The organism is Mycobacterium sp. SMC-2 (assembly GCF_025263485.1).
Classification (GTDB): domain Bacteria; phylum Actinomycetota; class Actinomycetes; order Mycobacteriales; family Mycobacteriaceae; genus Mycobacterium.
Genome location: NZ_CP079863.1, coordinates 5,431,505 through 5,546,847, shown reverse-complemented (window position 1 = coordinate 5,546,847; position 115,343 = coordinate 5,431,505). Strand labels below are relative to the sequence as shown.

General features: G+C 64.0%; 105 protein-coding genes and 1 pseudogene (2 of these 106 running past the window's edge). 67 read left to right on the top strand and 39 right to left on the bottom strand.

The annotated features are described in order from the left end of the window. The 3 genes from KXD96_RS26045 to KXD96_RS26035 all read right to left on the bottom strand — a co-directional run. Positions 1-728, bottom strand: the 5' portion of a protein-coding gene (locus KXD96_RS26045; protein WP_260741714.1) for an SDR family NAD(P)-dependent oxidoreductase. It extends 16 nt beyond the left edge of the window; only the first 728 of its 744 coding nucleotides appear in the window; its start codon is at positions 726-728; the stop codon falls past the left edge of the window. 42 nt (positions 729-770) lie between these two features. Then, positions 771-1,538, bottom strand: a complete 768-nt coding sequence (locus KXD96_RS26040; RefSeq protein ID WP_260741710.1) for an SDR family oxidoreductase — start codon at positions 1,536-1,538, stop codon at positions 771-773. Between the two features lie 102 nt (positions 1,539-1,640). After that, on the bottom strand, positions 1,641-2,516 hold the full coding sequence (locus tag KXD96_RS26035; protein WP_260741706.1) for a hypothetical protein: 876 nt from the start codon (positions 2,514-2,516) through the stop codon (positions 1,641-1,643). 211 nt (positions 2,517-2,727) lie between these two features. Between KXD96_RS26035 and KXD96_RS26030 the strand changes: the two genes are divergently transcribed. Next, the gene (locus KXD96_RS26030; protein ID WP_260741704.1) at positions 2,728-3,528 is read left to right on the top strand and encodes an SDR family NAD(P)-dependent oxidoreductase; all 801 of its coding nucleotides are present in this window, start codon (positions 2,728-2,730) and stop codon (positions 3,526-3,528) included. A gap of 18 nt (positions 3,529-3,546) precedes the next feature. Here the strand turns inward: KXD96_RS26030 and KXD96_RS26025 are convergent, their stop codons facing one another. After that, a complete protein-coding gene (locus tag KXD96_RS26025; RefSeq protein ID WP_260741702.1) occupies positions 3,547-4,191 on the bottom strand; it encodes a PAS domain-containing protein in 645 nt (214 codons plus the stop codon). Between the two features lie 205 nt (positions 4,192-4,396). Here KXD96_RS26025 and KXD96_RS26020 point away from each other — a divergent pair, with 205 nt between their 5' ends. From KXD96_RS26020 to KXD96_RS25980, 9 genes are all read left to right on the top strand, one after another. Further along, positions 4,397-5,062 carry a TetR family transcriptional regulator gene (locus KXD96_RS26020; protein ID WP_260741700.1) on the top strand — a complete coding sequence of 222 codons (666 nt, stop codon included), beginning with the start codon at positions 4,397-4,399 and terminating at the stop codon, positions 5,060-5,062. A gap of 11 nt (positions 5,063-5,073) precedes the next feature. Continuing rightward, positions 5,074-5,268 carry a ferredoxin gene (locus tag KXD96_RS26015; RefSeq protein ID WP_046183832.1) on the top strand — a complete coding sequence of 65 codons (195 nt, stop codon included), beginning with the start codon at positions 5,074-5,076 and terminating at the stop codon, positions 5,266-5,268. Between the two features lies 1 nt (position 5,269). Continuing rightward, positions 5,270-6,517: a cytochrome P450 gene (locus KXD96_RS26010; RefSeq protein ID WP_260741691.1), complete on the top strand. Its 1,248-nt coding sequence runs from the start codon at positions 5,270-5,272 to the stop codon at positions 6,515-6,517. A gap of 159 nt (positions 6,518-6,676) precedes the next feature. Continuing rightward, positions 6,677-7,738, top strand: coding sequence for an amidohydrolase family protein (locus KXD96_RS26005; protein WP_260745557.1), 1,062 nt, complete (start codon positions 6,677-6,679; stop codon positions 7,736-7,738). A 10-nt stretch (positions 7,739-7,748) separates the two neighbouring features. Then, complete coding sequence (locus KXD96_RS26000) at positions 7,749-8,999, top strand: Xaa-Pro peptidase family protein (protein WP_260741688.1); 1,251 nt, start codon at positions 7,749-7,751, stop codon at positions 8,997-8,999. Next, the gene (locus KXD96_RS25995; RefSeq protein WP_260741686.1) at positions 8,989-10,107 is read left to right on the top strand and encodes a Xaa-Pro peptidase family protein; all 1,119 of its coding nucleotides are present in this window, start codon (positions 8,989-8,991) and stop codon (positions 10,105-10,107) included. Before KXD96_RS26000 ends, KXD96_RS25995 begins: the two co-directional genes overlap by 11 nt. A gap of 2 nt (positions 10,108-10,109) precedes the next feature. Beyond that, entirely contained in the window at positions 10,110-11,105 is a 996-nt protein-coding gene (locus KXD96_RS25990; protein WP_260741683.1) for an enoyl-CoA hydratase/isomerase family protein, read from the top strand. Continuing rightward, positions 11,105-13,522, top strand: coding sequence for a CaiB/BaiF CoA-transferase family protein (locus KXD96_RS25985; protein ID WP_260741680.1), 2,418 nt, complete (start codon positions 11,105-11,107; stop codon positions 13,520-13,522). The genes KXD96_RS25990 and KXD96_RS25985 overlap by 1 nt, the downstream gene beginning before the upstream one ends. Before the next feature lie 5 nt (positions 13,523-13,527). After that, on the top strand, positions 13,528-14,337 hold the full coding sequence (locus KXD96_RS25980) for an SDR family NAD(P)-dependent oxidoreductase (protein ID WP_260741678.1): 810 nt from the start codon (positions 13,528-13,530) through the stop codon (positions 14,335-14,337). Here KXD96_RS25980 and KXD96_RS25975 read toward each other — a convergent pair. The 3 genes from KXD96_RS25975 to KXD96_RS25965 all read right to left on the bottom strand — a co-directional run bounded on the left by KXD96_RS25975 (position 14,334) and on the right by KXD96_RS25965 (position 16,890). Next, on the bottom strand, positions 14,334-15,164 hold the full coding sequence (locus KXD96_RS25975; protein WP_260741677.1) for an SDR family NAD(P)-dependent oxidoreductase: 831 nt from the start codon (positions 15,162-15,164) through the stop codon (positions 14,334-14,336). The genes KXD96_RS25980 and KXD96_RS25975 overlap by 4 nt on opposite strands. Positions 15,165-15,175: 11 nt before the next feature. After that, entirely contained in the window at positions 15,176-16,024 is an 849-nt protein-coding gene (locus tag KXD96_RS25970) for a mycofactocin-coupled SDR family oxidoreductase (RefSeq protein ID WP_260741672.1), read from the bottom strand. Between the two features lie 215 nt (positions 16,025-16,239). Continuing rightward, positions 16,240-16,890 (bottom strand): TetR/AcrR family transcriptional regulator, encoded by a 651-nt coding sequence (locus KXD96_RS25965; RefSeq protein ID WP_260741666.1) that lies wholly within the window; start codon positions 16,888-16,890, stop codon positions 16,240-16,242. Positions 16,891-17,132: 242 nt separating this feature from the next. Here KXD96_RS25965 and KXD96_RS25960 point away from each other — a divergent pair, with 242 nt between their 5' ends. Continuing rightward, on the top strand, positions 17,133-18,308 hold the full coding sequence (locus tag KXD96_RS25960; protein WP_260741663.1) for an acyl-CoA dehydrogenase family protein: 1,176 nt from the start codon (positions 17,133-17,135) through the stop codon (positions 18,306-18,308). Here KXD96_RS25960 and KXD96_RS25955 read toward each other — a convergent pair. The 8 genes from KXD96_RS25955 to KXD96_RS25920 all read right to left on the bottom strand — a co-directional run bounded on the left by KXD96_RS25955 (position 18,305) and on the right by KXD96_RS25920 (position 24,349). After that, positions 18,305-18,568: a DUF4190 domain-containing protein gene (locus tag KXD96_RS25955; protein ID WP_260741662.1), complete on the bottom strand. Its 264-nt coding sequence runs from the start codon at positions 18,566-18,568 to the stop codon at positions 18,305-18,307. The genes KXD96_RS25960 and KXD96_RS25955 overlap by 4 nt on opposite strands. Positions 18,569-18,656: 88 nt before the next feature. Further along, a complete protein-coding gene (locus KXD96_RS25950) occupies positions 18,657-19,409 on the bottom strand; it encodes an acyl-CoA dehydrogenase family protein (RefSeq protein ID WP_260745556.1) in 753 nt (250 codons plus the stop codon). A gap of 63 nt (positions 19,410-19,472) precedes the next feature. Beyond that, positions 19,473-20,570, bottom strand: coding sequence for an acyl-CoA dehydrogenase family protein (locus KXD96_RS25945; protein WP_260741658.1), 1,098 nt, complete (start codon positions 20,568-20,570; stop codon positions 19,473-19,475). Then, a complete protein-coding gene (locus KXD96_RS25940; protein ID WP_260741653.1) occupies positions 20,567-21,001 on the bottom strand; it encodes a nuclear transport factor 2 family protein in 435 nt (144 codons plus the stop codon). Before KXD96_RS25940 ends, KXD96_RS25945 begins: the two co-directional genes overlap by 4 nt. After that, a complete protein-coding gene (locus KXD96_RS25935) occupies positions 20,973-22,205 on the bottom strand; it encodes an amidohydrolase family protein (protein WP_260741651.1) in 1,233 nt (410 codons plus the stop codon). The genes KXD96_RS25940 and KXD96_RS25935 overlap by 29 nt, the downstream gene beginning before the upstream one ends. Before the next feature lie 3 nt (positions 22,206-22,208). Next, positions 22,209-22,538 (bottom strand): hypothetical protein, encoded by a 330-nt coding sequence (locus tag KXD96_RS25930; RefSeq protein ID WP_260741647.1) that lies wholly within the window; start codon positions 22,536-22,538, stop codon positions 22,209-22,211. Continuing rightward, on the bottom strand, positions 22,516-23,799 hold the full coding sequence (locus tag KXD96_RS25925; RefSeq protein ID WP_260741644.1) for an aromatic ring-hydroxylating dioxygenase subunit alpha: 1,284 nt from the start codon (positions 23,797-23,799) through the stop codon (positions 22,516-22,518). The genes KXD96_RS25930 and KXD96_RS25925 overlap by 23 nt, the downstream gene beginning before the upstream one ends. A 13-nt stretch (positions 23,800-23,812) precedes the next feature. After that, complete coding sequence (locus tag KXD96_RS25920) at positions 23,813-24,349, bottom strand: carboxymuconolactone decarboxylase family protein (RefSeq protein WP_260741642.1); 537 nt, start codon at positions 24,347-24,349, stop codon at positions 23,813-23,815. A gap of 431 nt (positions 24,350-24,780) precedes the next feature. Here KXD96_RS25920 and KXD96_RS25915 point away from each other — a divergent pair, with 431 nt between their 5' ends. From KXD96_RS25915 to KXD96_RS25875, 9 genes are all read left to right on the top strand, one after another. Then, positions 24,781-26,079, top strand: a complete 1,299-nt coding sequence (locus tag KXD96_RS25915; protein WP_260741638.1) for an amidohydrolase family protein — start codon at positions 24,781-24,783, stop codon at positions 26,077-26,079. Between the two features lie 133 nt (positions 26,080-26,212). Further along, positions 26,213-27,379: an acyl-CoA dehydrogenase family protein gene (locus KXD96_RS25910; protein WP_260745555.1), complete on the top strand. Its 1,167-nt coding sequence runs from the start codon at positions 26,213-26,215 to the stop codon at positions 27,377-27,379. A gap of 30 nt (positions 27,380-27,409) precedes the next feature. After that, positions 27,410-28,219 (top strand): enoyl-CoA hydratase/isomerase family protein, encoded by an 810-nt coding sequence (locus KXD96_RS25905; RefSeq protein WP_260741636.1) that lies wholly within the window; start codon positions 27,410-27,412, stop codon positions 28,217-28,219. A 4-nt stretch (positions 28,220-28,223) separates the two neighbouring features. Further along, positions 28,224-29,372 (top strand): thiolase family protein, encoded by a 1,149-nt coding sequence (locus tag KXD96_RS25900; protein ID WP_260741634.1) that lies wholly within the window; start codon positions 28,224-28,226, stop codon positions 29,370-29,372. 109 nt (positions 29,373-29,481) lie between these two features. Next, the gene (locus KXD96_RS25895) at positions 29,482-30,075 is read left to right on the top strand and encodes a TetR/AcrR family transcriptional regulator (protein WP_260741632.1); all 594 of its coding nucleotides are present in this window, start codon (positions 29,482-29,484) and stop codon (positions 30,073-30,075) included. Positions 30,076-30,092: 17 nt separating this feature from the next. Next, complete coding sequence (locus tag KXD96_RS25890) at positions 30,093-30,599, top strand: hypothetical protein (RefSeq protein ID WP_260741629.1); 507 nt, start codon at positions 30,093-30,095, stop codon at positions 30,597-30,599. A gap of 122 nt (positions 30,600-30,721) precedes the next feature. Further along, complete coding sequence (locus KXD96_RS25885; RefSeq protein ID WP_260741625.1) at positions 30,722-31,993, top strand: cytochrome P450; 1,272 nt, start codon at positions 30,722-30,724, stop codon at positions 31,991-31,993. Next, complete coding sequence (locus tag KXD96_RS25880) at positions 31,990-32,187, top strand: ferredoxin (RefSeq protein WP_260741623.1); 198 nt, start codon at positions 31,990-31,992, stop codon at positions 32,185-32,187. The genes KXD96_RS25885 and KXD96_RS25880 overlap by 4 nt, the downstream gene beginning before the upstream one ends. 60 nt (positions 32,188-32,247) lie before the next feature. Continuing rightward, positions 32,248-32,481, top strand: a complete 234-nt coding sequence (locus KXD96_RS25875) for a DUF1330 domain-containing protein (RefSeq protein WP_260745554.1) — start codon at positions 32,248-32,250, stop codon at positions 32,479-32,481. A 55-nt stretch (positions 32,482-32,536) separates the two neighbouring features. Here KXD96_RS25875 and KXD96_RS25870 read toward each other — a convergent pair whose 3' ends face one another. After that, positions 32,537-33,802, bottom strand: coding sequence for a cytochrome P450 (locus KXD96_RS25870; protein WP_260741620.1), 1,266 nt, complete (start codon positions 33,800-33,802; stop codon positions 32,537-32,539). 770 nt (positions 33,803-34,572) lie between these two features. Here KXD96_RS25870 and KXD96_RS25865 point away from each other — a divergent pair. Together KXD96_RS25865 and KXD96_RS25860 are read left to right on the top strand one after the other, a co-directional pair. Next, complete coding sequence (locus KXD96_RS25865; RefSeq protein ID WP_260741618.1) at positions 34,573-38,043, top strand: indolepyruvate ferredoxin oxidoreductase family protein; 3,471 nt, start codon at positions 34,573-34,575, stop codon at positions 38,041-38,043. A gap of 2 nt (positions 38,044-38,045) precedes the next feature. Continuing rightward, a complete protein-coding gene (locus KXD96_RS25860) occupies positions 38,046-39,512 on the top strand; it encodes an aldehyde dehydrogenase family protein (RefSeq protein WP_396878912.1) in 1,467 nt (488 codons plus the stop codon). Positions 39,513-39,539: 27 nt separating this feature from the next. Here the strand turns inward: KXD96_RS25860 and KXD96_RS25855 are convergent, their stop codons facing one another. Continuing rightward, a complete protein-coding gene (locus KXD96_RS25855) occupies positions 39,540-41,165 on the bottom strand; it encodes a GMC family oxidoreductase (RefSeq protein ID WP_260741613.1) in 1,626 nt (541 codons plus the stop codon). 478 nt (positions 41,166-41,643) lie between these two features. Between KXD96_RS25855 and KXD96_RS25850 the strand changes: the two genes are divergently transcribed. From KXD96_RS25850 to KXD96_RS25790, 13 genes are all read left to right on the top strand, one after another. Continuing rightward, a complete protein-coding gene (locus KXD96_RS25850; protein WP_260741611.1) occupies positions 41,644-42,213 on the top strand; it encodes a TetR/AcrR family transcriptional regulator in 570 nt (189 codons plus the stop codon). A gap of 397 nt (positions 42,214-42,610) precedes the next feature. Next, positions 42,611-43,438: an iron-containing redox enzyme family protein gene (locus KXD96_RS25845; RefSeq protein WP_260741609.1), complete on the top strand. Its 828-nt coding sequence runs from the start codon at positions 42,611-42,613 to the stop codon at positions 43,436-43,438. A gap of 12 nt (positions 43,439-43,450) precedes the next feature. Further along, complete coding sequence (locus KXD96_RS25840) at positions 43,451-44,740, top strand: cytochrome P450 (RefSeq protein ID WP_260741607.1); 1,290 nt, start codon at positions 43,451-43,453, stop codon at positions 44,738-44,740. A 33-nt stretch (positions 44,741-44,773) separates the two neighbouring features. After that, a complete protein-coding gene (locus KXD96_RS25835) occupies positions 44,774-45,190 on the top strand; it encodes a VOC family protein (protein WP_260741605.1) in 417 nt (138 codons plus the stop codon). Positions 45,191-45,281: 91 nt separating this feature from the next. After that, the gene (locus KXD96_RS25830; protein WP_260741603.1) at positions 45,282-46,244 is read left to right on the top strand and encodes a VOC family protein; all 963 of its coding nucleotides are present in this window, start codon (positions 45,282-45,284) and stop codon (positions 46,242-46,244) included. Positions 46,245-46,486: 242 nt separating this feature from the next. Continuing rightward, complete coding sequence (locus KXD96_RS25825; protein ID WP_260741600.1) at positions 46,487-47,680, top strand: amidohydrolase family protein; 1,194 nt, start codon at positions 46,487-46,489, stop codon at positions 47,678-47,680. A gap of 54 nt (positions 47,681-47,734) precedes the next feature. Continuing rightward, the gene (locus KXD96_RS25820; protein ID WP_260741597.1) at positions 47,735-48,544 is read left to right on the top strand and encodes an enoyl-CoA hydratase; all 810 of its coding nucleotides are present in this window, start codon (positions 47,735-47,737) and stop codon (positions 48,542-48,544) included. Positions 48,545-49,140: 596 nt separating this feature from the next. Further along, entirely contained in the window at positions 49,141-49,953 is an 813-nt protein-coding gene (locus KXD96_RS25815) for a Rieske (2Fe-2S) protein (RefSeq protein ID WP_260741593.1), read from the top strand. Positions 49,954-50,232: 279 nt separating this feature from the next. Further along, the gene (locus tag KXD96_RS25810; RefSeq protein WP_260741590.1) at positions 50,233-50,772 is read left to right on the top strand and encodes an iron-containing redox enzyme family protein; all 540 of its coding nucleotides are present in this window, start codon (positions 50,233-50,235) and stop codon (positions 50,770-50,772) included. Positions 50,773-50,780: 8 nt separating this feature from the next. Then, positions 50,781-51,059, top strand: coding sequence for an iron-containing redox enzyme family protein (locus tag KXD96_RS25805; RefSeq protein WP_260741587.1), 279 nt, complete (start codon positions 50,781-50,783; stop codon positions 51,057-51,059). Between the two features lie 12 nt (positions 51,060-51,071). Continuing rightward, the gene (locus KXD96_RS25800) at positions 51,072-51,305 is read left to right on the top strand and encodes a hypothetical protein (protein ID WP_260741586.1); all 234 of its coding nucleotides are present in this window, start codon (positions 51,072-51,074) and stop codon (positions 51,303-51,305) included. Between the two features lie 11 nt (positions 51,306-51,316). After that, positions 51,317-51,751, top strand: a complete 435-nt coding sequence (locus tag KXD96_RS25795) for a TIGR03618 family F420-dependent PPOX class oxidoreductase (protein WP_260741585.1) — start codon at positions 51,317-51,319, stop codon at positions 51,749-51,751. Positions 51,752-52,139: 388 nt separating this feature from the next. After that, a complete protein-coding gene (locus KXD96_RS25790; RefSeq protein ID WP_260741584.1) occupies positions 52,140-52,544 on the top strand; it encodes a VOC family protein in 405 nt (134 codons plus the stop codon). A 502-nt stretch (positions 52,545-53,046) separates the two neighbouring features. Here KXD96_RS25790 and KXD96_RS25785 read toward each other — a convergent pair. After that, positions 53,047-54,006, bottom strand: a complete 960-nt coding sequence (locus KXD96_RS25785; protein ID WP_260741582.1) for a VOC family protein — start codon at positions 54,004-54,006, stop codon at positions 53,047-53,049. Positions 54,007-54,018: 12 nt separating this feature from the next. Next, positions 54,019-55,278, bottom strand: coding sequence for a cytochrome P450 (locus tag KXD96_RS25780; protein ID WP_260741581.1), 1,260 nt, complete (start codon positions 55,276-55,278; stop codon positions 54,019-54,021). 73 nt (positions 55,279-55,351) lie between these two features. Here KXD96_RS25780 and KXD96_RS25775 point away from each other — a divergent pair, with 73 nt between their 5' ends. Continuing rightward, on the top strand, positions 55,352-56,077 hold the full coding sequence (locus KXD96_RS25775) for a TetR/AcrR family transcriptional regulator (RefSeq protein ID WP_260741579.1): 726 nt from the start codon (positions 55,352-55,354) through the stop codon (positions 56,075-56,077). A gap of 74 nt (positions 56,078-56,151) precedes the next feature. On the opposite strand, the gene KXD96_RS25770 is transcribed toward KXD96_RS25775, so the two are convergent. Then, positions 56,152-56,574 (bottom strand): PPOX class F420-dependent oxidoreductase, encoded by a 423-nt coding sequence (locus tag KXD96_RS25770; RefSeq protein WP_260741577.1) that lies wholly within the window; start codon positions 56,572-56,574, stop codon positions 56,152-56,154. 64 nt (positions 56,575-56,638) lie between these two features. Further along, a complete protein-coding gene (locus KXD96_RS25765; RefSeq protein WP_260741573.1) occupies positions 56,639-57,484 on the bottom strand; it encodes an iron-containing redox enzyme family protein in 846 nt (281 codons plus the stop codon). A gap of 342 nt (positions 57,485-57,826) precedes the next feature. Between KXD96_RS25765 and KXD96_RS25760 the strand changes: the two genes are divergently transcribed. The 4 genes from KXD96_RS25760 (at position 57,827) to KXD96_RS25745 (ending at position 63,275) form a co-directional block, all read left to right on the top strand. Beyond that, positions 57,827-59,011: a cytochrome P450 gene (locus KXD96_RS25760; protein ID WP_396878910.1), complete on the top strand. Its 1,185-nt coding sequence runs from the start codon at positions 57,827-57,829 to the stop codon at positions 59,009-59,011. Positions 59,012-59,186: 175 nt separating this feature from the next. Beyond that, on the top strand, positions 59,187-60,248 hold the full coding sequence (locus KXD96_RS25755; protein WP_260741569.1) for an amidohydrolase family protein: 1,062 nt from the start codon (positions 59,187-59,189) through the stop codon (positions 60,246-60,248). Continuing rightward, positions 60,245-61,492 carry a cytochrome P450 gene (locus tag KXD96_RS25750; RefSeq protein WP_260741567.1) on the top strand — a complete coding sequence of 416 codons (1,248 nt, stop codon included), beginning with the start codon at positions 60,245-60,247 and terminating at the stop codon, positions 61,490-61,492. The genes KXD96_RS25755 and KXD96_RS25750 overlap by 4 nt, the downstream gene beginning before the upstream one ends. Before the next feature lie 121 nt (positions 61,493-61,613). Then, on the top strand, positions 61,614-63,275 hold the full coding sequence (locus KXD96_RS25745; RefSeq protein WP_260741566.1) for an FAD-dependent monooxygenase: 1,662 nt from the start codon (positions 61,614-61,616) through the stop codon (positions 63,273-63,275). Between the two features lie 213 nt (positions 63,276-63,488). On the opposite strand, the gene KXD96_RS25740 is transcribed toward KXD96_RS25745, so the two are convergent. The 8 genes from KXD96_RS25740 to KXD96_RS25705 all read right to left on the bottom strand — a co-directional run bounded on the left by KXD96_RS25740 (position 63,489) and on the right by KXD96_RS25705 (position 73,312). Then, complete coding sequence (locus KXD96_RS25740) at positions 63,489-64,325, bottom strand: mycofactocin-coupled SDR family oxidoreductase (RefSeq protein WP_260741562.1); 837 nt, start codon at positions 64,323-64,325, stop codon at positions 63,489-63,491. Between the two features lie 43 nt (positions 64,326-64,368). Next, the gene (locus KXD96_RS25735; RefSeq protein ID WP_260741559.1) at positions 64,369-65,571 is read right to left on the bottom strand and encodes a cytochrome P450; all 1,203 of its coding nucleotides are present in this window, start codon (positions 65,569-65,571) and stop codon (positions 64,369-64,371) included. A 189-nt stretch (positions 65,572-65,760) separates the two neighbouring features. Continuing rightward, positions 65,761-67,356, bottom strand: a complete 1,596-nt coding sequence (locus KXD96_RS25730; protein WP_260741556.1) for an MCE family protein — start codon at positions 67,354-67,356, stop codon at positions 65,761-65,763. After that, positions 67,356-68,597, bottom strand: coding sequence for an MCE family protein (locus tag KXD96_RS25725; RefSeq protein WP_260741555.1), 1,242 nt, complete (start codon positions 68,595-68,597; stop codon positions 67,356-67,358). The genes KXD96_RS25730 and KXD96_RS25725 overlap by 1 nt, the downstream gene beginning before the upstream one ends. Continuing rightward, on the bottom strand, positions 68,594-69,991 hold the full coding sequence (locus tag KXD96_RS25720) for an MCE family protein (protein ID WP_260741552.1): 1,398 nt from the start codon (positions 69,989-69,991) through the stop codon (positions 68,594-68,596). Before KXD96_RS25720 ends, KXD96_RS25725 begins: the two co-directional genes overlap by 4 nt. Beyond that, positions 69,988-71,070 carry an MCE family protein gene (locus KXD96_RS25715; RefSeq protein ID WP_260741548.1) on the bottom strand — a complete coding sequence of 361 codons (1,083 nt, stop codon included), beginning with the start codon at positions 71,068-71,070 and terminating at the stop codon, positions 69,988-69,990. Before KXD96_RS25715 ends, KXD96_RS25720 begins: the two co-directional genes overlap by 4 nt. Continuing rightward, positions 71,070-72,095, bottom strand: coding sequence for an MCE family protein (locus KXD96_RS25710; protein WP_260741544.1), 1,026 nt, complete (start codon positions 72,093-72,095; stop codon positions 71,070-71,072). The genes KXD96_RS25715 and KXD96_RS25710 overlap by 1 nt, the downstream gene beginning before the upstream one ends. Continuing rightward, positions 72,092-73,312 carry an MCE family protein gene (locus tag KXD96_RS25705; protein WP_396877456.1) on the bottom strand — a complete coding sequence of 407 codons (1,221 nt, stop codon included), beginning with the start codon at positions 73,310-73,312 and terminating at the stop codon, positions 72,092-72,094. The genes KXD96_RS25710 and KXD96_RS25705 overlap by 4 nt, the downstream gene beginning before the upstream one ends. A gap of 350 nt (positions 73,313-73,662) precedes the next feature. Between KXD96_RS25705 and KXD96_RS25700 the strand changes: the two genes are divergently transcribed. The 14 genes and pseudogenes from KXD96_RS25700 to KXD96_RS25635 all read left to right on the top strand — a co-directional run bounded on the left by KXD96_RS25700 (position 73,663) and on the right by KXD96_RS25635 (position 89,600). Next, a complete protein-coding gene (locus tag KXD96_RS25700; RefSeq protein ID WP_260741542.1) occupies positions 73,663-74,490 on the top strand; it encodes an acyl-CoA thioesterase II in 828 nt (275 codons plus the stop codon). Between the two features lie 202 nt (positions 74,491-74,692). Next, entirely contained in the window at positions 74,693-78,157 is a 3,465-nt protein-coding gene (locus KXD96_RS25695) for an indolepyruvate ferredoxin oxidoreductase family protein (protein WP_260741539.1), read from the top strand. Then, positions 78,154-79,626: an aldehyde dehydrogenase family protein gene (locus tag KXD96_RS25690; RefSeq protein WP_313901599.1), complete on the top strand. Its 1,473-nt coding sequence runs from the start codon at positions 78,154-78,156 to the stop codon at positions 79,624-79,626. Before KXD96_RS25695 ends, KXD96_RS25690 begins: the two co-directional genes overlap by 4 nt. A 72-nt stretch (positions 79,627-79,698) precedes the next feature. Beyond that, positions 79,699-80,403: an SDR family oxidoreductase gene (locus KXD96_RS25685; protein WP_260741538.1), complete on the top strand. Its 705-nt coding sequence runs from the start codon at positions 79,699-79,701 to the stop codon at positions 80,401-80,403. A gap of 151 nt (positions 80,404-80,554) precedes the next feature. After that, entirely contained in the window at positions 80,555-81,364 is an 810-nt protein-coding gene (locus tag KXD96_RS25680) for an enoyl-CoA hydratase (protein ID WP_260741536.1), read from the top strand. Further along, positions 81,361-82,011 carry a hypothetical protein gene (locus tag KXD96_RS25675; protein WP_260741534.1) on the top strand — a complete coding sequence of 217 codons (651 nt, stop codon included), beginning with the start codon at positions 81,361-81,363 and terminating at the stop codon, positions 82,009-82,011. The genes KXD96_RS25680 and KXD96_RS25675 overlap by 4 nt, the downstream gene beginning before the upstream one ends. A gap of 16 nt (positions 82,012-82,027) precedes the next feature. Further along, positions 82,028-83,200, top strand: coding sequence for an OB-fold domain-containing protein (locus KXD96_RS25670; RefSeq protein ID WP_260741533.1), 1,173 nt, complete (start codon positions 82,028-82,030; stop codon positions 83,198-83,200). Beyond that, positions 83,197-84,384 carry a thiolase C-terminal domain-containing protein gene (locus tag KXD96_RS25665; RefSeq protein WP_260741530.1) on the top strand — a complete coding sequence of 396 codons (1,188 nt, stop codon included), beginning with the start codon at positions 83,197-83,199 and terminating at the stop codon, positions 84,382-84,384. Before KXD96_RS25670 ends, KXD96_RS25665 begins: the two co-directional genes overlap by 4 nt. Before the next feature lie 154 nt (positions 84,385-84,538). Further along, a complete protein-coding gene (locus KXD96_RS25660) occupies positions 84,539-85,804 on the top strand; it encodes an aromatic ring-hydroxylating dioxygenase subunit alpha (RefSeq protein WP_260741529.1) in 1,266 nt (421 codons plus the stop codon). Positions 85,805-85,815: 11 nt separating this feature from the next. Beyond that, positions 85,816-86,136 (top strand): hypothetical protein, encoded by a 321-nt coding sequence (locus tag KXD96_RS25655; RefSeq protein WP_260745551.1) that lies wholly within the window; start codon positions 85,816-85,818, stop codon positions 86,134-86,136. A gap of 295 nt (positions 86,137-86,431) precedes the next feature. Next, on the top strand, positions 86,432-87,175 hold the full coding sequence (locus KXD96_RS25650; RefSeq protein WP_260741526.1) for an SDR family NAD(P)-dependent oxidoreductase: 744 nt from the start codon (positions 86,432-86,434) through the stop codon (positions 87,173-87,175). A 50-nt stretch (positions 87,176-87,225) separates the two neighbouring features. Then, positions 87,226-87,393: pseudogene (locus KXD96_RS25645) on the top strand (aromatic ring-hydroxylating dioxygenase subunit alpha); the annotation flags it as partial. A 59-nt stretch (positions 87,394-87,452) separates the two neighbouring features. After that, a complete protein-coding gene (locus KXD96_RS25640; RefSeq protein WP_260741524.1) occupies positions 87,453-88,298 on the top strand; it encodes a TauD/TfdA family dioxygenase in 846 nt (281 codons plus the stop codon). Positions 88,299-88,421: 123 nt separating this feature from the next. Beyond that, complete coding sequence (locus tag KXD96_RS25635; protein WP_260741522.1) at positions 88,422-89,600, top strand: amidohydrolase family protein; 1,179 nt, start codon at positions 88,422-88,424, stop codon at positions 89,598-89,600. A 107-nt stretch (positions 89,601-89,707) separates the two neighbouring features. Here the strand turns inward: KXD96_RS25635 and KXD96_RS25630 are convergent, their stop codons facing one another. From KXD96_RS25630 to KXD96_RS25620, 3 genes are all read right to left on the bottom strand, one after another. Continuing rightward, a complete protein-coding gene (locus tag KXD96_RS25630; protein WP_260741521.1) occupies positions 89,708-90,217 on the bottom strand; it encodes a hypothetical protein in 510 nt (169 codons plus the stop codon). Positions 90,218-90,293: 76 nt separating this feature from the next. Then, positions 90,294-90,764, bottom strand: a complete 471-nt coding sequence (locus tag KXD96_RS25625) for a hypothetical protein (RefSeq protein WP_260741518.1) — start codon at positions 90,762-90,764, stop codon at positions 90,294-90,296. Positions 90,765-90,922: 158 nt separating this feature from the next. Next, positions 90,923-92,278 (bottom strand): aromatic ring-hydroxylating dioxygenase subunit alpha, encoded by a 1,356-nt coding sequence (locus KXD96_RS25620; RefSeq protein WP_260741514.1) that lies wholly within the window; start codon positions 92,276-92,278, stop codon positions 90,923-90,925. 317 nt (positions 92,279-92,595) lie between these two features. Between KXD96_RS25620 and KXD96_RS25615 the strand changes: the two genes are divergently transcribed. Continuing rightward, entirely contained in the window at positions 92,596-93,225 is a 630-nt protein-coding gene (locus tag KXD96_RS25615) for a TetR/AcrR family transcriptional regulator (protein ID WP_260741513.1), read from the top strand. Between the two features lie 16 nt (positions 93,226-93,241). Here the strand turns inward: KXD96_RS25615 and KXD96_RS25610 are convergent, their stop codons facing one another. Further along, positions 93,242-94,054, bottom strand: a complete 813-nt coding sequence (locus tag KXD96_RS25610) for a Rieske 2Fe-2S domain-containing protein (RefSeq protein WP_260741510.1) — start codon at positions 94,052-94,054, stop codon at positions 93,242-93,244. 152 nt (positions 94,055-94,206) lie between these two features. Here KXD96_RS25610 and KXD96_RS25605 point away from each other — a divergent pair, with 152 nt between their 5' ends. Beyond that, a complete protein-coding gene (locus KXD96_RS25605) occupies positions 94,207-95,046 on the top strand; it encodes a mycofactocin-coupled SDR family oxidoreductase (RefSeq protein WP_260741508.1) in 840 nt (279 codons plus the stop codon). 60 nt (positions 95,047-95,106) lie between these two features. Then, positions 95,107-96,378, top strand: a complete 1,272-nt coding sequence (locus KXD96_RS25600; protein WP_260741507.1) for a cytochrome P450 — start codon at positions 95,107-95,109, stop codon at positions 96,376-96,378. 66 nt (positions 96,379-96,444) lie between these two features. On the opposite strand, the gene KXD96_RS25595 is transcribed toward KXD96_RS25600, so the two are convergent. The 3 genes from KXD96_RS25595 to KXD96_RS25585 all read right to left on the bottom strand — a co-directional run bounded on the left by KXD96_RS25595 (position 96,445) and on the right by KXD96_RS25585 (position 99,164). Beyond that, positions 96,445-97,401: a TIGR03564 family F420-dependent LLM class oxidoreductase gene (locus KXD96_RS25595; protein ID WP_260741504.1), complete on the bottom strand. Its 957-nt coding sequence runs from the start codon at positions 97,399-97,401 to the stop codon at positions 96,445-96,447. Between the two features lie 348 nt (positions 97,402-97,749). After that, the gene (locus KXD96_RS25590) at positions 97,750-97,947 is read right to left on the bottom strand and encodes a ferredoxin (protein WP_260741502.1); all 198 of its coding nucleotides are present in this window, start codon (positions 97,945-97,947) and stop codon (positions 97,750-97,752) included. An 11-nt stretch (positions 97,948-97,958) separates the two neighbouring features. Continuing rightward, positions 97,959-99,164, bottom strand: coding sequence for a cytochrome P450 (locus tag KXD96_RS25585; protein WP_260741501.1), 1,206 nt, complete (start codon positions 99,162-99,164; stop codon positions 97,959-97,961). 536 nt (positions 99,165-99,700) lie between these two features. Here KXD96_RS25585 and KXD96_RS25580 point away from each other — a divergent pair. Beyond that, positions 99,701-100,462, top strand: a complete 762-nt coding sequence (locus KXD96_RS25580; protein ID WP_260741497.1) for an SDR family NAD(P)-dependent oxidoreductase — start codon at positions 99,701-99,703, stop codon at positions 100,460-100,462. Between the two features lie 582 nt (positions 100,463-101,044). Here the strand turns inward: KXD96_RS25580 and KXD96_RS25575 are convergent. Then, on the bottom strand, positions 101,045-101,431 hold the full coding sequence (locus tag KXD96_RS25575) for a hypothetical protein (RefSeq protein WP_260745550.1): 387 nt from the start codon (positions 101,429-101,431) through the stop codon (positions 101,045-101,047). Between the two features lie 309 nt (positions 101,432-101,740). Here KXD96_RS25575 and KXD96_RS25570 point away from each other — a divergent pair, with 309 nt between their 5' ends. From KXD96_RS25570 to KXD96_RS25545, 6 genes are read left to right on the top strand one after another with little or no spacing between them, the layout of a single operon-like run. After that, the gene (locus tag KXD96_RS25570; protein WP_260741496.1) at positions 101,741-102,937 is read left to right on the top strand and encodes an MCE family protein; all 1,197 of its coding nucleotides are present in this window, start codon (positions 101,741-101,743) and stop codon (positions 102,935-102,937) included. After that, positions 102,934-103,959 (top strand): MCE family protein, encoded by a 1,026-nt coding sequence (locus KXD96_RS25565; RefSeq protein WP_260741493.1) that lies wholly within the window; start codon positions 102,934-102,936, stop codon positions 103,957-103,959. The genes KXD96_RS25570 and KXD96_RS25565 overlap by 4 nt, the downstream gene beginning before the upstream one ends. Further along, positions 103,959-105,044 (top strand): MCE family protein, encoded by a 1,086-nt coding sequence (locus KXD96_RS25560; RefSeq protein WP_260741490.1) that lies wholly within the window; start codon positions 103,959-103,961, stop codon positions 105,042-105,044. The genes KXD96_RS25565 and KXD96_RS25560 overlap by 1 nt, the downstream gene beginning before the upstream one ends. Next, positions 105,041-106,447 (top strand): MCE family protein, encoded by a 1,407-nt coding sequence (locus tag KXD96_RS25555; protein WP_260741488.1) that lies wholly within the window; start codon positions 105,041-105,043, stop codon positions 106,445-106,447. Before KXD96_RS25560 ends, KXD96_RS25555 begins: the two co-directional genes overlap by 4 nt. 47 nt (positions 106,448-106,494) lie before the next feature. Next, on the top strand, positions 106,495-107,712 hold the full coding sequence (locus KXD96_RS25550; RefSeq protein ID WP_260741486.1) for an MCE family protein: 1,218 nt from the start codon (positions 106,495-106,497) through the stop codon (positions 107,710-107,712). After that, positions 107,712-109,310, top strand: a complete 1,599-nt coding sequence (locus KXD96_RS25545; protein ID WP_260741483.1) for an MCE family protein — start codon at positions 107,712-107,714, stop codon at positions 109,308-109,310. The genes KXD96_RS25550 and KXD96_RS25545 overlap by 1 nt, the downstream gene beginning before the upstream one ends. A 23-nt stretch (positions 109,311-109,333) precedes the next feature. On the opposite strand, the gene KXD96_RS25540 is transcribed toward KXD96_RS25545, so the two are convergent. Both KXD96_RS25540 and KXD96_RS25535 read right to left on the bottom strand, forming a co-directional pair. Continuing rightward, on the bottom strand, positions 109,334-110,983 hold the full coding sequence (locus tag KXD96_RS25540; protein WP_260741481.1) for an FAD-dependent oxidoreductase: 1,650 nt from the start codon (positions 110,981-110,983) through the stop codon (positions 109,334-109,336). Between the two features lie 250 nt (positions 110,984-111,233). Continuing rightward, complete coding sequence (locus KXD96_RS25535; RefSeq protein WP_260741478.1) at positions 111,234-112,673, bottom strand: aldehyde dehydrogenase family protein; 1,440 nt, start codon at positions 112,671-112,673, stop codon at positions 111,234-111,236. Between the two features lie 394 nt (positions 112,674-113,067). Here KXD96_RS25535 and KXD96_RS25530 point away from each other — a divergent pair, with 394 nt between their 5' ends. The 3 genes in view from KXD96_RS25530 to KXD96_RS25520 are tightly spaced (at most 4 nt apart) and all read left to right on the top strand, a layout consistent with a single transcriptional unit that may run on beyond the window. Next, positions 113,068-113,805, top strand: a complete 738-nt coding sequence (locus KXD96_RS25530) for an alpha/beta fold hydrolase (protein ID WP_260741475.1) — start codon at positions 113,068-113,070, stop codon at positions 113,803-113,805. A 1-nt stretch (position 113,806) separates the two neighbouring features. Continuing rightward, positions 113,807-114,985 (top strand): LLM class flavin-dependent oxidoreductase, encoded by a 1,179-nt coding sequence (locus tag KXD96_RS25525; RefSeq protein WP_260741470.1) that lies wholly within the window; start codon positions 113,807-113,809, stop codon positions 114,983-114,985. Positions 114,986-114,989: 4 nt separating this feature from the next. Then, positions 114,990-115,343 carry the 5' portion of an MBL fold metallo-hydrolase gene (locus KXD96_RS25520; RefSeq protein ID WP_260741467.1) on the top strand. Its footprint extends 453 nt past the window's final position, so 354 of the gene's 807 nt are visible here — the first part of the coding sequence; its start codon is at positions 114,990-114,992; its stop codon lies beyond the right edge, outside the window.

Here is a 115,343-nt window from a genome sequence, read left to right as displayed (position 1 = left end):
CCGCCGTTGACGGGCAGATAGTGCCCGGTGGTGAAACCGGAGTGCTCGCCGGCCAGGAACGCGATCATGTGCGCGACTTCGCTCGGCGTCACCAGCCGCCCCATCGGCGCGGCCGTTCCGAGCTCACGCATCTGCTCCGGCGTGAGTTGTCCGGTCACCGTCGTTCCGCTCACGGTGGCCGGCGCGACCAGGTTGGCGGTGATCCCGTGCGGCGCCAGCTCCAGTGCGACGTACCGGACGAACTGGTCCAGCGCCGCCTTCGCCGTTCCCAGAGCGATCATCCCGTCTCGCGGACGGCGGGACAGGCCGGTGCTGAGAAATATCAACCGCCCATAGCCGCGCGCCATCATGCCCGGGACGACGGCCTTCGTCAGCGAGTATGCCGCGAGAAGCTCCGCGTTCACCTTGCCGCCCAACTGATCCCACGTCAGATCGGCAAACGAGGTGACGGCGAAGGGTATCAACGCGTTGTGCACCAGCACGTCCACCCCGCCCCAGCGTTGCGCGATCTCGTCCGCCATCGCCCAGATGTCAACGGGCACGGTGACGTCGGCCCGAATCGCCATGGCGTCGCCGCCGGCCGCGGTGATACCCGCCACCACCTCCTCCGCCTGTTCGGCGCTCGCGCGGTGATTGACCACCACCCGGAAGCCGAGATCAGCAAGAACCCGCGCAGTCGCTGCACCGATGCCCCGGCTGCCTCCGGTGATCAGCGCGACTCGTGGCATCGGTATCGACCCCCCGTTCAGCTTCAGTCCGTCGAGCGTCTACTAGGCCGCCCCGGTCGGCGTCTGCGAGGCCATCCAGTCCGCAAAGCGGGTCGGGTAGATCGTCGGGTCCTCACCGTCGACGGGAACGATGCTGCGATCGTTGAGCAGGGCACCGTAGTAGCGGACGTCATCGTCGGTGATCACCTGGCGACCGTCGCCGGTCGCAGCGAACCGGGCACGGATGAAGTCGTCCATACCTTGCTTTTCGGGGCCGGCGATATTGATCACGCCGTTGACCGGGTCGCCGGTCGCCGCGCGCGTCACGGCCGTGGCGACATCCGCGGCGGCAATGGGCTGGAACGCGCCGTGCGGGGCGCGGACCGTGGCACCGTCGGCCATCGAATCGGCAATCCCGTCAACGAATTCGAAGAATTGAGTCGCCCGCACGATCGAATACGGATATCCCGATTCCTCGATCACCTTCTCCTGGGCGACCTTGGCCCGCATGTAGCCACTTTCGGTCGTCCGGTCGGCTCCCACGATCGAGAGGGCGACGTGGTGCCGGACGCCCGCGAAGCGCTCGGCCTCGAGAAGGTTGCGACTGGAGGTGGTGAAGAAGTTCAGGACATCGTCGTCCGCCCAGGACGGGGAGTTGGAGACGTCCACAACCGTGTGCACACCGGCGACGGCCTCGGCGACACCGTCACCTGTGACGGTGTTGACTCCTGAGCGCGGCGAGGCAGAGATGGCCTCGTGTCCCAGCTCGGCGAGCTGGGCGACAACCTGCGAGCCGATAAGTCCGCTGCCACCAACCACCAAAACCTTCATGTTCGGGCCTTTCGAGTTTTCCCATGGATTGACGTTCTCAGCATGGTCCGTGCCCGGGCCGGTGGGAACCCCTGAGGACGGGTAAGAGGTTCTTGCGACCCGCTACGCCAAGCGGCGCGCTGGACCTTCGTCAGTGCTGGCGACCGAATAGCAGGCCGCCGTCGCGATGCTCGTCGGCACCACAAGCGACAGCACGACGACGAACAAGACGAACGTGCGGTTGGGGATCGTCAGCCAGCCGGCCGGAAGGCGCGCCAGGCTGACGGCCATCCATGACGCGGTAACTGCGAGGAGCAGCGTTCCCACCGTCGCGACCTTGATCGACCGCAATGCCAACTGCGTCGGCTCGGCGGTGTTGGCCAGGGAGCGGTTCAACGCTTTCGTACGGATGTAGACGACCGCGAAATCGAGCAGGATGGCAAGCGCGCAGAACGTCACGATCGCCCCGGTCATCCAGAGCGCGGGTCGGTGGCCGAGCACGAAATGCAGGTAGTCGATGTTCGTTTCACTCATGATCAATGTTGTCGCCATCGCGGCACCGAATGTCAGCCACCCGCCGAGGTCGGCGAGGAAGCAGTAAGCGCGGATATCCGCGGGGTCGTCCCTGGGTACCTTGTTCACCGCGTGACTGGCGAGCATCCATCCCAGGCCGCCGAACAATGCAGTGGTGCCTGCCGCGAGCATGCCGGTCGCCAGGTTGCCCTGGGTCCAAGCGACCGCGCAGATGTACTGGCGGTTGCCCTCTTCGGGCGGGTGAGTTCCACTGATGAGGCTGAACAGAAAGCTGTCGAGCATCAGGATCAGCACCGCTGACGAGAACAACGCCAGGGTGTGCACGCCTTCTCGGCTGCTGCGGTCGAACAGCAAAGCGATTGCGGTGATGAGGAACCCACCGAGCACGCCGGCGAGCTGCGACGTGGAGGCCGCCGACGCGATCGTGCTCCATTGGTCGGATGTGCAGAAGATATCGGGATTCATCGACGCCGAAACCTCGTCATGGCCGAGATCCCTCACTCATGGGGCAGACATTAGCCAGCCGCGATCCTGGCGAAGTCACATTGGTCGCGTTAGTCATGTGCGCGCACTGATCGGCCTGGTCGGGCCAAAGCCAATTGTCCGACCGCACCAAGCGCGCGTCTACTAAATCAACTGCTTGACTTAACGCTCACGTCCCCGATTAACTCGTCGGGTGTTCAACGAATTGGCCGGCAAGGTTGCCGTCGTCACCGGCGGTGCGTCCGGCATCGGTCGCGGAATAGTGGAACGGTTCGTGGCCGAGGGGTCTCGGGTCGTCATCGCCGACATCGAAACGGACAGGGGAGAGGAGTTGGCCGCCACGCTCGGCGCCGACGCTCACTTCCGGCGGACGGACGTCTCCGATCCTCAACAGGTCGGGGAACTGGTGGCCACCACCGTCGAGAAATTCGGCGGTCTGCACGTCATGGTGAACAACGCCGGAATTTCGAGTCCCCTGCGCCGGCTGCTCGATGACGACCTGGCCGATTTCCACCGGGTGATGGGGGTCAACGTCCTGGGAGTGATGGCGGGCACCCGAGATGCCGCCCGCCACATGGCCGAAAGCGGTGGCGGATCGATCATCAACCTGACGTCGATCGGCGGGATCCAGGCCGGCGGTGGGGTGATGATCTACCGTGCATCGAAAGCCGCCGTCATCCAGTTCACCAAGTCCGCCGCAATTGAGCTGGCGCGCTATGAGATTCGGGTCAACGCCATCGCGCCGGGAAACATCCCCACGCCGATCCTGGCGTCCTCGGCGGTCGCCATGGAACCGGCTGAGCTGGAACGGTTCGAGGCGCGGGTGCGCGAAACGATGCGCGAGGATCGGCCGCTGAAGCGAGAGGGCACGCCCGAGGACGTCGCCGAGGCGGCGTTGTACTTCGCCACCGATCGGTCCCGCTATGTCACCGGAACCGTGCTGCCGGTAGACGGGGGGACCTCGGCCGGTAAGCCGATCCGCCCCCGGCAATGAGTCACGCGGGGGCCGGCGTCAGGGCCCTTCCGCAGGATGCCCGGCGTGGGTTTCCAGCCGCAGCCTGGCCAGCATCTCGGCGCGCTTGAGGTCTTGCACCCCGGCCCTTTCCACGATGACGCTGTGGGAATGCGCCAGCACGCCGAGCACCGCTTCGGTGGGCAGGCCGGGGAACTGGCGGCCCAGCACCTCGGCCGCGCTCCTCAACTCGAAGAGCTTGGGATACGCGTGATCCGCCGGCGTTGGCGGCACGACGCGGGTGACGTCCTGGGCATGCTGCAGCACGGCGACCGTCTTCTTGCCCTCTTTGATCGGGGAATTCATCGGCGTCCATACCTTGTAGACGAACTCGCCCGGATTCCTCCGGTCGGGAATGTCGTAGCGCTGCACCCCCAACCAATGCCGGACCCCGCGGCGAAAAACGAACTCCAGCGACGCGGAGGCATTGGCCACGCCGTCTGCTTCCGGGTCGGCGGGGTTGTCCGGGAAGACCTCGAACAGCTGGTGGCCGAGCAGTTCTTCCCGCGGGTACCCTGACGCGCGCTCGCATGCCGCATTGACCGCACGGATCCGCCAGTCTGCGTCGGCCAACAGGTACGGTGCCCACTTCGACTGAAACCACGCGGATTCCTCGATCGCGGACACCCGGTTGGCTGACAGCACGAGTACCCCCAAACCGATGACTCACCGTTTCGGCACCGCCACGTTGCGGCAAGAGGCCATCCTCACCCAGCGGGGGCCAGTCGGGCGAGAGACTTTTGTCACCCGCTGTCGGCCATGTGGCACCGAAGCAACAACGCACCGGGGCGGGCGAGCCGAATTAAATCAATCGCTTGACTTAATCGATGGGGCGCGGTTGACTAGCCGGGTGACCACCATCGGCCGGACCGTTCGCACTGAGCGGGCCAGTTCCACCCAGGAAGCGATCCTGGCCGCGGCCGAGCGGTTATACGCCGAGCACGGCATGTTCGCGGTGTCGAACCGGCAGGTGAGCGAGGCCGCCGGTCAAGGCAATAACGCCGCGGTGGGCTATCACTTCGGGACCAAGGCCGACCTGGTGCGGGCGATCGAACACAAGCACCGCGGGCCGGTCGAGCAGCTGCGTGAGCAGATGGTGGCCGAGCTGCTCGAGTCGGGCGAATCCCCCGGGATGAGGGACTGGGTGGCCTGCCTGGTGCGCCCCCTCACCGATCATCTGGAGGAGCTCGGGAACCCCACCTGGTACGCGCGTTTCGCGGCGCAGGCGATGACCGATCCGGCGTACTACAACATCGTCGTCAAGGGCGCCCTCAGCTCACCGTCGCTGGTGCAGGTCGTCGAGGGCATCAATCGCTGCCTGCCCGACCTGCCGACCGAAGTGCACTTTGAACGAAACATCATGGCCCGCAACCTGTTGATGCACACTTGCGCCGACCGGGAACGTGCGCTTGCCGCGGGCGCCTCGCCACCCCAACGTTCCTGGCGGGCCGCCGCGTCGGGCCTCATCGACGCGATCGTGGGCATGTGGCTGGCGCCTGTCACGCCGTACGAATGAAAGGTCCACAGATGAAAGTGACTGTCGACCAAGATGTTTGCGCGTCGTCGGGCAACTGCGTGTTGAATGCACCCGAGGTCTTCGACCAGCGCGACGAGGACGGCGTCGTTGTTCTGCTCAACCCGAATCCATCCGCCGAACAGGCCGAGGGCGCGCGGCGAGCGGCCGCGGCGTGCCCCGCGCTGGCCATCCACATCGAGGAATGACATGTCAGAAACGCTGACGAACACTTCTGCGGCCGAGTCGACCTCCGACGTCCCGGACTATCCGATGCCGAGGCAGGCGGGCTGCCCCTTCGCCCCACCGCCGGGCGTCATGGCGCTGGCCGAAGAGCGGCCGCTGTCCCGAGTCCGGATCTGGGACGGCAGCACACCGTGGCTCATCACCGGCTACGAGCAGGTTCGGGAGCTCTTCTCGGATTCGCGGGTCAGCGTGGACGACCGCCGGCCGGGGTTTCCGCACTGGAACGCGGGCATGCTGTCCACGGTGCACAAGCGTCCGCGGTCGGTCTTCACCGCCGACGGGGAAGAACACACCCGATTCCGGCGCATGTTGTCAAAGCCCTTCACGTTCAAGCGCGTTGAAGGCCTGCGCCCGACGATCCAGCAGATCACCGACGACCACATCGACGCGATGCTGGCCGGACCGCGGCCCGCCGATGTCATCGCCGCTGTGGCGTTGCCGGTTCCGTCACTGGTGATCAGCCAGCTGCTCGGGGTCCCGTACGAAGACGCCGACATGTTCCAACACCACGCCAACGTCGGGCTCGCGCGATACGCGACGGGTGAGGACACCGTCAAGGGCGCCATGAACCTGAACAGCTACCTGGCCCAGCTGGTCGAGGCCAAGATGGAAAACCCCGCCGAGGACGCGGTTTCCGACCTTGCCGAGCGGGTGAAGGCCGGTGAGCTCAGCGTGAAAGAGGCGGCCCAGCTGGGTACCGGGCTGCTGATCGCCGGACACGAGACCACCTCGAACATGATCGGCCTGGGGGTGCTCGCCCTGCTGATGAACGCGGACCAGTTGGCCGTCATTCGCGACGCCGAAGATCCCAAGGTCGTTGCCAGTGCGGTCGAGGAACTGCTGCGCTACCTCAGCATCATTCAGAACGGGCAGCGCCGCGTCGCGCTGGAAGACATCCAGATCGCCGGGGAGACCATCCGCGCCGGAGAAGGCATCATCATCGACCTGGCTCCGGCCAACTGGGATCCGCACGCCTTCCCCGAGCCCGACCGGCTGTACTTGCACCGCTCGGGGGCCGACCGCAATGTCGCCTTCGGCTACGGCCGGCACCAGTGTGTCGGTCAGCAGCTCGCCCGCGCCGAGCTGCAAATCGTCTACCGCACCCTGTTCCGCCGTGTCCCCACGCTCGAACTGGCGATCCCGGTCGAGAACGTTCCCCTCAAAGACGACCGACTCGCATACGGCGTCTACGAACTTCCGGTGACCTGGTAGCCCCCGGGTCGCTACGCTCACAATGCCGATCCGAATGGAGGGTCAACGATGACGACTCAAACAAGTTCCGTTTCGCTCTACCCGCCCGGCGGCTTCGGTGCCCCGAAGCATCGCCGCGGTCACGCCGCGGGTGCGGATGTCGGTCTGCCGGCGGGAACCGTGGTGTTCTCCGCGGACAACCACATCTCCCTAGCGGATGACATTTTCTACCAACGCTTTCCGGACGACCTCAAGGACAAGGCACCGCGGATCTGGTACGAGGACGGCGCCTACCAGGTCGGCCGCAAAGGACAGTCGTTCCTGCCCGGCGACTTCAGCGCGGTGCTGATGCAGTACGACGACCTGCCCGGGGCGGCGAGCACCAACATCGAGGCCCGCATCCAGGAACTGCATGACGACGGCGTCGACAAGGAATTGGCCTTCCCCAACGCGGTTTTGGCGTTGTTCCACTACCCGGACAAGAGCCTGCGCGAGCTGGCCTTCCGCATCTACAACGAATACATCGCCGACCTGCAGGAGCGCTCGGGCGGCCACTTCTACGGCGCCGGCCTGATCAATTGGTGGGACCCGCAGGGCACGCGCAAGACCCTGGAAGAGCTGAAGTCCCTGGGAATCAAGACCTTTCTGATGCCGTTGAATCCGGGCAAGGGCGACGACGGCAACCCGATCGACTACTCCAGCACTTCGATGAGGCCGGTTTGGGACGAGATCGAGGCCGCCGGTCTTCCGGTCACGCACCACATCGGAGAAACGCCGCCAAAGAGCCCGACCGAATTCAACAGCGTGGTCGTCGGGATGATGATCAACATCGACGGTTTCCGGGAGACGTTCTCCAAGTACATCTTCGGTGGCATCCTCGATGATCACCCGGGACTGCGGATCGGTTGGTTCGAGGGCGGCATCTCCTGGGTTCCCTGGGCGCTGCAGGACGCCGAACACCTGGTCGCCTCCTACCAGCACATGTTCAACCGCCCGTTGCAGCACGACGTGCGGTACTACTGGGACAACCACATGAGCGCATCGTTCATGGTCGACCCGCTGGGGCTGCAGTTGATCGACAAGATCGGTGTGGACAGGGTGATGTGGTCCAGCGATTACCCGCACAACGAAAGCACCTACGGCTATTCGGAGAAGTCGCTGGCCGCCGTCGTCGACGCCGTCGGCCCCGCGGACGCCGCGAAAATCGTGAGCGGCAACGTCACGAAGTTCCTGGGTCTGTAGGGGTGGCCTGATGACGACATTCGCGCAAGCGGGCGCGGGCACCAGCAGTCTGGTGATCCCCGAGACGCCCGACCTCGGCCGCATGCGACGGGAGACCGGGAAGCGGCTGCGCTCGGCGATGGCCGACCGCGGTGTCGACGCACTGATTCTGCTGGGCAACAGCGCGGTGGTCTATGCCACCGGCACCAGTTGGCCGCTGGGTGATGCGGGATTGTCCTATGTGGAGCGGCCGGTCGCCGTGGTGCTCGCCGGGGATGAGTGGCCGCACTTGTTCCTGCCGTTCCGCGAGGGCGCCTCGTCCGAGTCGGACCTACCCACCGACCACGTGCACGGGCCGGTGTACCTCGAATTCGACGAAGGCGTCCAGGATTTCGCGCGACTGATGGCCGACTTGATTCCGCCCCAAGCGGTGATCGCGGTCGACGAGTGCACCGGCGCCATGTCGCGCGCCGCCAAGTCGTTGTTCCCCTTTGGTGCGCCCGTCGACGCCGGGGCCATCGTCAGCGCCGCCAAGGTGGTGAAGACGCCGGACGAATTGTCGTGCATGCGCACCGCCATCCGGATCACCGACGAGGCGATGGTCGAGGTTCAGAAGCGGTTGGCCCCGGGGATCCGGCAGATCGACCTGTCGGCGAGCTTTCTGCGGCGGGCCTTCGAGTTGGGCGCCACGGCCAGCATGCTCGAACCGATCTGGCAGGTAATGCCGCCCAGCAAGGCCGAGGGCGTATGGACCACGCACGGCGACTTGGCGTTGCCGCTGCTGAGCACCGAACGTGAATTGGCCGAGGGTGACGTGCTGTGGACCGACGTCAGCATCACCTACCACGGTTACTGCTCGGACTTCGGGCGCACGTGGATCGTCGGAAAGGACCCGACCCCGCGCCAGCAGGCGCAGTTCGACCGATGGTTCCAGATCATGTCCGCCGTCCTGGGCGTCGCCAAGGCCGGCGCCACCGCGGCGGACCTGGGGCGGGCGGCCACCGAGGCCAACGGCGGAAGCAAGCCGTGGCTGCCGCACTTCTACCTGGGCCATGGCATCGGCGTGAACGCAGCCGAAATGCCGATGATTGGAACCGATCTCGGCCAGGAGTTCGACGAGAACTTCGTCCTGCGGTCCGGCATGGTGCTGGTCTTGGAGCCCGTGGTGTGGGAGGACGGCACCGGTGGCTACCGCAGCGAAGAGGTCTTGGTGATCACCGAGGAAGGCTGGATCCGATTGACCGACTATCCATACGACCCCTATGGCTCCCATGTCAGTTAAAGTTTGCCCTGACGACCGCGCGCTGCGCTCCGGTCGTCGCCGGCGTGTGCTGGACCAGATGGCGGCCCACGACCTCGACGTCCTGGTGCTCGGGCGCCAAGCCAACGTCCGCTACGTCACCGGCGCAGCGCAGTTGTGGGTCGCCGGAACCCGGCCGTTCGGACCGACGTGTGTGCTGGTGCGCGCGACCGGTGCGATCCACCTGCTCAGCACCTGGGACGAGGGCGTCCCCGACGACATTCCACACGAGAACCTGTACGGCATCTCGTGGAACCCGATGAACACGATGTCCGCGTTGCAGCGCATCGACGGTGCCGCCACCGCCCGGCGCGTCGGAACCGACGCGATATCACCCGTATTCGCGCAGCTGCTGCCGACGGCGTTCCCCAATGCGGAACTCGTCGACGGCGAACTGGCGATGCGCGCCGCGCGGCGCATCAAGACGGCCGAAGAAGTCGTCTCGTTGCGGGAGGCGATCGCCGTCGCCGAGTCGGGTCTGGCCGCGGCCGTGTCCGAACTGCGGCCCGGGGTCACCGAACAGGCGCTGACCGGTGTCCTGCTGGAGGCCGTGGCCGCGGGCGGGGTGAGCACCCCGTCGAACCAGGATGTCGCATGGGTGACCTCCCCCGATCACCCGTGGCGGCGGGCGAGCGGTGCCGGCCGCGTCAACGACGGTGACCTGGTGGCGTTCTCGGCCGGTGTGCTGGCCCGTGGGTACATCGGTGAGGTAGGCCGCACCTGGCCGGCGGGCACTGCCCGCGGCGCGGCGGGATTGTATCGACGCTGGGAAAGCTTGTGGGACAGGCTGCTGGCCGCATGCCAATCCGGAGCGCCGGCAAGCGAATTGCTGGGCGCCTACCAGGCCGCGGGGGAGGCGGCGCCGGCGATGCCGGTGGCCCGCGGGCTCGGCATGGGCTTCGACCCGCCCGTGATCTCCAAACACCTCCCCGCGACCGCGGCCGGGGAACGGTTGGAGGCGGGCATGGTGCTGGCCGTGACGGGCTACGTCTGGGAACAGGGAGTCGGCGCGGTCTTCGGCCGCGAGGCGGTGCTGATCGCCGCCGAAGGCCCCGAGGTGCTGACTTCCAGCCCGTCGTGGCGCGAATAGCCATGTCGGGCAAGCCCGGTCCCCCGGCCGAGGAGATCATCAGGTACCACAAGGACGCCGAGACCCGCATCGCCACCATCACGTTCGATCGGCCGGATCAGCTCAATGCGCCGACGATCGCCGGCCGGCTGCGCTACGCCGACCTGTTGCACCGAGCCTCCGTTGATGACGAGGTCAAGGTGCTGGTGGTTCGCGGGGCCGGCGATGACCTGGGCTCCGGTGCGGATCTCGTCGAGGAGATGGCGGCCCAGAATTCGGCGGACCCGAGTGACCGGCTGGCCGAGTACCGGATCGCCGACGACGAAGTCAGGTTTGCGCCCGAGGGTTCGTTTCGGCGTGGCGCCACCCTCGGCCAGTGGTACGCCAACTCGAACTCGGGCATACGCGGCCTGCAGGATTTCAAGAAGATCAGCATCCTCGAGGCCAAGGGCTACTGCTACGGCTGGCATTTCTATCAGGCGGCCGACGCGGATTTGGTGATCTCCAGCGACGACGCGCTCTTCGGGCATCCGTCGTTCCGGTATTACGGCTGGGGACCGCGGATGTGGTGGTGGGCGCAGACGATGGGTATCCGCAAGTTCCAGGAAATGGTCTTCACCGGAAGGGCTTTCACCGCCGCCGAGATGTACGACTGCAACTTTCTCAACAGTGTGGTCCCGCGGTCGGAACTCGAAGCGGAGGTCCAGCGGTACGCGCTGGCCTGCGCGCGCAATCGCCCCACCGACACGGTGTTCATGCAGAAGGTCTTCTTCGAGATCATGAAACAGTTCCAGGGGGAGTACATGGGCAGCATGCTCAGCGGCCTCCTCGAGTCGATGGGCGGCCTCGTCCGACCCGACGGCGACGACGACTTCACGCTGCGAGACGCCATCGACCGCGGGCTGGGCGGGGCGGTGAAAGACAACGACGCCAAGTTCCCCCCGGAATGGCGCCTGAGCAAGAAGGGCCGCAAGAACGGGGGCGCCAAGAAGCAGCCCGATCGAAAGCGGAAGCGGTAGTGGCGGATCCCACCGTCGAACCACCGCTGGCCGGCTATACCGTGGTCGATCTGTCCACCGGAATAGCGGGCGCCTACTGCACCAGGTTGCTTGCCGACGGCGGGGCGGAAGTCGTCAAAGTCGAGCCGCCACAGGGCGATCCACTGCGTTCCTGGTCCGCCTCCGGCGCCGCCATACCGCCCGGCGGCGACGGGGCGTTGTTCAGCTTTCTGGCCGGCGCGAAACGCAGCGTCGTCGCGGATCCCGGCGTCACCGACGATGTTGAGCTGGTCGACAGGCTCCTGGCGGCCGCGGATGCGGTGGTGTGGTCCGGCGGCTCGAACCTTGCGGAGCGCGTGGACTTCGCCCCCGCGGCGATCCACCGCCGCCATCGGCACCTCACCGTCATGTCGATCACGCCTTTCGGGCTCGAGGGGCCCTGGCACGACCGGGCGGCAACCGAATTCACGCTGCAGGCATGGTCCGGCGGCATCGTCGGCCTCGGACGTGGCGAGCCGGACCGCGCACCGGTGTTCGTGGGCGGTCAGGTCGGCGAGTATTTGGCCGGGGTCTATGCGAGCGCGGCGATGCTGGCGTCGCGATACGGCCGAATCGGCGGTGGCCCGGGCGAACTCCTGGACCTGTCGATGCTGGAAACCCAGATCTTGTCTCTGACCTATTATCCCGTCACCTATTTCGAGATGCTCGGCCGGCCATGGCGGGACGCGAGGCGACTCACCGTGCCGGGCGTGGCGCGCGCCAAGGACGGGCTGGTCGACGTCGGCTGCGGGACAGCGCAGCAGTGGTTCGACCTGTGCGCGATGATCGGTCGTCCGGAATGGATCGACGAAGACTTGGACCTGACGATCACCCAGCGGGCCAACCTGAATGCCGACGAGATCTACGCGTGGTTCGAAAGCCACACGGTGGACGAGATACGGGAACTCGCCTCGGCCTTCCGGATTCCCAACGCACCGGTCGCCAACGGCGCCAACATCGCCTCGCTCGATCAATTCCGCGAACGCGGTTCGTTCGTACGCAACCCGCGCGACCGGTTCGAGCAGCCGAGCCATCCCTATCGGATGACGCCCGCGCGGCTGCTCCCGCCCCAACCGGCGCCGCGCCTGGGCGAACACACGGCGGAATACCGGACCGCACACCTCGTGCCCCGCCCCGTGCGCAGCGGGTCCCCGGATCGGCTGCCGCTGAGTGGGATTCGCGTGCTGGACATGACGACGTTCTGGGCCGGCCCCTGTTGCACGCACTTCTTGGCGATGCTGGGCGCCGAGGTCATTCACGTCGAGTCCACCCGCCGTCCCGACGGGACCCGGCTGATCGCCGGCGTACCCGTCACCGAGAACCAGTGGTGGGAGAAGTCGCCGATCTTCGCCGCGCTGAACACCAACAAGAAGGACCTGACGCTGGACCTGCAGAGCACCCGCGGCCGGGAGCTACTGTGCCGGCTCGTCGCAACGTGCGACGCGGTAGTGGAAAACTTCACGCCCCGCGTGCTCGACCAGATGGGACTGAATTTCGCCGCGCTGCAAGCCATCAGGCCCGACGTGGTGATGGTGCGGATGCCGGGGTTCGGCTTGGACGGGCCATGGCGCGACAATCCGGCATTCGCCTATGTCATCGAAGCGGCGTCCGGCCTGACCTGGCTGACCGGATACGCCGACCGCACGCCCTACGACCCCTACTCGATCGGCGATCCCAACGCGGGCATGCACGCCGTGAATGCGCTGCTGCTGGCGCTCGAGCACCGGCGCCGCACCGGCCAAGGCGTCTTCGTCGAAGCGGCGATGGTCGACGCCGCGCTCAGCATCGCCGCCGAGCAGGTCGTCGAATACTCCGCGTACGGGGCGCTGTTGGAACGCGAGGGTAACCGGGGGCCGAAGGCGGCGCCCCAAAACCTCTACCGAAGCGCCGACATCGACGAGTTCGGCCTGCCTGACAGCTGGGTCGCGATAGCGGTGGGCACCGACGAGCAGTGGAAGGGCCTGTGCACCGCGATCGGATCGCCCGGGTGGGCAACGGATCCCAGGCTGGCCACCGCAAGCGGCCGGAAGGACCACCAGGACGCCATCGACCAACAGTTGGCCGCGTGGTGTGAGCGCCGCAGCGGCGAGCAGATCGTCGCCACTCTCTGGGACGCCGGCGTTCCGGTGGCCAAGGTCATGCAACCGCACCGCCAGACGGAACTGGACCAGCTGGCATTCCGCGGCTTCTTCGAGGAAGTCGACCACCCGGTGAACGGCCCGGCTAGGCTCAGCACCGTGCCGATGAGGTCGTCCGCCGGGCCGTCGAAGTTCCACACCCAGCACGCGCCGCTGCTGGGGCAGCACAACCATGAACTGCTGGCCGAGTTGGGGTTGAGCGACTCGGAGATCGCCGACCTGGAGGCCGGCGGCGTTATCGGCCGCGCGCCGGCGATGTGACGAAGATGGCGATCGATCCCTCGGACATCTTGCTCACCGGCCGCGTGGCGGTGGTCACCGGTGGGGGAGCGGGGATCGGCCGGGGCATCGCGGCAGGGCTTGCCGCCTTCGGTGCATCGGTCGCCATCTGGGAGCGTGACCCGCAGACTTGTGCCCGGGCCGCGGAATCCATTGGCGCCGTGGGCATCGTGGCCGATGTGCGTGACAGCGGCCAGGTCGACGACGCGCTGCGGCGCACGAACGCCGAACTCGGCACGCCGACGATCCTGGTCAACAACGCCGGCGGGGTGTTCTCGTCACCGCTGCTGGAAACCACCGAGAACGGTTGGGATGCGCTCTACCGGGCCAACCTGCGCCACGTGCTGCTCTGCACCCAGCGCGTCGCGAGGCAGATGGTATCGGCGGGTGGCGGCGGCAGCGTCATCTCGGTGACCTCGATCGAGGGCGTGCGCGCCGCGCCCGGCTATGCGGCCTACGCGGCGGCCAAGGCCGGCGTCATCAACTACACCCAGACGGCAGCGCTGGAGCTGGCGCCCCACGGCATCCGGGTCAACGCGATCGCGCCCGACATCACGCTCACCGAAGGACTGGCACAGCTCGGTGGCCAGGCGGCGCTGACCGGAATCGGCCACGTCGTGCCGCTGGGCCGCCCCGGGCATGTCGACGAAATCGCCAGCGTCGCAGTGTTTCTGGCTTCCGGCATGTCGGCCTACCTGACCGGGCAGACTCTGCACGTCGACGGCGGCACCCATGCCGCGAGCGGCTGGTATCACGACCCGAAAACGGGCGACTACCGGCTCGGCCCGTCCGGCTAGTGGGTCCACCCCTCGGCGGCCTGGTCTGAGAAGGCGCGGTCGATGCGCTCGAACCTGCGGCGGATCGACGCGCGGGCGGCCTCGTGCGGCAGCACGTACAGGCGATTGGCCAGGATCGCATCCGCCGTCAACCGGGCGACATCTTCCACGCCGACGCCCTCGTCCTGAGTCGGCAGCGTCCCGTCCGCCCCCTTCGGCGAAGACGTCAGCCCGTAGTCCGCACCGCGGATCCGTTCCGAGTTGGAGACCAGCTTGGTCTCAACGACCATCGGGCACAGCACCGACACGCCGATGCCGGCGTCCTTGACCTCGCGGGCGAGCGTCTCGGCCAGGCCGACCACACCGTATTTGGCGACACCGTACGTCCCGAGGCCGGCGTTGGGAACCAGGCCGGCGAAGGACGCGGTGAACGCGAGGTGTCCGCCCGTGCCCTGTTCGAGCAGCCTCGGCAGGAACGCCTCGACGGCGTGGATGTTGCCCCACAGGTCGATATCGATGACCCAGCGCCAGTCGTCGTGGGTCATCTGCGCGATCGGGCCCGCGACCACGATGCCGGCGTTGCTGAAGACGACGTCGACGCGGCCGAGCAGGCGGAAGGATTTCTTCGCGAGGTGAACCATCTCGTGGAGATGCCGGACGTCGCACACCACGCCGTGCGCGTCGAATCCCTGGGCGCGCAGGTGGTTTACCGCCTGTTCCAGGCCGGGCTGATCGACGTCGGACAGCACCACCCGGGCCCCGCGCCGGGCGAATTCGGTGGCCGTGGCCAGACCGATACCACTCGCACCGCCGGTGACGACCGTTCCGCGACCTTCAAATCCGTCCATGGGACGGAACTCTATTTCAAACAGCTACCCGCATCGATGGGCAGGGTCACGCCGGTGATGTAGCGGGATTCGTCGGAGGCGAAGAACAGCACGGCATTGCTGATGTCGATCGGCTCCACCCACGGGATCGGCAGGGTGTGGAACATCTGGCAGATCGGTGCCATGTCGTCGGGACCCGGATTCTCCAGATCCGGGCGGAACATCTTGAAGGTGCCCTCGTTGTGCAGCATCGGCGTCTTGACGTGGGTCGGGTGCACCGAGTTGACCCGAATCATGTGCTGCCCCAATTCGACTCCGAACGCGCGCATCAACCCGACGACACCGTGCTTGGCGGCGACGTAGTGACCGGTGTGGGGGTAGGCCTTCAGCCCGCCGACGGAGCTGGTCAGGATGATGGAGCCGCCCCTGCCGCCCGACAGGAGATGCGGCACACCGGCTTTCACCGTTTTCCACACCCCGGCCAGGTTGATGTCGATCATCTCGGTCCAGTCTTCTTCGCTGGTCTTGTCCAGAGTGTCGCCGCCGTTGCCGATTCCGGCGTTGGCCACGATGATGTCCAGCCGACCGAGCTGCTCGACACCGCTGTCCACCGCGGCTTTGAGCGCGTCGAAGTCGCGCACGTCGACCTCGGCGGTGACGATCCTGCGGTTGTGGCCCTTGACCAGGTCGGCCGTCTCGGCAAGATCCTCGGGCGTCGAGGCCGGGATCGCGGTGTCCGTGACGCCCTCGCGGATGGGCTTGCAGATGTCGATGGCGATGATGTCGGCGCCCTCTTGCGCCAACCGCACCGCGTGGCTACGACCCTGACCGCGCGCGGCCCCGGTGACGAAAGCGACCTTGCCCTCAACACGTCCGGTCATGGCTACCTCAACTCCTGACTAGTGATCGCACGACTCAGCGAAGGGGCCGCGCCCCCGGGTCTCGCCGCCTTTTGCACTCTGTCACCACCCCGTCATGGGTGTCAACGGCGAATCCGTTTTGGCTATTCGTGATTCTAGATTTTAGAGAATCCGATTCTCGTCAGCAAATGGCGTGCGGTATTTGCACCCCTCGGGAAGGGGTTGGGGCGGCGCAGCTAGCCGACGAAGCCGCGCGAGCAGAAATCCCATACCTCTTCGCTGGTGATGGGATGGATGGTCGCGTCGTCGGAGCCGCCGCTGGATTGCGCGATGAACATGACCGTCTGCATGGTCATCGCGGCCATGCGCTTCGCATTCACGCCCTTGCGCAGCTTGCCCGCGTCGTAGGCCGCTTCCATCAGTTCGGTCAGCAAAGCCAGCAGCGGCGCGTGCGCCACCTTGACCTCGGCGGGATGCGTGACCAGCAACCGGGGCGCGAAGTCGGTGAACAGCGGTCGCTTGGCCGTCGGATCCGGACGCGAAGCCTCATACAGGAGCTGGACCGCGACCTTCAGTCGCTCCAGGGGATCGGTCTGGCTTTCCGTGGCGGCGCGAATCTGGTCGGCGGACCGGCTCAGGGCGTCCTCGAACAGCGCCAGCAGCAGCTCGTGCTTGCCGTCGAATTGCAGGTAGAAGCTGCGCAACGACTGACGGGACCGGTCGACGACCTCCTGCACGGTGAAGTCCGTGGAGCCCTTCTCGATGATGATGGCCTGCGCCGCGTCGAGGAAGCGCTGAACGCGCTGCGCGGCCCGCAGTTTCGCCGTCTTGATGGACCTCTCGACGGCGCGCTGCTTCCAGGCCGGCTCCTCGCTCGGACTGGTCACGGCCGGCTCAGCTGATTGCCGCGAGGGGAGAACATGATTGGACTCTACCGGAGAACGCCGTGACATCGCTGCGCTCGACCCCCTCACGGATCATGTGTCGGAGATTGTAACTTTCTCGCCACGAGAATACTATTCTCTTAGACGTGTGTATGGAAGCGTAATCATAAGAGCGAACCGCGCCGTCGGCGGAAATCGTGATCTACCGACGCGGGGAAGTGCTCACGACCGTTGCGGGGAGTCGCGTGCAGCTGACCTTTGACGCCGACGTGGAGGCGTTCCGCTCCGAATTCATTGCCTTCCTTGACTCGCATTTGCCCTCCGAGGCGGAGGCGTTCGAGCGGCCCCGCTCCAGCTCGCACGTGCCGGAATGGGCCCGGCGCTGGCAACGGCTGCTGTTCGACAGCGGGTGGCTGCTGCCTGGCAATCCGCCCGAGTTCGGCGGGCGCAACGCCACACTGCTGCAGCAATACGTGTATCTGGAGGAGCTGGGGCGGCGGCGCATCTATCAAAGCTTCAATCCGCAAGGTGTGGGCATCATTGCGGCCTCGTTGTTGACCTTCGGCACGCCCGAACAAAAGCGCGACTGGGCCGTGCCGATTCTGCGGGCCGAGATCACCGCGGCGCTGGGGATGAGTGAACCCGGTGCGGGCTCGGACCTCGCGTCGCTGAAAACGCGCGCCGTGCTTGACGGTGACCACTTCGTCGTCAACGGGCAGAAGGTGTGGACATCGGGCGCCCACGACGCCGACGTGCTGCTGGCCTTCGTGCGCACCGATCCAAAGGCGCCCAAGCACAAGGGTATTAGCGTGTTGCTGATCCCGACCGATACGCCGGGTGTGGTGCGTCGTCCGTTCGCGTCGATGTGTGACAGCGATGAAGTCGACTTCAATGAGGTGTTCTTCACCGACGCGCGGGTGCCGGCCGAGAACCTGGTGGGCGAACTCAACGGGGGATGGCGGGTGGCCACCGGTTCCCTGGGGCACGAACGCGTCATGCTGTGGATGGGATACGTCGACCTGTTGCACGAATTGAGCATCGATTTCACTCCGTCGGGTCCGCTGCAGCGGGATCGCTACGCGACCCTGGTGATGGATGCCTACGCGTTGCGGCTACTGGGATCGGCGGCGTTGTCGCGGGCCGCGCGAGGCGAAGAGGATGTGCCCGCCCAGTCGGTACTCAAGCTGCTGGGTTCCGAAGCCCTGCAACGGGCGTCCGAGGACGCGCTCAACGCCGCGCACGCGGACGGGCTCGTGTACCGCGCGGTGACCGCCCCGTTTGCCGCCCTGAACCTCGACAGCCATTACCGCAGCTGGTTCGACCGGTACGCGCGCACCTTCGCCGCGACGATCGCCGGCGGTACCTCGGAAATCCAGCGGAACATCATCGCCGAGCGCGTGCTCGGTTTGCCGCGGAACTAGCGGGCGTCCAGCCAGGCATAGTACCCGATCGCGACCAGCCCGGCCGCGATCGAGACTGCCCCTAACGCCATGCCCGCCAACGCGGTTCGGGGATTGTTCGCTTCTCCCCGCTGCACTCTCCTGCGCGCGGCATCGCCCGTTATCACCGCAGCTATGCCGAAGGGGACCCCGATCAGCATCCAGCACGTGATGAGCGCGACCAGGCCCACCAGCAACGAAGCGACGCCCAGCTCGTTCCGGGGTGGCTCGGGCTGACTCATCGCGTCCCATCCTCTTGGTAACCAGACGAAGTCTAGCGACAGCGAGGTGTCGCTGCACCGGATTGTCGGGAGAGAGGGCCTGGGTCCGCTACAGCTCTGCAAGCCGCGGCGCAAAGCCCTTGTCCACCAGGGATTTTCCGGCCTCGCGAGTCAGCTCGCGCGCGTTGCCCAGCAGCCCGTCCAGGAGCAGCGACCGTTTGACGTGGTGGTGCAGCGGGTGCTCGGCGGTGAAGCCGATCCCGCCGAGCACCTGCTGGCAATGGCGGGCGGTGGTCAGCGCGGCCTGGCCCGCGGCCGCCTTGGCCAGCAGGGATGCCAGGCCGTCGTCCGACTGCGCGGCGACGTGCAGCGTCGCTTCGGCGCCCTCGATAGCGACGAGTGTCTCGGCCAGCCGGTGCCGGATGGCTTGGAAGGAGCTGATGTGCCGGCCGAACTGAACGCGGTCCAGGGCATGCTGGCGGCCCAGTGTCAGCATGGCCCGGCTGGCGCCTACCAACCACCAGCCCAACGCCCGCCGCCCCGCATCCAGCGCGGCGGGCGCCAATGAATCCCCTTGCGGCACACGGCGTATCGGCAGGGACTCGTCGATCGCCGAACCGGTGCCCTCGCCGCGCTCCCAGATCACCCACGAGCCGCCGGCGAACGGTAGCGGCAGGGTGTCTCCCGGCGCGGCGCCGGCCTCGTGTGACACCACGTCGTTGAGCACCGGGGCGTGCGCGCCCGTCTCGCCGAGCAACCGGAACACCAAAGGGACTGCGACATCCGGCATCTCGTCCAGCATGTCGCGCCAGCCGAGGTCGGTCAGCGCCGCATCGAGCTTGGCCCCGGACGCCGCCGTCATCGTTGTCCGCAGCGAACCTTCGAGCAGGCGCAGCGACTCGGGATCCGTCGTGGTGTCCACGGTTCACTCCTTCCCGAGGTCGAGCAACCGGCGGGCGATGATATTGCGCTGGATCTCGGCGGTCCCGCCGTAGATGGTCGCAGCCCGTGAATACAGGTATTCCGGGCGCCACGGCGTGTCGTCGAGTTCGAGCGTTCCGGGCAGCAGGTCGCGGACGGTGTCATAGAGCCGTTGCTCTGCGCCGGCGAGCAGCACCTTGTCGATGGACGTGTCCGGACCCAGTCGTGCCCCGTCGCGCAGTCGGTGCTGGGTGTCGCGGGATCGGCAGCGCAGCGTGTGCAGCGCGAGATAGGCCGCGCCAAGCGCGGATTCGTTCGCCTCGCCGAGGTCGGACGCCTGCGCGATGAGTTCGTCGAAGCGGGAGTACAGGTAGGCGATTCGCTGCCAGAAGCAGGTGGACCGCTCATACGGCAGCAGGTCCATGGCGAGGCGCCAGCCGTCTCCCGGCCGGCCGAGCATCCGGCTTGCCGGGATCACCACGTCGTCGTAGTAGACCTCGCAGAATTCGTCGACGCCGTGCATCGTCCGCAGCGGCCGGATGGTGATGCCTGGGGTGTCGAGGTCGACGAAGAAGGCGGTGATCCCGTCGTGGCCGGCCGCGGTGCGGGTGAGCAGGACGCAGCGTGACGAGAACTGCGCGAAGCTGGTCCACACCTTCTGCCCGTTGACGATCCAGTTGTCGCCCTGCCGGGTCGCCCGCGTGGTCAGCGAGGCCAGGTCACTGCCCGAACCTGGCTCGGAAAAGCCTTGACACCATTGCTCTTCGCCGCTCAGCAGCCGCGGCACCATTTCGGCGGCAAGCTCCGCCGGGGCGTAGTCGATCATCGTGGGCGCGAGCACCTCGAGCATCGAATAGGGGCCGGGTTCGGCGAGGCGGCGACCAACCACCTCCTCGCCCACGATCGCGCGCAGCACCGCGGGACCGCCCAATCCGCCGACCTCGGTGGGCCAGCCGTAGCGCATCCAATCGGCGTCGTAGAGCGCGCGGCTGACCCGGGCGAACTGCCGCATGTGGCCCTGCAGCGAGTGATCGGGCCCGGGGGTCAGGTCATTGTCGTCGAGCCACGAGCGCAAACCCGCCCGGAACTCCTCGACGTTCACGGCGTGGGACGGCCGACGGCGTGCGGGCGCCCGGAGTCGTGCACGCCGCTGCGGCGAATGAACGTCATGGCACGGGTTTTGAGCCGCCACCCGTCCGGGGTGCGGGCGTAGGTGTCGCGGTAGTAGCCGATCCGCATGTCGTGGGTGGCGTGATCGATGAAGCACAACGGCTGGGTGCCGCTTGCCGAGTCGCCGTCGAGGTTTTCGATCAGGGCGGTTCCGGTGAGGAACAAGCCCTTTGGGGCCGCGGCCACCAACTCGGGAAACCTGTCCAGCTTGTAGGTCGAGCCGAACGCGCTGTAGGTGCCGTCCGGGGTGAAGACGCCGACGAGCCCGTCGATGTCTTCCTGGGTGATCGTGACCGCGTAGCGGGCCAGCAGCTGCTGAATCTCGACCAGGTCGTCAGTTCTGCTTGGTTGACTTGTCGACATAGACCTTGCCGCCTTTCATGACAAAGCTCACGTTCTGGGTAACGGTGATGTCTTCCAGCGGATTTCCCGGCACCGCGATGATGTCGGCGAGCTGGCCCGCGGCGAGCCGGCCCCGGTCGGTCGAGTTGATCAGCTCGGCCGCGGTCACCGTGGCCGCCCGCAACACGGCCAGCGGCGGCAGCCCCCAATTGACCAGGGTGACAAGCTCGTCGGCGTTGCGCCCGTGCGGGATGGCTGGGGCGTCGGTGCCCACCGCGATCTTCACGCCGGCTTCATACGCCGCCAGTATGGAGGTCCGCGCCTTCGGGAACATCTCGGCCGCCTTGGCCTGCAACTCCGGCGGAGCGTGCGAGACGTCCATGGCGTTGCCATCGGCCAGGCGACGGGTGCTCACCAGGAAGGTGCCGTGCTCGACCAGGGATGCGATCGCGTCGTCGTCGATCAAGAAGCCGTGCTCGATGCAGTCGATGCCGGCCTCGATGGCGTGCTTGACCGCCTCGGCGCCGTGCGTGTGCGCGGCGACACGCAGCCCGCGCCGGTGCGCCTCGTCGACGATCGCGCGCAGCTCCTCATCCGAATAGTGTTGCGCGCCAGGCGGACCGGTCAGCGACATCACCCCGCCCGAGCAGCAGACCTTGATCAGCTCGGCGCCGTGTTTGATCTGGTAGCGCACCGCCTTACGGATCTCGTCGATACCGTTGGCGATGCCCTCTTCGACGGTCAGCTCCAGCGCATGTGGTGCGAACGCCGCGAACATCGTCGGGTCCAGGTGGCCGCCGGTGGGCGTGATGGCATGCCCGGCCGGCACCACGCGCGGACCGTCGATCCAGCCGGCATCGATGGCCTTGGCCAGCGCGACGTCCAACAGGTAGCCGCCGGTCTTGACGAACAGGCCGAGGTTACGCACGGTGGTGAATCCGGCGCGCAGCGTGCGCCGCGCATTGCCGACCGCCCGCAACACCCGTGTCGGCGGGTCATCCTGAACCTGGGACAGGCCGGGCTTTTCGCCCCGGCCGCCCATCAACAGGTTGATCTCCATGTCCATCAGCCCCGGCAGCAGGATCTGGTTGCCGAGATCGACGATCTCACCCTCGGGCGGGCCCCCGACGTCGACGATCCGGCCGTCCTCGATCTGGACGATGCCGGGGGACAAGATCTCGCCGGCGTCGACGTCGAGCAGTCCGGCGGCCTTCAGCGTCAACACCGGCTAGATCACCGGTTCCCGGACGCACTCCACCCAGGCCGCGCCGCTGTCAGGCACCCTCGGCTGTTTCCACGCCTCGATCGGAAACGACACCATGACCAGCGACTGCATGATGTGCATGAGACTCTTCGCGTCCTCGGGCAGATCGTCGAGTGGGTATTTGTCACAGTAGGCGATCACGTCGTTGAGGCGCGGAAAGGCCGCGTCGTAGAACGCCTGCATCTCGGCCATCGTCGAGCCCAGCCGCTTGGCGTAGCGCTCGGGTTCGGTGGCCAGGTCCCAGTCCGCGAAGGGCTGGAGGTCGGCGAATTCAGCAGGCAGCGACGTGGCCATTGTTCTGATACTCCTTCACGTAGTCGCCGGTCGTCTTGTGCAGATGACGGATCAAAACCTCCTGGTCGCACAGCAGGAACTCCGTGACGGCCCGCGTGCCGATCATGGTCTGGGTAGCTTCCAGCGTGTTGGCGTCCTGCAGCGCGTACTCCTTGAACGTCACAGCGGCCAACTCCTGGGCCAGGCGTTCCCGCGCATTGCGCGGCGGGACGAAGTACAGCGTGCACTCGAAGGTGTGCTTGTCAACGGCGGTGGGCCAGTAGTGGTAGGTCAAAAACCAGCCCGGCTCCCAGATCAGCAGCATGAAATTCGGGTAGAAGAGGAACGAGTCGATGCCCCACTGCGGCACCCTCTTCACGTTGACACCCGGCGGCAGTTCCAGTTTCTCGATGATCTCCGGCTTGTCCCACGGACCGAACAAACCGCTGCGCAGCACCTGGTCCATGGGCTTCACCATGGACATGTCCGGGGGCGGCGCCTGTCCGCCCCAGGTCGACTGCAGGCTGTGCGGGCCGGCCAACTCGTAGTGCAGCGCCTCGTATCCGAACTTCTGGATCTTGGCGGCTTCCTCCTTGGTGTACTGCCCCTGGTGCAGGATCGGCGCGTGATAGAACTCGACGAACGCGTCGATGAACAGCTTCCAGTTGCTGCCGACCTCGGCGCGGTAGGAGTAGGTCTCCGTCATCTCGCCGAAGGGATAGCCCTCGACGCCCTTGGCCAGCGGCCCGAGGTAGTCAACGAGCGGCGCCGCGTTGTTGTCGAAGTTGATGAAAATGAAGCCTTCCCACACCTCGCATCGGACCGGTGCCAGGCCGAAGTTGCCCTTGTCCAGGTTGAAGAATTCGTCTTCTTGTTGGACGAAGGTCAGGTCGCCGTCGAGGCTGTAGCGCCAGGCGTGGTACTTGCAGGTGAACTGCCGGCAGGTCCCGGAGGTCTCCTCGTTCGGAAAGTCGTTCCACACCAACTTGTTTCCGCGGTGGCGGCAGACGTTGTGATACGCCTTGACTGACCCGTCCTTGGTCTTGACGATGATCACCGACGTGCCCTTGCCCGCCGACGGCAGTTCTCGGGTGAAGTAGCTGCCGGCACGGGGCAGTCGTTCGACGCGGCCGACGTTGAGCCAGGTCCTCCTGAAGACGGCGTCGCGCTCGGCCTCGAAGAAGGCCGGATCGATCGAGTCGGTGTAATCGACAGGCGCCGTGCCGAGTTCGGGGTAGTTTTCTGTCCAGCTGCCTGCGGCTGGCTTTGGGAAGTGGGGCACCTTTCTACCTCTCTTAGTGGTCCTGATCGGCGTTCTCGAGCTGTATGCCAAAAGTGTTGAAGGCCATGGCCAGCAGGGCATAGCAGCCGACCGTGAAGACGAAATCCATCCGCTGCTGGTCGTCGAGGCGCTCGCCGAGCGCGGCCCAGGTCTCGTCGGACAACCGCGATTTGTCGTCGAGTTCGTCGACGGCGGCGATCACCGCGCGATCAAACTCGTCCATGTGGCCGGCGTCCTCGCCGGCATCGCCCAGTACCGCGGCGATCTCGTCGTCGGTGATTCCCTCGCCCTTCGCCATGCCGACGTGGTGAGACCACTCGTAGGCGCATTCGCGACGATGCGCGACCCGCAGGATGGCCAGTTCACGGATGCGCGCCGGCAGCGTGGACGTGGTCAAGAGGTGAACGTTGAACCGGAGAAACGCCTTGGCCAGCGCCGGGTGGTGGGCGAGGGTGCCGAGCGCGTTGTTGGCCTCCGGGTCACGCATTGCCGAGAGAGCCCTGTGGGTAGCCTCGTCCCACTGATCAGCCGGCAGCGGCGGCAACCGCATCCGTGCGCTCCTCTCGCCATCCTCCCGGCCACCTCTCGGCCAAGGAGAATCATATTCTCATTTATAACCAATAGAGTTGCACGAATCGCGCGGCCGGTCAATGCCGACGGGCGGGGGCAGGCCCGGTCGCGGCTTCGCGCGGACACCCGCGAACCAAAAGGCCTCCTTCCAGCAAGAACGTCGGCGGTGAGGACGGAGTCCGTCGCAACGCGGGCGTTCACCTCAGCGCAGCCTCGCTCCCGGGCGGGCACTGCACGGGCTCGTTCCGCCTCTGCTCAGGCGATGAACACCGGCGGCGGCGTCCGCTGGATGTTGATTCTCGCTTGGCGAGAAGATAGTTTTCATTTTAGTGATCTTGGCACGGGACAGCGATTCGCCGAGGCTGCGCGGGAGCGGAATCGGATAGACGGACCCGATGGAAGGGCAAGGCTATGAACAAAGAAGACATGATCCTGATCAGCGTCGACGACCACACCGTCGAGCCGCCGGACATGTTCAAGAACCACTTGCCGAAGAAGTACCAGGACGACGCGCCGCGGCTGGTGCACAACTCCGACGGGTCGGACATGTGGAAGTTCCGCGACACCGTCATCCCCAACGTCGCACTCAACGCGGTCGCCGGACGGCCCAAGGAGGAGTACGGCCTCGAGCCACAGGGCCTCGATGAGATCCGGCCGGGTTGCTACAACGTCGACGAACGCGTCAAGGACATGAACGCCGGCGGCATCCTGGCCTCGATCTGTTTCCCCTCCTTTCCGGGCTTCGCCGCTCGGCTGTTCGCTACCGAGGATCACGACTTCTCGATAGCGCTGGTGCAGGCCTACAACGACTGGCACATCGACGAGTGGTGCGGCGCCTACCCGGCCCGGTTCATCCCGATGGCGATCCCGGTGATCTGGGACGCCGAGGCGTGCGCCGCCGAGGTGCGGCGGGTGGCGAAGAAGGGCGTGCACGCGCTGACGTTCACCGAAAACCCGGCCGCGATGGGATACCCCAGCTTCCACAACGAGTACTGGAATCCGTTGTGGAAGGCGTTGTGCGACACCAACACCGTGATGAACGTGCACATCGGATCCTCGGGTCGGCTGGCCATCACCGCGCCCGACGCGCCGATGGACGTGATGATCACGCTGCAGCCGATGAATATCGTGCAGGCCGCGGCCGATCTGCTGTGGTCACGGCCCATCAAGGAATATCCGGACCTCAAGATCGCCCTGTCCGAGGGCGGCACGGGCTGGATTCCCTACTTCCTGGAGCGCGCGGACCGCACCTACGAGATGCACTCGACGTGGACGCACCAGAACTTCGGCGACAAGCTGCCGTCCGACGTGTTCCGCGACCACTTCCTGACCTGTTTCATCAGTGACAAGGTCGGCGTGGCGCTGCGCAACATGATCGGCATCGACAACATCTGCTGGGAGGCCGACTACCCGCACAGCGACTCGATGTGGCCGGGCGCGCCAGAGGAACTCTGGGATGTCTTGTCGATCAACAACGTTCCCGACGACGAGATCAAGAAGATGACCCACGAGAACGCGATGCGCTGGTACTCGTTCGACCCGTTCACCCACATCACCCCGGAGCAGGCGACAGTGGGCGCGCTGCGCAAGGCCGCCGAGGGCCACGACGTGTCCATCCGGGCGCTCAGCCATCACAAGGACACCAGGGCGGGTTCGTCGTTCGCGGACTTCGCGGCCAACGCGAAGGCGCTCACCGGCAACAAGGACTAACTGGCGCCACCGGCTCGGGCCGGGTGCGCTGCGTCGAGATTGTGCGCACGGTCGCGGCTTTCGGCATTTCACGACCCCCACGGCAATCTCGCCGCCAGCATGAAGAGGAGATCCAGCAGTGCCCGGCGCCGGAATGAACTTTGAGCTGACTGAGGACCAGGAACTGATCCGCCGATCGGTCGCCGAGTTGGCGGGCAAGTTCGACGACCAGTACTGGATGGAAAAAGACCAGGCGCACGAATTTCCGACCGAGTTCTATAACGCCATCGCGCAGGGCGGCTGGTTGGGCATGACGATTCCGCCCGAGTACGGGGGTCACGGCCTCGGGATCACCGAAGCCACCATCCTGCTCGAGGAGGTCGCAAAATCCGGCGGCGCCATGAACGCCGCCAGCTCGATTCACCTGTCCATCTTCGGCATGCAACCGGTGGTCGTGCACGGCTCCGACGACCTCAAGGCGCGCACGCTACCAAAGGTGGCGACCGGCGAAGTGCACGTGTGCTTCGGCGTGACCGAACCCGGTGCCGGGCTCGACACGTCGCGCATCACCACCTTCGCCAAACGCGACGGCGACCGCTACATCGTCAACGGCCGCAAGGTGTGGATCTCCAAAGCCATGGAGTCCCAGAAGATCCTGCTGCTCACCCGCACCCAAAGCTACGAGGAAGTCACCAAGAAGACCGACGGGATGACCTTGTTCATCACCGACCTCGACCGCAGCCGCGTCGACGTCCGCCCCATCCGCAAGATGGGCCGCAACGCCGTCAGCTCCAACGAATTGTTCATCGACAATCTCGAGGTGCCGGTCGAGGACCGAATCGGCGAGGAGGGCAAGGGCTTTCAGTACATCCTGGACGGGCTGAACCCGGAGCGGATGCTTATCGCCGCCGAGGCGCTCGGCATCGGCCGGGTGGCGCTGGACAAGGCGGTGAAGTACGGCAACGAGCGCGAGGTCTTCGGCCGGCCGATCGGCATGAACCAGGGCCTGCAGTTCCCGCTCGCCGACTCGCTGGCACGCCTCGACGCCGCCGAGCTGATGTTGCGCAAAGCCACCTGGCTCTACGACAAGGGCAAACCCTGCGGCCGCGAGGCCAATACCGCGAAGTACCTGTGCGCCGACGCCGGTTTCACCGCCGCGGACCGGGCGTTGCAGACCCACGGCGGAATGGGTTATGCGGAGGAGTACCACATCACGCGCTACTTCCGCGAGGCCCGGCTGATGAAGATCGCGCCGGTCAGCCAGGAGATGATCCTGAACTTCCTGGGGGCCAACGTCCTGAAATTGCCGAGGAGCTATTGATGCCCGGCACACCGGTCGACGGCTGGTGATGTGACCGCGACCGACGACCCCGTGCTGCTGTCGCAAGACCGCGACGGAGTACGCACGCTGACCCTCAACCGTCCGCGCCGTAAGAATGCGATCAACCCCGAACTGTGGATCGCGTTGCGCGATGCGCTGCACGCCGCCGGTCGCGAACGCAGCGTGCGCGCACTCGTGCTCACCGGCTCCGGCGGCAGCTTCTGCTCCGGCGCCGACATCTCGGTCCCCGACGACATCCATCCCAACTACAAGCTGCAGCGCCTGACCGACGTCGCGCTGGCCCTGCACGAGCTGGCGATACCGACGATCGCAAAGGTGACCGGGGTGGCCGTCGGGGCGGGATGGAACCTCGCGCTGGGGTGCGACTTCGTCGTCGCCACGCCGGAATCGAAGTTCTGCCAGATCTTTTCCAAACGTGGCCTGTCCATCGACCTCGGCGGCTCCTGGCTGCTGCCCAAACTTGTTGGCCTGCAACAGGCCAAGCGGCTCGCGCTGCTCGCCGAGACCATCGACGCCGAGGAGGCGTACGCCCTGAACTTGGTGACGTGGCTGGTGTCGGCCGCGGAGATCGACGCCTTCGTCGACGATCTCGCCGATCGCTTGGCGGCCGGCCCGCCGATCGCCCTCGCCCACACCAAGGCCCTGCTGAACGAGGGCGCCGACAGCACCTTGCGCGATGCGCTGGCCAACGAGGCCCGCGCCCAGGTGGGCAATTTCGCGACGGCCGACGCGGCCGTCGCGTATGCCGCTTTCGCCGAGCGGCGGGAGCCGTCGTTTACTGGCCGGTGGGCGTTATCGAAATCCAAGGAATCGGAGTAGGGACATGCGGGAAACAGTCATCGTCGAAGCCGTGCGCACGCCCGTGGGCAAGCGCAACGGCGGCCTGTCCGGAATGCACGCCGCTGACCTGTCCGCTGTCGTCCTCAACGAACTGATGGAACGCACCGGAGTCGCGCCGGAGATGGTCGACGACGTGATCTGGGGATGTGTGTCCCAGGTCGGCGACCAGTCCAGCAACATCGGCCGCTACGCGGTCCTGGCCGCCGGCTGGCCGGAGACCATCCCCGGGACCACCGTCAACCGGGCGTGCGGGTCCAGTCAGCAGGCGCTCGACTTCGCCGTGCAGGCGGTGATGTCGGGCCAGCAGGATGTCGTCGTCGCCGGCGGCGTCGAGGTGATGAGCCGCGTTCCGCTCGGTTCGGCCCGGGCGAGCGGCATGCCATACGGCCCGAAGGTCCTCGCCCGCTACGACGACTTCTCGTTCAACCAGGGGCTGTCGGCGGAGATGATCGCCAAGAAGTGGGGGTTCTCCCGCACCCGGCTCGACGAATACTCCGCTCAGTCCCACGAGCGGGCCGCCGCGGCCCAGGACGCCGGCGCGTTCACTGAGCAGATCGTGCCGGTGTTCACCGGCGACGAAACGGTCGTCGCCGCCGACGAGGGTATCCGGCGGGGGACCACGGTCGAGAAACTGAGCGGCCTCAAGCCGGCCTTCACCGAAGACGGTGTGATCCACGCGGGCAATTCCTCGCAGATCTCCGACGGCGCGGCGGCGCTGCTGGTGACGACGGCGGAGATGGCGGTCGAGCTGGGGCTGTCCCCACTGGTGCGCTACCTGGCGGGCGCGGTGACCGGGGCCGATCCCGTGCTCATGCTCACCGGACCCATCCCGGCAACCGAGAAGGTGCTGAAGAAGGCCGGCGTGCCGCTGTCGGAGGTGGGCACGTTCGAGGTGAACGAGGCCTTCGCGCCGGTGCCGCTGGCATGGCTGGCCGAAACCGGAGCGGATCCGGAACGGATGAATCCGCTCGGCGGCGCCATCGCGTTGGGTCATCCGCTGGGCTCGTCCGGCGCGGTGTTGATGACCCGGATGGCGTACCACATGCGCGACAACGGGATTCGCTACGGGCTGCAGACCATGTGCGAGGGCGGCGGCACCGCCAACGCCACCCTGGTCGAGCTCGTGCGGTAGCCCGCCGGCCCGAAAACGCCACCCCGCGTGACCCTTGTCACAACGGCCAAACTAACCTACTGTGTGTTCACTAGGTTGGTTCAGCCCGCCACTCGGTCAAAGGAGTCCGGTGCCCGACGCACGGCGATACGACACGTTGCTCGCCAAAGGCGAGGACCGCAAGCAGCGGATCCTCGACGTCGCGCAACGGCTGCTCACGCACAATGGCTGGCGCAGCACCACGCTGGCCCAGATCGCCGGTGAGGCCGGGGTCACCCCGGCGGGACTATTGCATCACTTCGAATCCAAAGAGCAGCTGCTGCACGCCGTGCTCGACGCGCGCGACCTCGACGACGACCTGCACGCCGACCGGACCGGCGACCTTTTCGCCCAGATCGCGCAGGTCGCCGATCGATTCAACCGGGCGCCCGAACTGGTCGGGACTTTCACGGTGCTGCTGGTGGAGAACATCCTTCCCGACGCCCCACTGCACGACCGGATGCTGGCCCGGCACCGCGCCGCGACCGACATCGTCGCCGATCTGATCCGCCGGGGGCAGGCGGATGGCAGGTACCGCGCGGACATCGACCCCGCCGTCAAGGCCGTAGAAATTCTCGCGTTCGTCCACGGAATGGAAACCACATGGTTGCTCGATCCATCGATACCGCTAACCGAGGCGTTCAAGCAGTACGCCGAAACACTGGCGCGGGACTTCGCCCCGTAGATGAGCCGCGTGAGGACATGAGGTACCGGCTCGACGTGGTCGCCGCCACCGTCGTCGACGTGGTGCGGTTCGCCGGCGGCTGGCTCTTCGACCGGGCGATGGCGGGGTGGGACGTCACCGTGCTCGTCGCGGACCACCCCGACGATCGACCGTTGCAGATCCTCGGCGCTCAGGTGGTCGACCTCGAAGACGCGTTGGCTTCAGTGCAATCACGTCCCCGTCCCCAGGCGCTGGCGGCCGCGGCGGACCTGTTCGGGTGCGATCCGCGGGTGCGGCAGGGCGTGCTGCAGGCCCTCGATCATGGCGTCACCGAGGTCACGCTGTGGGGGGAGAATTGGCCGGCCGAGCTCGACGACAGCGTCGGGCTGGTGCAGCACCGGCTGAGCATGGCCGCCCACACCTTCAAAGCCCAGGCCCTGGCCGCGGCGGCCGTGCCGTGCGGCTCGATCGGTCACGTGGAGACCTTCCGCAGCGGGCTGCTGGCCTGGCCGTCGGTCGCCGCCGATCTGGTTCCCGCCAGCTGACATCGGCGCCCGCACACACGCGGCGGCGCCGACCCCGCGTTGACGACCACCCTGCTCTATGGAAATGTAATACTCATCTGCGAGAGGCGCATTCTCACCAGCCGAGATTCAAGGAGCAGGAGATGTCGAAGGAATTCTCCGAATTGGACTTCTTCCGCGGCACCGAGCTCATCGAAGACCCGTACCCCTACTACGAGGCGCTGCGCCAGCAATGCCCCGTCACGCGGGAGACCCATCACGACGTCACCATGATCACCGGCTGGGACGAAGCGTGCGCGGTGCTCAACGACGCCGAGACGTGGTCGTCATGCATCTCGGTGACCGGCCCGTTTCCAGGGTTTCCGGTACCGCTGGAAGGTGACGACGTAACGGAGTTGATCGAACAGCACCGCGACGAATTGCCGTTTAGCGACCAGCTGCCCACACTCGATCCGCCGACCCACACCAATCACCGCTCGCTGCTGATGCGGCTGATCACCCCGAAGCGCCTCAAGGAGAATGAGGACGCCATGTGGGCGCTGGCCGACCAGACGCTCGACGATTTCCTGGCGCCCGGCCACGGCGAATGGATCAAAGGCTTCGCCGGCCCGTTCACGCTGCTGGTGATCGCCGACCTGCTGGGTGTACCCATGGAAGATCGCGACAAGTTCATCAAGGGCATCGCTGAGCACGCAGGTGGCGGCATCGGGGGGACCAAGGGGTCGCTGGCGCACAGCCCGCTGGAATTCCTTTACGGTCTGTTCTCCGACTACGTCCGGGACCGCCGGCGCGAACCGCGCGACGACGTGCTGACCGGCCTGGCCACCGCCACCTACCCGGACGGCTCGATTCCCGATGTCGAAGACGTGGCCCGGGTGGCCAGCAACGTCTTCTCGGCGGGCCAGGAGACCACCGTGCGGCTGCTGGGGGCGGCCTTGCAGACGCTCGGCGAACGGCCCGACATCCAGGCGCAGCTGCGCAAGGACCGCAGCCTGCTCCCCAACTTCATCGAAGAGTCGTTGCGCCACGAGAGCCCGGTCAAGGGCGACTTCCGCCTGAATCGGGTGCCCGTCAACGTCGGTGGCGTCGATCTGCCCGCGGGAACCACCGTGATGATCGTGCAGGCGGCCGCCAACCGCGATCCTCGCCGGTTCGACGACCCCGCCACGTTCGATCCGGCCCGCAAGAACGCGCGCCAGCACATCTCGTTCGGGCGCGGTATCCACAGCTGCCCGGGAGCACCCCTGGCGCGCGCCGAGACCCGCGTGGCGATCGAGCGGCTGCTCGACCGAACGTCCGACATCAGGATCAACGAGCGCATGCACGGCCCGGCGAACGACCGTCGCTATCAATACGTTCCGACTTACATCCTGCGCGGATTGACGGAACTGCACCTGGAGTTCACGCCGGCATGAAAGTCACAGTCGACGACCAGCGCTGCCGCGGCCATGGCGTCTGCACAACGCTGTGCCCGGAGGTGTTCAGCCTCACCGATGACGGTTACGCGGAGGCGATAACATCGGACGTCCCAACGGAATTCGAGACCGCCACTCGAGAGGCCATCGAGTGCTGTCCCGAGCAGGCCATCAGCGAAATCCAATCCAGTTAAGGAGATTCAGTGGCGAAAGGGTATGTCATCCTCACTGAGGCCATCAAGGATCCGGAGGGTATGAAAGCCTATGCTCAGGCTGCGGGTTCGGCGATGGCCGGTGCCACCATTCTTGCGGTGGACACCGCTCCGAAGGTGATCGAAGGCACCTGGCACGGCGATCAGACCGTCGTGCTGGAATTCGAATCGGTGGACGCGGCCCGCGCGTGGTACGAGTCTGAGGGCTATCAAAAGGCGGCGAAACTGCGGCAGGCGGCGGCCGACTGCAACGCCGTCATCCTCGCCGGCTTCTAGATACCTTCGCCTGGGTAGCAGGTGGTTTCGCTACCGGGGCGCCAGCGGTCCATCATCACGAAACGGGCGTGAACTCGATGTGCAGCTCGGTGAGTCCCCGCATCATGAATGGCTTTTCGTAGGTGTAGCGGCGAGCATCGGCGGGCCCGTGATGTTCCTCCGAAATCCGGATATCAGCCATCCGGGACAGCGCACGCTCGAGGCTGACGCAGGCCTGGACCCGTGCCAGCGGCGCGCCGGGGCAGGTGTGGATGCCACGCCCGAACGCGACATGTTCCCGGACGTTGGGACGGTCTATGCGGAACTCGTCAGGATCAGTGAAGTGGGCGGGGTCCCGATTCGCCGCCCCGGGCAACATCATGATCGTGGTCCCGGCTGGAATGCGCACACCGGCGATGGTCGTGGTCTTGCTCGCCAGCCTGAAGTGGCTCTTGATCGGGCTCTCAAGTCGCAGTAACTCCTCAATGAAGTTCGGGATGAGGCTGGGATCGTCGCGTAGCTGCTGCTGCATCTCGGGCCGCTCGCCGAGCAACTGAATCGCGAAGGTCAGCAGTTTGCTTGTTGTCTCCTGTCCGGCGACGAACATGAAGGTGGCGTGATGCACGAGTTCGATGACCTCGGGAGTCGATCCGTTGGGATACTTCGCCTGGGCCAGCTGGGTCAGCACGTCGCCGCGGGGCTCACGGCGGCGGTCCTCGATGTAGGCGCTGAACTGGTTTTCGAGGAACTCAAACGGATTGTGTTCGAACGTCTGATTTTCCGACAGTCCGTTGTACTGTCCTTCCAGATATTCCAGGAAGGCAGGGTGGTCTTCGGCCGGGACGCCGAGCAGGTCGGCGATGACGAGCAGGGCAGACGGCCGAGCGTACTGCCCGACGAATTCGCACTTGCCGGCGTCGACGAACCCGTCGAGGGTGCGGTCCGCGAGCGTCCACATGAAGGCTTCGTTCTCCTTGAGCCTTCGCGGCGTCATCAGCTTGCTGAGCAGGCCGCGAACCTCGGCATGCCGTGGCGGGTCCATCGTGGGCATGTAGTCACTGAGCGGCATCTGGTCGCGATGTTGTTTGATCTGGTCGGTGATGTCGTCCCCGCTCGGCTCGAACGGCAAGCCGGAGAACGGGCCGATGACGGAATTGCACGCGGAGAACCCCTCGACGTCGCGATACACGCTCATCGCAGCGTCGTAGCCGGTGAGTGCCATGAGCCGCTGCTGCGGATCGAAGTTCACCGGACACCGCGAGCGCTGATCGGCGTAGTAGGTGTATGGGTCGATAATCAAAGCCTCGTCGGAAAAGAACTTAAGCGTGTCGAATTCACTCACGGAAGCCTCCCGCGCCTATTCACTCATGCTTGAAAGGTTATACACCCGTAAAGCATGCGGGTCCAGAGGGAGTTGAGAGTCAGGCAGCCGTGGTCGACGTCGACGAGGTCGACTCCTTGCCCTCCGGGGGATCCAACTCAACTCCCGTCACGCGGTCGAGCAGGGTGTCCGCGTCGCGGATCCGGTCGCCTCGCCACGCAACGTGCTGTCGGGGCGAACGAACACCAAAGGAGTGAAGAGCAGGCCGGCGGCACCGGGTTCGTCGATAGTCACCACCTCGAGCGGGAGATCTCGTCGGGCTGGTCAAGGAACGCCGCGAGTGCGTCGTCGTACCGGGTAAGGGCACCATCGGTCAGCCCCCGTCGCGTCGGCCTAAAGATGCCTAAGGATATTGAGTTCGCTGAAGAACTTATCCGCCGCGGTGCGAATCTTTTTCCGCTCGCCCGCCGCCCTGAACCGACATCCCGAGACCCTGCCGGTCAGACGGTCGTATGGCGTTTCGGCAATGGCACTATGTGCAGACCGCATGCCGGATGAGCGCTTCCGGATGGCGCCGGCTGCGGGTGTTGTTCGGGTTGCGGGGAGTTGGCGCTGTAGGTACCGGGGCGGACCCGCCGTCTCTCGGAAGGTTTCGTTCGCAATGCGTTGAACGGCTGTATAGCATTAAGGCCACGACAACGCTGCGGGTGCGCAGGTTCACTGCTGGACCAGTCACCGTTTCGTCGTGGTTGTCGATCAGGGCTGGGCCGACTTGGATGAGGAGCCGCAGAGTGGCCGTCAATACCACCTACCAACTCGACGACCGATACAAGAAGGCTTCGGGACGGGTTTACGTCACCGGAACGCAGGCACTGGTGCGTTTGCCGTTGGTGCAACACCAGCGTGATGTTGCGGCGGGCTTGCGTACCGCGGGGTTCATCTCAGGTTATCCAGGGTCACCGCTGGGCGGGTATGACCAGGCGCTCAACGCCGGTCGGCAGTTCCTTGCCGAGCACGACATCCAATTTCAGCCCGGACTGAACGAGGATCTGGCCGCCACCTCGGTGTGGGGCACGCAGCACGCCTCGATGATGCCGGGCATGGAGTACGACGGCGTGTTCTCGATCTGGTACGGCAAGGGCCCCGGGGTCGATCGCTCTATCGATGCGATCAAGCACGGTGCGTATAGCGGGGCGGCTCCGCACGGTGGCGTGCTGGTGCTAGCCGGTGACGACCATGGCTGCCGTTCGTCGACGCTGGCCCATGCCAGCGATCAGGCGTTCATTCACTGCGCGATGCCGATACTGCACCCCGCGACGGTGCAGGAGTACCTGGATTACGGGATCTATGGCTGGGCCATGTCGCGGTTCTCGGGGTGCTGGATCGGGTTCAAGTGCGTTACCGACGTAATCGAGAGCGGCGCGTCGGTCGATGTCGACGCCGACCGGGTTTCCGTGGTCTTGCCGGAGGTCCAGATGCCGCCCCAGGGGCTGAACATCTTTCGTGGCAGCGGCGGACAGGTCGCCGAGCAGTTGTTGTACGAACACCGCCTTCCTGCGGCCCAGGAGTTTGTCCGGGTCAATGGGCTCGACCGGGTGGTCCTCGGTGGTGCGCGCCCCAGGCTGGGCATCGTCACGACGGGCAAGGCCTACCTCGATGTTCGGGCGGCGTTGGACGCGTTGGGAATTGACAGACCCAGGGCGGTCGAGCTGGGGCTCGCCGTCTACAAGGTGGCGATGCCCTGGCCGCTGGAGCCGACCGGCATCGTCGAATTCGCTGAGGGCTGTGACGAGATCCTGGTCATCGAGGAGAAACGCCCGATCATCGAGGAGCAGCTGAGCCGGCTTTTGGTGAATCTTGCCCGGCGCCCTGTCCTGTTGGGCAAGAGCGACGAGCGGCGTCGGCCGTTGGTGCCCAACCGCGGTGAGCTGGAGCCGCAGGGGATCGTGAAGATCATCGCCGATAGGCTCGGTCGGCTGGTCGACGCGCCCGACATCGCCGAACGGGCGCGTCCGCGAGTTTCCCTGACTGCGCAGCCATTAGGCGTGACGCCAACGAGTGGTGGGTTGATGCGGATGGCGGCCTTCTGCTCGGGTTGCCCGCACAACACCTCCACCCGCCTGCCCGAGGGCAGCGTGGCGTTCGGTGGGATCGGCTGCCACGGCATGACGGCGATGATGCCGGATCGTCCGACGCTGGCGATCACCCATATGGGCGGGGAGGGTGCGCTGTGGATCGGGGTGGCGCCGTTCGTGCAGACACCGCACATTTTCCAGAATCTCGGCGACGGCACCTACTTTCACTCCGGGCTGCTGGCCATCCGTGCGGCCGTCGCCGCGGGCGTCAACATCACCTACAAGATCCTTGTCAACGGTGCTATCGCGATGACCGGCGGCCAGGAAATCCAGGGCGAGGTGACGGCTCCGGAAATTGCGCGCCAGGTCGCAGCCGAGGGCGTGAAGAAAGTCGTTGTGATCTCTGACGATCCGAGGCGGTGGCGCAAAGAACCGCTGCCCGAAGGCGTTACGGTCCACCACCGGTCCGAACTGGACAAGATACAGCGGCAGCTGCGCGACATCCCTGGTACCTCGGCGATCGTCTACGAGCAGGAGTGCGCGGCGGAGAAGCGCCGCAAGCGCAAGCGTGGCAGATACCCCGACCCCGACGTCCGGGTAGTCATCAACGAGCAAGTGTGTGAGGGGTGCGGCGATTGCAGCGTGCAGTCCAACTGCATATCGATCGAGCCGGTGGAAACCGAATATGGCCGCAAGCGCCGGATTAACCAGTCCTCATGCAACAAGGATTACTCGTGCGTGCTGGGGTACTGCCCGAGTTTCGTGACGGTCAAGGGAGCCAAGTTGCGGGTCTCCGAGACCAAGTTGCCACAGTTGCCCGCCGATGCCATAGCCGGACTGCCGACTCCTACGGTCGCCGCCTCCGATGTGCCCTACAGCGTGCTGCTCGCTGGGATCGGCGGCACCGGCATCGTGACCATGGGCGCACTGGTCGGGATGGCCGCGCACCTCGAAGGCAAGGGCGTCACCGTGCTCGACGTGGCCGGCCTTGCGCAGAAGAACGGTCCCGTCTCCAGCCACGTGCGGGTCTATGACAACACCGACGAAGTGCATGCGAACCGCATCGAGGCCGGTGGCGCCGACGTGGTGATCGGCGCGGACATCGTCGTCGCATCGGGTGCGGAGTACATCAGTAAGGTTGCCGCCGATCGCACCGCGCTGGTGGTCAACGACCACGTCGCGCCGACCTCGGCATTCGCGCGCAACCCCGACCTGGACCTATCGGCATCGCCGATGCGGCGTGCGCTGGAACGTGCAGCCGGAGGTAGCGGTGACTTCCTGCCGGCTACCGAGCTGGCCGAGGCGCTGACCGGGGACTCGATTTACACCAACATCATGCTGCTGGGGTATGCGTGCCAGCGTGGCTTGTTGCCGGTCAGCCTCGAGGCGATAACGCGGGCCATCGAGCTCAATGGCGCTGCGGTGCAAGCCAATCAGCGGGCGTTCGACTGGGGGCGGCTGGCCGCCGTCGACCGGGCCCGGGTGGACGCGATCGCCGCGTCTGCCGTCCACCACGTGCTGGATGAGGCCGAAGTCGAGGAGACGCTCGATCAATTGATCACTCGGCGAGTAGAGGATCTGACCGAATACCAAAATGCCGGCTACGCCGAGCGCTATCGGGCCTTTGTCGAGAAGGTGCGAGCGGTCGAGGCCGAGCGGGTAGCAGACAGCGATGAACTGGCCACCGCCGTCGCCCGCTACCTCTACAAGCTGATGGGCTACAAGGACGAATACGAGGTCGCCCGGCTGATGGGAGATCCCGGGTTCTGGCAGGGCATCCGCGATCAGTTCGAGGGTGACTTGCGAGTCGAATTCAATATCGCGCCGCAGATCTTCAACCCGCGCGACCCCGACACCGGGCGAGCCAAGAAATACGCCTTCGGCCCGTGGATGCGGTATCCACTCGCGGTGTTGGCCAAGGGCAAGCGGCTGCGCGGCACACCATTCGATTTTTTCGGTCGAACCGCCCACCGCCGCGAGGAGCGGGCACTGATCGGCCGCTACGAAGCGACCATCGACGAACTGCTCACGACGCTGGATCAAGAAAACCACGCGATCGCGGTGGAAATCGCCAGCATTCCCGAGCACATCCGCGGCTACGACCTTGTGAAAGAAGCGCACCTGCGGGACGCCCGGCAGCGAGAATCCGATCTGCTCGAAAAGTACCGGGACGTATCGGTTTCATGACAGTGACATTGACGGAGGCCGAAAAGCGGCTACGCCCGGGGCGGATGCTGATCGGGGAGGAATGGGTCGCGCAGGGCAGTGGCGGCGAGTTCGTCCACATCGATCCGTCCACGGGACGACCGCACCCACCGATCGCGATGGCGGGCCCGGCGGACGTGGACCGAGCAGTGGCCGCGGCCCGGGCCGCCTTTGCGGGCTGGCGCTCGATGCCGGCGGATGCGCGCCGCGAGCTGTTGCTGCGGGTGGCCAGCCTGATCCGCGACCACGCACAGGAGCTGGGCGTGCTGATGTCGTTGGACAACGGGACCCCGCAGTCGACTGCGGTGATATTTCCCTTGGCCGCGGCCGACAACTTCGCGTACTTCGGCGGGTGGGCCGACAAGGTGGGCGGCGACGTGATTCCGACCTGGCCGGCATCGGCGTTGGACTACGCGGTGATGGAGCCGTACGGCGTTGTCGGAGTGATCATTCCGTGGAACGCCGTCATGCACAACATCGGCCAGGTCGTGGGTGCGGCGCTTGCGGCCGGAAACTGTGTTCTGCTCAAGGCGCCGGAGCTAGCGCCCTTCGCAGCGTTGCGATTTGGCGAGTTGATGGTCGAAGCGGGGATCCCGCCCGGGGTGGTCAACATCGTCGCCGGCGGCCCGCAGTGCGGTCAGGCCATGGTCGCGCACCCGGGAATCGACAAGATCCACTTCATCGGAAGCGGAGCGACGGCCAAGCGAATAATCGCTTCGGCGGCCGAAACGCTCAAACCGGTGACGATCGAACTGGGCGGCAAGTCGGCGAACCTGCTATTCGCCGATGCCGACCTACAGGCCGCGTCGTGGAACGCGGCTTTCCTCTGCATGACCAACGCCGGGCAGGGGTGTCTGCTGCCCACTCGGCTGCTGGTCGAGGACACCGTCTATGACGAGGTGGTCGACATGGTGGTGGAAGCCGCGCGCTCGTTGGCGGTCGGTGACCCCTTCGACCCCGGCACGTTGATCGGGCCGGTGATCACCGCAGCGGCCTGCGAGCGCATCCTCGGAATCATCGAGAAGTCCAAATCCGATGGTGCAGGCAAGCTGGTGACTGGCGGCAGCCGGATCGGCGCGGACCTGGCCGACGGTTACTTCATCGAGCCGACAGTGTTTGCCGACGTGGACCACGCGAGTGATCTGGCCCAGCTGGAGGTGTTCGGACCGGTCCTGTCGATCATCCGGTTCGGCGATGAGGCGGAGGCGGTCCGGCTGGCCAACGACACCCAGTACGGACTAACCGCCTACCTGAACACCAACGACCTGCGCCGCGCGCACCGGGTCGCGGCGGCCCTGGAGGCCGGGCAGGTCTACGTCAACGGGTTCATCGGCGTGCCCACCGGCGCACCCTTCGGCGGAGTCAAACAATCCGGTTTCGGGCGGATGGGCGGAAAGTGGGGATTAGAGGACTTCCTCCGCCCGAAAAACGTTTACATTCCATTGGTCTAGTGGTCGGTGTCGCCTCGGCGCCCAAACTCATAGCCGGTCTTGCAGGATCATGTCGGCCGCCTTCTCGGCGACCATGATCGTCGGCGCGTTGGTGTTGCCGCTCGTGATTGCGGGGAATATCGATGCGTCGACGACGCGGAGGCCATCGATCCCACGGACGCGCAGTTGTGGGTCGACGACGGCATCGTCGTCCGACCCCATGCGGCAGGTTCCTACCGGGTGGTATGGCCGGAAGGAGTAGGTGCGCAGGAAGGCGGCCCACTCGTCGTCGGTCTGGACGCGGTCACCGGGAAGCACCTCGACGACCGACTTGGCCTTCATCGCCGGCGTTTGAAAGATGTCGCGCGCGTGCCGGCAAGCGGCCATGAGTGCCTTCAGGTCGTCTCCGCCGATTAGCTCGTGATCGATGATGGGATAGGCCGACGGATCGCTCGACGCGAGCCGCACGGTGCCGCGGCCGGAGGGGTGTACGAAGCTCGGGTAGACCATCACGCCGTTTTTCGGCTTGGCGTCATGGATGTCATGTGCGCCTTCGCCGTGGCGCTCTTCGTTGAAGTCCAAACCGATAGGCATCAGGATGATCTCGGTGTCCGTCGGTCGCTCGCTGGTCAGCTGAGCGAAGACAACCGCGGCACAGGACATGGTGAGAGCCCCTTGGCCCCGGGCGATGAAGTTCACCAAGTGCTTGACTGCTCGGTGCGGTTTGAACTCCGAGTACAGCGTGTCCGCGCCCGTGTCATACGTCAGCAGACCATAAGCGTGGTCCTGCATGTTGCTGCCCACGGCGGGGCGGTCGACGCTGACCGCGATGCCGTGCTCCCGCAAGTGATCGCCGGGTCCGATACCGGAAAGCATCAGGAGCTTCGGTGACGCCAGGGCGCCGGCGCTGAGGATTACCTCGCGTGCGGCGGTGGCTGCGTGCAACCTTCCGTTGTGCTGGTACTCGACGCCCGTCGCGCGCCCGCTGTCGGTGCGCACCCTGGTGGCGAGTGCTCCGGTGCGGATGGTTAGGTTTCGCCGCCCGCGAACGGGTGCCAGATAGCCGCGGGCCGTGCTGCTGCGGAAGCCGCGGCGCTGGTTGACCTGGGCCAGCGAAACGCCCTGCTGGCGAATGCCGTTGTAGTCGGGGTTGCGCGGGTGACCGGCTTGCTCAGCGGCGGCGAGGAAGTCGTCGACCGCCTCGATAGGCATGGTTACCCGCCGCACCCCGATGGGTCCGCTGGTTCCACGCCGGGGGCTTGGTCCGTCGGCATAGCTCTCCGCCCGCTCGAAGTAGGGCAGCACGTCGTCGTAGCCCCAGCCGGGGCAACCTTGCTCACGCCACCCGTCGAAGTCCGAAGGGTCGCCGCGTACCCACAGCATCATGTTGATCGAACTGCCTCCGCCGAGCACCTTTCCGGCCGCGAATGTGTCGACGGTGCCGTCACGAGATGCGTCGGGTGCCCCGGGGTAGCTCCAATCCAGGCGCTTCGGCAGTTTGGCCACGCCGGCTGGAATGCGAATGGCGGGGTGGCGGTCCCACCCGCCGGCCTCGAGAAGGAGCACCCGCGTCGTCGGCTCGGTTGAGAGCCGATTGGCGAGTACGCATCCGGCCGAACCGCCACCGACGATGACGTAGTCCCATCTGTCGTGATCTGTGGTCGGATGTGTCATTACTCGCCCTCGCAAGCAGATCGCCGTGCATCGGAATGCGACATGGCCTCCTGCGTCAGCCGGTCGTCGGCCTCGAATCGGGTGAGAAGTGCCTTCTCGGCTTGGGTAACCATGCGGCTCCTCGTCCTCTTTGTCGGCTGGTCAGCGATTTACGGCGTGATGCTATACGTTGGTCCAACGTCGGGGAAGCGTTTCAAATATCCACCGATCCGGCAGGCGGACGACTGCTCGGGTCCCGAGGCAGACGGTCAGCGACGTTGGGAACTGAGGTTCGCGCACATTCACCTGATGTGTCGATCGGGGACAGCGAGCACAGCCGGCGCGTGACCCGCGCAGCGTCAGCATCTGGTCGCCGCTTGAAGATGCAACAATGAAGGCATCATTGAGCGAGGGAGGCGGTCGAATGGCAAACCCCCGGCGGGTTGGCGCAGAGACATCGAAGACGCGTGCTCATCTACTGGAGGCCGCGGAGCGAATTATGCTCGACGAGGGATATGCCGCGGTCACTTACCGCGCATTGGCCGCCAAGGCCGGCGTCACCGCCGGCCTTGTTCAGTACTACTTTCCGACGCTCGACGATCTGTTCGTCGCCATGTTCCGACACCGCACTGACCGCACCCACGAAAGGCTCGTCGAGACGCTGCGCCTACACGCCGATGAGCCGCTGCGCGCCGTCTGGGAGTTCAACAGGGACGACACGACCGCGGCATTGATGATGGAGTTCTTGGCACTTGCCAACCACCGCAAGAGCATCAGGGCTGAAATCCACCTCGTCAGCAGCCGGTTCCGTAAAGCGCAGCTCGAGGCGCTCAAAGTGAAGTGGCCCGAATATGGTGTGCTCAATGAGGAACTTTCACCCGGAGTGTGTATTTTTCTCCTCCAGGCGATTCCGAAGATGATCTTGTTGGAGAATGCGATCGGTATGCCCACGTCGCATACTCAGGTGCTTAATCTCGTGAACCGATACATCGACCGCATCGAACCCCGGCGCCGAACCCCGAAGGCCCAGAAGGCGCAAAGCAAGTCCCGATCACGCCGTTCGGGTTGAGGTGATCAGAGGTCTTGTGCGCCGAGAATTCCCTTGTTCAGCAAGGCAATCAGCATAAGAATGGTCTGACTTTGCGGTTCGCATGGGAGCCTAGCGGAACCTAACGCGGCAGCGGTGCGCGATGCCGATCCGCCAATAACGTACCGAATTCGGTTATAAGACAACGGACTTCGTAATCTGCTCTGCCTGTAGTCGTGGCTCCCAGCGATGACGAATCATGCCGACATCGCTCGCGCTGCGCCTGGAAGATGACGGGCGTCGGTGATTCAGCTGCATCACGCTGCGGGCGTGACCTGCCGGGAAGGTCTGAGCCCGCGGCGCCCGGCTGGCTCTTGTGCTTTACGGGTGTATGGGGTGTAATTCTGGGGATGGTGGTAGGTGGTTGGAGGTGGGATCGATGACGATGCCGTATGACGGTCGGGGTCGGGTGGCTCCGGTGTATGAGCCGGGGGCGTTGTCTGCCGAGGAGTTTGAGGCTCAGTTTGTTGAGGTGTTGGTGTCGGAGGTGTTGGCCAGTGGTACGCCGGTGGGGCTGCCGGAGGGGTTGACGCCGGCGGCGGCGCGGCGCTATCACGGGACGTTTTTGAAGTATCTGTCGTTTTTTGCCTGGAAGTTTCCGTCGTGGTTGATGTCGGTGGCGTCGTTGTGCCCGTATCAGGATGTGCGCAAGGAGATCATCAACGATTGTGTTGATGAGGAGGTGGGTGATCCCGACGCTGATGGCCGGTGTCATATCGATCTGCTTTATGACGAGGCCGAGGAGTGTGGGGTGTCGCGGCAGGAGATTGTGGACACGCTGCCCACGCCGGGGATTGTGACTGCGATTCAGGCGTGGGAGAACCTGACTCGCACGTTGGGGTGGTTGCCGGGGTTCGCCGCGATTGGTGGGTTGGAGATTTTGCAGTCTGAGCCGGCGGTGGCCGCGCGGCGGCGGTTGACCGGTGAGGTGGCCACTGAGCAGTTCAGCAAGGAAATGGGTGGGCAGGCGTTTCACGAAAAGCTGGGTCTGCCCGATGGGTCGTTGAAGTTCTTGGCGTTGCATGCCTATAAGGATGTGTTCCACGGGGGTGGGGAGTTGGCGATGATCGTCAAGTACGCCAACACTCGCCAGTTGCAGCAGGAGTGTCTGTGGGCCGCGCGGACCTCGATGCAGATCAGCTCGGTGTATTGGCGCGACATGGTGCGCTTGGCCACCGAAGCGGCCCACGAACTCGTCTCGGCCTAGACGTCTTTGGGCATGTCGATGATCAACCTCGACACGATCGATTTGACCGATTACGAGCTCTACCGGCACGGCTTCCCGCACGAGGTGTTCACCGCGCTGCGAAAAACCGCGCCGGTGTGGCATCACCCCGACACCGCGGGCACCCAACGACTCGGCGTGCCACCGTTTTGGGTGCTCTCCCGCCACGCCGAAATATGGGCAGTAGGACGCGACGCCGCGCGGTTCCGCTCAGCGGAGGGACCGCAACTGATCGACAGCCCGGTGGGGATGGCGGAGGGGCGGTTCCCGCTGTTGGCGATGGACGCCCCCGAGCACACCCGGTTCAGGGCGTTGGTCAGCAAGGGGTTCACCCCGCGGTCGACGGAGCGGCTGGAGACGAACGCGCATGAGTGGGCGCGGACCATTTTGACCGATGTGCTCGATCGTGGTCAGTGCGAGTTCGTCCACGAGGTTGCCTATCAGTTGCCGCTGCACATGATCGCCGACATCATGGGCATCCCCTATGCCGACCGCAAATGGGTGTTCGACAAGGTCGACTTGATGCTGCAGGCCATGGATCCCCAGTCGCCGATGAGCCTGGAGGAACAAGCAACGGCCATCCTGGAGACCTACCAGTACGCCCATGCCCTGGGCGAGGACAAACGCCGCAACCCTACCGACGATGTCTGGACGACGCTGACCTCGGCGCAGGTCGAGCTGCCCGACGGCACCCGCACCCAGCTCGGCGAAGAAGAACTTGCCATCTTTTTCGTCGTGCTGACCGTCGGTGGCAGCGAAACCACCCGCAACGCGATCGCCGGCGGGCTGGTGGCCCTGCTCGAGCATCCCGATCAGCTCGAAATGCTCCGCGATGACCCAACCCTGGTGCCCAGCGCGGTCGAAGAAATCCTGCGCTGGACCTCACCGTTGACTTACTTTCGCCGTACCGCAGTCGAAGACGTCGTCATCGGTGACCAACGCATCAAGGCAGGCGACCGCGTCACCATGTGGTTTCCCTCGGCCAACCGCGACGAAGCCGTCTTCGGCGACCCCTTCCGCTTCGACATCACCCGCACCCACAACCTCCACGTCGCTTTCGGCGCCGGCGGGCCCCACTACTGCCTGGGCGCCAACCTCGCCAGACGCGAACTGAAAGCCTTCCTCGAAGAACTACTCAGCCTCGTCGGTGACATCGAAATCATCGGCCAACCCGAATACAGCGTCCAGGGCATCGAAAACCCCATCACGTTGGGATTCAAGAACCTACCGGTACACCTGGCGCCTCGCTCTGTCACGCGACTGGCTGGGCACGCTGCTACGTGACGTATGCAAAACCTACTACCTAGGGAGCGCTCAGTGGCCGTCGAACTCGTCAAGCCTGCGTTGGACGTGGGCGTCGTCACCACGAACACCGACAAGATGCTTGCGTTTTACCGTGACGTCCTAGGGTTTGAAACGGAAGAGCCGATTACGTTTCCGGGGATCGGCACGATACACCGGCTGGTCGTGGGCGAAAGCATCCTGCGATTGTTTGAGCCCGCAAATTCGCCGTCCGCGAGCGCGGTCAACGACTCGATGCACGCCGCTACCGGGATCCGCTACCTGACGCTGGTCATGAACAATCTGAACGACGTCATCGCCGCCTGCCGCGAATTCGGCGTCAAGGTCAGCTCGGATCCACGCGAGATCCGGCCGGGTGTCGTGGCGACGACGATCCAGGACCCCGATGGCAACTGGCTGGAAATGCAGGGCCGGTTACCAGTTCTCGACTGATGTACCGCATCACTGGGCCAGTTCAGGATGACCAGAAACCTCCGGTTCGCACCGACTTCCACTGAGATCTATTGCTGCAAAGGGGAACAACGTGAAGCTACACGGTCTGGGCTACATTGGCCTCACCGCACCCGACCCTGGGTCCTTGCTGTCGTTCTGGACGGACATCGTCGGAATGATGCCGGCGCGAGCGCTTCCCGGCGAGGACCGCGGGAACCCGATCGATCCGGGCTCAGGTCCGGTGAGCGGCGGGTCAGGCATGGCTGCCGACGGGTCGATCTATCTGAAGATGGATGATTACCAGTGGCGAATTGCTGTCCACCCTGGCGAGCAACCTGGGCTGGCCTACCTTGGCTTCGAGGTTCAGGACGATATCGCGCTCACCGAGGCGATGGCGGAAGTTGCTAGCGCAGGTGTCCAAATCACCCGTGGGACACCGGTCGACGCAAGTGCGCGCGGCGTCGTCGGACTCGCCTGGTGCACCGACCCTTACGGGAACCGAGTCGAGCTGTTCTATGGCCCGGTTCACGACCGTAATTTCGTGTCACCGACGCAGACCGAGTTCAAGACAGGTGAGCTCGGTTTGGGGCACGCCCTGATGTTCGTTGACAACGCTGAGTCGGGTCTTCGGTTCTACATGGGCGTCTTGGGCTTCAAACGCTCGGACTTCATCACGGTCGGTCCGGGTCTGGCCGGCCATTTCCTGCGCTGCACCCCGCGGCACCACTCGGTCGCCCTCATGAACATCGGCCCGGTAAATATGTTGAACCATGTCATGGTCGAGGTCGTCTCCCTCGATCAGGTCGGCGCGGCACTCGACCGGGCCAGCGACGCAGGGATAACCATCACGAGGAGCCTCGGCCGCCACCTCAACGACGAGACGGTGTCGTTCTACATGCAGAGCCCGGCCGGGTTTGAGGTGGAGGTCGGCTGGGACGCCGTCATCGTCGATGATGCCACCTGGTGCGATCACGAAGCTGCCGGCAACGAGATCTGGGGGCATAAGTTGCAGGCGGTTACGGGCATCGAAACGCTGTCCCGGTCGCAGCCGTAATAACCGTGCACGGGGTGCCAGGGGGTTACCCGATCAGCGCTCATGCTATACGATTGTTCAACAATTCCGAGAGGCGGCCGCCGCGATGGACAAGCATGTGAACCCCGATTCTCGGCCGCTGCATGGGATTCGGGACCGCCAGCGCATCCACGCCGTCCCGCCCGAAGCCTGACTCGTGTCGCTCCGCGGACATCAGTCGCAGCGAACCGGTCAATCACATATCCACGTAGGAGGTGCGCCACATGACACGCAGGTTCGACTTCCCGGTTTTCGATGCGGACAACCACTTCTACGAAACGACGGACTCGTTCACTCGTTACCTTCCTGACCGCTACCGCGGTGCGATCGACTACGTCCAGGTGCGGGGCCGGACCAAGATCGCGGTGAAGGGGTTGATCAGTGAGTACATGCCCAACCCCACCTTCGACGTGGTGGCCAGACCCGGCGCGCAGGAGGACTATTTCCGCAACGGAAATCCGGAGGGCAAGTCGTACCGCGAGCTCATGGGCGAGCCGATGCGGTCGATCCCGGCCTTCCGCGAGCCCGGTCCCCGACTCGAGCTCATGGACCAGCAGGGCGTGGATCGAACCTTGCTGTTCCCGACTGGTGCCAGCCTGCTCGAGGAGCGGTTGCGGGATGACCCCGAGCTCACCCACGTCGTCATCCACTCCCTCAATCAGTGGATCCACGAGACCTGGTCGTTCAACTACTCCGACCGGATCTTCGCGACGCCGGTCATCACTTTGCCGATTGTGGACAAGGCGATCGAAGAGCTGCAGTGGGTGGCCGAACGCGGCGCGAAGGTCATCCTGATCCGCCCGGCGCCGGTGCCGGGCTTCCGCGGTTCGCGATCGTTCGCCCTGCCGGAGTTTGATCCGTTCTGGCAGGCGGTCGTTGATACCGGCGTCCTCGTCACGTTCCATGCGTCGGACAGTGGTTACTCGCGCTACCAAGGCGATTGGACCGGCCCCAGCGAGTATCTGTTCAACCGCTTGGACCCATTCATGATGATGTCCATGGGCAAGCGTGCCGCGGAAGACTCGGCGGCCGCACTGACCTGTCACGGTGTGCTCAGCCGGTTCCCGCAACTGCGGGTGGCGTTCATCGAGAACGGCGGCGACTGGGTAGCGCCCTTCCTGGAGCACCTGGAGGACACGTATCGGAAGATGCCGCAGGGCTTCGACGAGGACCCGGTGCAGGCTTTCCGTCGCAACGTCTATGTCGCCCCGTTCTATGAGGACAAGCACGTGGACGGATTGATCGACGCGGTGGGTGCCGACCATGTGCTGTTCGGCTCCGACTATCCGCACCCGGAGGGCATAGCCGAGCCCTGCAGCTTTGTCGACTACCTGCCACCGGACCTGCCCCAGGAGCAGGTGGCTGCGATCATGGGCGGCAACCTCGAGCGGATCATGCGGATCGCCAGCCCGGTCTGACGTCGCGTGGCGGTCCGGCGTTGAGCATGAGCCACGTAGGAGGAAGGAAACGAGATGCGGTTCGAGCACGTGGAGTTCGAGGTCGATGGACAGGTCGGAATCATTACGCTCGACCGGCCGGAGGCAGCGAACGCCCAAAGCCAGAAGGTCCTAATGGAACTCGACCAGGCATGGGAGATGGCTGAGGGGAACCGTGACGTTAAGGTGATCGTGTTGCGGTCGACGGGGAAGCATTTCTCTGCCGGTCACGACATGGCCTCGACGGAGTCCAACACGCTCGACTGGGAGATTCCGCTCCCGGATGCGCTGTATGACTGGGAGACTCGCCACTATCTCCACTACGCGAAGCGGTGGCGCGACGTGCCAAAGCCGTCGATCGCGGCCGTGCAGGGCAAGTGCATCGCGGCGGGGCTGATGCTGTGCTGGCCGTGCGACCTGATTGTCGCCGCCGACAACGCCCAGTTCTCCGATCCTGTCCTGTACATGGGTCTCTGCGGGGTGGAGTACCACGCCCACACGTGGGAGTTCGGCGCACGCAAGGCGAAGGAGATGCTCTTCACCGGTGACGCGCTGACCGCGAGCGAGGCTCAGCAGTTGGGCATGGTGAACAAGGTGGTGCCGCTTGAGGACTTGCATTCGGCGACAATGGCACTCGCCAACCGGATCGCCCGCCAGGACGCGTTCAGCTTGCGAATGGCCAAGCGTGCCGTGAACCGGACCCTCGACATCCAGGGGTTCAGTTCCGCGCTGGAAGCCGTCTTCGATATGCACCACTTCGGCCACACCCGCGCTTCGGTGGTCACCGGTGGCATGCCGTCGATCGCGGGACTGGATGCGATGAAAGGCCGCAACCAGGAGGCTTGATCACTTGTGACCGGCAAATGGCGCTCAACCATTCGCCCGCCCGCGATTGGATTTCCCTCGTGAGGACCCGGGAAGCGGTGCACGGTAGGCGATTTCATACCGATCGCTCGGCCGCACCCAGCACGGTTTTGACGTCTGAGGCTGTATCAGTGATCAGCATGTCACCCACATGGCCGACGACTGTCACAGAGCAAACATCTGTTCAATTCGACATCTAATCCGACTCGGTCCGCGATTCGCGGTCGCCTTGTCTGGATTTCGAACTGGTCGTGCGAGTAGAGGAATCAATCCGGCGTTGACTCCGCCTTGTCGAGCTTGCTATACAGTAGTATAGCATCGAAATCCCCGGCGAAGGTTCGCCGAGGCGGGCCTGACGGAAGGAAGCATGTGCATCACTTCGCCACCTGACGCATGGGTATCGGTTTGGCCTACAGGTGGATCGTGTTGTTGTGCCGTCCGCATGCCGTGGTGCCGTTGGCGAAGCGGGCGGACCGTCTTGGGGCAGCTCGTCCCCCTCGCCCGTTCGCACGGTCGACGGCCCGTCCGGCGCATAGTCCCCCAACCGCAGTCAACTCCCGGCGGGAGGTTGCGCTGACATGCTCATCTCATTCGGTGCGCGAGGGCCGTTGCGGCACTATTGGTTCGCGGTCGCTCAGTCCACCGACATTCAAGACAAGGCGATCGCGGTTGAGGTCCTTCGGGAGCAAATTGTGCTCTGGCGGGGCCCGAGCGGGAAGGTGATCGCTGCACCAAACAAGTGCACTCATCAGGCGGGGCAGCTGCATTTGGGACGAGTCATAGGTGGGCGCTTGGTGTGCCCGTCCCATGGATGGACCTTCGGTGATGAAGGTCGCTGCGTGCGCATCCCGAGGCGTCCCGAAATCCCAGAGGACGCCCACCTAGTGGACTTCAGTTGCGAAGAGCGCTGCGGCCTGGTCTGGGTGTGTCTCGGAACGCCGAGCACCGGGATCCCGATGGAGCCTGCAGATAGCGATCCAGCCTTTCGCAGGGCCACCAGTTCCCTCGGGACGTGGAAGGCGCCCGCACCACGCATCATTGAGGCTCTCCTCAAAAAGCCCGACGGACAAGGCGCGTGCAGCTTTGACATCCCCTTCACCTATCGCCGTTCGACACATTCTGGCGACGGCTATCAGCGGGTGCAGCTGCTAACGTGCGCGCCGGTGGATGCCACGACGTCCGTCGTTTCGCTGCTGGTCTGGAGTAATGACTCCACCTCGTCCGATGAGGCGCCAGCCACCGAGGACACGGCGGGCATCGCCCTGAAGGAGGAGGTCGAAGCCGTGCCCGGTATGTTCGAACTCGACGAGACCCCACTGGATGACGGGGAGGTTACCCCGCTAACAGCGTGGCGGCGGGCGCTGTTCACAGCGGCTTCGGTCACTGTCTGAACCACCGGCGCCGCACGGCTATTCGGTGGCCGGCGAGTTGCTGTACGTCGGGGGCCGCAGCCCGTCTATGACCACGGCAGCGGCGACGTGTCTCATCGGGAGCTATAGGGGCGCTCGACGGTCGCTGCGAGTCCGGCTATGTGGAGGCTGAGTTCGCCTGACCGCATTTAGTTTTGGAATGAGGGCGGGGCGTGCATGGGCGGAGAACGGGCTCTTGTGCTTTACGGGTGTATGGGGTGTAATTCTGGGGATGGTGGTAGGTGGTTGGAGGTGGGATCGATGACGATGCCGTATGACGGTCGGGGTCGGGTGGCTCCGGTGTATGAGCCGGGGGCGTTGTCTGCCGAGGAGTTTGAGGCTCAGTTTGTTGAGGTGTTGGTGTCGGAGGTGTTGGCCAGTGGTACGCCGGTGGGGCTGCCGGAGGGGTTGACGCCGGCGGCGGCGCGGCGCTATCACGGGACGTTTTTGAAGTATCTGTCGTTTTTTGCCTGGAAGTTTCCGTCGTGGTTGATGTCGGTGGCGTCGTTGTGCCCGTATCAGGATGTGCGCAAGGAGATCATCAACGATTGTGTTGATGAGGAGGTGGGTGATCCCGACGCTGATGGCCGGTGTCATATCGATCTGCTTTATGACGAGGCCGAGGAGTGTGGGGTGTCGCGGCAGGAGATTGTGGACACGCTGCCCACGCCGGGGATTGTGACTGCGATTCAGGCGTGGGAGAACCTGACTCGCACGTTGGGGTGGTTGCCGGGGTTCGCCGCGATTGGTGGGTTGGAGATTTTGCAGTCTGAACCGGCGGTGGCGCGCGGCGGCGGTTGACCGGTGAGGTGGCCACTGAGCAGTTCAGCAAGGAAATGGGTGGGCAGGCGTTTCACGAAAAGCTGGGTCTGCCCGATGGGTCGTTGAAGTTCTTGGCGTTGCATGCCTATAAGGATGTGTTCCACGGGGGTGGGGAGTTGGCGATGATCGTCAAGTACGCCAACACTCGCCAGTTGCAGCAGGAGTGTCTGTGGGCCGCGCGGACCTCGATGCAGATCAGCTCGGTGTATTGGCGCGACATGGTGCGCTTGGCCACCGAAGCGGCCCACGAACTCGTCTCGGCCTAGACGTCTTTGGGCATGTCGATGATCAACCTCGACACGATCGATTTGACCGATTACGAGCTCTACCGGCACGGCTTCCCGCACGAGGTGTTCACCGCGCTGCGAAAAACCGCGCCGGTGTGGCATCACCCCGACACCGCGGGCACCCAACGACTCGGCGTGCCACCGTTTTGGGTGCTCTCCCGCCACGCCGAAGTATGGGCAGTAGGACGCGACGCCACCGAGTGGCGTGACGACGGAGACGAGTAAACGGAGGAGAGATGGCCACTGACGCCAAAAAAGCGCTGCCGATCCCCGAGCCGGTCGTCAATCTGTTCGATGGCCAACTGCGTGTCGGGTTCATGTCGACCATTCGGCCCGACGGGCACGCGGCTATCGTTCCGATCGGTGTCATGATCCACGACGGTCTCCTGCGGATCAGCAGTCGAGCAGACACCGCCAAGATCAGAAATCTCCTGGGCAATCCCAATATCAGCGTGTGTGTGACCGACCCGGAAGATCCGACCCGCTATGTGACAATCCGTGGGAAGGCAGAGCTTGCCGACGACGTTGACCGCGCGTTCGTCAATTGGATGGCCCGCACGCACATGGGCGTCGATGAATACCCTTATGAGCCTGCCGATGTCGCACGCGTCGTCATTACTGTTCACCCCGAGCGGTTCTCGATGCCGAAGGTCCATGGCAGCAACAGATGACGGCGCCCGGCCCGGTGACGCCAAGCCCCGCAGTCGGGGTTTCCTCGCCTGATCGTCATCGAGTCATCTAACGTCACTGAACACTGGGCAGACCAGTGGTCAAGAGCATGCCAAGGCTGAATTGATCAGCGCTCAAGACGTTTCTGTGGGCTGGGTTGCCGGTTCTGCAACGCAGTTTGGCCGTCCCGCGCCGGAATCACCGTGTTCATCGACCCCCTCCGATTAGGCCGGGATCGGCCCCAGCTGGCGGCTTGTGCATTACGGTTGTATGGGGTGTAATTCGTGACGGTTGTAGCCGGCAAGCAGGTCGTACAGCAAGGTTGCCGCCGAAGAAGCTTGCGCCTTTCACAAGACAAATCGATTCGAAAGAGATAGTGGGGAACCATCAGTGGCCGTTGAACTCCTCAAGCCCGCCCTGGACGTGGGTATCGTCACCACGAATACCGACAAGATGCTCGCTTTCTACCGCGACGTGCTCGGGTTCGGCGCGGAGGAACCGATCTCGTTTCCCGGGTTCGGCACGGTACATCGGCTGGTCGTGGGTGAGAGCATCCTTCGGTTGTTCGAGCCCGCGAATGCGCCGTCGGCGAGCGCGATCAATGATTCGATGTACGCCGCTACCGGGATTCGCTACCTGACGCTGGTCATGCGCAATTTGAACGACGTGATCGCTGCCTGCCGGGAGTTCGGTGTCAACGTCAGTGCGGAACCGCGTGAGATCCGGCCGGGTGTCGTAGCGACAACGATCCAGGACCCCGACGGTAATTGGCTGGAAATGCAGGGCCGGCGATAAGTCCCGAGACTGACGGGCTGCTCCACTGGGACCGCACGATTCGCCGTGTTCCCGAGCGCACTTCTGCTTTCCTGTGATGGTGATGGTCTCGCCGTGCCAATCGAGCATGCCGAACCCGGTAGCGCGTTGTTCGAGAAGCCGCGAGCCCTAGATAACCTCAAGCGCCTCAGAGTGGTGCCCGTATCCGCGGCTATCGGCGCAAGGGCCTGCCCCTGAGCGTATTTCGTCTCCCCGAGTGGCGATGTGCTAGTTGCCAATTCCTCTGGCAGCAGCGAAGCGAACTCGGGCCGGTCCGCGACGATCGCAGCAGCACTGAGAGCCGCCCGGCGACCTCGCGTCCCCGGGTGGTGCGCGGGGCGAGGATTGCCCAGAGGGCGTTGGCAATTCCGGTCCGGGCACCGAGCTGATCCGCGAGTCATGCGGCGCCGCAAAGTAGCTCGCGCTGAGCGGCGGGATCTGCTTGGCGAGCAAGGCGATACGAAGCGCCCTCGTCATATGAGGCTCAGGATGGTGACGGCGCCGGTTCCTCGAGTAAGGGAATATTGACCCCTTTGTGGCCCCACGGCTCGCCGCCGGCGGCCTCGCGGTCACACCACGCGTCGTCGACCAACAGGCCGTCGAAGCCGACCTCCACCTCGAACCCGGCGGGACTGCGCATGTAGAACGAAACCATTTGGTCGTTCATGTGGCGGCCCAGCGTTTTTGTGATCGCTGCCCCCGCATCCATTGCCCGGTCCAACGCGGCGCCCACCGCGTCAAGAGACGTTGTTTCGACCATGAGGTGGTGCATCGCGTCGAACGGTCCCATGTGCGCGAGGCCGATCGAGTGATGCCGAGCGGTACACCGCAGGAAGTGCAGCGATCTTCCGGGGCCCGCCAGGATGAAGTCCGAGCGCTGGAAGCCGAGGGCGTCGCGGTAGAAGGCAAGGCTGGCATCGATGTCGGCGACGAAGAGGAGCGCGTGACCGAGCCCCAGTCGGCCCGTGAGGAACTCGACGCCGTGCGGTGACACAAAATTGCGGTCGTGGACCGGGCTGTGATACAGCTCGACCCGGTTGCCGGACGGGTCGGTACACCACGCAAGGCCTGCTACACCGCGGCTGGCCGCCTCGGCGGCCGTACCCGGGTTGATCGATGTTCCGGATGCCGCGATGGCCGCCGTCGCCTCAGCGAGGGCCGGCTCATCGGCGACCTGGAAGCCCAGGTAAGCGATGCCGGCCGCGTCGCCCGGATGGATGGCGATGCGCCATTGGTGATCGTCCATCTTCAGATAGACCGAACCATCGGGCGCGACGCCGCGGCCACCGCTCGTCGGGCCCGACCCCGCGACGCCGGGGATCGCGAAGGTCTCGCCCGGGAGTAGCCGCGCGGGCATCATGCCCAGCACCTCCGTGCCGAAGTGAAGCCAGGCGGCCGGGTCCGGCGCCGTGAAACCGATGTATCCGAGTCCGTGCAGTTTCACCTGTCCTCCCACTCAACGCGGCGTCAGACGAACCGGTAGCTGCCGGAGCGAGACCGTGATGGGGTTCTCGGCGCCTTGCACGCTGTACTCCGGCTCGCCAAGCAGTCCGACCTCGGTCACGCGCGCGGTGAGTTCGTCGAACATCACTTGGATCTCCCGCTTCGCGAGATTCGCACCGAGGCAGTAATGGGCGCCGCCACCTCCGAACCCAACGTGGGGGTTGCGCTCCCGGCTGATGTCGAAGGCGAACGGATCGGCGAACACCGCCGCGTCGCGGTTGGCCGACGCGTACCACAAGCTGACCGCGTCACCCGCTTCGATGCAGGCATCGCCGACGACGACGTCCTCCACCGCGGTGCGGCGGAAATACGAAACGGGTGACGACCAGCGACAGATCTCTTCGACCGCGGTAGGCAGCACGGACGGGTCGATGCGCATGCGTTCGAACTGGTCGGGATGCTCGAGCAGGGCCAGCAGGCCGGATGCGATCGCGTTGCGAGTGGTCTCGCTCCCCGCGAAGACCAGCACGATGAAAAATAGGTCGAGTTCGAACTCGCTGAGCTCCGTGCGACTGCCGTCCGGTTGGTCGATCTCCGCCGTCGTCAGCTTGGTCCAGACGTCGTCTGCGGGTGCGCGACGCTTTGCCGAGCCAAGCTCGTGAGCGTAGCCGAACATCTCCCGCAAGATGTCCGCGCGCTCGTCGGGCGTCAGGAACGACTGCGGATCGCTGGCCTGAAGCAGGACGTTCACCTTGCCGAAGAGCCACTCCCGGTCGCTGCGGGGAATCCCGACAATGTCGGCGATCATGTGCAGCGGGAGTTGGTATGCCACTTCGTTGACGAAGTCGCAGTCGCCCCGCTCCAGGGCGTGGTCGATGATGGTGCCCGCCCATTGCCTCGCTTGGTCCTCGAGTTTGGCGGTCATCCGCGGCGTAAAGCCCTTGCTGATCAGCGTGCGCAGCCGGGTGTGTTCCGGGGGGTCCATCGACACCAGCCTCAGGCCCTGCTGGTTGGGTGGGTCGCCGGGCAGAGACGGTCCCTCGAGGGAGCGGAAGCGGGCGTGATCACGGCTTATCGCCACGACGTCCGCGTGCCTGGAGACCACCCAGAACGGTCGATCGATCCGGGTAGTGCCGGGCATCGCGGGATGGCGCCACACCGGCGCCTCGGCGCGCAGGAGCGTGAAGACCTCGTGCGGGAAGCCGCGGCGGAAGAGTTCATGATCGGTGAGGTTGATCTGCTCGAGCCGAGTTACGCCCGCTCCGACGGTCATGGACGCAAGGTACACCGTGCCCCCGGCCAAAGTGAAGTTAATTAGGAAAACTCCCGAGGTATAGTTCCGACCCATGACGTCCGTCCCGACATCGGCTGATGGACAGCCGCTAGGTCAACGTGGAATTCGTACGCGCCAACGGATCCTCGAGGCCGTCGCCGGCGCCATCGAGCAGCAGGGCCTGCGCGGCCTGCGGCTGGCGGACGTAGCGGACGAGGTTGGAATCTCGCCGCCCGCCTTCTACCAGTACTTCAACGATCTCGACGAGGCGATCCTCGCGCTGTGCGAAGAAATTGGGGGCTTCCTGCCGGAGTTCTCGTTCGAGGATGAAGGCCTGACCAACGGCGACGGCCACGCTGAAAGTACCCGAAGCTTCATCGCCCGCTACTTCGAGTATTGGGAGGCTCACCGTGCGGTCCTGTGGGCCCGCAACGTTGCGGTGACTTCGGGCGACGAGCGCTTTCAAAAAGTACGCGCCGAGGCGTTCACTCCGATGATTGCCGCCCTCGAGTCGTTCATCCAGAAGGGACAACGCGAGGGCCGCATCGATCCGGCGATCAGCCACGTGAGCCTTGGCGCTGCGCTCACGATGATGCTCGACCGTACCTGCATGGTCGAGCCCGAACTCCGCGCGTGGGGAACTGGCTCACCGGCCGACCTCGTGGACGCGCTGGCATATGTCTTCGATCGCGCGCTCGGCGTAGGTACCCAAGGGACGCCCCGTGACGAGCGTGCTCCTGCGGGTGAGCTTGCGCGCCGCTGGCGGCGCAACGCCCCCTGGCGGCGCACGACGCGCTGATTCCGCCCGACTACTCGCCGAGCCCGCGCAGGCCACACCACACCGGCGCAGAAGAGTGAGCTTGCGCTGACCAGCTAGCCGGATCCGTGAACCTTGGGCATCGACACACGTTCGGCCCGCACGGTGATGGTGGTTCTGGTCGCGCCCGGTGGGTCGTAGGGGTATTTGTCCACACCCATGTACTGGCGGGCGAAGGAGTCGATGTACGCGCGATTAGCGTCGTCGGCGAGCTCCGCCACCCCGCGGATCTCCACGTAGCGGCGGGGGTTGTCGGGATCGGGAACGCAAACGGTGATTCGCTGGTCTCGTTCGAGGTTGCGGACCTTCTGACGGTCCGAGAGCGTACTGATCTTCAGCACATCGCCCTCGCGCACGACCCCGACTGGCACGACAGACATGCGCCCGTCCGGCCGCATCGTCGAGATGTAGCCGATCCGCAACCCCGTCAGGAGTTCCTGTGCGGGCTCGGGGATCGGGATTTCATTGTCAGAGCTCACGCCCGGTCCGTTCCCCTCGCGCAGCGGCTTTGTCCCTCGTTCCGAGTGGTGGGAGGTCCGACGTTCAACTGACCAGGGCGGGCTGTGGCTTATAAACCGTTCCGGCGGCTTCAGCCGCTAGTCGACGCACCTCGTGCGCCTGCAGCGTGTAAATCTTGAAGGAGTTGCTAACCGCCCAGATCGCCTCCCGCTGCAGGGCTGGTGTGTGCGCGTACTTCACGAGCATCGCCAGTTCACCACCGCCGTGGAACCGGTCCTTGTAGGAGTGCAGGGCGAAGAATTTGAGCGAGCCCTCGGGCATGCCCAACCGCTCATGGAACGTGACGCCGCCCAGGTCCTTCGCGGCCTTGGCCATTGCCTCTTTGCCGATTATCCGCTCACGGGCCTTCAACGCCGGCTCGGACATCGCGATCTCCAGTCCAGCGATGGCGGCGTACCCGGGCAGCCAGCCGAGGGTTCTGGTCATGTTCTCCCACGCGTGAATGCAGGCCATAATGGTCGGGGTCGGCTCGGCCGTGAAGATCTCTTCGCGGCTGACGCCACACAGCTCCGCCTCGTCGTAGAGCAGGTCGATGTGGCACTGGCCGTCGGCGTCAGTGTCACCGACCTCCTCGTCGACGCAGTCGTTGATGATCTCCCTGCGCACATCCTGGTAGGGGCAGAGCGACGCGACCGACATCAGCCAGCTGGGGAACTTCCACGCGAAGAAGGACATGTACTTCAGGTATGTGCCGTGGTACAGCCGGGCGGCCGGGGCGTCGAGCTCCTTCGGTATGGCCGACGAGATCCCTGACTCCACCAGGGTACGAACTAAGGCCTCGCAGAAGGCCGCTTCGAATTCCTGCGGCGACAGGGCGCCCGGCTCGTAGACAGGAGTGGGGCGACTGCGGCCATCCCAGGGCGTTGTCATCTCGGACTCCATTCGGTAGTTTAATTTAAGTTTTTTCAGTTCTTACTACGCTGAGGGTTCAGGGATGTCAAGGACCGCGCCCGTCGGTCAGGCCTGCGACGCCCGCCCCTCAGCGCCAACGAGAACCCAGGACCGCCCAGTCAGACGGGAGTATTCGGGCACATAGCAACTACGTGACTCAGCCCCCAGGCCATGTTGAGCGAGTCCGTCCCAGGACGGTAACGACGCGTGCCGAAATCGCCTCCGCGGGCCGCCCGCGCTGGCCATCCGCATCGAGGAGTGACTGTGGCAAACACCCCGACCGCAACAACCGATGCGGCCTCTGACGTCCCGGAATATCCGATGGCCCGGCAGGCCGGTTGCCCCTTTGCCCTGCCTCCGGGCGTGCTGGCGCTCGCCGAGTCGAAACCACTCAGCAGGGTCCGTATCTGGGACGGCAGCACGCCGTGGCTCATCACCGGTTACGAAGAGGTGCGGACGCTGTTCTCCGATTCTCGCGTCAGTGTCGACGACCGGCACCCCGGATTCCCGCATTGGAACGAGGGCATGTCGTTGATGGCCGGCAAGCGCCCGCGCTCAGTCTTCACCTCAGACGGCGAAGATCACACCCGGTTCCGGCGGATGTTGTCGAAGCCGTTCACCTTCAAGCGGGTGGAAGGGCTGCGGCCGGCGATCCAGCAGATCACCGACGAACACATCGACGCGATGCTCGCCGGACCACAGCCGGGCGACATAGTCACCGCACTGGCGCTGCCGATCCCGTCCCTGGTAATCAGCCAACTGCTGGGTGTGCCATACGAGGACGCCGAATTCTTCCAGCAGCACGCCAACGTCGGCGTCGCCCGGTACGCGACAGGCGAGGACGTCGTCGAGGGGATCACCCGTCTGAGGGAGTACCTCGCGAACCTGGTCGAGGCCAAGATGGAGAACCCCGCCGAGGACGCGGTGTCGGACCTGGCCGAACGGGTCAAGGTCGGTGAGCTCAGTGTTCCGGAAGCTGCCGCCCTGGCTACCGGTCTGCTGATCGCCGGCCACGAGACCACCGGGAACATGATCGGGCTTGGCACGCTGGCGTTACTGCAACAGCCCGAGCAGTTGGCCGTGCTGCGTGCCACCGACGACCCAAAGGTCATTGCGAACGCCGTGGAAGAGCTGCTGCGCTACCTGTCGATCATCCAAAACGGTCAGCGCCGGGTCGCGGTCGAGGACATCGAGATCGCCGGTGAGGTCATCCGCGCCGGTGAGGGCATCATCATCGACCTGGCACCGGCCAACTGGGATGCCGACGTTTTCGACGAACCGGGTCGGCTGGACGTGTACCGTTCGACCGCGGGCCAGCACGTCGGATTCGGCTACGGCAGGCATCAATGTGTGGGCCAGCAGCTTGCCCGCGCCGAGCTGCAGATCTTGTTCCCAACACTCTTCCGCCGTATCCCGACACTGAGATTGGCCCGACCGATCGAGGAGATCCCCTTCAAGCACGACCGGCTCGCATACGGCGTTTATGAATTGCCAGTGAATTGGTGAATGCCTATGCCGCGAGGCGCAGATGACTATGTCGAAAACCAAGCCGGTTCGATCGGGAGGATCAACGATGTCCAGCCAGTCCACTCTTTCGCTCTACCCGCCTGAGGGGTTGGGCGCTCCGAAGGATCGACGTGGCCATGCCAGCGGCAGCAATGTCGGTCTGCCGGAAGGCACTGTGGTTTTCTCGGCAGACAATCACGTTACGTTGACCGAGGACATCTTCTACCAGCGATTTCCGGACAACCTCAAGGACAAGGCGCCACGCATCTGGCACGAGAACGGCGCCTACCACATTGGGCATCAAGGCAAGTCGTTCCTGTGGGGTACCTTCAGCGCCGTCGTGATGCAGTATGACGACCTGCCCGGGGCCGGAAGCGCCAACATCGAGGCACGGATCCAAGAGTTGTACGAGGACGGCGTCGACAAGGAGCTGGCCTTTCCCAACGCTATCCTGGCGCTTTTCCACTACCCCGACAAAGAGGTTCGCGAGCTCGCCTTTCGCGTCTACAACGAATATGTCGCCGAGCTGCAGGAGCGCTCTGGTGGGCACTTCTACGGTGTCGGGCTGATCAATTGGTGGGATCCACAAGGCGCCCGGAAGACGCTCGCTGAGCTGAAATCACTGGGGCTCAAGACGTTCCTGCTGCCACTGAATCCCGGTACGGATGTGGACGGCAATGTTATCGACTACGCGAGCACGGCGATGACCCCGGTATGGAACGAGATCGAAGAGGCCGGTCTGCCGGTCACCCACCACATCGGTGAAACCCCACCGAAAATCCCGTCCGAGTTCAACACCATCCTCGTCAGCATGATGACCAACGTCGACGGGTTCCGGGAAATGTTCTCCAAGTACATTTTCAGCGGCATCCTGGACAGGCACCCGAGGCTGCGGATCGGCTGGTTCGAAGGCGGGATCGCCTGGGTGCCGTGGGCGCTGCAAGACGCCGAACATCTGTTGGCGTCGTACCGGCACATGTTGGAGTGGCCCATCGAGCACGACGTGCGCTACTACTGGGACAACCACATGAGCGCGTCCTTCATGGTCGATCCGCTGGGACTGGAGTTGATCGACCGGATCGGCGTCAACAAGGTGATGTGGTCGTCGGATTATCCGCACAACGAAAGCACATTCGGGTATTCGGAGAAGTCGCTGGCCGCGGTCGTCGAGGCGGTGGGGCCTGAGGCGGCTGCGCGGATTGTCAACGGCAACGTCACCGAATTCCTTGGGCTTTGAAGTCGTCTGCGATCGGCACCTCGATGATGCACACGGCTGGGGCGAGTGCGAACGCCGCGGTGGAATTCAACCCGTACGATCCCGAAATCCAGTACAACCCATACCCGTGCTACAAGCGAATGCGCGACGAGGCGCCCGTCTATTACAACCCGGAGCTCAATTTTTACGCCCTCACCCGATATGACGACGTGCTCGCCGCGTTCCTTGACCCTGCGACTTTCATTTCCGGCAACGGGGTAACGATCGAGGGCGTGGATAAGGACATCCCTTTCCTGATCGCTACAGACCCGCCGGATCACACGTGGATGCGAAAGCTCTTCTCCCGGCTCTTCACCCCGCGCCGGATGGCTGAGCTGGAGCCGTTCATGAGGCGGGTCGCCGCGCAGTACCTGGACACCGCGCTGGGCCGCGACCGGTTCGACATCATGCAGGACTTCGCCTGGCGTTTCCCTCTCGACGTCATCAGCGAGCTCATCGGCCTTCCCGAGGAGTTGCGCGAACCTTACCGCCGACTGACCGAGCGCACCGGTGCGCGGCAATCGGATCCGGTCAAGGGCAGCGGTCCGACAGAGGACGCGATTGCTGCCATCATCGAGTCGATAGCTCTCGTGCAGGACCTGGTGGTCGAGACGCGCAAGCGCCCCCGCGACGACATCATCTCGATGTTGATCACCGCCGAGGTCGCCGACGAATCCGGCAACACCCGACGGCTCAGCGACGACCTGATCACCTGGCAGTTCCAGCTCTTGGCGACCGCCGGTCACGAGACAGTCACCAACCTCATCGGCAATGGGAGCGTTGCGCTTTGGTGGAACCCCCAGCAGCGAGCCGAACTGGTGCGGGATCGAAGCCTCATTCCGGGGGCGGTCGACGAGATGCTGCGCTGGGACAACCCCGCACCACCGAACGGGCGGTGGACCACCCGGGACGTGGAGCTCCACGGCGTGACCATTCCAAAAGACTCCCGGGTGATGCTCTACCATGGCTCGGCCAACCATGACGAGCGTTGCTACGAGAACCCGGAGCGGTTTGACATCCATCGGGTGTTCCATCGGCCGGTCGTCTTCGGCTTCGGGATCCACCGCTGCCTGGGTGCCAACCTGGCTCGCCTGGAGGGCCAGGTGGCTTTCGAAGAGTTGCTCGCCCGTTTCCCGAATTACGACATCGACGAGGCCGGGGTGGTTCGCCCTCGCGCGCAGCTGATGCGCGGCTTGGATCACCTTCCGTTGATTCTGAAGCCCTGACGCCTTAGCGCTTGTGCGGCCGAGGCGGCAAGGTGGGAGAAGTCGGAAAGCGCGACGCTGGTGCGAAGTTTGGAGGTCTCGTGCATGGGCGTCGATGACGCGATCTCGGCGGGAGGGTCCGATGTATGACGTGATAGTGGCCGGCGCGGGGCCGGTGGGTATGACGCTCGGTCTGGATCTGGCGTGGCGAGGTGTCACCGCTCTCGTCGTCGATCCTCGTGAGGGTCCAGTGGAGTACCCGCGCTGCAACAACGTCGCTTCCCGGACGATGGAGTACTACCGCCGGCTAGGCCTCGCAGACGACATCCGTCGCGCCGGGCTGCCGCCTGACCATCCCACCGACGTCGTATATCGGGTGCGCTACGGGGGTCCCGAGTATTGCCGCTTCTCCTACCCCTCGTCCCGCCAAGTGCTCGATGGCTCCTGGACGAGTGACCTGTGGCCGACGGCCGAACCCAACCACAAGGTCAACCAGCTGCACTTCGAGCCCATCCTGGAGAGCCGGCTGCATAAGCTCCCCGGCGTCGACTTGCGCCGCGGGGTGCGCCTCGAGGGCTACCGGCAGATGGACGACCACGTCGAGGTCGACCTGTTGGAGGACGCCTCGGGCCGTCGGACGCGCGAGCAGGCCCGATACGTGGTCGGGTGCGACGGGGGATCGAGCACAGTGCGACGAGCGATGGGAGTATCGCTGGTAGGAGACACCGCGCTGAATCACTACCAGTACTCCATGTACATACGCTCCCGGGAGCTTGCCGCATCAAGTGCCGACCGCGTCTGGATGGCGCTGGTGCGCAACCACGAAGGCACCTACAGCGTGATTGCCGTCGATGGCATCGAAACATTCCTCATCCATGTGCAGGTCCCCGCCGATAAACCGGACATGCCCGTCGATCAGCCGGAGGTTCTCCGCCGGATCGTCGGCCGGCGGGTCGAGTTCGAGATCCTGGCCGACACACGCTGGGCCGGTCTGGCCCTCGTCGCGGAACGCTACCGAGACCGTCGCGCGTTCCTCGCCGGAGACGCCGCCCACCTGTGGACTCCCTACGCCGGATTCGGAATGAACACCGGAATCGGGGACGCCGTCGATCTGTCCTGGAAGCTGTCGGCCGTGCTGAACGGCTGGGCCCCCGACCCGCTGCTCGACACTTACGAGATAGAGCGCCGCCCCATTGGCGAACGCGTCGCGCGCGCCATCACGACCGGGTTCAAGCAGAGCAAAGAGCTGCTGCGGGTCGGGCCCGATTGCGAGGCCGACACCCCCGAAGGCCGGGAGGAGCGCCGGCGGATGGGCGAGCTCATTGCGACTCACGACAGAAGCCAATTCGACTGCGTAGGACTCAACTTCGGCATCGACTACGCAGACTCACCCATAGTTTGGCCGGACGGGAGCCAAGCCCCGCCTTTCGAGATCGGCTCCTACAACCCATCGACCACACCCGGCTGTCGACTCCCCCACCTGTGGCTGCAGGACGGACGCGCCCTCTACGACATCCTCGGCCCTGGCCTCACCCTGCTGAACGTCGGTGTCGGCGCTGCGACGAAGGTCGACACCCTAGTCGACGCGGCAACTCGGCGAGGCCTTCCTCTCCAAGTCGTGACTGTGGACGATCCCGGCGCCGTCGGCCTGCTCTCCGGTCCGCTGATCCTCGTTCGCCCCGACCAGCACGTCGCTTGGCGAGGCCGTCGGCTCCCCGACGTCGACGCCCTGCTCGACCGTGTGACGGGAGTCGAGGTGACGCGCCCGGGGTCGACGTCGTCGATGTCTGCCGCGGCTGGGTAGCAAACCGGGGTCGGGGTCGAGCTCGTCGCACGCTGGTATTGGCCCAGCAGCGATCCCGCAACCGCATTGATCGCATAACGAGATCGTCCGCGCAGCAGTGTTTCTCGTCTTCGCTATGGCACGTTGAATCATCGGTCAGGCCATTCGCGTCGATGATGGAATAGGGCCCACGGTGGCTGGTACTACCATTCGCGCACGGCTGGGCCAGCCGATTTATTTCAGGCAGCTGCCGGCATCAACCGGCAGCGTGACACCGGTGATGTAGCGGGATTCGTCGGAGGCTAAAAACAGCACCGCGTTGCTGATGTCAACGGGTTCGACCCACGGGATCGGCAATGTGTGGAACAGCTGGCAGATCGGAGCGATGTCGTTGGGCCCGGGATTCTCCAGATCGGGCCGGAACATCCCGAATGTGACCTCATTTAGCAACAATGGCGTATTGACGTGGGTGGGATGCACCGAGTTGACCCGAATCATGTGCTGGCCCAACTCGACCGCGAACGCCCGCATCAGCCCCACCACACCGTGTTTGGCGGCGACATAGTTTCCGGTGTGGGGGTAGGCTTTCAGGCCGCCCACCGAGCTGGTCAGGATGATCGAGCCGCCGCGTCCGCCCGCTAACAGATGCGGCACACCGGCTTTCACCGATTTCCACACACCCGACAGGTTGACGTCGATTACATCCTGCCAGTCTTCTTCACTGGTCTTCTCCAGCGTATCGCCGCCCTTGGCGGTGCCGGCATTAGCCACGATGACGTCCAGCCGTCCCAGCTGCTCCACGCCGGTGTCCACCGCGGCTTTCAGCGCGTCGAAATCACGCACATCGACCTCGGCTGTGAAGATGCGGCGGTTGTGACCCTTGACGAGGTCGGCGGTCTCGGCCAAATCCTCCGGCGTGGAAGGCGGAACCAATCCACCCTCGATCGGCTTGCAGATGTCGACCGCGATGATGTCCGCGCCCTCCTGCGCCAGCCGGACTGCGTGACTACGCCCCTGACCGCGGGCCGCACCGGTGATGAACGCGACCTTGCCTTCGACTCGTCCCGTCATGGTTACCTCGTTTCTTTGATGTCGAACTCAAATACGCTGTGGCTCAGGGGATGATGGCTGGCATGTTGTCCCATCCACGTACCGTGGAGGTTGGCGACAGCCTGGCATCGGTGAGGTCGACATCCCACTCGGGAAAGCGCTTCAAGACCTCTTCCAACGCGATCCGCCCTTCCAATCGGGCCAGCGCCGAGCCAAGGCAGTAGTGTGTGCCGACACTGAACGTCAGGTGCTGGCGAGCCTCGCGGTGAATATCGAAAACATCACCGTCGGGCGGGAACTGGCGATGATCGCGGTTGGCTGCCCCGATCAGCATCATCATCACGCTGCCCTCGGGCACAGTCTGGCCGTAGTACTCGACGTTGCGGGTGACGTATCTGGCGGCGTGTGGGGCCGGCGGCTCGTAGCGCAATAGCTCCTCGAGCGCCCGCGGGATCAATGAGGGGTCTTCGACCAGTTGCCGGCGCTGGTCGGGATGCTCGGCCAGCACCTTGCCGGTCCAGCCGATGAGCCGGGTGGTGGTTTCGTTGCCTGCGCCGGCGACCACGCTGACGTAGAGCAGCAGCTCGTCACGGGTGAGCCGCCGGGTGGTGCCCATCTCGTCCTCGAACTCCGCATTGAGCAGCTCGGTCATGATGTCATCAGATGGATGGTCGGCCCGCCAGTCGATGTATCGGGCGAACACCTCGCCGCTGTCTATACCGTCGGACGCCATCGAAACCGGCTGACCGGCTTCGGTGCGCATCATCGCGTTGGAGCGGTCCCGGATGGCCTCTTGGTCTTCTTCGGGAATACCTAACAGCATGCTGATCACCCGCATCGGCATCTGAGCGCCCAAGTCGGCCACGAAATCGAAGCGCCCGGTACCCACCAGCGGGTCGAGACTTTGCGCGCAGAATTGCCGGATCTTGGGTTCGAGGTCGCTGATCTTGCGCGGCGTGAACATACGGGCCAGCAATTTGCGATGAATGTCGTGGACCGGGGGATCCTCGAAGAGGAGCATACCGGGCGGGATATCGATGTTCGCCTTGATCAGTTCCAGGATCACGCCCCGCGCGGAACTGAAGGTCTGGTAGTCAACCAGTGCCTGATTGACGTCTGCAAATCGGCTCAGCGCGTAAAAGTCATGCTGCTCGTTGTAATACAGCGGCGCCTCTTCGCGGAGCCGCCGAAATGCCGGATAGGGATCCGTGTTGAGCTCCATGTCGTATGGGTCGTAGTAGACGTCACTAGCGGCGCTGACCTTCATGGCATCTATCCTTCCATTATCATCGAAAGATGTTCGCATACATCGGTTTCCGTACCTAGCCGGGGATGATCGGCCCGGGCGGTTTGGTCGATGCTCAACTGCTCGACGCCGAGGCACACGGCATGGAATCCGCCGTGGGCGAATGCGAATCGCATACCTGTCCTTTCCGAAGGCGCTCACGGAGGCTCGTCATCCGCGTAGCAGCATGTCCCGCCAGGACTTCGGCGTCTTAGCGGCTACCAGATTGGACTGCTGATACCACTTCCCGTCATACGCCAGATATTCACCGGTGTGCGGGTTGTATCGGACGAGTCCAACGGACGGGCCGGGTTCCGTTCCTTTGAAGCCGCTGGGAGCCGCCGCAGGGCCGGCTGGTGCGTCGGTTGTCGAATGTGCATCACCGGGCGGATTCGGGCCTTGCTGCGGATCTGGTGCCAATGGCGCTCCGCCGGGCGGTGGCGAAGTCCCAGCGGGTGGCGGTGTTCCCTCGACGGGGCCGAAGATGCGGTTGTCGACGGTGGTTCGGTCGTCGGGCGGGATACCTTGCGCGATCAGATTAGGGTCGAGTGGGTATGGGCCGAGTGCGTGCTGGCGCATGGCCAGTGGCTCGTAAGGCTTATCGCTGTTACAGATTTGGACGGTGGGCGCGCGTTTCCCAGGGTGGCCCATGCATGGGTAGTTGCGGGCTCCGCGCACCGCGATCGGTGAATCCTGCGGGAGTTTGCAGTACAGCCCGTCCGGGGTGTCGACGGTGGTAGTTTCTTCCGGTGATCGCCATTGCGACGGGGGCAGAAAGCCGACGGTGCACGAAGGGGGGTCGCCTAGCGTGAGCGCGAACTCGCCCTGCGGTAACCCGGTCGGGTTATTGTCGACACGAGCATATGTTTGGGTAGAGGCAACATAGGGTGGCAGCAACACGAGCAGTTGCTCGAGAGACGGGTTGTAGGTCACCCCGACTTGACCCACCGTGCTGAGGTTGGCGAGCAATATTGGCAATGTGGGTTTCACTTGATTGAGTAGGCGTGCAACCTCTTGGGCGGACCCGGGCCCGCTACGCAATAGCGTGCGCATCTGTCGGTCATCGCTTGCCACCTGCTCGGTGATTCCAGCGAGGCTGCGTGCCCACACTCTGATCGCGTCAGTGGTCTGGACTTGGGAGTCGACTAGCGGTGCGCTGTCGTCGATCAGCGAACGGACGCGGTCGGAGGCAGGAGCGAGGTCACCGGACACCGCAGCCGATGAGTCTAACAGCGATCCAAGGTCGTAGCCCGCGCCATTGAATGCTTTGAAAGATTCGTCGAGCAGTGCGCCGAGCTCGTGTTTGGGGATGCTGTTGACCAGCGCGCTGACCTGATCGAGCATCGGCCCGACTTGCTGCGGAATTGTGGTGTCGTCCAAGGCGATAATCGATCCGTTGTGCAGGTACGGCGGCGAGTTGGTGCGTGGCTTGAGGTCGACGTACTGTTCACCGACAGCTGAGATGCTGCGCACCTCGGCGACCAGGTTTGCCGGGATCTTCGGTGAGATATCCAGCGACAGTGTCGCTTCCACGCGGTTGACCGCCATGATCTCAAGGTCGGTGACCTTGCCGACCTGAATCCCGCGGTACGTGACGTTGCTGAACCGGTATAGGCCGCCCGAGGCGGGTAACTCCAGCTTCACACTGATGCGGCCGAGACCCAAGAGCGTTGGCACCTGCATGTAGTCGAACACCATCACCACAACTCCAACAACGGAAGCGATCGTGAAGATGATCAATTGAATTCGGACAAAGCGGGTCAGCATCAGCGGCCGCCTTCGTCCAGGGGTGGAAAATCGGTGGGGGCTGGGACTTTCGGGTGGGATGGCGGTGGGGTGCCGGCCTCCGGCGGCGCAGCCCCGGGTGGCGGCCCGGTTGGCGCAGCGGCCGGTGGTGCGGGCGTGATCGGCGCCCCCAGCGGGTCGTAGGTGTAGTTCAGGTAATACGGGTCACCCGGCGCCGCCACTAGCGGCGCGCCCTCTTCACCCCATCGAGTGCCCAGCAACAGCCCCCGTTTGAGACGGGGAATCGTCAGGTCCATGACGGCGAAGACGTTGATGTAGTCGCCGCGGAAGCCGCGGTCGAGGAAGTCCTGCGGGAACGGAAAGGTCAGCGCGTAGCCCAGGACCGTGTCGAGTTCGGCGCCGACGTCGGCGAGTGCACGAAGTGTCGGCTCGAGGTTCTTCAGGTTCTTCACCAAATCGGCCTGCGTGTCCGTGACCAGCTGGGTGGCAGTGGCACTGAGCACTCCCAGCTTGTTGAGCGCCGTGGTCAGGCGTGGACGCTCCCGGATCAGGACATCGAGTGCCGGTGGTATATCGCGCAGCGCGCGTGCGATGACGTCGCGCTGTCCGGCGAACGTGCTCGCGAGCCGGTTCAGACCCTGAATGGCGCCAATGATGTTGTCGCGCTGGCTATCCAGCGTGCCGACGAAGGTGTCCAATCTGGTCAACAGATCGCGGAAATCGGTTTCCCGCCCGGACAGCGCGGTGTTGAGGTTGTGGACGATATCGCCGATCTGTCCTAACCCGCCGCCGCTGACGACGGCCGACAGCGACGCCAGCGTCTGCTCGGTCGACGGGTAGGCCGATGATCTGTCCAACGGGATGGTGGCGCCCGGCTCGAGTCGCCCGCGCGGTGGTTGGCCCAGGGGCGCATCGAGCGCCAGGTGCATGGATCCCAGGAGGCTGGTCTGACCGACGGTGGCGACGGCGTTGGCGGGGATCACCACGCCGGGCCGCACCGATACCTCGACATCGGCGTGCCAGTTCGTGAAGGTCATGTTCCCCACGCTGCCGACGACGACGTCTTTCATCATCACCGGTGAGTTTGATTCCAGCGTGCCGACGTTGGCGATTTCGACGTGGTAGATCGTGGCTCCGGCGCCCCGGCCCACCGCTCCGGGCAATGGCAACGAGTTCAGCCCCCGAAAAGCACAGCCGGTGACGGTGAGGATTACCGCGGCACCGATCACGAGGATCCGATGCGCCGACCTCCAGCCGGTCATGATGCCGGTCCGTCCGCCGGCAACAGCATCTGCGACAAGCTGGTCGGCGTTGAGACCGGCGCGCCCGGGTATAACGCAGGTGATGGGAACGCCGGCAAATGATCTGGGGCGGAGGGGCCCGGAGCGACCGCGGGTGGCTGCCCATACCCCGGCGGCGGGGGGACATCGCCGTTGAGTCCGGTGTACGCGGACACCGCTGGCGGAATTTCGGGTGGTGTCTCCGCTGGGCCGGCACCGCCGGGGGCCAGTTTCGGATCGGAGTAGATGATGTTGTCCGGCGACTTCATCAGGTACGGGTCGGTCGGGAACGGCAGATAGTTGAAATTGAACCGGCTCAATCCGGGGCCGAGGTATTGCGCACACAGCTTTCCGGTTTCGGACGAGGTTGCATCGGCGACGGCGGTAATGGCACCGCAGATGGCGAAGAGCGGGTTGGCGAAGTTCTGGAATGTCGCCGCCCCGACAACGCTTCCGGTGTCCGGGCTGTACATGTTGTAGCCGTTGGCAAAGGCGTTAGGCGCGACGTGCAGGATGTTTTCCAAATCGATTCGGTGATCGGTAATTGTTTGGGTGACGTTGGCCAGCCGCTGTACTTGCTCGGATGCCTTGTCGCGGGTGCCAGCGATGAACCGCTGTACCTCGCCGACCGCGACCGAGAGATCGTTGAGCGCGGAGTCCAGGTCGGAGCGGCTACCATTGAGCACACTGGTCAGTGAGGCGAAGTGGTCCTCAAATTGCACGATCTGAGTGTTGCTGTCGCGCAGCGCGGTAACGAAGGTCTGCAGGTTCTTGAGGATGTCGACGATGTTGCCGCTACCGTCGGCCAGGATGCGGCCGATCCCGGACAATTGCGCTAGCGTCTGGCGCAGTTTGTCGCCGTTGCCGTTCATCGCATTGGCCGCGCTGTCGATGAACCGCGACACCGAGGTGCTCGACACGCCACTTGTCGGTCCTAAGTCGGTTGCCAGCCGCATCAGCTGGGTTTTGACCTCGTCCCATTCGACGGGCACCGCGGTGCGGTCAACGGGGATCACCGCCCCATCGGGCATTGTGGGCCCGCTCGACTCGTAGGCGGGTGCAAGCTGCACATACCTTGCGGCGACGAGATTTTGGGCGACGATCACCGCCTTGGCATCCGCGGGGATGGGCACATCGTGGTTGACATTCAACGTCATCGTTATCTGCGTGCCGTCAGGCTTGATGGATCTGATGTTGCCCACCTTGACCCCGGCGACCCGGACTTCGTCTCCCGGGTAAATGCCGGTGGCGGTGGTGAAGACCGCGGTGACCGTCTTAGGTGCGAAGTACGACTGACGAATGAGCGGGGTCGCCCCACCGATGATGAGTCCGACGAGCACAGCTGCGGTCACGGCAACCAACCGCCTTCGGTTCATCGGGAACCTCCCGGAATTCCGTTGTAGGGAAACGGGAATTCGGCCCTAGGCCCGGCATTATCCGGCGGCTGGCCCGCGTTGGTGCCCCGCCGGAACCCGAACGCGTAATCCAGAAAAGGTTGCAAGTTTTGCGCGGGGGGAAGGTTGGGCACGAAGGCGTTGTAGTAGAAGCCATTGGCGACGGTCTCGGCTTGAGTGACTTGGAATTTCGCCATCCCTGGCAGTGCTTTGGCGATGTTGTCACGGTTCTTTTCCAGCATCGCGGTGACCGAATTGAGCTTGTCTAAGATCGGAGCCAATTCCTTTTGGTTGTCCGCCACCAGCCCGGAGAGCTGCTTGGCCAGCGCAGAGGTGCTGCCGAGCAAATCGACGATCGCTTGCCGGCGTTCGTTGAGAACGCCGATTAGGTCGTTGGCGTTGAGAAGCAACGTGTTGAGCTGTTGGCTGCGTTCGGCCAAGATCCCGGTCACGTTGCCAGCGCTGTTGAGCAACTCGCGCAGCACCTCATTGCGGCCGTTGAGTGCGCGCGACAGCCGGGTCAGCCCGTCAAATGTGGGGCCCAATTGCGGTGCAACTCTATTGATTGTGGCAGCGAGAGTATCCAGTGATTGGTTGAGCGTTTGGGTGTCGGTTCCGGCAACATTGGTTGTGAGGTCGCTGACCGCGTCGACCAGTGAATAGGGCGACGAAGTGCGCGAGACCGGGATGACCTCGTTCGGCGACATCCTTCGGCGGCCGGCGGGCTCTAGGGTCAGCACCCGTTGGCCCAACAGCGATCCGGTGCGGATATGAGCAGTGCTGTCGGATCCCAGCCGGACTTTGCTGTTGATGGTGAACGTGACCAGCGCCTTACCGCTGTGCAGTGAAACATCGGACACCGCCCCGACTTTGATACCCGACACCGTCACGGCGTCGCCCAGAGCAAGGCCGCCCGCCTCAGCGAACAGTGCCCTATATCTGACGTCGGTCGCCAACGACACCAGCCGCTGCGGTTGCAGCCCGACCGCGACAATCAATACGACCAGGACCACGCCGATGAACCCGGCGCGCATCATCTTGGCTTCGCGGTACCTCAACATCAGGGCTCTGCGCACCTCCCGTCTTTCTGCTTGAACCACGGGACCACGACGGTGCGACCCTGCAGATCGGTTACGCGCAATGACAGTTCGCAGATGTAGTAGTTGACGAAGCTTCCGTACGAACCGAATCGCGCCAGCTTGCGGTAGTTCTCAGGGGCTCTTTGCAGCGCGGCGTCGAGGTGGTCTTTGTCCTGATCGAGGATGGGCGCCAATCGATTTAACTGGCCCACCGTTGCAGCCAACGGCGGGCGCGCTGTGGCCAGCAGGTTCGCGATCGATGCGGTTCCGTTGTCCAGCGAATCGATGGCAGCACCGATCGGATCGCGGTCGGCCGACAACCCGCTCACCAGCCGCTCGAGGCGATCGACCGCACCCGAAAACTTGTCACCGTTCTTGTCGAGCGTTGCGACAACGGTGTTGAGATTGTCGATGAGCTGTTTGATCACTTGGTCGTTGTCCGCTAACCCGCTGGTGAACGACGATGTCTTGGACAGTAGAGATTGCAGCGTTCCTCCCTGTCCCTGTACGATCTGCAGCAGCGATGCGGTCAGCGCGTTGACCTGTTGAGAATTCAGGCCATGGATTACCGGTTTGAGCCCACTTAGCAAGAGATCCAGATCCAGCGCCGGCTCGGTACGGTCCCGGGGAATCTGCGCGTGGGCAGGGAGGATCCGCATCGAACCGGGACCGTCTATCAGGTCCAGGTAGCGATCTCCTACCAGATTGAGGTAACGCACGGCCAGCCGGGTACCTGTGGTCAGCACGACGTTGCGGTCAGCATCGAACGTCACCAAGACGGTGTTGTCCGGTTGCAGCGCAACGCCGTTGACCGTGCCAACCCGGATACCGGCGGCACGCACCGAATCGCCTGCCTTGAGCCGCGACGCATCGGCGAAGACCGCCGAATATCCATTCGTTGAACCGGTGCGGTATTCGCTGAAGACAACGAGCAGGAACCCTGTTAAGACCGCCGTCAGGGTCGCGAAGAGTCCGAATTTGACGCCTGTGCGCGCAAGGGCGCTCATCCCGGCTGACCGATCTGTGTAGAGTTGCGCGGCGGCCCGTCGATCGGCCCGAAAAGCATTTGCTTGAGCCGATCGGAATTCAGCAGGATTCCTTGGTTTCCGTACTGCGCTGGGTTAGCGCCCACGTCGGTGACAAGGAAGGGCTCCCGCTTGGCGAACGGCACATTCGGCAAATCCATACAGTGCGGACCGCCTTTCGCCGCGACCTTTGGCAAGTTCGACGGGTACCGATATCGTTCCCGACCGAACAGCAAACTGACTGAGATAACAACGCCGGGATCGGGCAACGCCGGGGTATGCACCAGCGGCAACATTCCCCGCAGCGAGCAGGTCAGCCCCTCGTGGTATTGGTTCGCCAGATCTGTGGTCGGCACTAGAAGATGAACTACATCGGTGAGCGCTTGCCGGTTGTTGCCCACCACGTCGTTTCCGACATCGGCCAGTCCGATCGTGCTGATCAGCAACGTGTCCAAGTTCTGCTGTTCTTCGACGAAGGTCTTGCTCACTTGCGTCGCGTTGCCGGCAATCTTGACGAGATCCGGCGCAGCATCGGCATAGGCATTCATGACCGCTGGCGAGACCTCGATGTCATGGCTCAAGGTGCGCAGGCTCGGATCAACCGTGGCCAGAAATTTGTTCAGATGTGAAACCATCTGACCGAATTTCTCGCCCCGCCCGCGCAATGCCGATGCGATTGCGCCAAGCGTCTCGTTGAGCTTGGCGGGCTCGACTTCTGATAACACCGACGTCAGCTGTTGGAACACCGTGTTGATCTCGATGGTGACATGCTTGGAATCCAGTACTTGCCCGGCGTACATCGGCGCACGCGATGGGTCCGCGGGAGGCACCAGCTGCACGAACTTGGCACCGAACACCGTCGTGGATGCGACGTCGACGAGAACATTGGCCGGAATGAGATGCAGCCGCGCTGGGTCCATCGCAAGGTGGATCGCGGCTCCGCCGTCGGGCAAGTCTTCGATCCAGGACACCTTGCCGACCTGGACGCCCAACATTTTCACCCTGGCGTCCGGACTCATCGCAAGTCCGGCACGATCCGACAGCACCGTCACCGGAACGGTTCTAGTTAAGTTGCCTTGGAAGATGTCCGCCACAAACACGAAAACCAGGGCGGTTGCGAGGATGGTCCCTAACCCCGCAATGGGTCGTAGCACTGACAGCCAGGGGAAGGGGCGCGGGGTTAGCGCGTCTGCGGTCACCGCAGTCTGCCTCTGCCAGGTGTCAATGCCGTGCACAGCTGGTCAACGAGACCCACGCATTGACGAGACACGCGCGCCAGGCTAGCAACCTACCTAACTTAATTAAAGGGTTCTGGGCGCTTGACAGCGATTTTTTAAGGTAGTTAAATTCACCGCTATGTCGCTAGGCGCAAGACCCTGCCCTGGTGCTCACTTGCCATCTCGGGCCGGCCGTGTGCCGATGGCTGCGCGGCGCTGGGGGCGAAGCCGGCAGATTGCATGCCTGCTGACGTGAGCGATCCGACGGTGGCGATGCAACACCGATGCGAAGCCCGCCTTGAGGGCGGTCGGTTTAGCGCAGCCGGGTAGCGATGGGTTTCACCGTCCAGGGGCTTCTAGACAGCCTCGCGTTGACGCAGGCGGGCCCCGGCCGCTTCATCGGCAGCAACGTCGACATGGGGAGCTCCGTCGTCTTCGGCGGACAGCTCATGGCGCAATCCATCGTGGCCGCTTGCCTGGGCCACGAAGGTAAGGCCGCGAAGACGCTGCACATAGTCTTTGCTCGGACCGCGTCGCCGGACGAGCCGGTCGAGGTTGTCGTCGATCCGGTGCACAGCGGCCGGACGTTGGCGAGTTCCACTGTGACGATCAGTCAGGGTGAGCGAATCTGCGCCAAATCGATGGTGCTCCTCTCGGCGGATGAACAGGACATCATCCGCCACGCCGACTCGCCTGTGATCGCATCGGATCCCGATGAAATGCACGGTGACGAAGAGGGCGGCTGGCAGATTCGCGTCGTCGGGGGCGTCGACATCAACGATCCTGAAGCCGTCGGCCCGCCCGAGCTCGACGTGTGGAACCGCTTCGTCGGCGCGCCCGATGATCGGGTGATCGGGCAAGCGCTGCTCGCGTATGCCACAGACGGTTTCCTCATCGGTACTGCCATGCGGCCCCATCCAGGGGTTGGGCAGGCGCTCGCACACAAGACGCTTTCGACCGGCGTGCTGAGCCACACCATCACCTTCCATGAGCCCTTCTCCGCGGGCGAGTGGCTGCTGCTGTCGCAGCGCAGTCCGTACGCGGGCTGCGGTCGAAGCTACGGGCGCGCCGACGTATTTCGGCGAGATGGGCAGCTTGTCGCGTCGTTCGTGCAGGACAACATGATCCGGGCAATGCGGACGGGTTCCGCCGGGCTGTAATGCCGCGTTCCGTCCTGAACCAGAGCGCTGGGAATTGGGCCCAACGCAGGCGTTGTCGCCGCTCCGGCTTGCCGAGTCATCCACCTCAGTTGACCGCCCCCGCAGGGCGCCGTAGATTTCCTTAATAATCTTCGATTAATCCGTCTCTATTCAGTCAAGGAGCTTCCCGTGCCCCGGAAGCCTCGGTCAAGGGAGTTGTGAAGTGGCCGTCAAGACCTCCTATCAGCTCGACGACCGGTATCGGCAGACCTCTGGCCGCGTCTACGTCACGGGCACCCAGGCGCTGGTCCGCCTTCCGATGGTCCAGCACCAGCGCGACGTCGCGGCCGGCCTTCGCACCGCGGGGTTCATCTCCGGCTATCCAGGGTCGCCGCTGGGTGGATACGACCAGGCGCTCCACCAGGGCCGTGAGTTCCTCGCCCAGCACGACATCCACTTCCAGCCCGGACTCAACGAGGACCTGGCCGCAACCTCGGTCTGGGGGACACAGCGGGCCTCGATCATGCCGGGCATGCGCTACGACGGCGTGTTTTCGATCTGGTACGGGAAAGGCCCGGGGGTCGATCGCTCGATCGATGCGATCAAGCACGGCGCATACGCCGGCGCGGCTGCGCACGGCGGTGTGCTCGTCCTTGCCGGCGATGACCACGGGTCGCGGTCCTCGACGCTCGCTCACGCCAGTGATCAGGCGTTCATTCATTGCGCGATGCCGATACTGCATCCGGCGACCGTGCAGGAGTACCTGGATTACGGGATTTACGGCTGGGCGATGTCGCGGTTTTCGGGCTGCTGGATCGGCTTCAAATGCGTCACCGACATCATCGAGAGCGGCGCCTCGGTCGCCGTCGATGCCGATCGCGTCTCAATAGCGCTTCCCGAAGTGGCGGTGCCTCCGTCCGGCCTCAACATCTGGCGCGGCAGCGGCGGACTGATCGCCGAGCAGCTTCTCTATGAGCACCGGCTTCCGGCGGCCCAGGCATTCGCGCGCGCGAACGGTCTCGACAAGATGGTGATTGGCGGTGCCCGGCGCACATTGGGCATCGTCACCACCGGGAAAGCATTCCTCGACGTGCGGGCCGCGCTCGATGCCCTCGGGATCGACGATGGCCGAGCCGCCGAGCTCGGGCTGGCGGTCTTCAAAGTCGCGATGCCGTGGCCGCTGGAACCGACGCGCGTCGTCGAGTTCGCCGAGAGCTGCGACGAGGTGCTCGTCATCGAGGAGAAGCGCCCCATTATCGAAGAGCAGCTCGGTCGGCTGCTGGTGAACAGTCGCTCCCGCCCGGTGCTGGTCGGGAAGGTCGACGAGGATGGTGCACCCCTGGTGCCGAATCGGGGCGAGCTCGTTCCCGACGGCGTCGCGAAGGTGATCGCCGGCCGACTGTGCAAGCTCGTCGACGCGCCTGACGTCGCGCAGCGGGCCAACCCACGCACGGCGATTGCCGTACACGCCGTCAATCCGGCGACCGACCTCGTGCGCAAGGCTGCATTCTGTTCAGGCTGCCCGCACAACACCTCGACGCGGCTGCCCGAAGGAAGCGTCGCCTTCGGCGGCATCGGTTGTCACGGGATGGCCATGTCGATGCCCGACCGGCCCACACTTGCGGTCACCCAGATGGGCGGCGAAGGGGCCGGCTGGATCGGTATGGCGCCGTTCGTCGACACCCCCCACGTCTTTCAGAACCTCGGCGACGGCACCTATTTCCATTCCGGGCTGCTCGCTGTGCGGGCTGCCGTCGCTGCCGGCGTCAACATCACGTACAAGATCCTGGCTAACGGCGCGATCGCGATGACGGGCGGCCAGAAGATCCAGGGCGAGGTCAGCGCACCGGAGATTGCTCATCAGGTCGCGGCCGAGGGGGCAGCCAAAGTCGTCGTGGTATCCGACGACCCGAAGCGCTGGCGGGGCCGCAACCTCCCGAAGGGAGTTACCGTCCACGACCGCAGCGAGCTGGACCGGATCCAGCGCGAACTGCGCGGCATCCCCGGTACCACCGTGATCGTCTACGAACAGGAATGCGCGGCAGAGAAACGTCGCAAACGCAAGCGCGGGAAGTACCCCGATCCCGACTTGCGCGTCGTCATCAACGAGCGCGTGTGCGAGGGCTGTGGCGATTGCAGCGTGCAGTCCAACTGCATCTCAGTGGAGCCGGTGGAAACCGAATTCGGCCGCAAGCGCCGCATCAACCAGTCCTCGTGCAACAAGGACTACTCGTGCCTGCTCGGCTATTGCCCGAGCTTCGTCACGGTTAAAGGCGCGAAGTTGCGGGTGTCGCAGACGGCGTTGCCGCCGCTGCCGGCTGACGATGTCGCTGCCTTGCCGGTGCCTGCGGTTGCGAGCTCCGATACCCCCTACAGCGTGCTGCTGGCGGGTATTGGCGGTACTGGGATTGTGACGATGGGCGCTCTCATCGGTATGGCCGCCCATCTGGAAGGCAAGGGTGTGACGGTCCTCGACGTCGCGGGACTCGCACAGAAGAACGGGCCGGTCACCAGCCACGTTCGCGTGTACGACCGTGCCGACGAGGTGCACGCCACACGTATTGAAGCTGGCGGGGCCGACGTGGTGATCGGCGCCGACATCGTCGTCGCGTCGGGCCCCGAGTGCATCGGCAAGGTTGCCGGCGGCCGCACGGCGCTAGTCGTGAACGAGCACGTCGCCCCGACGGCCGACTTCGCCCGCAACCCTGACCTCGATCTGTCGTCGACGGTGATGCGTGGAGCGCTCGAGCGGGCCACCGGGGGAGAGGGCGGCAATTTCCTTCCGGCGACCGAGCTCGCCGAAGCGCTGATGGGAGACTCGATCTACACCAACATCCTGCTGCTCGGATTCGCCTGCCAGCAGGGCCGGCTGCCGGTAAGCCTCGAGGCGCTGCTGCGCGCCATCGAGCTCAACGGGGTGGCCGTCGACGCCAATATGCGTGCCTTCACCTGGGGACGTCTCGCTGGCCGCAACCTAGGCGCCGTGCAGGCACTCGCCACGGCCGCCGTTCCGGATGTCCTGCACGAGCCGCTACGGGAAGAGACCCTCGACGAGCTCGTCGCCCGGCGGGTCCTCGAGCTGACCCAGTACCAGAACGCCGCGTACGCGGCGCGATACCGGACCGTTGTCGACCGGGTGCGCGCGGTGGAGGCCGAGCGGGTTCCCGGCTGCGACGACCTGGCCAAGTCGGTGGCTCGGTACCTGTACAAGCTGATGGCATACAAGGACGAGTATGAGGTTGCCCGTCTGATGGGCGATCCCGGATTCTGGCGTGGCATCGAGGAGCAGTTCGAAGGGGACTTGCGGGTCGAATTCCATCTCGCTCCCCAGATCTTCAACAGGCGTGACCCGGACACCGGCCGAGCGAAGAAGTGGACCTTCGGGCCACGGACGCGCCCTGTGTTCGCGTTGCTCGCGAAGGGCAAGCGGCTGCGCGGCACGGGGTTCGATCTCTTCGGGCGCACGGCGCACCGTCGTGAAGAGCGCGCGCTCATCGGCCAATACGAGGCGACGATCGAGGAACTCCTGAAGAGCCTCGATCCCGAGAACCACGAGCTCGCCGTCGAGATCGCGAGCATCCCTGAGCACATCCGGGGCTATGACCTCGTCAAGGATGCACACCTCCGTGACGCGCGAGAGCGCGAGGCCGAGCTGCTCACCAAGTTCCGAGAGGGGGCCGGTGCGTGACGACGACGATGGCCCAGGCCGAGGAACTGCTCCGTCCGGGCCGCATGCTCATCGGCGACGAGTGGCTCGCTGAGGGCAGCGGCGGGCAATACGTTCACATCAACCCCAGCACCGGTCGACCGCATCCGCCGATCCCACTGGCGGGCGCGACCGAGGTCGACCGCGCCGTGGTGACGGCTCGGTCGGCCTACGCCACCTGGCGAGCGATGCCGCCAGATGCCCGGCGCGACGCGATGCTGCGCCTGGCCGGTTTGATCCGGGAGCGCATAGACGAATTCGCCACGCTTGTCACCCTCGACAACGGATCGCCGCGCCGCAGCTCGTCGTCCGGACCGCAGATGGCGGTTGACAACTTCACGTACTTCGCGGGCTGGGTCGACAAGACCGGTGGTGATGTCATCCCCACTTGGCCGGCTCAGGCGCTCGACTACACGCTCATGGAGCCCTACGGCGTGATCGGGGTGATCATCCCGTGGAACGCGGTGATGCACAACATCGGCCAGGTACTCGGCGCCGCGCTCGCTGCCGGAAACTGTGTGGTGCTGAAGGCGCCGGAGCTCGCACCCTTTGCTGCGCTTCGCTTCGGCGAGCTCACGCTCGAGGCGGGAATCCCGCCCGGCGTCGTGAACGTCCTCGCCGGTGGAGCCGAGTGCGGCCAGACCATGGTCGCTCACCCGGGCATCGACAAGATCCACTTCATCGGCAGCGGCAACACCGCCCGCCAGATCATGGCGTCAGCGGCCCAGACGCTGAAGCCGGTCACCTTCGAGCTCGGGGGGAAATCGGCGAACGTCGTGTTCGCCGACGCCGACCTGCAGAACGCGGCCGTGTACTCGACGTTCCTGTGCATGGCCAACGCCGGCCAGGGTTGCCTCCTCCCAACCCGGCTACTGGTCGAAGACAGCGTTTACGAACAGGTCGTCGACATGGTCGTCGGCTTCGCCAAGTCAATCCCGATCGGCGATCCTTTCAACGAGAGCACCATGCTCGGCCCAGTGATCAACGCCCAGGCTTGCGAGCGGATCCTCGGCGTGATCGACCACGCAAGGTCGGACGGATCGGGCCGCCTGTTGACCGGTGGCGGACGTGTCGGTGGCGAGCTTGCGTCCGGCCACTTCGTGGAGCCAACGGTTTTCGGCGAAGTCGACAACGCCAGCGACCTCGCTCAGAACGAGATCTTTGGTCCGGTGCTGTCCGTGATCCGTTTCCGCGATGAGGCCGAGGCGATCGCCCTCGCCAACGCCACGCAGTACGGCCTGGCCGCCTACCTCCATACCAATGACCTTCGGCGCGCTCACCGCGTCGCCGCCGCTCTCGAGGCCGGTTCCGTATACGTCAACGGCTTCACCGGGGTGCCCGCCGGTGCCCCGTTCGGCGGGGTAAAGCAGAGCGGCTTCGGGCGCATGGGCGGTCGCTACGGCCTCGAGGACTTTCTGCGCCCGAAGAACGTCTACATCCCGCTCGGCTGACCGCAGGCGGCGCCCGCTGAGCACGCCGTCTGATCAGCCCCGGCCGAAGATAATCGAAGGAGACCCGCAACGATGACGAGTGATCGAGTCGTCGTCGTCACGGGCGCGGCGCGGGGAATCGGTGCAGCAATCGCTGCCCGCTTCGCCGACGATGGGGCAGTGGTCGTCGCGGCTGATACCGGGCTGCCGGTCGGCGGCGACCCGCGCATCGACTACCAACGCGCCGACGTCTCCTGCGCTGACGACGTCGCCGGGCTCTTCTCGCGCGCTGTCGCCTCACACGGGCGGGTCGACGTCCTGGTGAACAACGCCGGTATCTGGTTCCGCCGTCCGTTCACGGAGATCTCCGTCGACGAGTGGGACCGAGTGCTGGCCGTCAACCTGCGCGGAGTGTTCCTGTGCACCAAGGCGGCAGTCGACTCGATGGCCGCGGCCGGGGGCGGCGCAATCATCAACATCGGCTCCCAGGCCGGTCTAACGGTGACCCGGGGCCAGGGCGCCCATTACCACGCGTCCAAGGCGGCGATTGCGCACCTCACCAAAGTGCTGGCTTTCGAGTTAGGGCCGAAGGGCATCCGGGTGAACTGCGTCGCGCCCGGGGCAACGCTGCTAGACCCGTCGCTTCTGCCGCCCGAACTGCTCGCTCAGATCCCGCTCGGCCGCGCCGGCGTGCCAGAGGATCTCGTGGGCGCTTGCGTGTTCTTGGCATCACCCGACGCGTCCTATATCACGGGGCAGACGCTCATGGTCAACGGCGGAGCTGTCGGCTTTGTCTGATCCGGCGGATTGCCGCGACTCCGACTGATTTAAAAATTTTAAGCAGACGCTGGCTTAAAAAAGTTAGATTGCTGATACGCTGACCGAGGGACGCCGCAAGGCTCCGGATGATTCCAGCCCAGGTTTCGATGCGAGGCCTGATGGAGGTGCGATGAATTTCGAGCACGTGCAGTTCGAGGTCGACGATCAGGTCGGCCTGATCACACTGAACCGGCCGGAGGCGGCCAACGCCCAAACCCAAAAGGTCCTGATGGAGCTGGACCAGGCGTGGAGCGCGGCCGAGGAGAACCGCGACGTCAAGGTCATCGTCCTGAGGTCGAACGGCAAGCACTTTTCCGCTGGCCATGACATGTCCGGCAAAAGCGGCAGTACCGTCGCTCGCGACATCCCGTTGCCCGACGCACTCTACGACTGGGAGACCCGCCACTATCTCCACTACGCCAAACGCTGGCGGGATGTGCCCAAGCCATCGATCGCGGCTGTACAAGGCAAGTGCATCGCGGGCGGGCTCATGCTCTGCTGGCCCTGCGACCTCATCGTGGCCGCGGACAATGCCGAGTTCTCCGATCCGGTACTGGCGATGGGCCTGTCCGGGGTCGAGTTCCATGCCCACACGTGGGAGCTCGGTCCGCGCAAGGCTAAGGAACTGCTTTTCACGGGGGCTCCCGTCACCGCCCAACAGGCCGAGCAGCTGGGCATGATCAACAAGACAGTGCCGCTCGACGAGCTGCTTCCGAAAACCCTCGAGCTGGCACGCCGCATCGCGCAGGTCGATGGGTTCGCCCTGCGCATGGCCAAGCGGGCGGTCAACAGAACGCTGGACATCCAGGGTTTCACGGAGGCGATCGATGCCTGCTTCGACATGCACCACCTCGGCCACTCACGAGCGATGCACATCACCGGAGGCATACCGGCTCTGGCGGGCCTGTCCTCCATGAAAGATCGGAACAAAAGCGAATGAGCGTGCCGGCTCGTGCCAGCACCTCGGACCGCACCGCCGCCGCTGTGACGGGCAGGCGGCGGGATGTGAGTTATCGGCTCGACATTGTCGCCCCGAGCGTGGGCGATGTCGTTAAACATGCCGGTGGCTGGATTTTCGACCGGGCGAGGGCAGGCTGGCGTGTCCGCGTTGTCGTCGGCGAGCTCATTGTGGATCGACCGTTGCGGATCCTGGGGGCAGACACTCTGACGTTTGAAACGGCGCTGAGCTCAATTTGGTCACGCGAGCATCCTCAGACGCTGGCGGTCCCGACCGAACTGTTCGAAGCTGATCGATGGGTGCGGGACTGGGTGCTGGCCGCCCGCGACCACAGTCTGACCCAAATCGCGCTGTGGGGCCGGAGCCACCCCCGGGAACTAGGCGACATCGTTGACTTCGGGCGACACCGGTTGACAGCGGCCGCCCAGGCGTTCAAGGCGCAAGCTCTGGCGGCGGTAGGCATTGCGAACCAGGCGGTCACCGATACCGAGAGTTTCTACGTCGGGCGAACTCCCCGCCGGATGGTCGCAACCGATCTTGTTCGTGCGCGCGTTGACGGAACCCTTCCGGAATTCGAATCGGACTGGTGCCGCATCATCGAGCTTAAAACGGCCGGCGTGGTCACCTAGGTCTCTGGAGTTCCTGATGCCCTGCGCCGCTTCGATCGGTACCTACCTGCCTTGCTGGGGTAATGCCCGGCATCGGGTTCCGGGTGATGACGAGGACGCGATCACGCTTGCCGTCGAGGCGGGCCGCGCGGCGTTGAGCGCTGGCGGCGCGGTGGAAAAGGTGGTGATCGTCAGCCGCGATTTGCCGCTGCTTGAAAGCAGCAACGCGGCAGTGCTGCTGGCGGGACTGTCGCTGGATCCCGAACTCGAAGTGGACGAGCGCCTTGGTGGGGCGCCCGCGGCGCTGGACGCGTTGAGTTCGGCCCGACCTCGCACTCTGGTCATCGGTGTGGACGTAGATCCGGCCGGGGCCGCGGCCGTGCTGACGGCCGAGCACGGACTGCGGGTGCGCATCGCTGCCCGTATCGCACGGAGTCTGCCGGTGCACACCCGCAACGTCTTCGGCGAATCGCACGACTACGGGGATCCGCGGCTGCTGCTGGAGCGCGGTCTGGTGGCCTCGCTGGAGGCGGCGTGGGTGGACACCCCCGCGGCGGTAGCCGGCGTCGATCATGCGCGTGCGCGCGAGTTGTGTCTGCAAGACCCGCCGGCGCTGCCGACAAACGGCGCCAGCTCGGGACTATTCGCGTTGGCAGCTATGGCGGAGAAGCGAAGAACTGGTTTGTTGGTCGCGGTGGAGCAGGCCAGCCTGTCCGGCCTGACGGTGGTCGGCGGTGCGGGGCGGATTCATCGTTGCGAACCCGCGGCGCAGCCGACGCCTCAACGTGCGTTCGCTGCCGGCGCGGACATCCCGATTTCGCTGGCCGCTTACGACCGGGCGTTCGAAGCAAAAGTCCGATGGGAAGCGGGAAAGTATGTCGACAATGACGAGTTGGACTTTCCGCCGCGCTATCGGGTCGGTGACGACGGGACGCTGAGGACGCAGTACGAATTGGTCCCTTTGCCGCGTAGCGGCACGGTGTATACCGAAGTGACAGTGCACATTCCGGTGCCAGGACTGCGCACCCCGTACTCGCTGGTGGTCGTCGAGCTCGACGACATCGGTGTCCGCGCGTTGGTCAAGGTGACCGGCGCCGAGCCGGGGACCGTCAAGATCGGCGACCGCGGGCGGCTGGTGCTGCGGCGGGTGGCTGTGCGAAGCGGTGTCCCCGACTACGGATACGCATTCGAACCGCGGGCGGCGGCATGAGAAGGGTTGCCATCGTGGGCGCCGGGATGACGCCGTTCGCCGAACATTTCACGCTCGGCATCAAGGACCTGTTGCCGATGGCCTTCGCGGAATGCGCACGCAGCGTGGACAAGGGCCTCGACAAACATGACATCCAAGCCGCCTGGCTGGGCGCGATGGGCACAGCCGACGGATTCCCGTCCGGGAACCTCGCCGATACCCTTGGGCTCCTCGATCTTCCCGTCACCAGGGTTGAAAATTCCTGTGCCACTGGCAACGACGCGGTACGCAACGCGCTATTCGGTATCGCATCCCGGGCCTTTGACGTCGCCCTTGTGATAGGAGCGGACAAGCTCCGCGACACGACTTCGAAGGACATGCTCTGGAAATGGGAGGCCATGTCGCGGGACATGGCCTGGGACTACCCGCTGGGTGTCATAGCACCCGCTGGGTTTGCGCTGCACGCCGTTCGATATCTGCACGAGTCTCCCGCCACCAGAGAGCACATTGCGATGGTGGCGGTAAAGAACCGACGGCACGGGGCCAAGAATCCCAAAGCGCGGCTGCGATTTGAGATCACCATCGAGCAGGTGCTCGGTGCGCCGCCGGTGGTAACACCATTCGGTGCGCTGGACTGCGCGCCCCAAAGTGACGGTGCGGCTGCGTTGCTGTTGGCCGCCGAGGAGGTTGTTGATCGCTTTACCAGTCAACCGGTGTGGATTCGGGGCGTTGGGCTGGGCCTGGATTCCGTTATGCATCAGCATAAGTCGGACATGACGACGTTTCCTGCCACTGTGCGCGCCGCCAAGCAGGCGTTTGCGATGGCCGGCATGACACCGTCGGACATCGATGTCGCCGAAGTGCACGACTTCTTGACCGGGGTCGAGCTCATCAGCTACGAGGACCTCGGTTTTGCCGAGCGGTTCGGTGCATCCAAGCTGATCGAGGCCGAGGTCACCTGCGTGGGCGGGGCACTGCCGGTCAACCCGAGCGGCGGGTTAATCGCAAAGGGCCACCCGCCGGGCGCGACCGGGGTCGCGCAGTGCGTCGAACTCTTCGAACAGCTGCGCGGCACTGGGGCTAACCAGATCGACGGTGCGCGTACCGGTTTGGCGCACAACATTGGAGGCCCGACCGCGGTGTCAGCGGTAACGATCTTGGAAGGTCCTGGAGCGCAACCTATCCGGGCGAGGCGAAGGCCATGACGGACAAGCGCGCACCGCGACTTCGTCGCGAAAGCTGCCAACAATATCAAGTGGTTGCGATTACAGAGCCGAGACACATACGTTCGGCTCTGCAGCTCCTGCGGGTCGCCTAAGAGCAGGAAGCGACCGCTGAAACCGGTTGAGAGGAGTATGTATGACGCGTTTTCCTAAGCCGCCCGAGGGCAGTTGGACCGAGCACTATCCGGAGCTTGGAACTGGGCCGGTGTCCTACGAAGACTCGATCAGCCCGGAGTTCTATGAGCTCGAGCGGGAGGCGATCTTCAAACGGGCCTGGCTGAATGTCGGTCGGGTGGAAAGTCTTCCGCGTAAGGGCAGCTATTTCACCAAGGAGCTCAAGGTCGTCAATACTTCGATCATCGTGGTGCGCACGACGGCAGGTGGGGTCAAGGCATTTCACAATATCTGCAGGCACCGCGGGAACAAGCTGGTATGGAATGACTTCCCGCAGGAGGAAACCAACGGCGTATGCCGGCAATTCACCTGCAAGTACCACGCGTGGCGCTACGACCTGGATGGCAACCTGACCTTCGTTCAGCAGGAAGGCGAGTTCTTCGACCTCGACAAGAGCCGCTATGGACTGGTGCCCGTGCACTGCGAGGTGTGGGAGGGCTTCATCTTCGTCAACTTCGCTAAGGAGCCGGAGCAATCGCTGCGCGAATTTCTCGGCCCGATGGTCACCGAGTTGGAGGGCTATCCATTCGGGACGATGACCTCGCGGTGGTACTACCGCTCAGAGGTGAACGCCAACTGGAAGCTCTACATGGATGCGTTTCAGGAGTTCTATCACGCACCGGTGCTGCACGCGAACCAATCCCCGAGCAAGTACTCGAAGGCTGCGGCGGAGGCGGGTTTTGAGGCGCCGCACTACCGCATCGACGGCCCGCATCGACTGGTCAGCACGTCGGGCGTGCGGGCCTGGGAAATGGATGCCGACATGCGTAAGCCAATGGACGAAATCTGCCAGAGCGGGCTGTTCGGGCCGTGGGACAAACCCGACCTCGGCGTATTGCCCGTCGGGGTGAACCCGGCCAAGTGTGACCCGTGGGGACTGGACTCGTTCCAGCTGTTCCCGAACTTCGTCATCTTGATTTGGGGTCAGGGCTGGTACCTGACGTACCACTATTGGCCGACGTCGTACAACTCGCACCTCTTTGAGGGGACCCTATATTTTCCGCCGCCTCGCACACCGCGCGGGCGGGTCGCTCAAGAGTTGGCGGCGGTGACCTTCAAGGAATACGGGCTGCAGGACGCGAACACGCTCGAGGCCACCCAAAGCATGATCGAGTCACGTGTGCTCGACCGGTTTGTGCTCAACGATCAAGAAGTCCTGATACGACACCTGCACAAAGAGACTGCAGCCTGGGTGGACGAGTATCGCCGCACGAAGGCGGGGGTGTAGCAGTGAACGCCATGCTGCCACCCGAATTCGCCGATCTGGAACGGTTTTCCGAGTGGTGTCTGGATAGCGAGCCGAAGCGATACGCCAAGCGCCTGGCCAGCTCGATGGCCGAGATGCAGGCCTTCTATGACGCCATCACACCGCGCGCGGAAGAAGCCATCGCCTACTGCGACAAGTTCCCTCTGGAAAACTTGCCCCACGATGTCACCAATTTGATGCACCTGCTGTATTCGATGGTCATGGTGTCGTTCCCGATCGAATGCTGGAAACAGCCCCGGGTGCCCGACTCGGGCGCTGCCGCCTTGGACTGCGTCTCCGAACCAGTCCCGTGAATGTGAGCGTTTCGGGCCGACCCAACTCGCCGGGGGTCATCATGATCGAGGCGAGCAGATCACCGCTGTCAATCCACAAGGCTGCGTTTCAGCGGCCGGACCTTGTCGGCGTACCAGGGTCGAGGCAAGGGATATGAGCATGGAAATCACCCCACAGGCGGCTCTCGACGACGCACGGGCCGCACACGAGACAGTGTTCGGCGTGCTTGCGAGCGGCGATTGCTGCAGACCTGCTGAGCCGGGTTGTTGAGCAGGGTGGCGGACATGACCTGTGAGTGGCAAAGGAAAGGGACGAATGACTCGAGTCGCGGTGGTGACTGGCGGTGCATCAGGCATGGGCGAAGCGACATGCCACGAATTGGGTCGTCGCGGCTGTAAAGTCGCCGTACTTGATGTCAACGGGTCTGCGGCGCAACGTGTCTCTGAGGACCTGCGGTCCCAGGGCGTGATAGCGCTAGGCGTCGCCGCTGACGTCACGGACCGGCAGGCGGTGGAGGAGGCCTTCGCCAAAGTACGCGGCGAGCTCGGCCCGGTGAGCATTCTGGTGACCAGCGCGGGAATCGTTGACTTCTCACCGTTCACGGAGATCACACCCGAGTCTTGGGAGCGGATGATCGCCGTCAACCTGACCGGTACCTTCCATTGCAGCCAAGTGGCGTTGAAGGACATGATCGACGCCAAATGGGGCCGTATCGTGATGATTTCGTCATCCAGCGCGCAACGCGGCTCACCGCGTATGGCGCACTACGCTGCCTCCAAGGGAGCGGTGATCACGCTGACGAAGTCGCTGGCCCGCGAGTATGCGTCGATGGGAATCACCGTCAACAATATTCCGCCGTCGGGCATCGATACGCCGATGCAGCGCCAATCCCAAGCCGTAGGCGACGTGTCCTCGACCGAGAAGTTGGCGAGCAATATTCCGCTCGGGCGCCTTGGTACCGGTGACGACATTGCTGCGGCAGTGGGGTTCTTGTGCTCGGAGGAAGCCGGGTTCATCACCGGTCAGGTGCTCGGGGTCAACGGTGGGGCTGTGATGTGAATATTGAAGCATTACGACGCTTTTTCGGCCGCATCAGCGAGGAAATTACTGTGCGTCGGTGGCCTAAGCCCGCGGAAGGAAGTTGGACAGCGGACTGCCCCGAGTTGGGAGCCGGTCCCATCTCCTTTCGCGACTCGATATCGCCGGAGTCCTACGAACTCGAGCGTGAGGCGATCTTCAAACGTGCTTGGCTCAATGTTGGCCACATCGAGGAACTGGCCCCGGATCGGCGAACCAGCGCCGTGACCACCACCGCTGGCAATAGGAAGGACAGGCGATGGCTCTGCTCACTGTGAATAAACTTACGCCGTTCGTGGGCGCTGAGGTGATGGGCGTCGAGCCCGACCGACTGGCCTCTGACAGCATGATGGGCCAGGCGGTGCTCGAAGCGCTAGAAGGCAACGGAGTTCTCGTCTTTCGCGGTCTTCACCTCGAACCCGAAGCGCAGGTGCAGTTCTGCCGGTGGCTCGGTGAGATCGACTGTTCTGCTGACGGCCACCATCCGGTGTCTGGTATTTATCCCGTCACCCTGGACGCATCGAAGAACTCCTCGGCGGCGTATCTGCGTGGCACCTTCGACTGGCACATCGACGGCTGCACCCCGATGAACGATGAATATCCCCAGAAAGCAACGATTCTGAGCGCGGTGCATGTCGCTGAGCACGGCGGAGATACGGAATTCGCCAGCACGTACGGGGCGTACGACGCGTTGAGCGCCGATGAGAAAGAGCGCTTCGGCGCACTGCGGGTCGTTCACTCGCTGGAGGCATCGCAACGGCGGTTCACTCCAGATCCCAGCCCAGAAGAAGTAGCGCGGTGGCGAATGCGCCCAGCGCGTGAGCACCCGCTGGTGTGGACCCATCGCAGTGGGCGAAAGTCGATGGTGCTCGGCACTTCCGCCGACTACGTCGTGGGCATGGGTTCGGACGAGGGCCGGGCGCTGTTAGCCGATCTGCTCGACCGCGCAACGCGGCCCGACAACGTTTACAGTCACCATTGGTCGGTAGGTGACACCGTGATCTGGGACAACCGGGGCGTGTTGCATCGCGCGACACCATACGATGCCAACTCGTCGCGAGAGATGCTGCGCACCACAGTGCTGGGCGATGAGCCGATCCAGTAGCACACACGGCGGCCCTATGAGCTCTTCGTCGCGAACGCCAGCCCCGGACGTGTGAGCGCACTATGCGGGTGCCATAGCACTACTCAAGAACATTATTGTCATGAAATTCGAGAAAGGATCTCAATGAGCGCCAGTGGGTTGCCGTACCCGTTGTTCGATGCGGATAATCATCTTTACGAGACCGAGGAGTCGCTGACCAAGTACCTGCCCAAGGCATACCAGGGCGCGATCCAATACGTTAAAGTCAATGGCCGGACCAAGATCGCTGTCCGCGGGCAGATCAGCGAGTACATTCCCAACCCCACTTTCGAGGTGGTTGCCAAGCCCGGGGCGATGGAGGAATACTTCCGCGTCGGCAACCCGGAAGGCAAGAGTCGCCGGGAGATCTTCGGCGAGCCGATGCGTGCCATTCCCGCTTTCCGGGAGCCGGGGCCCCGCTTGGCGTTGATGGACGAGCTGGGCGTCGATCGAACGCTGATGTTCCCGACGCTGGCCAGCCTCGTCGAAGAACGCATGCGCGACGATCCATTGCTCATCCATGCCGTCGTGCACGCGCTGAACCAATGGCTCGACGAGGTGTGGGGCTTCAACTACAAAGGCCGCATCTTCACCGTCCCGGTGATCAGCCTGCCGATTGTCGAGAAGGCGATCGAGGAGCTGGACTGGGTCGTGAAGCGTGGCGCGCGAGCGATCTTGATTCGGCCCGCCCCGGTTCCGGGGTATGGCGGTACGCGCTCGTTCGCCCTGCCGGAGTTCGACCCGTTCTGGCAGCGCTGCGTCGAGCACGACGTGCTGGTGGCAATGCATTCATCGGACAGCGGCTACGCTCGGTATACCGCGGAGTGGGATGGCACGGGCGGGGAAACGCTTCCGTTCCAGACCAATACGATGCGGATGGTCAACGCCTGGAGGCCGGTTGAGGATGCGGTGACGTCGTGGGTGTGCCATGGCGGGTTGTTCCGCAACCCGCGGTTGAAGCTGGCGGTCATCGAGAACGGGTCGGACTGGTTGGCCCCGCTGCTGCATCGCCTGGCCGACACCTACAAGAAGGCCCCCGAGAGCTTTCTCGGCAACCCGGTGGAGGAGATCAAGAACCGCATCCACGTCAGCCCGTTCTACGAGGACGGCATTGCCGACCTCATCGATCTGATCGGAGTGGAGCGCGTGTTGTTCGGCTCTGACTACCCGCACCCGGAAGGCCTAGCCCAGCCAACGCATTTCGCCGACGCGCTCGGACACCTGCCTCAAGAGGATCGGGCGAAGATCATGGGCGGCAACCTCACCCGACTGGTGTCGGTGTGACAGGCTGGCGACGAAACGCTCAGTTGTATCGACAGCCGGAGTCGAGCCGGCTGCGGTAAAACGCAGTAGGAGATGTTCGTTCCTGCCAAACTTGATACCGATCTTGATCAACCGATCTTGTCCAGCCTGAACGGTATCTCGATGTCAAGCCACTTGTTTACTCCGCAGGCGCCGCTTGGGCCGAGCGTCTTATCCTTACCGGCCAGCGTAGGTGACCCGATCTGCGGTATGCCATTCGAGTCCACCGCATAGAAATAGAATGTCTGGTGTCCGGTGTAACTGGTGCCGTCGGGGCATGTTTCCCAGTTCGCCACATCGCGTTTGACCCACCAGATTTTCCCGTCCGTCATGGTCATCGGTGCGCTCCACCCTTGGTCACTCCTTACCGTGCCGTCGCACTGCTCAGCCGTGGTGCATGAGGAGCTGATCGTCCAGGTGCTAATTACCGTCGCCTCGTCGTGGTAGGAGTCTCTTACCTTGGCCCAGTTGCCGATGGAAGTGGCGCGGTACGTGCCGTTGATGGCGACATCATCCTTGGATGCATTGGCTGATGATGCCATTACGATGGCGGTGGCAGTGAATAGTGCTGCGGTGGAAGCCATTCGAATTGAACGCATTAGGTATGTCCCAACTAGATCAACACGCTCGCCGATTGGGGATTCACCTTTCGGCGGGAGGCGAGAGGTCGGCGAGTCATTCCGAGTTCTTGACTTCCTCAATACTTTTCAACATGTCACCCTGAGGAAGCTCCATCTGCAGGTAGAGAGCGATGTGCCGGATCTTGCCGGCGTCGGTGAATTGGTAGACCGACAACGAATTCACGACGTTGCTGAAGTCGCCCAGCTTGTTGCGCTCTTCAAGCTCGAGGAAGACCATGTCGCCCACCTCGGTAAGGCGCCGGAATGAGCAGTCCCACTCCGACGAAGACGCCCAATTCGCCAGGAATTTCACGTAGTCGTCCCAGTTCATGACCTCCTTGAAAGGGCCGATGCGCTCGAACTCGTCGACGGCGACCAGCTCCGCCAGAGGCGCCCAGTTCCCTACCGAGAAGCCTGGCTTCTTCGCCTCGTCCACCAAACTCTTGATGACAACGCTGTATTCCAGAACTGCGCGCGACCGGCCAGAGTAGCCGCCGATCACCTCTTCGACTTCCTGCAGCGCCATGAACGCCCTTTCCTTCACCGGTTACTCGCGACCAACTTTTCCCGTACCGCTCAAGCACTTCGACGTATGTGTTCGGCGCCATCAGGAGAAGTGCGGTCCCGACGGTGACTTCGTCGTGTAGGTATTCCTTTCCCTTGCGAAGGCGCGCCAGATCGGTGCTATGACGTGGCTGCGTTGGCCAGGTACCTGTCCAGAACCGAGTGGTAGTGGGCAACGACGATGTCCTCTTTCACCAGTGACATGTGGTCGAGTCGTCTGTTGCGCAGACCCAACTGCTGGCGCGGCATCTGCTCATAATCCTGCTGCAACGCCTCAAAATACTTGTAACTGCCGGGCTCATCGACTTCGGTCAATCCGACCGCGAACGCACTGCTCTGTTCCGGTGGCAGATACATGTAGCTGTTCACGTGCCAGATGCACCGGTTGGGGTCGCCGTCGGGATGCGGGACGGCCATGATGACGTGGCATTCGCCGGCGCGAATCGTCATCATGAAATTGGGGAACAGCACCCACGCCTGGTTGTCGCTCATCTGATCGTCGGTCAGTCCGCTGACGTCTAATCCCATGCCGGTCAAGGTGTCTCGCGTTGCCTGCTGCAGAAGGCGACGCGGACTGACACCTTCGGGGAGGTCCAGTGATCCGTCGGCGGCGCGATAACTCTTGACGAGTTCCTCGAAACGAGGCAGCACCATGGCCGTTCCCGGGAATGTCTCGGGGAGTTCCATGATTCCCTCGATTTGCTTTTCCGCGCCCGCGCCCCGCACTTCGAAGCGGGCTACACCGACGCAGTGATCGGTGAAGAACCGGTATCGCTGAGCGGCGGGGTCGATCTCGATCACGCGAAGAAGCTGCGGGTGGATGCCGTTGATGTGGTAGCCCTCCTCGAAGGCATCCATGACGACTTTCCAGTTGCAGTCCAGGGCCTCACGGACATTCATCACCGGAACCATCTCGTCGAGATGGTAAGGAGCCAGGAGTTCGGCCACCTCGGCGCCGAGGAAGTCGGCCAGCGGCACAGCGTCCGGGTCGGGGTTGAGGAAGATAAAACCCGCAAACGTGTCGACGGGTACCTGTAGCAGCGAGTTTTCGTCCTTACTGAGCTCGCCGGCGAATTCTTCGCGCAGAATGCCTCGCAGTCTGCCTTCGAGGTCGTATGACCATAGGTGGTATTGGCACAGGAATCCGCGCTTGGCGTTACCGCTACCCTTGCACAACATGTTCCCGCGGTGCCTGCAAGCGTTGACGAAACCACGGAGTTGGCCGTCCTTTCCGCGCACGATGATGTAGGACTGGTCGCAAATCTGGTAGACCTTCCAGTCGCCGGCATTCGGCAGCTCATCGACGCGGCCCGCGGCCTGCCACACCCGCATCCAGATCGCTTCGCGCTCGCGTTCTCCGAATTCGCGGGAGGTGTAGCGATCCGTCGAGACCCGCATGTTGTACGTGCCCGGATCGATGTCCGCCAGGCCCGTCCCCGCATCGACCCATTCCCCGGGCCTGATGGTCGATGTCATAGGTAACCTCCTGGTCCGCGGTGGGGATCGTCCCGTGGCGTTTGGCGAGCGAGCCGAAAACGTGAGGTCCTGTGCGTCCGGGCAGGGGACCTGCGGTTTCGGCTTGCTGTGTTGATGTCGAGCCGGGGCGCGACGCTGTACTTCGTCCTCCGGTGTGATCCGCACCACTAGCATACGGATATGCATTGCGGATGCAAGGGTGTATTTGAACTTTTTTAAGACGAGCTGGGGCAGCGGAGCGGCCCCGTGTTCGTGGCGCAACTGGCATCGCACGGCAGAGGGGATCGCCCACGGCACATCGCTTGAGAGGAATGGCCATGACAGAACGGTGGACCAAGGAACGGCGTTTGCAGCACACTCGCAACCTGCTGCTTGACGCGGCCGAGGAGCTGGTGGCGCGGAAGGGGCTTGGGAGCGCGTCCTTGGTCGACATCGCCGATGCCGCCGGCTACACGCGGGGCGCCATTTACAGCCAGTTCGGCAGCAAGGAGGAACTACTCCTGGCGGTCATCGAACGCCATCGGCAGCGGTTCCTCGACGGATTCGCCGACCTGATGTCATCGCTTCAGCGATTCGATGATCTTGATCTCGACGAGCTCGCGACTCGATGGCGTGAACTCAGCCGCAGTGACGCGCAGCGGGCCGCAATACTCGAGTACGAGTTCACGCTGTTTCTGCTACGCAATCCCGAGGCGCGCGACCGCGTTGCCGCACAGCGTCTGGAGACCGTCCGTTGGCTGACCGACTACATCACCACCAGCGCTGCACGATTGGACGCCAGGCTGCGAATGTCTGCTTCGGACCTGGCCCGCGTGATTCTCGCGACAAACGACGGCGTCACCCTCAACAGTCTCGTCGACAAACAAGACCTGTACCGCCCGTTCCTGCAGTTGGTGACGTCCAGCATCAGCCCGTCGTTGGAGTTTGATCAGCCGGGTCGAGGTTGATTGCGCGGACGAATGCCTACGGCGCCACCAACGCGACGAGTCGCCGTTTCCAGTCCGTAAGGACCGTGTCCTCCTGATCGGATATTTCGACGATGGGCGATCGCATGCCGCCTGCCTCGCTTACCGATTTCAGTTCAGCCAAGTCAGCCGTAGCGATGTCGGTGATCTTGGTGTCATCGTCGTCGCGGCTGCTCCATATCACTGACGTCACCAGCGATGTGCGGCCATCGATGGGAGTGCACGACAACAAGCGATGATGCCGGCCTCCACCCATTGGCCTCAAGGTCTCTCGGACGCAAAAAGGCACTTCGGCGGTAATGTCCGCGGACGGTGAATCGGCTTCGGCCAGAAGCGCTTCGATGATTTGTATCGGGTTGGACCGCCACACCGATACCCCGGTGTGGGTCCTGCGGTACCGTTCGTCCCCATCCCACGCAATGTCGATTACCGGGGCGGCCGGGTCGCCGAGAGATACCCAGATCAACCCGTATCGCTCGGTACACGGATAGGTCTTCAGATGCGCTTTTTCCGTGATCGGCATATTGGACGGTTTAGCAACACACCGGCCTTCATCGCCGAACGTCCAACCGTGCTTCGGACACACCAGACGGCCTTCTGTGACCTGGCCATGGCTCAGTATTCCTCTGCTGTGCGTGCACAGGTCGGGGGCGGCAATGATGTTCCCGCCGGGACTGCGCCATAACACCAGATCGCGCCCCAATAGGCGCACGGCGGCAGGGCCGTCTCCGATGTCGCCTGAACACGCCACCGCGAACGGTTGGCGAGCCAAGGCCCCATCTGCGTTGAGGATGACGAATGTCTCTGCCATGCGCGCTAATCCTCTCTAGAGACCGACGTAACCGCCGGCGGGGCTCGCGATGGCCTTCCATACGAAGCGCCGCCACTTTGTTGACGACCCTAGCTTAAGACACTTAAGCTGATGCCGATTGCCATACAACTGCACAACAGACGAGGGTGGTTATGACCGGTCGGGTCGACGGCAAGGTCGCGTTCATCACGGGTGCAGCGCGCGGCCAGGGTCGCAGCCATGCGGTTCGGTTGGCACAGGAGGGCGCCGACATCATCGCCATCGATGTGTGCAAGCCTGTCAGCAGTAGAAGTGAGATTGCCCCGGCCACGCCGGATGACCTGGCCGAGACCGCCGATCTGGTCAAAGGCTGTAACCGCCGCATTGTCACCGCCGAGGTCGATGTCCGCGATTACGAAGGCCTCAAAGCCGCCCTGGACAGCGGGGTGGAGCAGCTGGGCGGACTCGACATCATCGTGGCCAACGCTGGTATCGCCAATGGTGGCGAAGCGCTGGACCAGACCAGCGAGCAGGACTGGCAGGATATGATCGACGTCAACCTCTCCGGCGTATGGAAGACGGTGAAAGCCGGTGTGCCGCACTTGCTTTCTGGCGGTCGCGGTGGCTCGGTCATCCTGACGAGTTCCGTCGGTGGCCTCAAGGCCTACCCGAACGTGGGCAATTACATCGCTGCCAAACACGGTGTGGTCGGCTTGATGCGCGCGTTCGCCGTCGAGTTGGGTCAGCACCTCATACGGGTCAACTCGGTGCACCCGACCAATGTGAACACCCCTTTGTTCATGAACGAGGGCATGAAGAAAATCTTCCGTCCGGACCTGGAGAACCCCACCCTCGACGACGTGATGGTGGTCGCTCAGATGATGCACGTGCTGCCAATCGGCTGGGTTGAGCCGGTGGACATCAGCAATGCGGTGCTGTTCCTGGCCTCCGATGAAGCGCGCTACGTCACTGGGCTCACGCTCACCGTTGATGCGGGCTCGATGCTGAAGTAGCGCGATCCTCGATCCCACAATCTGTAGTCAGCTGAGCACCGGAGCGAAAGGCCCGACGTTATGACCGATCTGGCAGCACTCGACTATTTCTTCGATGAGGTGGTCGCCCAGGACCCCTACGAATATTTCGAGTACCTGCGTAGCCAGAATCCGGTCTTTCGCGAACCCCATCACGACGTCGTAGCCGTCACCGGGTATCCGGAAGTCATAGCCGCGTTTAAGAACCACGATGCTTTCTCGGCGTGTAATTCCATCGGTGGGCCGTTCCCTCCGTTGCCGTTCGAACCCGTGGGCGACGACATCACTGCTCAAATCGAGGCGCACCGCCATGAGTTTCCGATCAACGAACACTTGGTCACCATGGACCCTCCAGCGCATGAGCGCGCGCGGTCACTGCTGAGCAAGATGCTGACGCCCAAGCGGCTGAAGGAGAATGAGGAGTTCATGTGGCGGCTGGTGGATCACCAGCTCGACGAGTTCATCGCCAATGGCGAGTGCGAATTCCTAGGGCAGTACGCCAAGCCGTTCGCCACGCTTGTCATCGCCGACCTGTTGGGTGTGCCCGAACAGGACCGCGACGAGTTTCGGGGGATCCTCGCGGCGGAGGCCGACAAAATCGGCACGCTCGATGGTGAGCCGGTGGGGATCAATCCGCTCGCGTGGCTCGACGACAAGTTCAGCGCCTACATCGCCGACCGGCGACGTCATCCGCGCGGCGATGTGCTGAGCGGACTGGCGGAAGCGACGTACCCGGACGGATCGACTCCCGAGCTTCTCGAGGTTGTCCGTCCTGCGACCTTTTTGTTCGCGGCCGGGAACGAGACGGTCACCAAACTGCTCAGTTCAGCGGTGCGAATTCTGGGCGATCAGCCCGAGTTCCAGCACAAGCTGCGCCAAGACCCCAAACTACTCGGGGCTTTCGTCGAGGAATCGTTGCGCCTGGAGAGCCCGACGAAGGTTGATTTCCGGTTGGCTCGCAAGACGACCACGCTCGGCGGCGTTGACATCCGCGCCGGCACGGTGGTGATGTTGTGCATTGGCGCGGCTAACCGCGATCCGCGTAAATTTGAGAACCCGAACGAATTTCGGCCTGACCGCAAGAACGTCCGCGAGCACGTCGCGTTCGGTCGCGGCATCCATTCATGCGCGGGCGCACCGCTTGCGCGGTTGGAAGGTCAGGTCACTCTCACTCGGATGCTTGACCGGATGCGCGACATCGCCATCAGTGAGGACGAGCACGGACCGGCCGGACACCGCCAGTACCGGTACGACCCGACCTTCCTGCTGCGGGGGTTGAGCACATTGCACATCACGTTCACCCCTTGCGGCTGAACGGCGAACACTTCAAGCGGGCCTCCGGCGGATCCGGCGACACGATCTCCACGTTGGGTGCGCCCGTCAGAGTTGCTCGGTGATGCTCGCGAGGAACTCCTGTGTGCGGAGCCGGGATACGAGCCGCGACGCCGCATCGTCGCCGAACGGGACGACGCGGGCGGCCAGGTCGGTCACGCCGGCGTCCCGAAATCCCTGCAGCCGCTTGAGGATGGCCGACTCATCACCGGCTGCCATCGTGTCACCGACGTCCTCGGCGTCGCCATGCTCGAGCAGGCGCACGTAGTTGGGCGACTCCTCCGCATGCCCCAGTACCTGGCTGGTGTACGCACGGACCGCCGCGGCGTCCTCGTTGCGGCACAACGCGACGGGCACACCGGCGACGATGCGAGGTGCCGGCCGGCCCGAATCGGCCGCTGCGGCACTGATCGTCGGCACGACGTATTCACCGACGGCGCGCTCGTCCGCCATCCACAGAATGGTTCCGTCAGCGAGGGTGGCCGCCAGCTCTAACATCCGCGGGCCGAGCGCGGCAATCAGGACGGGCATCGGCATCGGATCGGCGACGTCGATGGGGCTGTGCACGCTGAAGGACGCATTGTCGACGTCGGCGCGACCGGGCCCGTCGAACACGGCGCCCAGTACCTGAAGGTAGTCCCGCACCAGCGCGGCGGGGCGCTCGTATGGCAGCCCCAGTTGGTCGGTCACGATCCAATGGTGCGACGCGCCAAGGCCGAGCGTGAATCGGCCGCCGCACGCAAGCTGTGTCGTCAGCGCCTGCTGTGCCATCGCTACCGGATGCCGCGTCTGTACCGGAACGACCGCGGTACCGAACTCGATGCGCTCGGTGACACTCCCGAGCATGCAGATGCCCGTCAGCGCATCGAGATAGCCGGGCACTTGCGGAATCCACATGGATGCGAATCCGGCCGCCTCGGCCGCCTTCGCATCGGCGACCAGACCCGCGAGCCGCTCGCCGCGAGGACGCTCTTTGTCTGACCCAAACATCAACCCGACGCGCATGAGCCGCTCCTTGTTCGCAATCGCAGGGGATGCCAATGCCGCTCGTAGCAACGCGACGATGGACGGTGTGAGGGCATCGAAGCGTCGATCGCCCACGCGGAGCAGAGCATTCGCCTTCTACCCGATGTCAGCCGGACCTCTTCCGTGTTCACGGCTTCGCATCGGTCTTGTTAACCATGCTGCTCCTCGTGCTCCACGGTCGGCGGTTGGTCAGCGAACCGATCAGCGACGGGTTCTGGACCAGGCTCAACTCCCTGACGGGTTGAGTTCAGGCTCCAATGCTATACATCCGTCCAACGTTGAGGGAAGTATCTCACCAACTCATCAGCAGCCCAGGGCAGGTCGCGCTTACTCCACGATCGAAATCGCCTGCCGCGGGCACTGACGGACGGCCTCGCGCACGTCCGACTCGTTCTCCGGGGTGACTTCCTCCTGCAACACGGTCAGCATGTCGTCGTCTCCCAGGAGAAAGATGTCCGGATTGATGCCCATGCAGACGCCGTTGGCCTCGCACAGGTCCCAATCGACTTGGATCTTCTTTGTCACCGTGCGCCCCTTCACCGAAGCACCTTGACTGGCACGCTCTTCCAGCCCGCGACGTTTTGCATGGTCACCCGTTTGCAGCCCGCCCAGTCCACCTCGTAGCGCGGCATGAAGTCGAGGAGTTTCTCCAGCGCGATCCTGCTTTCCAGCCGGGCCAGCGCGGCGCCGAGGCAGCTGTGAATCCCGTACCCGAGACCGAGGTGCTGGGCCTCGGTCTGGTCGCGCTCGATGTCGAAGGTGTCGGCATCGGTGAAGGCCTCCGGGTCGCGGTTCGCCGCGGCGCCGCAGAGGAACACCGGTTTGCCGGGCGGAATGACCCCGCCACTGACGTGTGCCTCTTGGAGGGTGTAGCGGACGTTGTACTGCACCGGCCCCTCGTAGCGCAGCAGCTCTTCCACCGCTCCGGGGACCTTATTGCGGTCGTCGAGCAGCTTCTGCCACTGCTCGGGGTGACGGGCGAAGATCACCGCCGCGTTACCGAGCAGCTTGGTGACCGTCTCGGCGCCCGCCCCACCCAAAAGGGTGGCGAAGCCGGTGATCTCGATGTCGTCGAGCTTCCGCAGCTGGCCGTCGTCGCCGGGGATCTCGGCCGCGATCAGCCTGCTGATCATGTCGTCCTGCGGCTCTGCGCGTCGCTGCTGCACGAGGCCGAAGTAGTACATCGCCGTCTCGATGTTGGCCTGCATGCCGGCTTCGCTGACTTCAATCTGCCCGGGTTCGTGATGCAGGCTGGTGTCGATCCAATGGCGCACCTGCTGGCGGTACTCCTCCGGCACCCCTGCCATTCGGGTGATGACCTCGACCGGGAACGGTCCGGAGAAGTCCTGCACGACGTCGAACCGGTCGGGGTCGGCGGCGCCCAGGTACTTGTCGATGACCTCGATGATCGTCTCGCGCTGCGATTGAATGGCGCGGGGGGTGAACGCCTTGTTGAGCAGGCTGCGCATGTGTCGGTGCTCGGGCGGGTCCATGAAGATGATGGACTTCTGCTCGGGGGGGATGCCCCGGCGCACCATCGCCAGGTCGCAACCGCGCGCCGAGGAATACGTCTCGAAGTCTTTGAACGCGGCCGCGACGTCCTCATGCCGCGTCAGCGCGTAGAAATCCTCTTTTTCGTCGTAATACAGCGGTGCTTCCTCGCGCATCCGTCGATAGATATCGAACGGATTATTGAAGTAGTCCTCGGAGTACGGATCGAAGACGACCTTCGGTTTTGTCACTGAATCCTCCTCAGCGGCGAGGGCGGGCTGTAACCGTTACAGCCGAGTCGTTGACTGTAACGCTAACGGTAGCGGTTTCATGACCGAGCGGAAAGACCGCATCGCCGCCACGCCAGGTAAGTTTTCGAAAACCGCATGAAGATGCCGGCGATTGCGAGGGCTGGTCGGGCCCCGGGGCCGGGTCCTCGGGGCTGCGCCAGCATGGACGACCAGCTCCGAACCGTTACGGGGGCGCCGGCGGAGACGAGTAGCCGGCCTTCCTGGACCATGGCTGCCATTCAGCTCGATCGAGCATGCCCGGGATCGACGCAGGGTTGGTGTCCGGGAATTTCCGGGCACGACGGTCAAACTGTCATGGTTCGCCGCAAATTGCATCCTTGCCCCTGGGTTCTCTTATTGAACACCGGCCCTGATAAAGTCGACTGAGACAACTATTTATACAATTCAGGCCGCTCGCGGCATGCCTGCCGCAGGGCCGAGAAACCGCCATGCGCGTGCGTAACAACCAAAGCGTCGTTACCAGAAGGGAAAACAATATGGACATTAGCGGTGGATCTGCGATCGTCGTCGGGGGTGCCGGAGGCCTCGGCGAGGCTACCGTCCGCAGGTTGCACGGCGCGGGGGCGAAGGTTGTCATTGCTGATCTGGCCGACGAGAAGGGCAAGGCGCTGGAATCGGAGTTGGGAGTGCGGTATGTGCGCACGGATGCCACCAGCGAAGAATCCGTCTCGGCTGCGATCGCCGAAGCCGACTCGCTCGGACCCTTACGCGTGTCCGTCGACACCCATGGTGGTCCGGCCAGCGGAGGCAGGCTGATCAGTAAAGACGGAAAGCCGCTTGACCTGGCGGGATTCAAGACGACGATCGAGTTCTATCTCACCGCCGTGTTCAATGTGATGCGACTGTCCGCCGCGGCCATCGCCCGGCATGAGCCGATCAACGAAACCCGCGGAGTCATCATCAATACGGCGTCCATCGCGGCTTACGAGGGCCAGATCGGGCAGGTGCCGTACGCCGCCGCCAAAGGCGGGGTGGTCAGCATGACCCTGGTCGCCGCCCGCGATCTGGCTGCGCTGGGAATCAGGGTCGTCACCATTGCTCCTGGCACGTTCCTTACCCCTGCGTACGGCAAGGCCGGCGACGAGCTGGAGAAGTACTGGGGCCCGCAGGTCCCGCACCCGAAGAGGATGGGCCGTGCGGCCGAATATGCGACGTTGGCGGCATCAATCATCGAGAACGACTACCTCAACGGGGAGGTGATTCGGCTCGACGGGGGATTGCGGTTTCCGCCGAAATAGCCGCTGGAAAGTCAGCAAACTTAGGAAAGCCGTTACCACCTAAAGGTGGTGCGCGCTTTACTTGCGCATCTCCAAGATTTATCGCTTCCTTTCAGGCGAGCGATCCTGCGTCAGGAAGATCTCTTTTTCGCATGCGGCATAAATTCGGGCTGCCATTGTTGTGGGCGGCAGTCGGTCGAGACTCACGAGACAATCTAGCGTTCACGGAGTGAGCCTTCGCGGGATCGATGAGCCGGTGATCCGGCTATGCCAACTGATAGGCAGAGCCATTTCAAACGCCTATCTTCGAGGTGGCTATGCCGGTCTTACCGGTGTCCGCCGGCATGCGAGAGCTGTTGGCGATCCAGTCGGCCCATGTCGGGCTGTCGGCGTCGAGCCGGGGATCCGAGTTCTTGTTGGAAATTCGAACAAAAGGTGTGAGCCTTAAGCTACGCCGATAATTGACCTATGGAACGATCTGCTTTCTTGCCTGCATCTATCGCCGGTCGACGATGGCAAGCAATCCGCCAACGGCGAGGTACGGGTGTTTGAAAGGCGGTAACCAGCAGTTGGAATAGTCACCGAATATTCGGTGTACGCGCGCTACATTCGAGAGAGCCGGAACGGGTAGCTGTAGCTCCCGTCCAGTGCCCCGTCGCAGCCTGTTGCGAACGAACTGTGCAAAGAACCGGCCAGTGTGGTTGCGTCCCATGAGTAGATGTCATGGGTGGCAATGGTGGGGCCATAGTAGACGTTCCCGCAGCGCAGACCGTCTGGAACGTCGACGCTCAACGTGTACCGGCCGTCCGCCAGTTGCGCGTCTCCTTGGTAGTCGAAGGCCTTTGCTACCGGCCTGGCTATTGCGCTGACATGGACGCATGCCGCCACCGCGGCCAGGCTGCTGGTGTCATGGCATGGCGAGATTGCCCACACCCAGGTGTGGAAGTCGTACCTGCTTGGGATCCCAAGGTCGTAGTTGCCGATCAACATGTCAGCTCGGGCGACCGGTGCGAGCGTCACTGCAGCAGACGCGAATAAGACGCTGAGTGCCTTGGTTCCCACGTCTCCTCCAATCTCTGCGGTAGTCGCAGCGAAAGTGGTCACGACTTCGCCGCGACAGCCAGGCGCTCGGTGTGCCGCCCGCTATTGGCGCGCTGACAACAGGCTATAGGGCCAGGCGAGCGCAATCGGGGCTTTTTGAATAAATAGTTGACTCGGTCGCATGTCTGAGGTTAGCTATGCCGGATAGTTGCTACCGGTGAGCCAACGGACTTTCAACCTGGCGGGCGAGGAGAGCCGATGCCGCACTCGGTTGCCCGCCCGTTGGCGGGGCTGATGACGATTGCCATGATCGTTGGCATCGTCGCGTTCGCTGTGATCATGTTCCGCGGCGGCTTCACCGACACTTCGGTGCCGGTGACGGTGTTGTCAACGCGTGCCGGCCTGGTCATGAATCCGGACGCCCGGGTGCAAATGCGTGGCGTCCAGGTAGGAAAGGTGGCTTCCATTGAGGAGCGGCCCGACGGCCAAGCCGTCCTGCACCTGGCTATGGATCCCTCTGCCTTGCAATCGATCCCGGACAACGTCTTGGTCAACATCGCATCAACGACAATTTTCGGCGCCAAGTTCGTTGAGTTGATACCGCCCGCCGACCCATCGCCACAGAACCTCGGCGCGGGCCAGGTATTGCAAGCCGAGCATGTCACGGTCGAGATCAACACGATCTTCCAGCAATTGACGTCGATGCTGTCGAAGATCGAGCCGGACAAGCTCAGTGAGACCCTCGGCGCGATTGCCTTGGCATTCAACGGACGGGGGGCTCAGTTCGGTCGGACGCTCAGCGATATGAACGCATTTCTGGCCCAGGTCGACCAGAGCCTGCCGAACTTGAGCCGTGACATCGCGGTCACACCGGCAGTGGCGAGTGCCTATGCTGACGCGGCGCCGGAATTGGTAAGGATTGCGGACAATGCGGCGAGCGTTAGCCAGACCATCGTCGACGAGCAACGCAACCTCGACGCACTCTTGATCAGCTCAATCGGCCTGGCGGACATTGGCAACGAAGTCGTGGGGGGCAACCAGCAAGCGCTCACCGACGTCCTGCACCTTTTGGTGCCGACCACCGACCTGGCCGACCGGTACCACGCAGCCCTAAGTTGCGGCCTGGCGGGCATGGTGCCATTCACCAAGTTTCCACCCTTGCCGGTGCCGGGGCTACTGGTGTCTGTCGGATTCCCGTTCCCCCCGGACCGCTATCGCTTTCCGCACGATTTGCCGAGGGTGGCCGCGACGGGTGGACCGCATTGTGCCGATATGGGCCTACCAAATCCCCCATACGAAGCACGTCCGCCCTTCTTGGTCGCCGACGTCGGCACCAACCCATGGAAGTACGGAAATCAGGGAATCTTGTTGAACTCCGATGCCCTTAAGCAATATTTGTATGGACCCATCGACGGACCGCCGCGCAACGGCGCACAGATCGGGCAGCCCGGATGACGGGTTCGCGGTACGTGATCGTCAAGTTCACGGTCTTCGCAATCGTCATGGTGGTTTTGACCGGCCTTCTCCTATTCGTCTTCGGTCAGTACCGAACCGGCTCGACGAACACGTATTCGGCGGTGTTCGCGGACATATCGCGGATCAAATCGGGAGATTCCGTCCGAGTGGCCGGTGTCCGAGTCGGCACGGTGCAAAGCTTGTCGATGCGGCCGGACAAGAAGGTCTCGGTCGAGTTCGACGCCGACCGCAAAGTCGCGCTGACCACCGGTACCAAGGTGATGGTTCGCTACCTGAACCTGGTCGGTGACCGATATCTCGAACTTGTCGACGGGCCGGGTACTGCCCAAGTGCTACGGCCCGGGTCCGAGATTCCCGTCGATCGGACCGCACCGGCGCTTGACCTTGACCTACTGCTGGGCGGCCTCAAACCCGTTATCCGGGGCCTGAACTCGAACGACGTCAATGCGCTCAGCGTGTCTCTCATGCAGGTACTGCAAGGTCAAGGCGGAGCAGTGGAATCGTTGCTGTCCAACACATCGTCGTTCACGAATGCGCTGGCCGACAACAATCAAACTGTCGAGCAACTGATAGATAACCTGCGCACGCTGCTGGGCACGCTTACCAAGGAGGGCGGCAATTTCTCCGCCGCGATCGAACGCCTCGAACGCATGGTGACCGAGTTGGCGTCGGAGCGCGATCCGATTGGCGCTGCCATCGACTCACTGGACAAGGGGACGGCGTCTTTGGCCGATCTTCTAGCCCGGGCCCGTTCACCGCTGGCCGGAACTATCGGTCAGCTGAATCGCCTCGCCCCTCTGCTGGATCGGGACAAGGATCATCTGGACGCGGCCATACGGCGCGCACCAGAAAATTACCGGAAACTCACGCGGACGGCTTCATATGGCAGCTTCATCCAGTTCTATATCTGTGGCCTCACACTGCGAGTCAGTGACCTTCAGGGTCGAACTGCGGTGTTCCCCTGGTTCAAGCAAGAGGGTGGAAGGTGCGGTGAACCCTGATGCTCAAGTATCGCGGATCTCACCTCATCAGAGCTGGCCTAATCGGGTTCGTCCTGATCACGCTCGTGATCGTCGTAGGCCTTCAGCCTGAGCTGTTGTTCTCATGGGCTACCGCAGTCACGTACCAGGCGTTGTTCACCGAAGCGGGCGGGCTTGTCACTGGTAACGATGTGACGCTATCGGGCATGAAAGTGGGTTCCGTGCAGGATGTTTCGCTGCACGGCGGCAAGGCACTGGTCACGTTTGCCATGGACGGTACGGTGCAACTCGGCTCAGAAACCAGTGCCCACATCCGTACGGGATCGCTGCTGGGCAAGCGGGTGCTTACCCTGGAGTCCGCAGGCGCGGCCACGCTGCACCCCCACTCCGTCATCCCGATCTCTCGTACATCCTCGCCGTATACGCTGACCGAAGCGGTGAGCGAACTCACTACTAATGCCGCCGGTACCGACACCGCATCGCTCAACCAGTCGCTGGAGACCCTCTCGCAGACCATCGATCAGATCGCGCCCCAATTGGGGCCTGCCTTCGATGGTTTGACCCGATTGTCACAGTCGCTCAACAGCCGCAATCGAAATTTAGATGATCTGCTCAAGAGCGCCGCGGACGTCAGCGGGATCCTCGCGCAGCGCAGCCAACAGGTCAACTCGCTTATTCTCAATGCCAATGCCCTGCTGGAAGTTCTCAACGATCGACGGGAGGCGATCGCCGAACTGCTCGCTAACATCTCAGCGGTGGCCAAGCAGCTTTCCGGCCTTGTGCACGACAACGAAAAGGAGCTGACACCCGCACTGCAGAAACTCAACTCGGTGACGGCGATGCTGCAGAAAGACCGCGATGCCATAGCCAAGGCACTTCCAGGGTTGGCGAAGTTCGAGCTTACGCAAGGCGAAGTCGTCTCAAGCGGTGCCGACTATAACGCGTTCGTCGCAAACCTGGAGATGCCAGAAATGCTCCAGCCGTTTTTGGACTATGCGTTCGGATTCCGAAGGGGCAACGTCAGCCGGCCTCCGGATAGGGAGCTGCCGAGGGCGCTGTTCCCCTTCCCGCACAACGGCATTCCTCTTACCGGAAACCACTCATGATGCCTCGCCGGAAGTTCGCGGCTGTACTGGGAGCCCTCTTGGTGGCGCTTCTCTTGTCTGGAGTGGCAGTTGTCCTTCGCCACGTCATTTGGCGTACAAGCACGATCACCGCGTACTTCTCCACTGCGACCGGCATATATCCAGGTGACGATGTGCGGGTGGCCGGGATCAAGGTCGGCCGCATCGTTGCCATACAACCTAAGGGACAACAGGTCGAGCTCATCATGAGCGTCGATCACGCAGTTCCTATTCCCGCAGATGCCAAAGCCGTGATCGTCGCGCCGAATCTGGTGGCGGCACGCTATGTCCAATTGACGCCTGCATACGAATCCACCGGACCCAGGATGCCGGACGGCGCGGTGATCCCCGTAGAGCGAACGGCCATTCCCGTCGAGTGGGATGATGTAAAGGCGCAATTGATGCGGCTGGCTACCGAATTGGGGCCCACCAGTGACGTTTCTACCACTGCGGTAGGACGTTTCATTGATAGCGCCGCCAACGCGCTTGGCGGCAACGGCGCCAAACTGCGCCAGACGATAAGGCAGCTCGCCGGGGTTGGGCGCACCTTAGCCGAAGGTAGTGGCAACATTGCCGAGACCATCGGGAATCTGCAGACGTTCGTTACGGCGCTTCGCGATAGTGGCCAGCAGCTCGTCCTGTTCCAGAACCGGCTCGCCACCCTGAGCAGCGTGCTGAACGACAACAGGTCGAATCTCGACGCGGCGCTCAAGGACTTGTCCGTTGCCGTCGGTGATGTGCAGAGTTTCGTCGCACGCAATCGTGACCAGGCCTCCGAACAAATCGAGCGGCTGGCCGACGTGACACAGAACCTCGCCGACCACAGCATGGATCTGCAAAACATTCTGCATGTGGCGCCCAACGCCTTTGCCAATGGATACAACATCTACAACCCGGACACCGGCGCTGTTTCCGGGGCATTCGTACTCAACAACTTCTCGAATCCACTGCAATTCATCTGCTCGGCGATCGGCGCGATTGAGAACGTTACCGCGCCGGAGACGGCCAAGTTGTGTGCCGAATATCTCGGTCCAGCACTGCGACAGATGAACTTCAACTACCTACCAGTGCCGTTCGACCCAGTCCTGCGGAAGTCGGCAAATCCAGACAAAATCATCTACAGCGAGCCGAATCTGGCGCCCGGCGGCGCCGGCCCCAAGGCGGATCCAGCGGAGCTACCGCCCGCAATTTCGGCATACACCGGCCTGAATGGCGACACATCGGCGCCGCCGGGATATGGGCAGCCCCCCGCGGTCGCCCCGGGACCCACCGCACCGGATCATCTGCCGGCGTACCCATCGCCTGCAAAGTTCCCGGGGGCTCCCCTTCCTACGGTCAGCAACCTGCAGGACATGCTCCTCCCCGCTGATAGGCCGTCGCCGTGACAGGTTGGCGGCGGCCATCGCGAACTCTGGCCATCCTGTGTTGTGCAATGCTCACTGTGACCGGATGTACTTTCACGGGACTCAACTCTCTGCCGCTTCCCGGCGTTGTGGGGCGAGGCCCAGGTGCCAGTGTCTACCATGTGGAAATTGCGAATATCGGTACGCTCGAATCGAATTCACCGGTAATGATCAATAACGTCGTCGTAGGCAGCGTGGGCTCTTTGGCAGTGCAAGGTTGGCACGCCGACGTCGAGATCTCGGTTAAGCCCGGCGTGGTGGTTCCCGCCAATGCAGTGGCCAGGGTGGGGCAGACCAGTCTGCTGGGATCGATGCACCTTTCGCTCGATCCGCCGCTGGGGCAACGACCGACCGGGCGGTTTCAACCCGGCGCAACCATTCCTTTGAATCGGTCGTCGACGTATCCGTCGACTGAGCAGACGCTGGCCTCGCTGTCGGCAGTCGTCAATGCCGGAGGACTGGGGCAAATCGGTGACATCATCCACAACTTCAACGCCGCGCTGTCGGGGCGCGAAGGTGAAGTCCGGGAACTGCTCTCGCAGCTCGACAAGTTCATAGGTGTACTGAACCAACAGCGGGGCAATATCATTGAGTCAATCCAAGACCTGAACCGGTTCGCCGGGAACTTCGCCGAACAACGTGAGACCGTCGAGCGAGCACTGGAAAGATTGCCGCGCGCGCTGGAAGTGCTGATTAGGGAAAGGCCGCGCATCACTACCGCGCTCGACAAGCTGCGCGTGTTCAGTGATACCGCCACCGGATTGGTTGACAACACCAAGGTCGATCTGGTGAAGAACCTTAAGAGCATTGAGCCGGCGGTTCGTGCGATCGCCGATATCGGACCGGACTTGGACACGGTCCTCGCGTATGCGCCGACATTCCCATACACGCAGGACCTCATCGATCGGGCGGTCCGGGGTGACTACATGAACATGTTTGCCGTGCTGGATCTCACCGTTCCACGCGTCAAGCGGACGTTGTTGCTTGGTACCCGATGGGGTGAGGAAGGCGCGAAGCTGGTGCCGGCGCCGGGGGAGCCGTGGTACCTGAACTACACATACGCGCAACCTGGCGCCGGCGTGACGACAACGTCGGATGGGCGGTCGCCTGCTGCGCTTATGCCACCGGGGCAGGAGGGCTGGCCGTGGCTTCCCGACCTGAGACCGAACCCCTCCGGTACAACGGCGCCGGCAGTGACCGTCCAGGCGGTAACGGACTTTCCGCCCATGGATGAGGGTGGTGACTGATGCTGACACGTTTGGTCCGAATCCAATTGGCGATCTTCGCCATTGCATCGATGGTCGGCATTCCGGTGATGGTCGTTAACTATATGCAGGTATCGACGCTACTGGGTATCGGACGCATCACGGTGAAGATGGAGTTGCCCGCAGCCGGCGGCCTATACCGCTTCAGCAATGTGACTTATCGCGGAGTGCAGGTCGGCAAGGTCACTGGGATCAGACTGGCACGCAACAGTGCAGAGGCGACGATGTCCCTCAACACCTCACCGAAGATTCCGGCGGACCTACAAGCCCAGGTGCACAGCGTCTCGGCGGTGGGAGAACAGTACGTCGATCTGCTTCCACGCACTGAATCCGGGCCGTATCTTCGCGATGGTTCGCGTATATCGATGCGGGACATTACAATCCCGCAACCAATCAGTCCCATGCTCGACCGGGTGAGTTCCCTGATCGCCAGCATTCCCGGGGACAAGCTCGCTGGCTTGCTCGAAGAGTCTTTCAAAGCATTCAACGGTGCGGGCTACGACCTCGGCTCATTCATGGACTCGGCGGCGAAGATCAGCCATGACGCCAACGGCGTTGCCGGTCGCACCCGCACCCTCATTGATGACAGCAGATCATTCCTGGACTCACAGGCCCAGAGTGGCGCCGCGATCCGACTGTGGGCGCATAGCCTAGCGGGAGTAACCGAGCAAACCGTCATGGACGACCCGCAAATCCGAAAGTTGTTGGATACCGGCCCAGGCTCCGCCCAAGAGGTGGCACGACTGCTGAACCAGGTGAAACCCACGTTGCCGGTATTGCTGGCGAATCTCAGGACTATCGGCCAGATCGGCGTGACCTACAACCCTTCACTGGAGCAGTTGTTGGTACTGTTGCCGCCGTACGTTGCTGCCACCGCGGCGGCGGGCGGGTGGAACAACCCGACCGGATTGCCGCTAGGGGACTTCGCCGTCTCTATGGAAGATCCACCGCCATGCACTGTGGGGTTTCTGCCGCCGTCGGCATGGCGGTCGGCCGACGACACGAGTGAGATAGATACGCCTGATGGGCTTTATTGCAAGCTGCCGCAGGATTCACCGAGCTCGGTTCGCGGTGCCCGCAACTATCCCTGTATGGGCCACCCCGGAAAACGCGCGCCCACCGTTGAAATCTGCAATAGCGACAAGCCTTACGAGCCATTGGCGATTCGTCAGCACGTTCTTGGCCCTTATCCGCTGGATCCCAACCTCCTGTCTCAGGGAATCCCGCCTGATGACCGAATCAACTCCGGGGAACGGATTTTCGGGCCGGTAGATGGAACACCGTTGCCCCCCGGCTCACCGCCAGTTACCGGACCGGGTCAGGCCTCGCCGCCGAGGCCAGACGCTTCTTATCCCGCTCCTCCCGAGGGGCCGCCGCCCGGGAAGGGGCCAGGCGATGGTGTGCCGGCGACGCCAAGCGCATTCACGCCCAAGGGATCTCGTCGCGCGCCAGTTGCCATCGCTCGCTACGATCCGCAGACCGGCCACTACCTCGCTCCCGATGGCCGCCTGTATCAGCAGTCCGACCTGGTGACCGACACGAAGGCGAAGTCGTGGAAGGACATGATGCTGCCCTCTTAGGGCAGGGTGTGCCGCGTGGGTATTTACACGTGTGATAGCCGCTTGGCCGCATGCTCGGCGGCAATGAAGGCGAAGGTCATTGCCGGTCCAAGTGTGACACCGGGGCCGGGATAAGACTTGCCCATGATGGACGCCGTCACGTTGCCTGAGGCGTAAAGCCCTTCCATCGGTTGCCCATCCTGGCTGAGCACTTGTGCATTGGCTTCGGTGACATACCCGCCCTTGGTACCGAGATCGCCCGCGTGGACTTGCGCGGCATAGAACGGCGCGCGCTCGATCGCGCCCAGGTTCGGATTGGGCCGCTGCGCGGGATCGCCCCAGTGATGGTCGTACTTCGATTCGCCGCGATGGAAGTCCTCGTCGACTCCGGTTGCGGCGAACGCGTTGAAGCGTCGCACCGTGGCTAGCAGATTGGCCTCGTCGATACCACATTTGCGGGCCAGTTCCTCAAGGCTCGTGGCGGTCTTGAGGAACCCGCTCTTGGTCATCCACCGAGGTGTGACGCGCGGCGGGCTGCCCAGGAACGGATACTTTCTGCGGTGCCGGGATTCGAAGATGAGCCATACCGGTTCGCCACCGCGCCGCACCATGGCGCGCGCGAAATGGTAGTAGTCCCACGACTCGTTGACGAATCGCTTGCCATCCGAACCGACGCAGATGCCGAATGGCACCGAACGTTCGAAATGCGAGGGCGACGGGGACCCGTCCGGCATCACGTATGTGGTGGCCCACCACGCGTCGTCGGACAACTCCGTCATGGCACCGATGCGCTCGGCCATCTTGATGACGTCGCCGGTGTCTTCAGGGCAGGCGCTCGACAACTGCCCGGTGATGTGATGCTGCTGACGGCGCAGGTCGTCGTCGTGGGCGAAGCCGCCCGCGCACAGGATGACGCCGGCCCGTGCGCCAATGCGGCGCAGTCGTCCATTGGACCGGGCGACCACACCCAGCGCCCTGCCGCCGTCGACCACGACATCCACCAGGCTCGTGTTGAGCCAGACCGGAACCCCGTACTGCTGCAAAATGACCATCAACTGGGCGACCAGGCTGTTGCCGGCCCCAAGGGGGGCCTGACCCAGGAGCTTGCGACCGTAGTGCCGGAGCGCAACGTAGCCCAGTCTGCGCAAGTTGCCCTTCCCCATCATCGGCAGATCCGCGAGCTGCACCGCGTAAGGAAAGGCGCTGGGCCGCAACGTCTTGAGCCACGGGCCAAGCTTCTTACCGTTGAAGACCCGCTCGTCCAGGCACCGCCCGACCGCGGCATGCGGGTCTTCCGACAAGTAATCGGGGTGCCCGGTCTCGGCGTCCCACTGCATACCCGCTGCGATCAGCTCGTTGACCATCCGGGGTGCGTTCTGGACGAACTCGACCTGCCGGTCCGGTGCGGTCGCCCGACCGTCAGCGGGAACAACGTTGCGCAGGAACAGGATCGCGTTCTCCGCCGAGTCTTGGCAGCCGGCCTTGAGCATCAGCGGGTTCGCCGGTACCCAGACGCCGCCGAGGGATAAGGCCGAGGTGCCTCCCCACACCGACGCCTTCTCGATGACGAGCGGCTTGAGACCCCGCCGCGCGGCGATGATGCCCGCAGTCAGCCCGGCGGCACCGCTGCCCACAATGACGACATCGTAGGTGTCGTCCCAGGCATTCGATTGCGAAGCAAGTCGATCGCCCACTCGTCATCACTCCCTAATAGCGCTCTGTCCTACGCGTTTTCACTGCCGCGTCGGTTGAAGTCGCCTGGCGTCTCGAAATTTACACCGCGTTCGCGGCCAAGCCGCCGGCCCGTTGGGACAACGACGGACGACAGCGCTCAGGTCCGCGGGGTTACGGACCTCGATCCAGTCGTCACTTGTGGCCGGCCTGCCAGCGATAGTCATCGTCGGCTCGATGGGCACATAGCCCCCTTTCTTTGGGTGCGCCCCTTCAGAGGTGGGCGTTGGTGATCGACTGCAGCTGCGTGTAGCTGTCGATGGCGTACCTGCCCCCCTCGGGACCGCAACCGCTCTGCTTAGCGCCACAGGTCGGGGAATCGGGGTGCAATGCGAATATGCTGTGCGCGTTGACGAATGTCATGCCGGCTTCCAGCCGTTCGGCCAGGGCGAAGGCCCGCTTTTCGTCCGCGGACCACACCGAGGATCCCAACCCATACTCGGTGCCGTTCGCCCGAGCGACGACTTCGTCGTCGGAGGAGAACTTCATGATTGGCAGGATCGGCGACATCTGTTCAGTCGCAACGACGCTCAAGTCCTCTGCGGGATCAAGCACCAGGTGCGGCAGCATAAAGTAGCCATTCTCGACTTCGGTGCCCTCCGCATAGCGGCCCAGCTGCACGCACTCGGCGCCGGCCTTGGTTTCGGCGAGCAGTTTGGTGACCTTGTCGTATTGGCGCGAGTTATTGATCGGGCCCATCGTCACCTCGGGCCGGGTGCCGTCACCAACGACGATTTGATCGACTGCGGCGCTTAGCTTTTCGACCAATTCGTCGTAGCGGTTCTTATGAACGTAGAGCCGCTTGACGTCGATGCAGATCTGGCCGGTGTGCATGAAAGCTCCGGTGACCAGCCGCTCAATCGCCTGCTCGGAGAGGTCGACGTCGTCGAGCAGAATCGCGGCGTCGTTGCCGCCGAGCTCGAGCGATAGGCGAGCCAGGTGGCCGGCAGCATCGGCCATGATCTGCCGGCCCGTCTCCGTGCTTCCGGTGAACGAGACCTTGCGCACCTTGGGATGGGTGACCAGCGCGCGGCCGATCTCCGGGCCGAACCCGGAGACGACGTTCAACACGCCCGGCGGAAGCAGCGAGGCCATCTCACCGAGGGCCTGCAGGGTGGCCAGCGGCCCGAATTCGGGGACCTTGACGATCAAGGTGTTGCCCGCGAGAAGCGCGGGGCCGATCTTGAGGCTTGCGATGATAAGTGGAAAGTTCCAGGGCACTATCCCGACGCAGACGCCCAGCGGCTGTTTGCGTACGACGAGCCGGCCGCGTTCATCGTCGATGACGCTGCCCGCCACCCATTCGGGGTGTGACCCGTAGGTTGAGATGTTCTGTCCCCCGACCGCGAAGTCGATCGCGGATTCGCTTAAGAGCTTGCCGTTTTCGGCCGTCAGCAGTGCCATCCAGTCGCTGGGCGCTTCGGCCAGCACGGCACCGGCCCCGGTGAGTAGCGCCGCTCGCTCCTCCACGGGCGTTGCCCGCCAGTCGGGAAACGCTGCCGACGCGGCCTCGACGGCCATCGATGCGTGCGAAGCGGTTCCGCTCGGGAACCGGCCGACCACCGTACTCAGGTGAGCCGGGTTTGGCACCGTGACCCACTCATCGGCGGTGACCGACTTGCCGCCGATCGTCATGTGCCCTTCAAAGCTCACTGCCGCGACTTCCTTTCTGGAGTGCAACACTCGGCGCTGGGACCGGGGCGTGTGCCGTCCGTCCCAGCTACCGCCGCATGGGTCCGTTTCTACCAACTAACCGGAGACAGACGACCGAGTCAACTATTTTCAGGAACGTTGTGAGTGCGGGCCTCGCACCCTGATCGAAGGGCTTCGTCGATGAGGAGCTCGGGCGAGCTCGACGCGACGACTTTCGGTTGTCCCGCGTCTTGCGTGGTTGCGGGGAGCCCGCATCTGATTCCCCGGCGAGGCGATGCGCTTCGCGATGCCGAAGTGCGACGCAGAGGCCCCGCATCGATGTCGAAACGCCACTTGCTTTTCGACGTGAGCGTTGTAATATCAGCACTAACGTTGACAAGTGAGAGGAAACTCCGTGACAACTGCAGCGCCAGCAGGGACTCTCGAAGTGCGCGTCGAGGGGGACGGGCCGGACATTCTCGTGCTGCCGAGCTTCGTAGGGCCGTACTGGACACCGGCACTGGATGAACTGGCGTCGTCGTTTCGCGTGCACCTGCTGCAACTCCCGGGCTTTGGCGACTTCGCTGTCCCGCAGGGAGCGCGCCGGGTGCTCGACCTGGCGACGGTCTTGAAGGTCGTGTTGGCCGACGCCGGCTTGCTCGGAGCATCGGTGATCGGGCATTCGTTCGGCGGTTGGTTGGCTATGGAGCTGGCGCTGCTAGCGCCGCCGCCAAAACTCGTCCTCGTCGATACCCTGGGATTCCGCATCAAGGGTGAGCCTCGTGAGGACATTTTCGATCGTCCGCGCGATACGGTGCTCGACCTGGTGTACGCCGATCGGTCGATGGCGCCGACGAATTGGGAAGCGGTCGAGGATCGGCGCAACGTGGCCTCGTTGGCGAGATACGGCTGGAATCCGTACCTGTGCGACCTGTCGCTGGCCAACCGTGCTGCCGCGATCTCGTCCCCGACGCTCGTGGTGTGGGGGGCGAAGGACCAGGTTGTTCCCGCCAGCCATGCGCAACTGACCGCCGACGCCATCCCGGGTGCGCGTGTGCAGGTCTTGCCCAAGGCGGGCCACGATCCGCTCACTGACGACCCATCGGGCTTCGCCGCCGCGGTGAAGCGGTTTCTGAGCACCGAGGAGCACTGAGATGAAGTTCTACGCGTTCCACTTCATGCCCTACCCGTTCCTGGAGGAGGGCTTCAAGGACAAGTACCAGTCGGACTGGGTGACCTATCCCAACAGCAACTACGACCCTGTCGTGGGTCACCGGCTGTATTCGACCTATATCGACCAGCTGGTCTATGCGGCGGAGTTGGGCTTCGACGGCATAACCGTGAACGAGCATCATCAGACGTCGTACGGGTTGATGCCTTCGCCCAACATCATCGCGGCGATGCTGGTGCAGCGCACGATGGGAATGCCGACCAAGGTCGGGATCCTGGGCAACGCGTTGCCGTTGCGGCAGAATCCGCTGCGCATCGCCGAGGAACTGGCCATGCTCGACGTGATCAGCGGTGGGCGGATGATCAGTGGGTTCGTGCGGGGCATTGGGGCGGAGTACCACAGCTTCGGCGTCAACCCGGCCGAGTCGCGGGACCGCTTCCGCGAGGCCCACGACGTGATCGTGAAAGCTTGGTCGGAGCCTGGCCCCTTTTCGTTCGAAGGCGAGTTCTTCAACTATCGCTATGTGAACACCTGGCCGCGGCCATTCCAGCGGCCGCATCCGGAAGTTTGGGCGCCCTCAACGGGTAGTGGCGAGACGGTGGTCTGGGCGGCCGAACGGGGTTATACCTACGTTCAGGTGTTTTCGCCGATTAAAAGCGTCATAAAGATCTTCGAGGAATACCGCGATGCCGCGGAGAAGTTCGGAATTGCCGACCCGTCCAGCCGTCTGGGTTGGGCGCCGGCGGTTTATGTCGCCGACAGCGACGCCCAAGCTGAAGACGAGTTCTGGCCTCAGGCCGATATGTACTTCAATAACTTGTTCCCCAACCCGATGCACCGCCTGTTCCCACCGAACTATATGGAGGAAAAGACACTCGAGCGGGTGCTGTCGCTGCGCGGTGACCTGGACAAGTCGACCGACTTCAACACCTTGAAGTCGAACTACACGGCCATCGTGGGCAGCCCGGAGACCGTGATTGGCATGCTCGAAGAAGCCCACGATATGCTCGGCTTTGAGCACCTCGTGATGTACGTCCACATGGGCGGTCTCAGCGATGAGTTGACGCGCAACAATATTCGCCGCATCGCTACCGAGGTCATGCCGAAGTTGCGTGACCACCAGAGCAAGCGAGATGCAGCCGTCGGCGCCCCGAGAGCGTGAACATGTGACCGGCCTCAGCATCGGAGCAATCACCGTCATGCCGGTGGTCGACAGCGTGGTTCGCCTCGTACCGACGCAGGCCTACGAAAACACCTCGGCCGTCGATTGGTCGAGCCATAACGCGCTGCTCGACGATGAGGGCATGCTCCGGCTCACGCTCGGCGGCTATGTCGTACGGTCCGCTGACCGTGTCATCCTCGTCGACGCGGGTGTGGGTCCGGAGGATCGTGTCGGCAAGAACGCGACGATGCCCGGGGGAAGGATGCTGGACAACCTGCTAGGTTCGGGTACGCCTCCCGAGGAGGTCACAGATGTGGTCTTCACCCACTTACATATCGATCACGTGGGGTGGGGCGCG

Excerpts from the sequence above, each read along its gene's own strand:
- KXD96_RS26040 (WP_260741710.1), bottom strand. The coding sequence starts at position 1,538 with ATGAAGGTTTTGGTGGTTGGTGGCAGCGGACTTATCGGCTCGCAGGTT.
- KXD96_RS26035 (WP_260741706.1), bottom strand. The coding sequence starts at position 2,516 with ATGAATCCCGATATCTTCTGCACATCCGACCAATGGAGCACGATCGCG.
- KXD96_RS26015 (WP_046183832.1), top strand. The coding sequence starts at position 5,074 with ATGAAAGTGACTGTCGACCAAGATGTTTGCGCGTCGTCGGGCAACTGC.
- KXD96_RS26010 (WP_260741691.1), top strand. The coding sequence starts at position 5,270 with ATGTCAGAAACGCTGACGAACACTTCTGCGGCCGAGTCGACCTCCGAC.
- KXD96_RS26000 (WP_260741688.1), top strand. The coding sequence starts at position 7,749 with ATGACGACATTCGCGCAAGCGGGCGCGGGCACCAGCAGTCTGGTGATC.
- KXD96_RS25995 (WP_260741686.1), top strand. The coding sequence starts at position 8,989 with ATGTCAGTTAAAGTTTGCCCTGACGACCGCGCGCTGCGCTCCGGTCGT.
- KXD96_RS25990 (WP_260741683.1), top strand. The coding sequence starts at position 10,110 with ATGTCGGGCAAGCCCGGTCCCCCGGCCGAGGAGATCATCAGGTACCAC.
- KXD96_RS25980 (WP_260741678.1), top strand. The coding sequence starts at position 13,528 with ATGGCGATCGATCCCTCGGACATCTTGCTCACCGGCCGCGTGGCGGTG.
- KXD96_RS25975 (WP_260741677.1), bottom strand. The coding sequence starts at position 15,164 with ATGGACGGATTTGAAGGTCGCGGAACGGTCGTCACCGGCGGTGCGAGT.
- KXD96_RS25970 (WP_260741672.1), bottom strand. The coding sequence starts at position 16,024 with ATGACCGGACGTGTTGAGGGCAAGGTCGCTTTCGTCACCGGGGCCGCG.
- KXD96_RS25955 (WP_260741662.1), bottom strand. The coding sequence starts at position 18,568 with ATGAGTCAGCCCGAGCCACCCCGGAACGAGCTGGGCGTCGCTTCGTTG.
- KXD96_RS25950 (WP_260745556.1), bottom strand. The coding sequence starts at position 19,409 with ATGACGGCGGCGTCCGGGGCCAAGCTCGATGCGGCGCTGACCGACCTC.
- KXD96_RS25940 (WP_260741653.1), bottom strand. The coding sequence starts at position 21,001 with ATGTCGACAAGTCAACCAAGCAGAACTGACGACCTGGTCGAGATTCAG.
- KXD96_RS25930 (WP_260741647.1), bottom strand. The coding sequence starts at position 22,538 with ATGGCCACGTCGCTGCCTGCTGAATTCGCCGACCTCCAGCCCTTCGCG.
- KXD96_RS25920 (WP_260741642.1), bottom strand. The coding sequence starts at position 24,349 with ATGCGGTTGCCGCCGCTGCCGGCTGATCAGTGGGACGAGGCTACCCAC.
- KXD96_RS25915 (WP_260741638.1), top strand. The coding sequence starts at position 24,781 with ATGAACAAAGAAGACATGATCCTGATCAGCGTCGACGACCACACCGTC.
- KXD96_RS25910 (WP_260745555.1), top strand. The coding sequence starts at position 26,213 with ATGAACTTTGAGCTGACTGAGGACCAGGAACTGATCCGCCGATCGGTC.
- KXD96_RS25900 (WP_260741634.1), top strand. The coding sequence starts at position 28,224 with ATGCGGGAAACAGTCATCGTCGAAGCCGTGCGCACGCCCGTGGGCAAG.
- KXD96_RS25890 (WP_260741629.1), top strand. The coding sequence starts at position 30,093 with ATGAGGTACCGGCTCGACGTGGTCGCCGCCACCGTCGTCGACGTGGTG.
- KXD96_RS25885 (WP_260741625.1), top strand. The coding sequence starts at position 30,722 with ATGTCGAAGGAATTCTCCGAATTGGACTTCTTCCGCGGCACCGAGCTC.
- KXD96_RS25880 (WP_260741623.1), top strand. The coding sequence starts at position 31,990 with ATGAAAGTCACAGTCGACGACCAGCGCTGCCGCGGCCATGGCGTCTGC.
- KXD96_RS25875 (WP_260745554.1), top strand. The coding sequence starts at position 32,248 with ATGAAAGCCTATGCTCAGGCTGCGGGTTCGGCGATGGCCGGTGCCACC.
- KXD96_RS25855 (WP_260741613.1), bottom strand. The coding sequence starts at position 41,165 with ATGACACATCCGACCACAGATCACGACAGATGGGACTACGTCATCGTC.
- KXD96_RS25850 (WP_260741611.1), top strand. The coding sequence starts at position 41,644 with ATGCTCGACGAGGGATATGCCGCGGTCACTTACCGCGCATTGGCCGCC.
- KXD96_RS25845 (WP_260741609.1), top strand. The coding sequence starts at position 42,611 with ATGACGATGCCGTATGACGGTCGGGGTCGGGTGGCTCCGGTGTATGAG.
- KXD96_RS25840 (WP_260741607.1), top strand. The coding sequence starts at position 43,451 with ATGTCGATGATCAACCTCGACACGATCGATTTGACCGATTACGAGCTC.
- KXD96_RS25825 (WP_260741600.1), top strand. The coding sequence starts at position 46,487 with ATGACACGCAGGTTCGACTTCCCGGTTTTCGATGCGGACAACCACTTC.
- KXD96_RS25820 (WP_260741597.1), top strand. The coding sequence starts at position 47,735 with ATGCGGTTCGAGCACGTGGAGTTCGAGGTCGATGGACAGGTCGGAATC.
- KXD96_RS25815 (WP_260741593.1), top strand. The coding sequence starts at position 49,141 with ATGCTCATCTCATTCGGTGCGCGAGGGCCGTTGCGGCACTATTGGTTC.
- KXD96_RS25810 (WP_260741590.1), top strand. The coding sequence starts at position 50,233 with ATGACGATGCCGTATGACGGTCGGGGTCGGGTGGCTCCGGTGTATGAG.
- KXD96_RS25800 (WP_260741586.1), top strand. The coding sequence starts at position 51,072 with ATGTCGATGATCAACCTCGACACGATCGATTTGACCGATTACGAGCTC.
- KXD96_RS25795 (WP_260741585.1), top strand. The coding sequence starts at position 51,317 with ATGGCCACTGACGCCAAAAAAGCGCTGCCGATCCCCGAGCCGGTCGTC.
- KXD96_RS25780 (WP_260741581.1), bottom strand. The coding sequence starts at position 55,278 with ATGACCGTCGGAGCGGGCGTAACTCGGCTCGAGCAGATCAACCTCACC.
- KXD96_RS25775 (WP_260741579.1), top strand. The coding sequence starts at position 55,352 with ATGACGTCCGTCCCGACATCGGCTGATGGACAGCCGCTAGGTCAACGT.
- KXD96_RS25765 (WP_260741573.1), bottom strand. The coding sequence starts at position 57,484 with ATGACAACGCCCTGGGATGGCCGCAGTCGCCCCACTCCTGTCTACGAG.
- KXD96_RS25760 (WP_396878910.1), top strand. The coding sequence starts at position 57,827 with ATGGCCCGGCAGGCCGGTTGCCCCTTTGCCCTGCCTCCGGGCGTGCTG.
- KXD96_RS25745 (WP_260741566.1), top strand. The coding sequence starts at position 61,614 with ATGTATGACGTGATAGTGGCCGGCGCGGGGCCGGTGGGTATGACGCTC.
- KXD96_RS25740 (WP_260741562.1), bottom strand. The coding sequence starts at position 64,325 with ATGACGGGACGAGTCGAAGGCAAGGTCGCGTTCATCACCGGTGCGGCC.
- KXD96_RS25735 (WP_260741559.1), bottom strand. The coding sequence starts at position 65,571 with ATGAAGGTCAGCGCCGCTAGTGACGTCTACTACGACCCATACGACATG.
- KXD96_RS25730 (WP_260741556.1), bottom strand. The coding sequence starts at position 67,356 with ATGCTGACCCGCTTTGTCCGAATTCAATTGATCATCTTCACGATCGCT.
- KXD96_RS25725 (WP_260741555.1), bottom strand. The coding sequence starts at position 68,597 with ATGACCGGCTGGAGGTCGGCGCATCGGATCCTCGTGATCGGTGCCGCG.
- KXD96_RS25720 (WP_260741552.1), bottom strand. The coding sequence starts at position 69,991 with ATGAACCGAAGGCGGTTGGTTGCCGTGACCGCAGCTGTGCTCGTCGGA.
- KXD96_RS25715 (WP_260741548.1), bottom strand. The coding sequence starts at position 71,070 with ATGTTGAGGTACCGCGAAGCCAAGATGATGCGCGCCGGGTTCATCGGC.
- KXD96_RS25710 (WP_260741544.1), bottom strand. The coding sequence starts at position 72,095 with ATGAGCGCCCTTGCGCGCACAGGCGTCAAATTCGGACTCTTCGCGACC.
- KXD96_RS25700 (WP_260741542.1), top strand. The coding sequence starts at position 73,663 with ATGGGTTTCACCGTCCAGGGGCTTCTAGACAGCCTCGCGTTGACGCAG.
- KXD96_RS25685 (WP_260741538.1), top strand. The coding sequence starts at position 79,699 with ATGACGAGTGATCGAGTCGTCGTCGTCACGGGCGCGGCGCGGGGAATC.
- KXD96_RS25680 (WP_260741536.1), top strand. The coding sequence starts at position 80,555 with ATGAATTTCGAGCACGTGCAGTTCGAGGTCGACGATCAGGTCGGCCTG.
- KXD96_RS25675 (WP_260741534.1), top strand. The coding sequence starts at position 81,361 with ATGAGCGTGCCGGCTCGTGCCAGCACCTCGGACCGCACCGCCGCCGCT.
- KXD96_RS25670 (WP_260741533.1), top strand. The coding sequence starts at position 82,028 with ATGCCCTGCGCCGCTTCGATCGGTACCTACCTGCCTTGCTGGGGTAAT.
- KXD96_RS25665 (WP_260741530.1), top strand. The coding sequence starts at position 83,197 with ATGAGAAGGGTTGCCATCGTGGGCGCCGGGATGACGCCGTTCGCCGAA.
- KXD96_RS25660 (WP_260741529.1), top strand. The coding sequence starts at position 84,539 with ATGACGCGTTTTCCTAAGCCGCCCGAGGGCAGTTGGACCGAGCACTAT.
- KXD96_RS25655 (WP_260745551.1), top strand. The coding sequence starts at position 85,816 with ATGCTGCCACCCGAATTCGCCGATCTGGAACGGTTTTCCGAGTGGTGT.
- KXD96_RS25650 (WP_260741526.1), top strand. The coding sequence starts at position 86,432 with ATGACTCGAGTCGCGGTGGTGACTGGCGGTGCATCAGGCATGGGCGAA.
- KXD96_RS25640 (WP_260741524.1), top strand. The coding sequence starts at position 87,453 with ATGGCTCTGCTCACTGTGAATAAACTTACGCCGTTCGTGGGCGCTGAG.
- KXD96_RS25635 (WP_260741522.1), top strand. The coding sequence starts at position 88,422 with ATGAGCGCCAGTGGGTTGCCGTACCCGTTGTTCGATGCGGATAATCAT.
- KXD96_RS25630 (WP_260741521.1), bottom strand. The coding sequence starts at position 90,217 with ATGCGTTCAATTCGAATGGCTTCCACCGCAGCACTATTCACTGCCACC.
- KXD96_RS25625 (WP_260741518.1), bottom strand. The coding sequence starts at position 90,764 with ATGGCGCTGCAGGAAGTCGAAGAGGTGATCGGCGGCTACTCTGGCCGG.
- KXD96_RS25620 (WP_260741514.1), bottom strand. The coding sequence starts at position 92,278 with ATGACATCGACCATCAGGCCCGGGGAATGGGTCGATGCGGGGACGGGC.
- KXD96_RS25615 (WP_260741513.1), top strand. The coding sequence starts at position 92,596 with ATGACAGAACGGTGGACCAAGGAACGGCGTTTGCAGCACACTCGCAAC.
- KXD96_RS25610 (WP_260741510.1), bottom strand. The coding sequence starts at position 94,054 with ATGGCAGAGACATTCGTCATCCTCAACGCAGATGGGGCCTTGGCTCGC.
- KXD96_RS25605 (WP_260741508.1), top strand. The coding sequence starts at position 94,207 with ATGACCGGTCGGGTCGACGGCAAGGTCGCGTTCATCACGGGTGCAGCG.
- KXD96_RS25600 (WP_260741507.1), top strand. The coding sequence starts at position 95,107 with ATGACCGATCTGGCAGCACTCGACTATTTCTTCGATGAGGTGGTCGCC.
- KXD96_RS25595 (WP_260741504.1), bottom strand. The coding sequence starts at position 97,401 with ATGCGCGTCGGGTTGATGTTTGGGTCAGACAAAGAGCGTCCTCGCGGC.
- KXD96_RS25580 (WP_260741497.1), top strand. The coding sequence starts at position 99,701 with ATGGACATTAGCGGTGGATCTGCGATCGTCGTCGGGGGTGCCGGAGGC.
- KXD96_RS25575 (WP_260745550.1), bottom strand. The coding sequence starts at position 101,431 with ATGTTGATCGGCAACTACGACCTTGGGATCCCAAGCAGGTACGACTTC.
- KXD96_RS25570 (WP_260741496.1), top strand. The coding sequence starts at position 101,741 with ATGCCGCACTCGGTTGCCCGCCCGTTGGCGGGGCTGATGACGATTGCC.
- KXD96_RS25565 (WP_260741493.1), top strand. The coding sequence starts at position 102,934 with ATGACGGGTTCGCGGTACGTGATCGTCAAGTTCACGGTCTTCGCAATC.
- KXD96_RS25560 (WP_260741490.1), top strand. The coding sequence starts at position 103,959 with ATGCTCAAGTATCGCGGATCTCACCTCATCAGAGCTGGCCTAATCGGG.
- KXD96_RS25555 (WP_260741488.1), top strand. The coding sequence starts at position 105,041 with ATGATGCCTCGCCGGAAGTTCGCGGCTGTACTGGGAGCCCTCTTGGTG.
- KXD96_RS25550 (WP_260741486.1), top strand. The coding sequence starts at position 106,495 with ATGCTCACTGTGACCGGATGTACTTTCACGGGACTCAACTCTCTGCCG.
- KXD96_RS25545 (WP_260741483.1), top strand. The coding sequence starts at position 107,712 with ATGCTGACACGTTTGGTCCGAATCCAATTGGCGATCTTCGCCATTGCA.
- KXD96_RS25525 (WP_260741470.1), top strand. The coding sequence starts at position 113,807 with ATGAAGTTCTACGCGTTCCACTTCATGCCCTACCCGTTCCTGGAGGAG.